128 protein-coding genes (2 of these 128 running past the window's edge) are annotated in these 112,630 nt (G+C 28.9%); 43 read left to right on the top strand and 85 right to left on the bottom strand.

Annotated features, from left to right (window positions below; translation table 11 throughout):
• From AC5SMR_RS04070 to xsc, 5 genes are all read right to left on the bottom strand, one after another.
• Positions 1 to 376, bottom strand: the 5' portion of a protein-coding gene (locus AC5SMR_RS04070) for a VTC domain-containing protein (protein WP_494576197.1). The gene continues 272 nt to the left of window position 1, outside the view; only the first 376 of its 648 coding nucleotides appear in the window; its start codon is at positions 374 to 376; the stop codon falls past the left edge of the window.
• On the bottom strand, positions 373 to 1,047 hold the full coding sequence (locus AC5SMR_RS04075; protein ID WP_494576199.1) for a hypothetical protein: 675 nt from the start codon (positions 1,045 to 1,047) through the stop codon (positions 373 to 375). The genes AC5SMR_RS04070 and AC5SMR_RS04075 overlap by 4 nt, the downstream gene beginning before the upstream one ends.
• Before the next feature lie 253 nt (positions 1,048 to 1,300).
• Positions 1,301 to 2,986 carry a CotH family protein gene (locus AC5SMR_RS04080; RefSeq protein ID WP_494576201.1) on the bottom strand — a complete coding sequence of 562 codons (1,686 nt, stop codon included), beginning with the start codon at positions 2,984 to 2,986 and terminating at the stop codon, positions 1,301 to 1,303.
• Positions 2,983 to 3,675, bottom strand: coding sequence for a DUF4956 domain-containing protein (locus AC5SMR_RS04085; protein ID WP_494576203.1), 693 nt, complete (start codon positions 3,673 to 3,675; stop codon positions 2,983 to 2,985). Before AC5SMR_RS04085 ends, AC5SMR_RS04080 begins: the two co-directional genes overlap by 4 nt.
• A 79-nt stretch (positions 3,676 to 3,754) precedes the next feature.
• Complete coding sequence (xsc, locus tag AC5SMR_RS04090) at positions 3,755 to 5,536, bottom strand: sulfoacetaldehyde acetyltransferase (RefSeq protein WP_494576205.1); 1,782 nt, start codon at positions 5,534 to 5,536, stop codon at positions 3,755 to 3,757.
• Positions 5,537 to 5,647: 111 nt separating this feature from the next.
• Between xsc and AC5SMR_RS04095 the strand changes: the two genes are divergently transcribed.
• Genes AC5SMR_RS04095 through AC5SMR_RS04105 form a run of 3 tightly spaced genes read left to right on the top strand, consistent with a single transcriptional unit; the run spans position 5,648 to position 8,195 of the window.
• On the top strand, positions 5,648 to 5,932 hold the full coding sequence (locus AC5SMR_RS04095) for a UxaA family hydrolase (RefSeq protein WP_006997074.1): 285 nt from the start codon (positions 5,648 to 5,650) through the stop codon (positions 5,930 to 5,932).
• A 5-nt stretch (positions 5,933 to 5,937) separates the two neighbouring features.
• Entirely contained in the window at positions 5,938 to 7,104 is a 1,167-nt protein-coding gene (locus AC5SMR_RS04100) for a UxaA family hydrolase (RefSeq protein ID WP_006997075.1), read from the top strand.
• 17 nt (positions 7,105 to 7,121) lie between these two features.
• Positions 7,122 to 8,195 (top strand): YeiH family protein, encoded by a 1,074-nt coding sequence (locus AC5SMR_RS04105; RefSeq protein WP_494576207.1) that lies wholly within the window; start codon positions 7,122 to 7,124, stop codon positions 8,193 to 8,195.
• On the opposite strand, the gene AC5SMR_RS04110 is transcribed toward AC5SMR_RS04105, so the two are convergent.
• The 14 genes from AC5SMR_RS04110 to AC5SMR_RS04175 all read right to left on the bottom strand — a co-directional run bounded on the left by AC5SMR_RS04110 (position 8,192) and on the right by AC5SMR_RS04175 (position 20,964).
• Positions 8,192 to 9,274, bottom strand: coding sequence for a sulfite exporter TauE/SafE family protein (locus AC5SMR_RS04110; protein ID WP_494576209.1), 1,083 nt, complete (start codon positions 9,272 to 9,274; stop codon positions 8,192 to 8,194). The genes AC5SMR_RS04105 and AC5SMR_RS04110 overlap by 4 nt on opposite strands.
• A gap of 148 nt (positions 9,275 to 9,422) precedes the next feature.
• Positions 9,423 to 10,439 (bottom strand): GDP-mannose 4,6-dehydratase, encoded by a 1,017-nt coding sequence (locus AC5SMR_RS04115; RefSeq protein ID WP_494576211.1) that lies wholly within the window; start codon positions 10,437 to 10,439, stop codon positions 9,423 to 9,425.
• Between the two features lie 3 nt (positions 10,440 to 10,442).
• Positions 10,443 to 11,711, bottom strand: a complete 1,269-nt coding sequence (gene tviB / locus AC5SMR_RS04120; protein ID WP_494576213.1) for a Vi polysaccharide biosynthesis UDP-N-acetylglucosamine C-6 dehydrogenase TviB — start codon at positions 11,709 to 11,711, stop codon at positions 10,443 to 10,445.
• A 183-nt stretch (positions 11,712 to 11,894) separates the two neighbouring features.
• Entirely contained in the window at positions 11,895 to 12,029 is a 135-nt protein-coding gene (locus tag AC5SMR_RS04125; protein ID WP_494576215.1) for a hypothetical protein, read from the bottom strand.
• Positions 12,030 to 12,096: 67 nt separating this feature from the next.
• Positions 12,097 to 12,447, bottom strand: a complete 351-nt coding sequence (locus AC5SMR_RS04130) for a hypothetical protein (RefSeq protein ID WP_494576217.1) — start codon at positions 12,445 to 12,447, stop codon at positions 12,097 to 12,099.
• An 18-nt stretch (positions 12,448 to 12,465) separates the two neighbouring features.
• Positions 12,466 to 14,325 (bottom strand): adenylyl-sulfate reductase subunit alpha, encoded by a 1,860-nt coding sequence (gene aprA / locus AC5SMR_RS04135; RefSeq protein ID WP_006997080.1) that lies wholly within the window; start codon positions 14,323 to 14,325, stop codon positions 12,466 to 12,468.
• Complete coding sequence (gene aprB / locus AC5SMR_RS04140; protein WP_011281984.1) at positions 14,325 to 14,795, bottom strand: adenylyl-sulfate reductase subunit beta; 471 nt, start codon at positions 14,793 to 14,795, stop codon at positions 14,325 to 14,327. The genes aprA and aprB overlap by 1 nt, the downstream gene beginning before the upstream one ends.
• A gap of 20 nt (positions 14,796 to 14,815) precedes the next feature.
• Positions 14,816 to 15,610 carry an adenylyl-sulfate reductase gene (locus tag AC5SMR_RS04145; RefSeq protein WP_494576219.1) on the bottom strand — a complete coding sequence of 265 codons (795 nt, stop codon included), beginning with the start codon at positions 15,608 to 15,610 and terminating at the stop codon, positions 14,816 to 14,818.
• A gap of 104 nt (positions 15,611 to 15,714) precedes the next feature.
• Positions 15,715 to 16,212, bottom strand: coding sequence for an HIT family protein (locus tag AC5SMR_RS04150; RefSeq protein ID WP_494576221.1), 498 nt, complete (start codon positions 16,210 to 16,212; stop codon positions 15,715 to 15,717).
• Positions 16,118 to 16,888 (bottom strand): aminotransferase class IV, encoded by a 771-nt coding sequence (locus AC5SMR_RS04155; protein ID WP_494576223.1) that lies wholly within the window; start codon positions 16,886 to 16,888, stop codon positions 16,118 to 16,120. The genes AC5SMR_RS04150 and AC5SMR_RS04155 overlap by 95 nt, the downstream gene beginning before the upstream one ends.
• Positions 16,851 to 17,408 carry an aminodeoxychorismate/anthranilate synthase component II gene (locus AC5SMR_RS04160; protein ID WP_494576225.1) on the bottom strand — a complete coding sequence of 186 codons (558 nt, stop codon included), beginning with the start codon at positions 17,406 to 17,408 and terminating at the stop codon, positions 16,851 to 16,853. Before AC5SMR_RS04160 ends, AC5SMR_RS04155 begins: the two co-directional genes overlap by 38 nt.
• Entirely contained in the window at positions 17,405 to 18,568 is a 1,164-nt protein-coding gene (locus tag AC5SMR_RS04165; RefSeq protein ID WP_494576227.1) for a chorismate-binding protein, read from the bottom strand. Before AC5SMR_RS04165 ends, AC5SMR_RS04160 begins: the two co-directional genes overlap by 4 nt.
• 3 nt (positions 18,569 to 18,571) lie before the next feature.
• Positions 18,572 to 19,792, bottom strand: coding sequence for an MFS transporter (locus AC5SMR_RS04170; protein WP_494576229.1), 1,221 nt, complete (start codon positions 19,790 to 19,792; stop codon positions 18,572 to 18,574).
• On the bottom strand, positions 19,789 to 20,964 hold the full coding sequence (locus AC5SMR_RS04175; RefSeq protein WP_494576231.1) for a trans-sulfuration enzyme family protein: 1,176 nt from the start codon (positions 20,962 to 20,964) through the stop codon (positions 19,789 to 19,791). The genes AC5SMR_RS04170 and AC5SMR_RS04175 overlap by 4 nt, the downstream gene beginning before the upstream one ends.
• A 165-nt stretch (positions 20,965 to 21,129) precedes the next feature.
• On the opposite strand from AC5SMR_RS04175, the gene AC5SMR_RS04180 reads away from it, so the two are divergent.
• Complete coding sequence (locus AC5SMR_RS04180; protein ID WP_494576233.1) at positions 21,130 to 21,828, top strand: hypothetical protein; 699 nt, start codon at positions 21,130 to 21,132, stop codon at positions 21,826 to 21,828.
• Here AC5SMR_RS04180 and mnmA read toward each other — a convergent pair.
• Positions 21,825 to 22,940: a tRNA 2-thiouridine(34) synthase MnmA gene (gene mnmA / locus AC5SMR_RS04185; RefSeq protein ID WP_494576235.1), complete on the bottom strand. Its 1,116-nt coding sequence runs from the start codon at positions 22,938 to 22,940 to the stop codon at positions 21,825 to 21,827. The genes AC5SMR_RS04180 and mnmA overlap by 4 nt on opposite strands.
• Before the next feature lie 42 nt (positions 22,941 to 22,982).
• Between mnmA and AC5SMR_RS04190 the strand changes: the two genes are divergently transcribed.
• The 3 genes from AC5SMR_RS04190 to AC5SMR_RS04200 are packed head-to-tail and all read left to right on the top strand — an operon-like array spanning position 22,983 to position 24,066.
• On the top strand, positions 22,983 to 23,153 hold the full coding sequence (locus AC5SMR_RS04190; RefSeq protein WP_271499474.1) for a DUF3553 domain-containing protein: 171 nt from the start codon (positions 22,983 to 22,985) through the stop codon (positions 23,151 to 23,153).
• Positions 23,150 to 23,920 carry a 3'(2'),5'-bisphosphate nucleotidase CysQ family protein gene (locus AC5SMR_RS04195; RefSeq protein WP_271499472.1) on the top strand — a complete coding sequence of 257 codons (771 nt, stop codon included), beginning with the start codon at positions 23,150 to 23,152 and terminating at the stop codon, positions 23,918 to 23,920. Before AC5SMR_RS04190 ends, AC5SMR_RS04195 begins: the two co-directional genes overlap by 4 nt.
• Positions 23,920 to 24,066 (top strand): hypothetical protein, encoded by a 147-nt coding sequence (locus tag AC5SMR_RS04200; protein WP_494576238.1) that lies wholly within the window; start codon positions 23,920 to 23,922, stop codon positions 24,064 to 24,066. The genes AC5SMR_RS04195 and AC5SMR_RS04200 overlap by 1 nt, the downstream gene beginning before the upstream one ends.
• On the opposite strand, the gene AC5SMR_RS04205 is transcribed toward AC5SMR_RS04200, so the two are convergent.
• On the bottom strand, positions 24,058 to 24,612 hold the full coding sequence (locus tag AC5SMR_RS04205) for a regulatory protein RecX (RefSeq protein WP_271766274.1): 555 nt from the start codon (positions 24,610 to 24,612) through the stop codon (positions 24,058 to 24,060). The genes AC5SMR_RS04200 and AC5SMR_RS04205 overlap by 9 nt on opposite strands.
• A 37-nt stretch (positions 24,613 to 24,649) precedes the next feature.
• Here AC5SMR_RS04205 and AC5SMR_RS04210 point away from each other — a divergent pair, with 37 nt between their 5' ends.
• Both AC5SMR_RS04210 and AC5SMR_RS04215 read left to right on the top strand, forming a co-directional pair.
• Positions 24,650 to 25,123, top strand: coding sequence for an ABA4-like family protein (locus AC5SMR_RS04210; protein ID WP_494576240.1), 474 nt, complete (start codon positions 24,650 to 24,652; stop codon positions 25,121 to 25,123).
• Positions 25,116 to 25,694, top strand: a complete 579-nt coding sequence (locus AC5SMR_RS04215; RefSeq protein ID WP_494576242.1) for a 2-hydroxychromene-2-carboxylate isomerase — start codon at positions 25,116 to 25,118, stop codon at positions 25,692 to 25,694. Before AC5SMR_RS04210 ends, AC5SMR_RS04215 begins: the two co-directional genes overlap by 8 nt.
• A 1-nt stretch (position 25,695) precedes the next feature.
• Here the strand turns inward: AC5SMR_RS04215 and AC5SMR_RS04220 are convergent, their stop codons facing one another.
• On the bottom strand, positions 25,696 to 26,079 hold the full coding sequence (locus AC5SMR_RS04220) for a rhodanese-like domain-containing protein (protein WP_494576244.1): 384 nt from the start codon (positions 26,077 to 26,079) through the stop codon (positions 25,696 to 25,698).
• Between the two features lie 32 nt (positions 26,080 to 26,111).
• Between AC5SMR_RS04220 and AC5SMR_RS04225 the strand changes: the two genes are divergently transcribed.
• Together AC5SMR_RS04225 and bcp are read left to right on the top strand one after the other, a co-directional pair.
• Complete coding sequence (locus AC5SMR_RS04225; RefSeq protein ID WP_271766270.1) at positions 26,112 to 27,113, top strand: glycosyltransferase family 2 protein; 1,002 nt, start codon at positions 26,112 to 26,114, stop codon at positions 27,111 to 27,113.
• Positions 27,106 to 27,573 carry a thioredoxin-dependent thiol peroxidase gene (gene bcp, locus AC5SMR_RS04230; RefSeq protein WP_271499451.1) on the top strand — a complete coding sequence of 156 codons (468 nt, stop codon included), beginning with the start codon at positions 27,106 to 27,108 and terminating at the stop codon, positions 27,571 to 27,573. Before AC5SMR_RS04225 ends, bcp begins: the two co-directional genes overlap by 8 nt.
• A 53-nt stretch (positions 27,574 to 27,626) precedes the next feature.
• Here the strand turns inward: bcp and AC5SMR_RS04235 are convergent, their stop codons facing one another.
• From AC5SMR_RS04235 to rseP, 3 genes are all read right to left on the bottom strand, one after another.
• Complete coding sequence (locus tag AC5SMR_RS04235) at positions 27,627 to 28,928, bottom strand: ammonium transporter family protein (RefSeq protein WP_271499448.1); 1,302 nt, start codon at positions 28,926 to 28,928, stop codon at positions 27,627 to 27,629.
• A gap of 146 nt (positions 28,929 to 29,074) precedes the next feature.
• Entirely contained in the window at positions 29,075 to 29,350 is a 276-nt protein-coding gene (locus AC5SMR_RS04240) for an HU family DNA-binding protein (protein ID WP_006997102.1), read from the bottom strand.
• 140 nt (positions 29,351 to 29,490) lie between these two features.
• A complete protein-coding gene (gene rseP, locus AC5SMR_RS04245; RefSeq protein ID WP_494576247.1) occupies positions 29,491 to 30,624 on the bottom strand; it encodes an RIP metalloprotease RseP in 1,134 nt (377 codons plus the stop codon).
• Between the two features lie 119 nt (positions 30,625 to 30,743).
• On the opposite strand from rseP, the gene AC5SMR_RS04250 reads away from it, so the two are divergent.
• The gene (locus AC5SMR_RS04250) at positions 30,744 to 31,148 is read left to right on the top strand and encodes a carbonic anhydrase (RefSeq protein ID WP_494576249.1); all 405 of its coding nucleotides are present in this window, start codon (positions 30,744 to 30,746) and stop codon (positions 31,146 to 31,148) included.
• A 28-nt stretch (positions 31,149 to 31,176) separates the two neighbouring features.
• Here the strand turns inward: AC5SMR_RS04250 and AC5SMR_RS04255 are convergent, their stop codons facing one another.
• From AC5SMR_RS04255 to AC5SMR_RS04270, 4 genes are all read right to left on the bottom strand, one after another.
• Positions 31,177 to 31,944: an ABC transporter permease gene (locus AC5SMR_RS04255; RefSeq protein ID WP_494576251.1), complete on the bottom strand. Its 768-nt coding sequence runs from the start codon at positions 31,942 to 31,944 to the stop codon at positions 31,177 to 31,179.
• Positions 31,934 to 32,869, bottom strand: coding sequence for an ABC transporter ATP-binding protein (locus AC5SMR_RS04260; RefSeq protein WP_494576253.1), 936 nt, complete (start codon positions 32,867 to 32,869; stop codon positions 31,934 to 31,936). The genes AC5SMR_RS04255 and AC5SMR_RS04260 overlap by 11 nt, the downstream gene beginning before the upstream one ends.
• 49 nt (positions 32,870 to 32,918) lie before the next feature.
• Positions 32,919 to 34,367, bottom strand: a complete 1,449-nt coding sequence (locus AC5SMR_RS04265) for a sodium:solute symporter family transporter (protein ID WP_271499598.1) — start codon at positions 34,365 to 34,367, stop codon at positions 32,919 to 32,921.
• Between the two features lie 108 nt (positions 34,368 to 34,475).
• On the bottom strand, positions 34,476 to 34,991 hold the full coding sequence (locus AC5SMR_RS04270; protein ID WP_494576255.1) for a hypothetical protein: 516 nt from the start codon (positions 34,989 to 34,991) through the stop codon (positions 34,476 to 34,478).
• Positions 34,992 to 35,054: 63 nt separating this feature from the next.
• Here AC5SMR_RS04270 and AC5SMR_RS04275 point away from each other — a divergent pair, with 63 nt between their 5' ends.
• Positions 35,055 to 35,279: a DUF2798 domain-containing protein gene (locus tag AC5SMR_RS04275; protein WP_271499606.1), complete on the top strand. Its 225-nt coding sequence runs from the start codon at positions 35,055 to 35,057 to the stop codon at positions 35,277 to 35,279.
• Here the strand turns inward: AC5SMR_RS04275 and AC5SMR_RS04280 are convergent.
• Together AC5SMR_RS04280 and AC5SMR_RS04285 are read right to left on the bottom strand one after the other, a co-directional pair.
• Entirely contained in the window at positions 35,276 to 37,705 is a 2,430-nt protein-coding gene (locus tag AC5SMR_RS04280; RefSeq protein ID WP_494576257.1) for an FAD-dependent oxidoreductase, read from the bottom strand. The genes AC5SMR_RS04275 and AC5SMR_RS04280 overlap by 4 nt on opposite strands.
• A 50-nt stretch (positions 37,706 to 37,755) precedes the next feature.
• Entirely contained in the window at positions 37,756 to 38,199 is a 444-nt protein-coding gene (locus AC5SMR_RS04285) for a c-type cytochrome (RefSeq protein WP_494576259.1), read from the bottom strand.
• A gap of 3 nt (positions 38,200 to 38,202) precedes the next feature.
• Between AC5SMR_RS04285 and AC5SMR_RS04290 the strand changes: the two genes are divergently transcribed.
• Positions 38,203 to 38,745 (top strand): cytochrome b, encoded by a 543-nt coding sequence (locus tag AC5SMR_RS04290; RefSeq protein WP_494576261.1) that lies wholly within the window; start codon positions 38,203 to 38,205, stop codon positions 38,743 to 38,745.
• A 3-nt stretch (positions 38,746 to 38,748) separates the two neighbouring features.
• Here the strand turns inward: AC5SMR_RS04290 and AC5SMR_RS04295 are convergent, their stop codons facing one another.
• Together AC5SMR_RS04295 and AC5SMR_RS04300 are read right to left on the bottom strand one after the other, a co-directional pair.
• Positions 38,749 to 39,453 carry a formylglycine-generating enzyme family protein gene (locus AC5SMR_RS04295; protein WP_494576263.1) on the bottom strand — a complete coding sequence of 235 codons (705 nt, stop codon included), beginning with the start codon at positions 39,451 to 39,453 and terminating at the stop codon, positions 38,749 to 38,751.
• On the bottom strand, positions 39,429 to 40,142 hold the full coding sequence (locus tag AC5SMR_RS04300; protein ID WP_494576265.1) for a methyltransferase domain-containing protein: 714 nt from the start codon (positions 40,140 to 40,142) through the stop codon (positions 39,429 to 39,431). Before AC5SMR_RS04300 ends, AC5SMR_RS04295 begins: the two co-directional genes overlap by 25 nt.
• Before the next feature lie 51 nt (positions 40,143 to 40,193).
• On the opposite strand from AC5SMR_RS04300, the gene AC5SMR_RS04305 reads away from it, so the two are divergent.
• From AC5SMR_RS04305 to AC5SMR_RS04315, 3 genes are read left to right on the top strand one after another with little or no spacing between them, the layout of a single operon-like run.
• On the top strand, positions 40,194 to 41,147 hold the full coding sequence (locus AC5SMR_RS04305) for an ADP-ribosylglycohydrolase family protein (protein ID WP_494576267.1): 954 nt from the start codon (positions 40,194 to 40,196) through the stop codon (positions 41,145 to 41,147).
• The gene (locus AC5SMR_RS04310; protein WP_494576269.1) at positions 41,148 to 42,467 is read left to right on the top strand and encodes an MATE family efflux transporter; all 1,320 of its coding nucleotides are present in this window, start codon (positions 41,148 to 41,150) and stop codon (positions 42,465 to 42,467) included.
• A gap of 36 nt (positions 42,468 to 42,503) precedes the next feature.
• Complete coding sequence (locus tag AC5SMR_RS04315; protein ID WP_494576271.1) at positions 42,504 to 43,517, top strand: MBL fold metallo-hydrolase; 1,014 nt, start codon at positions 42,504 to 42,506, stop codon at positions 43,515 to 43,517.
• 9 nt (positions 43,518 to 43,526) lie between these two features.
• On the opposite strand, the gene AC5SMR_RS04320 is transcribed toward AC5SMR_RS04315, so the two are convergent.
• From AC5SMR_RS04320 to AC5SMR_RS04365, 10 genes are all read right to left on the bottom strand, one after another.
• Complete coding sequence (locus AC5SMR_RS04320; RefSeq protein WP_494576273.1) at positions 43,527 to 43,952, bottom strand: SprT-like domain-containing protein; 426 nt, start codon at positions 43,950 to 43,952, stop codon at positions 43,527 to 43,529.
• A gap of 138 nt (positions 43,953 to 44,090) precedes the next feature.
• Positions 44,091 to 44,459, bottom strand: a complete 369-nt coding sequence (locus tag AC5SMR_RS04325) for a TlpA family protein disulfide reductase (RefSeq protein ID WP_271615669.1) — start codon at positions 44,457 to 44,459, stop codon at positions 44,091 to 44,093.
• A gap of 44 nt (positions 44,460 to 44,503) precedes the next feature.
• Positions 44,504 to 45,451 (bottom strand): DMT family transporter, encoded by a 948-nt coding sequence (locus AC5SMR_RS04330; protein WP_494576275.1) that lies wholly within the window; start codon positions 45,449 to 45,451, stop codon positions 44,504 to 44,506.
• Entirely contained in the window at positions 45,421 to 45,738 is a 318-nt protein-coding gene (locus AC5SMR_RS04335) for an AzlD domain-containing protein (RefSeq protein WP_494576277.1), read from the bottom strand. The genes AC5SMR_RS04330 and AC5SMR_RS04335 overlap by 31 nt, the downstream gene beginning before the upstream one ends.
• Positions 45,738 to 46,436 carry an AzlC family ABC transporter permease gene (locus AC5SMR_RS04340; RefSeq protein WP_494576279.1) on the bottom strand — a complete coding sequence of 233 codons (699 nt, stop codon included), beginning with the start codon at positions 46,434 to 46,436 and terminating at the stop codon, positions 45,738 to 45,740. Before AC5SMR_RS04340 ends, AC5SMR_RS04335 begins: the two co-directional genes overlap by 1 nt.
• A gap of 19 nt (positions 46,437 to 46,455) precedes the next feature.
• A complete protein-coding gene (locus tag AC5SMR_RS04345; RefSeq protein WP_494576281.1) occupies positions 46,456 to 47,514 on the bottom strand; it encodes an ABC transporter ATP-binding protein in 1,059 nt (352 codons plus the stop codon).
• Between the two features lie 4 nt (positions 47,515 to 47,518).
• Positions 47,519 to 49,135, bottom strand: coding sequence for an ABC transporter permease (locus tag AC5SMR_RS04350; protein ID WP_494576283.1), 1,617 nt, complete (start codon positions 49,133 to 49,135; stop codon positions 47,519 to 47,521).
• A 74-nt stretch (positions 49,136 to 49,209) separates the two neighbouring features.
• Positions 49,210 to 50,229 (bottom strand): extracellular solute-binding protein, encoded by a 1,020-nt coding sequence (locus AC5SMR_RS04355; protein WP_494576285.1) that lies wholly within the window; start codon positions 50,227 to 50,229, stop codon positions 49,210 to 49,212.
• A gap of 435 nt (positions 50,230 to 50,664) precedes the next feature.
• Positions 50,665 to 51,939 (bottom strand): isocitrate lyase, encoded by a 1,275-nt coding sequence (gene aceA / locus AC5SMR_RS04360; RefSeq protein WP_494576287.1) that lies wholly within the window; start codon positions 51,937 to 51,939, stop codon positions 50,665 to 50,667.
• A 44-nt stretch (positions 51,940 to 51,983) separates the two neighbouring features.
• Positions 51,984 to 52,145 carry a hypothetical protein gene (locus tag AC5SMR_RS04365; RefSeq protein WP_494576289.1) on the bottom strand — a complete coding sequence of 54 codons (162 nt, stop codon included), beginning with the start codon at positions 52,143 to 52,145 and terminating at the stop codon, positions 51,984 to 51,986.
• Positions 52,146 to 52,256: 111 nt separating this feature from the next.
• Here AC5SMR_RS04365 and AC5SMR_RS04370 point away from each other — a divergent pair, with 111 nt between their 5' ends.
• Positions 52,257 to 53,690 carry a helix-turn-helix domain-containing protein gene (locus AC5SMR_RS04370; protein ID WP_494576291.1) on the top strand — a complete coding sequence of 478 codons (1,434 nt, stop codon included), beginning with the start codon at positions 52,257 to 52,259 and terminating at the stop codon, positions 53,688 to 53,690.
• Here AC5SMR_RS04370 and AC5SMR_RS04375 read toward each other — a convergent pair whose 3' ends face one another.
• The 3 genes from AC5SMR_RS04375 to folE are packed head-to-tail and all read right to left on the bottom strand — an operon-like array spanning position 53,691 to position 56,211.
• A complete protein-coding gene (locus AC5SMR_RS04375; RefSeq protein WP_271479778.1) occupies positions 53,691 to 54,581 on the bottom strand; it encodes a LysR family transcriptional regulator in 891 nt (296 codons plus the stop codon). It abuts the gene before it with no gap.
• Positions 54,581 to 55,582: an oxidoreductase gene (locus AC5SMR_RS04380; protein ID WP_494576293.1), complete on the bottom strand. Its 1,002-nt coding sequence runs from the start codon at positions 55,580 to 55,582 to the stop codon at positions 54,581 to 54,583. Before AC5SMR_RS04380 ends, AC5SMR_RS04375 begins: the two co-directional genes overlap by 1 nt.
• Before the next feature lie 20 nt (positions 55,583 to 55,602).
• Positions 55,603 to 56,211: a GTP cyclohydrolase I FolE gene (gene folE / locus AC5SMR_RS04385; RefSeq protein WP_271627265.1), complete on the bottom strand. Its 609-nt coding sequence runs from the start codon at positions 56,209 to 56,211 to the stop codon at positions 55,603 to 55,605.
• Between the two features lie 77 nt (positions 56,212 to 56,288).
• Here folE and hisI point away from each other — a divergent pair, with 77 nt between their 5' ends.
• From hisI to AC5SMR_RS04400, 3 genes are all read left to right on the top strand, one after another.
• Positions 56,289 to 56,756 carry a phosphoribosyl-AMP cyclohydrolase gene (gene hisI / locus AC5SMR_RS04390; protein ID WP_494576295.1) on the top strand — a complete coding sequence of 156 codons (468 nt, stop codon included), beginning with the start codon at positions 56,289 to 56,291 and terminating at the stop codon, positions 56,754 to 56,756.
• The gene (locus AC5SMR_RS04395) at positions 56,757 to 57,131 is read left to right on the top strand and encodes a DUF2237 family protein (protein WP_415285071.1); all 375 of its coding nucleotides are present in this window, start codon (positions 56,757 to 56,759) and stop codon (positions 57,129 to 57,131) included.
• A gap of 61 nt (positions 57,132 to 57,192) precedes the next feature.
• Positions 57,193 to 58,044 carry a bile acid:sodium symporter family protein gene (locus AC5SMR_RS04400; protein WP_494576297.1) on the top strand — a complete coding sequence of 284 codons (852 nt, stop codon included), beginning with the start codon at positions 57,193 to 57,195 and terminating at the stop codon, positions 58,042 to 58,044.
• Positions 58,045 to 58,048: 4 nt separating this feature from the next.
• On the opposite strand, the gene AC5SMR_RS04405 is transcribed toward AC5SMR_RS04400, so the two are convergent.
• Positions 58,049 to 59,020 (bottom strand): hypothetical protein, encoded by a 972-nt coding sequence (locus AC5SMR_RS04405; protein WP_494576299.1) that lies wholly within the window; start codon positions 59,018 to 59,020, stop codon positions 58,049 to 58,051.
• 104 nt (positions 59,021 to 59,124) lie between these two features.
• Between AC5SMR_RS04405 and AC5SMR_RS04410 the strand changes: the two genes are divergently transcribed.
• Positions 59,125 to 59,343, top strand: a complete 219-nt coding sequence (locus AC5SMR_RS04410; protein WP_494576301.1) for a hypothetical protein — start codon at positions 59,125 to 59,127, stop codon at positions 59,341 to 59,343.
• On the opposite strand, the gene AC5SMR_RS04415 is transcribed toward AC5SMR_RS04410, so the two are convergent.
• From AC5SMR_RS04415 to AC5SMR_RS04440, 6 genes are all read right to left on the bottom strand, one after another.
• Positions 59,344 to 60,963, bottom strand: coding sequence for an electron transfer flavoprotein-ubiquinone oxidoreductase (locus AC5SMR_RS04415; protein ID WP_494576303.1), 1,620 nt, complete (start codon positions 60,961 to 60,963; stop codon positions 59,344 to 59,346). It abuts the gene before it with no gap.
• 23 nt (positions 60,964 to 60,986) lie between these two features.
• Positions 60,987 to 61,940, bottom strand: a complete 954-nt coding sequence (locus AC5SMR_RS04420) for an electron transfer flavoprotein subunit alpha/FixB family protein (protein WP_494576305.1) — start codon at positions 61,938 to 61,940, stop codon at positions 60,987 to 60,989.
• Complete coding sequence (locus AC5SMR_RS04425) at positions 61,940 to 62,689, bottom strand: electron transfer flavoprotein subunit beta/FixA family protein (protein WP_018414290.1); 750 nt, start codon at positions 62,687 to 62,689, stop codon at positions 61,940 to 61,942. The genes AC5SMR_RS04420 and AC5SMR_RS04425 overlap by 1 nt, the downstream gene beginning before the upstream one ends.
• Positions 62,689 to 65,121 (bottom strand): GcvT family protein, encoded by a 2,433-nt coding sequence (locus tag AC5SMR_RS04430; protein ID WP_494576307.1) that lies wholly within the window; start codon positions 65,119 to 65,121, stop codon positions 62,689 to 62,691. The genes AC5SMR_RS04425 and AC5SMR_RS04430 overlap by 1 nt, the downstream gene beginning before the upstream one ends.
• 59 nt (positions 65,122 to 65,180) lie before the next feature.
• Positions 65,181 to 65,528, bottom strand: a complete 348-nt coding sequence (locus tag AC5SMR_RS04435) for a hypothetical protein (RefSeq protein WP_230454324.1) — start codon at positions 65,526 to 65,528, stop codon at positions 65,181 to 65,183.
• A gap of 97 nt (positions 65,529 to 65,625) precedes the next feature.
• The gene (locus AC5SMR_RS04440; RefSeq protein WP_006998028.1) at positions 65,626 to 66,195 is read right to left on the bottom strand and encodes an NAD(P)H-dependent oxidoreductase; all 570 of its coding nucleotides are present in this window, start codon (positions 66,193 to 66,195) and stop codon (positions 65,626 to 65,628) included.
• Positions 66,196 to 66,233: 38 nt separating this feature from the next.
• On the opposite strand from AC5SMR_RS04440, the gene AC5SMR_RS04445 reads away from it, so the two are divergent.
• Positions 66,234 to 66,431: a hypothetical protein gene (locus AC5SMR_RS04445; RefSeq protein WP_006998027.1), complete on the top strand. Its 198-nt coding sequence runs from the start codon at positions 66,234 to 66,236 to the stop codon at positions 66,429 to 66,431.
• Here the strand turns inward: AC5SMR_RS04445 and AC5SMR_RS04450 are convergent.
• Genes AC5SMR_RS04450 through AC5SMR_RS04480 form a run of 7 tightly spaced genes read right to left on the bottom strand, consistent with a single transcriptional unit; the run spans position 66,389 to position 70,410 of the window.
• Positions 66,389 to 66,811 (bottom strand): DUF6691 family protein, encoded by a 423-nt coding sequence (locus AC5SMR_RS04450; RefSeq protein ID WP_494576309.1) that lies wholly within the window; start codon positions 66,809 to 66,811, stop codon positions 66,389 to 66,391. The two genes, AC5SMR_RS04445 and AC5SMR_RS04450, sit on opposite strands and share 43 nt — an antisense overlap.
• Complete coding sequence (locus tag AC5SMR_RS04455) at positions 66,808 to 67,227, bottom strand: YeeE/YedE family protein (RefSeq protein ID WP_494576311.1); 420 nt, start codon at positions 67,225 to 67,227, stop codon at positions 66,808 to 66,810. The genes AC5SMR_RS04450 and AC5SMR_RS04455 overlap by 4 nt, the downstream gene beginning before the upstream one ends.
• Complete coding sequence (locus tag AC5SMR_RS04460; protein WP_011282262.1) at positions 67,228 to 67,665, bottom strand: CoA-binding protein; 438 nt, start codon at positions 67,663 to 67,665, stop codon at positions 67,228 to 67,230.
• Positions 67,665 to 68,450: an enoyl-CoA hydratase gene (locus AC5SMR_RS04465; RefSeq protein ID WP_494576313.1), complete on the bottom strand. Its 786-nt coding sequence runs from the start codon at positions 68,448 to 68,450 to the stop codon at positions 67,665 to 67,667. Before AC5SMR_RS04465 ends, AC5SMR_RS04460 begins: the two co-directional genes overlap by 1 nt.
• Positions 68,434 to 68,808: a hypothetical protein gene (locus AC5SMR_RS04470; RefSeq protein ID WP_006998022.1), complete on the bottom strand. Its 375-nt coding sequence runs from the start codon at positions 68,806 to 68,808 to the stop codon at positions 68,434 to 68,436. Before AC5SMR_RS04470 ends, AC5SMR_RS04465 begins: the two co-directional genes overlap by 17 nt.
• Positions 68,808 to 69,215 (bottom strand): P-loop nucleotide/nucleoside kinase family protein, encoded by a 408-nt coding sequence (locus AC5SMR_RS04475; protein ID WP_494576315.1) that lies wholly within the window; start codon positions 69,213 to 69,215, stop codon positions 68,808 to 68,810. Before AC5SMR_RS04475 ends, AC5SMR_RS04470 begins: the two co-directional genes overlap by 1 nt.
• 1 nt (position 69,216) lies before the next feature.
• On the bottom strand, positions 69,217 to 70,410 hold the full coding sequence (locus AC5SMR_RS04480; protein WP_494576317.1) for an aromatic ring-hydroxylating oxygenase subunit alpha: 1,194 nt from the start codon (positions 70,408 to 70,410) through the stop codon (positions 69,217 to 69,219).
• A 101-nt stretch (positions 70,411 to 70,511) separates the two neighbouring features.
• On the opposite strand from AC5SMR_RS04480, the gene AC5SMR_RS04485 reads away from it, so the two are divergent.
• The 3 genes from AC5SMR_RS04485 (at position 70,512) to AC5SMR_RS04495 (ending at position 73,287) form a co-directional block, all read left to right on the top strand.
• A complete protein-coding gene (locus tag AC5SMR_RS04485; RefSeq protein WP_494576319.1) occupies positions 70,512 to 71,240 on the top strand; it encodes a methylenetetrahydrofolate reductase in 729 nt (242 codons plus the stop codon).
• Positions 71,233 to 72,591, top strand: coding sequence for a glycine cleavage T C-terminal barrel domain-containing protein (locus AC5SMR_RS04490; protein ID WP_494576321.1), 1,359 nt, complete (start codon positions 71,233 to 71,235; stop codon positions 72,589 to 72,591). The genes AC5SMR_RS04485 and AC5SMR_RS04490 overlap by 8 nt, the downstream gene beginning before the upstream one ends.
• Before the next feature lie 150 nt (positions 72,592 to 72,741).
• The gene (locus AC5SMR_RS04495) at positions 72,742 to 73,287 is read left to right on the top strand and encodes a hypothetical protein (RefSeq protein WP_271498877.1); all 546 of its coding nucleotides are present in this window, start codon (positions 72,742 to 72,744) and stop codon (positions 73,285 to 73,287) included.
• Here AC5SMR_RS04495 and AC5SMR_RS04500 read toward each other — a convergent pair.
• Genes AC5SMR_RS04500 through AC5SMR_RS04510 form a run of 3 tightly spaced genes read right to left on the bottom strand, consistent with a single transcriptional unit; the run spans position 73,284 to position 74,805 of the window.
• Complete coding sequence (locus AC5SMR_RS04500) at positions 73,284 to 73,448, bottom strand: hypothetical protein (protein ID WP_494576323.1); 165 nt, start codon at positions 73,446 to 73,448, stop codon at positions 73,284 to 73,286. The two genes, AC5SMR_RS04495 and AC5SMR_RS04500, sit on opposite strands and share 4 nt — an antisense overlap.
• On the bottom strand, positions 73,445 to 74,329 hold the full coding sequence (locus tag AC5SMR_RS04505; protein ID WP_271498882.1) for a DMT family transporter: 885 nt from the start codon (positions 74,327 to 74,329) through the stop codon (positions 73,445 to 73,447). The genes AC5SMR_RS04500 and AC5SMR_RS04505 overlap by 4 nt, the downstream gene beginning before the upstream one ends.
• A complete protein-coding gene (locus AC5SMR_RS04510) occupies positions 74,326 to 74,805 on the bottom strand; it encodes a YbaK/EbsC family protein (protein WP_494576325.1) in 480 nt (159 codons plus the stop codon). The genes AC5SMR_RS04505 and AC5SMR_RS04510 overlap by 4 nt, the downstream gene beginning before the upstream one ends.
• Before the next feature lie 146 nt (positions 74,806 to 74,951).
• Here AC5SMR_RS04510 and glnA point away from each other — a divergent pair, with 146 nt between their 5' ends.
• A complete protein-coding gene (gene glnA, locus AC5SMR_RS04515) occupies positions 74,952 to 76,358 on the top strand; it encodes a type I glutamate--ammonia ligase (RefSeq protein WP_494577400.1) in 1,407 nt (468 codons plus the stop codon).
• Between the two features lie 6 nt (positions 76,359 to 76,364).
• Here glnA and AC5SMR_RS04520 read toward each other — a convergent pair whose 3' ends face one another.
• From AC5SMR_RS04520 to AC5SMR_RS04560, 9 genes are read right to left on the bottom strand one after another with little or no spacing between them, the layout of a single operon-like run.
• Entirely contained in the window at positions 76,365 to 76,535 is a 171-nt protein-coding gene (locus tag AC5SMR_RS04520; RefSeq protein ID WP_006997167.1) for a hypothetical protein, read from the bottom strand.
• A 58-nt stretch (positions 76,536 to 76,593) separates the two neighbouring features.
• Positions 76,594 to 76,926, bottom strand: coding sequence for a HesB/IscA family protein (locus AC5SMR_RS04525; protein WP_006997168.1), 333 nt, complete (start codon positions 76,924 to 76,926; stop codon positions 76,594 to 76,596).
• Positions 76,926 to 77,222 carry an iron-sulfur cluster assembly protein gene (locus AC5SMR_RS04530; protein WP_011281910.1) on the bottom strand — a complete coding sequence of 99 codons (297 nt, stop codon included), beginning with the start codon at positions 77,220 to 77,222 and terminating at the stop codon, positions 76,926 to 76,928. Before AC5SMR_RS04530 ends, AC5SMR_RS04525 begins: the two co-directional genes overlap by 1 nt.
• Positions 77,223 to 77,225: 3 nt before the next feature.
• Positions 77,226 to 77,696 (bottom strand): Fe-S cluster assembly sulfur transfer protein SufU, encoded by a 471-nt coding sequence (sufU, locus tag AC5SMR_RS04535; RefSeq protein ID WP_018413975.1) that lies wholly within the window; start codon positions 77,694 to 77,696, stop codon positions 77,226 to 77,228.
• A complete protein-coding gene (locus AC5SMR_RS04540; RefSeq protein WP_494576327.1) occupies positions 77,696 to 78,913 on the bottom strand; it encodes an aminotransferase class V-fold PLP-dependent enzyme in 1,218 nt (405 codons plus the stop codon). The genes sufU and AC5SMR_RS04540 overlap by 1 nt, the downstream gene beginning before the upstream one ends.
• Positions 78,910 to 80,154, bottom strand: a complete 1,245-nt coding sequence (locus AC5SMR_RS04545) for a SufB/SufD family protein (RefSeq protein WP_494576329.1) — start codon at positions 80,152 to 80,154, stop codon at positions 78,910 to 78,912. Before AC5SMR_RS04545 ends, AC5SMR_RS04540 begins: the two co-directional genes overlap by 4 nt.
• A complete protein-coding gene (sufC, locus tag AC5SMR_RS04550; RefSeq protein ID WP_494576331.1) occupies positions 80,155 to 80,889 on the bottom strand; it encodes a Fe-S cluster assembly ATPase SufC in 735 nt (244 codons plus the stop codon).
• Positions 80,889 to 82,331, bottom strand: coding sequence for a Fe-S cluster assembly protein SufB (sufB, locus tag AC5SMR_RS04555; protein WP_006997174.1), 1,443 nt, complete (start codon positions 82,329 to 82,331; stop codon positions 80,889 to 80,891). The genes sufC and sufB overlap by 1 nt, the downstream gene beginning before the upstream one ends.
• Position 82,332: 1 nt before the next feature.
• The gene (locus AC5SMR_RS04560) at positions 82,333 to 82,758 is read right to left on the bottom strand and encodes an RrF2 family transcriptional regulator (protein WP_006997175.1); all 426 of its coding nucleotides are present in this window, start codon (positions 82,756 to 82,758) and stop codon (positions 82,333 to 82,335) included.
• Positions 82,759 to 82,894: 136 nt separating this feature from the next.
• On the opposite strand from AC5SMR_RS04560, the gene AC5SMR_RS04565 reads away from it, so the two are divergent.
• Positions 82,895 to 83,551 (top strand): alpha/beta hydrolase, encoded by a 657-nt coding sequence (locus AC5SMR_RS04565; RefSeq protein WP_494576333.1) that lies wholly within the window; start codon positions 82,895 to 82,897, stop codon positions 83,549 to 83,551.
• Between the two features lie 2 nt (positions 83,552 to 83,553).
• Here the strand turns inward: AC5SMR_RS04565 and AC5SMR_RS04570 are convergent, their stop codons facing one another.
• On the bottom strand, positions 83,554 to 84,681 hold the full coding sequence (locus tag AC5SMR_RS04570) for an anhydro-N-acetylmuramic acid kinase (protein WP_494576335.1): 1,128 nt from the start codon (positions 84,679 to 84,681) through the stop codon (positions 83,554 to 83,556).
• A 44-nt stretch (positions 84,682 to 84,725) separates the two neighbouring features.
• Between AC5SMR_RS04570 and tyrS the strand changes: the two genes are divergently transcribed.
• Positions 84,726 to 85,955 carry a tyrosine--tRNA ligase gene (tyrS, locus tag AC5SMR_RS04575; RefSeq protein WP_494576337.1) on the top strand — a complete coding sequence of 410 codons (1,230 nt, stop codon included), beginning with the start codon at positions 84,726 to 84,728 and terminating at the stop codon, positions 85,953 to 85,955.
• Here the strand turns inward: tyrS and AC5SMR_RS04580 are convergent.
• Genes AC5SMR_RS04580 through AC5SMR_RS04590 form a run of 3 tightly spaced genes read right to left on the bottom strand, consistent with a single transcriptional unit; the run spans position 85,952 to position 91,572 of the window.
• Positions 85,952 to 88,144: an RNA polymerase beta'' subunit family protein gene (locus AC5SMR_RS04580; protein WP_494576339.1), complete on the bottom strand. Its 2,193-nt coding sequence runs from the start codon at positions 88,142 to 88,144 to the stop codon at positions 85,952 to 85,954. The two genes, tyrS and AC5SMR_RS04580, sit on opposite strands and share 4 nt — an antisense overlap.
• Positions 88,144 to 89,193 carry a peptide chain release factor 2 gene (gene prfB / locus AC5SMR_RS04585; protein ID WP_494577401.1) on the bottom strand — a complete coding sequence of 350 codons (1,050 nt, stop codon included), beginning with the start codon at positions 89,191 to 89,193 and terminating at the stop codon, positions 88,144 to 88,146. Before prfB ends, AC5SMR_RS04580 begins: the two co-directional genes overlap by 1 nt.
• Before the next feature lie 45 nt (positions 89,194 to 89,238).
• The gene (locus AC5SMR_RS04590; protein WP_494576341.1) at positions 89,239 to 91,572 is read right to left on the bottom strand and encodes a penicillin-binding protein 1A; all 2,334 of its coding nucleotides are present in this window, start codon (positions 91,570 to 91,572) and stop codon (positions 89,239 to 89,241) included.
• A 102-nt stretch (positions 91,573 to 91,674) separates the two neighbouring features.
• Between AC5SMR_RS04590 and AC5SMR_RS04595 the strand changes: the two genes are divergently transcribed.
• Positions 91,675 to 93,534 (top strand): Rne/Rng family ribonuclease, encoded by a 1,860-nt coding sequence (locus AC5SMR_RS04595; RefSeq protein ID WP_494576343.1) that lies wholly within the window; start codon positions 91,675 to 91,677, stop codon positions 93,532 to 93,534.
• Here AC5SMR_RS04595 and AC5SMR_RS04600 read toward each other — a convergent pair.
• Positions 93,531 to 94,304, bottom strand: a complete 774-nt coding sequence (locus tag AC5SMR_RS04600) for a thiazole synthase (RefSeq protein ID WP_494576345.1) — start codon at positions 94,302 to 94,304, stop codon at positions 93,531 to 93,533. The two genes, AC5SMR_RS04595 and AC5SMR_RS04600, sit on opposite strands and share 4 nt — an antisense overlap.
• Before the next feature lie 2 nt (positions 94,305 to 94,306).
• Positions 94,307 to 94,525, bottom strand: a complete 219-nt coding sequence (thiS, locus tag AC5SMR_RS04605; protein WP_006997184.1) for a sulfur carrier protein ThiS — start codon at positions 94,523 to 94,525, stop codon at positions 94,307 to 94,309.
• A gap of 16 nt (positions 94,526 to 94,541) precedes the next feature.
• On the opposite strand from thiS, the gene aroQ reads away from it, so the two are divergent.
• From aroQ to accC, 3 genes are read left to right on the top strand one after another with little or no spacing between them, the layout of a single operon-like run.
• The gene (aroQ, locus tag AC5SMR_RS04610; RefSeq protein ID WP_494576347.1) at positions 94,542 to 94,982 is read left to right on the top strand and encodes a type II 3-dehydroquinate dehydratase; all 441 of its coding nucleotides are present in this window, start codon (positions 94,542 to 94,544) and stop codon (positions 94,980 to 94,982) included.
• Positions 94,979 to 95,404 (top strand): acetyl-CoA carboxylase biotin carboxyl carrier protein, encoded by a 426-nt coding sequence (locus AC5SMR_RS04615; RefSeq protein WP_494576349.1) that lies wholly within the window; start codon positions 94,979 to 94,981, stop codon positions 95,402 to 95,404. Before aroQ ends, AC5SMR_RS04615 begins: the two co-directional genes overlap by 4 nt.
• Positions 95,404 to 96,741 carry an acetyl-CoA carboxylase biotin carboxylase subunit gene (gene accC, locus AC5SMR_RS04620; RefSeq protein ID WP_494576351.1) on the top strand — a complete coding sequence of 446 codons (1,338 nt, stop codon included), beginning with the start codon at positions 95,404 to 95,406 and terminating at the stop codon, positions 96,739 to 96,741. The genes AC5SMR_RS04615 and accC overlap by 1 nt, the downstream gene beginning before the upstream one ends.
• Here the strand turns inward: accC and AC5SMR_RS04625 are convergent.
• Together AC5SMR_RS04625 and AC5SMR_RS04630 are read right to left on the bottom strand one after the other, a co-directional pair.
• On the bottom strand, positions 96,738 to 97,145 hold the full coding sequence (locus tag AC5SMR_RS04625) for a DUF2155 domain-containing protein (protein ID WP_494576353.1): 408 nt from the start codon (positions 97,143 to 97,145) through the stop codon (positions 96,738 to 96,740). The two genes, accC and AC5SMR_RS04625, sit on opposite strands and share 4 nt — an antisense overlap.
• Positions 97,105 to 97,464 carry an NADH-ubiquinone oxidoreductase subunit NDUFA12 family protein gene (locus AC5SMR_RS04630; RefSeq protein ID WP_006997189.1) on the bottom strand — a complete coding sequence of 120 codons (360 nt, stop codon included), beginning with the start codon at positions 97,462 to 97,464 and terminating at the stop codon, positions 97,105 to 97,107. Before AC5SMR_RS04630 ends, AC5SMR_RS04625 begins: the two co-directional genes overlap by 41 nt.
• 115 nt (positions 97,465 to 97,579) lie before the next feature.
• On the opposite strand from AC5SMR_RS04630, the gene AC5SMR_RS04635 reads away from it, so the two are divergent.
• The gene (locus tag AC5SMR_RS04635) at positions 97,580 to 98,401 is read left to right on the top strand and encodes a TSCPD domain-containing protein (RefSeq protein ID WP_494576355.1); all 822 of its coding nucleotides are present in this window, start codon (positions 97,580 to 97,582) and stop codon (positions 98,399 to 98,401) included.
• A 2-nt stretch (positions 98,402 to 98,403) separates the two neighbouring features.
• On the opposite strand, the gene aspS is transcribed toward AC5SMR_RS04635, so the two are convergent.
• From aspS to AC5SMR_RS04650, 3 genes are read right to left on the bottom strand one after another with little or no spacing between them, the layout of a single operon-like run.
• Positions 98,404 to 100,188, bottom strand: a complete 1,785-nt coding sequence (aspS, locus tag AC5SMR_RS04640) for an aspartate--tRNA ligase (RefSeq protein ID WP_494576357.1) — start codon at positions 100,186 to 100,188, stop codon at positions 98,404 to 98,406.
• On the bottom strand, positions 100,185 to 100,850 hold the full coding sequence (locus AC5SMR_RS04645) for a P-loop NTPase family protein (RefSeq protein ID WP_494576359.1): 666 nt from the start codon (positions 100,848 to 100,850) through the stop codon (positions 100,185 to 100,187). The genes aspS and AC5SMR_RS04645 overlap by 4 nt, the downstream gene beginning before the upstream one ends.
• Positions 100,847 to 101,926 (bottom strand): hypothetical protein, encoded by a 1,080-nt coding sequence (locus AC5SMR_RS04650; protein ID WP_494576361.1) that lies wholly within the window; start codon positions 101,924 to 101,926, stop codon positions 100,847 to 100,849. Before AC5SMR_RS04650 ends, AC5SMR_RS04645 begins: the two co-directional genes overlap by 4 nt.
• Positions 101,927 to 101,937: 11 nt before the next feature.
• Here AC5SMR_RS04650 and purM point away from each other — a divergent pair, with 11 nt between their 5' ends.
• Both purM and purN read left to right on the top strand, forming a co-directional pair.
• Entirely contained in the window at positions 101,938 to 102,966 is a 1,029-nt protein-coding gene (gene purM, locus AC5SMR_RS04655; protein ID WP_494576363.1) for a phosphoribosylformylglycinamidine cyclo-ligase, read from the top strand.
• On the top strand, positions 102,944 to 103,522 hold the full coding sequence (purN, locus tag AC5SMR_RS04660) for a phosphoribosylglycinamide formyltransferase (protein WP_494576365.1): 579 nt from the start codon (positions 102,944 to 102,946) through the stop codon (positions 103,520 to 103,522). The genes purM and purN overlap by 23 nt, the downstream gene beginning before the upstream one ends.
• On the opposite strand, the gene ndk is transcribed toward purN, so the two are convergent.
• Both ndk and AC5SMR_RS04670 read right to left on the bottom strand, forming a co-directional pair.
• On the bottom strand, positions 103,519 to 103,929 hold the full coding sequence (gene ndk, locus AC5SMR_RS04665; protein WP_494576367.1) for a nucleoside-diphosphate kinase: 411 nt from the start codon (positions 103,927 to 103,929) through the stop codon (positions 103,519 to 103,521). The genes purN and ndk overlap by 4 nt on opposite strands.
• Positions 103,922 to 105,379, bottom strand: a complete 1,458-nt coding sequence (locus AC5SMR_RS04670) for a leucyl aminopeptidase (protein WP_494576369.1) — start codon at positions 105,377 to 105,379, stop codon at positions 103,922 to 103,924. The genes ndk and AC5SMR_RS04670 overlap by 8 nt, the downstream gene beginning before the upstream one ends.
• Before the next feature lie 76 nt (positions 105,380 to 105,455).
• Between AC5SMR_RS04670 and AC5SMR_RS04675 the strand changes: the two genes are divergently transcribed.
• The 7 genes from AC5SMR_RS04675 to rsmA form a co-directional block, all read left to right on the top strand.
• Positions 105,456 to 106,559: an LptF/LptG family permease gene (locus tag AC5SMR_RS04675; RefSeq protein ID WP_494577402.1), complete on the top strand. Its 1,104-nt coding sequence runs from the start codon at positions 105,456 to 105,458 to the stop codon at positions 106,557 to 106,559.
• Positions 106,559 to 107,638, top strand: a complete 1,080-nt coding sequence (locus tag AC5SMR_RS04680; protein WP_494576371.1) for an LptF/LptG family permease — start codon at positions 106,559 to 106,561, stop codon at positions 107,636 to 107,638. Before AC5SMR_RS04675 ends, AC5SMR_RS04680 begins: the two co-directional genes overlap by 1 nt.
• The gene (locus tag AC5SMR_RS04685) at positions 107,628 to 108,431 is read left to right on the top strand and encodes a hypothetical protein (protein ID WP_494576373.1); all 804 of its coding nucleotides are present in this window, start codon (positions 107,628 to 107,630) and stop codon (positions 108,429 to 108,431) included. The genes AC5SMR_RS04680 and AC5SMR_RS04685 overlap by 11 nt, the downstream gene beginning before the upstream one ends.
• Positions 108,432 to 108,511: 80 nt before the next feature.
• The gene (locus AC5SMR_RS04690; protein ID WP_494576375.1) at positions 108,512 to 110,017 is read left to right on the top strand and encodes an LPS-assembly protein LptD; all 1,506 of its coding nucleotides are present in this window, start codon (positions 108,512 to 108,514) and stop codon (positions 110,015 to 110,017) included.
• Positions 110,017 to 110,949: a peptidylprolyl isomerase gene (locus AC5SMR_RS04695; RefSeq protein ID WP_494576377.1), complete on the top strand. Its 933-nt coding sequence runs from the start codon at positions 110,017 to 110,019 to the stop codon at positions 110,947 to 110,949. Before AC5SMR_RS04690 ends, AC5SMR_RS04695 begins: the two co-directional genes overlap by 1 nt.
• Positions 110,939 to 111,904, top strand: a complete 966-nt coding sequence (locus tag AC5SMR_RS04700; RefSeq protein WP_494576379.1) for a 4-hydroxythreonine-4-phosphate dehydrogenase PdxA — start codon at positions 110,939 to 110,941, stop codon at positions 111,902 to 111,904. The genes AC5SMR_RS04695 and AC5SMR_RS04700 overlap by 11 nt, the downstream gene beginning before the upstream one ends.
• Positions 111,905 to 112,630, top strand: partial view of a 16S rRNA (adenine(1518)-N(6)/adenine(1519)-N(6))-dimethyltransferase RsmA gene (gene rsmA, locus AC5SMR_RS04705; protein ID WP_494576381.1) — the 5' portion only. 63 nt of this gene lie beyond the right edge of the window; 726 of the gene's 789 nt are visible here — the first part of the coding sequence; it begins with the start codon at positions 111,905 to 111,907; its stop codon lies off the right edge, out of view.

Genomic DNA, 112,630 nt, shown 5'->3' on the forward strand with positions numbered 1-112,630 from the left:
TAATAAGTAAGGGACTTATAGATTTTACTTGATCATTAATGTCTGGTAATATTTTGCTATCAGGGTATTTGCTACTAAAAAATATTTTTTTAATTGTCTTTGTGGTTAAAAACATGTTCTTATTTTTAATTTCTAATCTTGGATTCAAAATTTTTTTTTCACCATACCACCTCAATCTCACTTTTTGTTTTTTTTGATCTCCATTAAGATTTTGGTAAACAGAATTGTTAAACATGTCGTCATAATAGATTGAATTAACCCATCTACTATTATGATGTTTTGAAAACTCAAAATTAGAAACTTTTAAAGCAGATATTAACTGTGAAATATAAGTATTTTGGACAACCCATTTTCTCTCAAATCTTGTCTCAATCATTTATATATTATTTCTAAAATATTTTTATTTTTGTTATTTTGAAATAGTTTTTTACCATCCAACATTATGGTTGCTTTATTTGATAAAATATATTTTTTTTGATAATTAATAAAATTAGAATCTTTTATATTCATAAAACTATTTTCATAAAAATTTTTTTTTAGATAACCAGCCAAAGGTATTTCTACATTTCTAAAATTTGAATTTTTTAAAATTAAATTTGAACCATCTTTATTTGCAATTCCGATAAAAGAATTATTAACATCTAATTTTTCTAATTCTAAATTTGAGTTTTCGCCTGCGCTTATAACTTTGTCTCTTACATTATTTGCTATTATATTTTTAACAAATACTTTAGAGCCTGAAAAATCCAATGCATCATTTAAAATATTTTGAAATTCTGTATTTTCAATTTTACCGTTTGAAAAATCAAAATCTATTGCATCAGAACTTATATTTGAGAACTTACTATCTACAATTGAAAAATCAGAATTTATTATATTTAAAGAGTCTTCAGCAGAAATATTAAAACAATACAAATTATTTATTTCAATATTTGTCTCATAAAAATTTAATGCTCCATATATTTTATGATTAGCTAAATTATTCAAATTATTTGTTATTTTATTAATTTCAGGACCACTTAAATATTCTATGTTAACATAACTCATATAGTTTTTATTTTTTGAGCTAATGAATATTCCACCTCCAAAGTTGTCTTTGAAACCAGAAATTAATATAGGTTTCTCTTTTTTGCCGTTAAAATTCCAATTTGATTTCGAGAAGATAACAGCTTTGTTAATTAATCTAATTATTTGATCTGGATTAACTATAACTTTAAATCCAGCTGGGATGTAAAGATTTTTATCTACAATAGTTTCTTTATCTTTAAAATAAAGTTTTTTTTGTTTTATAACAAAATACTCATTTAAACTTATCTCTAGTTGATTTTTTTTTTATAAATAAATTTTGATCTATTTTTTTTTCATACTCTTTATTAGTAAAGCGATCTATTAAAATGATTTTCGAACAAACATTATTTATTAAATTTAATTTTTTTTTATTTATATGACTTTTATCAAATTTTACTAAAAATTCTTTACTTTTAATATTAAATTCTATGATTTCATGTTCATTTAAACTGCAAAATATTTTTTTAACAAATAGAGAATTGTTATTATAATTATTGTTTATAATTTTAATTCTATCAAAATAATCTTCAATTACTAGATTGCTTAAATTAATACTATTTTTCTCTTTAAGTGTTTTAGATCTTAGAATAATTTGATCATAATCAAAGTAATAGATACCTAAGCCTTTTTTTCTTTCCGTGTTATAATCAAATTGAAAATCATCAAGATAAATTTTTGAATTTATTTTATCTATAAAACTCTTATTTTTTTTCCAAAAATTATTAATAAATTTTTCATCTGTAATTTTGTTTAAACTATCTTTGTATGAAAGATAAAATATTTTATTTAACTCACCATCTTTTTTAAAAAAAAATAGTTTTAACCAGTCTGAAAAGAATTTTTCACCATCAGAACTAAAAAATTTTTTTTGGGCCAATTCGAAACTTGAGCTATCATTAAAATACTTTCCTATTCTTGGAGAGTAATCGTACGCTGGCATTTTGTGTCCATCAAATGGAATTGGTTCAAATAATCCTGATATTGGATTGTAATAAAATTTTACACTTTTTGGCAATAGTCCGTGGTGTGTGTACAATAAATCACACAATACAAAATAGTCACTCCATTTTTTTATATCCATTATTTCAATTAAATCTAAATTTTTATTCTGAAATGCAGTTAATTTTTCTTTAGCAATTAAAAATAAATCTTTATTATCTGGTCTTGTCCAATATTTGAGTTGATAAGGATCAAATTTTGCAGAAAAGAAATTAGAAACTTTAAATTCTTCGTTTAAACCAAAAATTGGACCTGCTCTTCTATTATTTTTTTCAATTAAAGTGTTACTGAAACCTTCTTCTATGACAAATAGTCCTTTATCCTCACCATTTATTTTAAAATTTACAAATTTATATTCTAAACTAACTAAATTAAGTTCTTTAGCCATTTTGTGAAAAATCCATTCATGAATATAGTTCCTTATTCGGGGCTTTTGAATTGAAAAACTTGTTAATTCTTTATAAGCAAAATCTTTTTTAAGATTTAATCTATATGATGATTTTTCTTTATCATTATAATGAACTTGTCTATCACCTTTTAATCTAATGTTCGTTCTTATTTTCTCTCCATTGAAATAAATATACCCTTCAGCGGAAACAAATCTTTGACTATAGTTATCAAGTATTTGCTTTCTGTTATTTTCAATTAAAATTATATTTCTCTGATTTATTTCTAGATTAAAATCTTCTATTTTAGTAAATGAATTTTTTGCTACTAAAACAAGAATATTAGGTAAATATTTATAGTTTGACATTCCATTAAGATGTATTTTTTTAAAAAATTCATCTTTATAGTTCGTCCAAAAACTTAGATTAAAAAAAGCTAAAGTGATTAAAAAAATTATGATTAAACTAATAAAAAAATATACTCTATAAAATTTGTCAATAAATTTTTTACTTTTAATCTTTTTTATTTTCATAAAGAAATATTGTGTTCTCGACCAACAACAATATTTGCATTTGGATATATTTTTATAATTTTATCATTAATAAGATTAAGTTTATCAAAATCTTTTAATACAATATTAAAATTCATAATTATTAATTTTTTTGATTTATTTAAAGAAACAAGATCTATTGATATTGCATGCTTTTTTATTTGATTAATAAGATTATTAATCTTTAAATTTGTCATTTCATTATTAATTGTAATTGAAATTTGGGTGCTCTCTAAATTGGTAAGGTTTTTTTTAATTTTAATCTTAGAAAAGAATATAATTATAAAGAAGGCAATTATTAACCCTACTAATGTTACTTTTAATTGACCTGCTCCGTTCCCTAAACCAATCGTAATAGTTAAAAATAAATAAACCAATTCTTCTGGTTCTTTAATTGCAGCCCTAAATCTTACGATAGACAACGCTCCTACAAGTCCTAATGATAATGCTAAAGAAGATTTTACGATTGTTATAACAATACAAGTGGTAATACCTAAAATTACAAAATTCTTTGAAAATTCGTCTTTATTAGATAAGGACGATGAAAATTTTATATATAATTGTCTTAAAACAAAGCAAAGAATTACGGTAGCTAATAAATTTACAGTAAAATTATTGAGATTTATATTTATGTTTTCATTAAGAAAAAAATCTAAATTATTTTTGTCCATTAGCAGAAGATACTATATTATTTAAAAGAAGATGCTATGTTAGTTTTTTATTATACATTTTTATTTTAATTGCTTATATCTAAATCAATGATGGTTGCTTGATCATGTCTTCTTTTTTGATCCCTGCAACTTTAACTGGTCTTTTCATAGCATCTCTTCTGAAAGGCTCTCCCAGTTCTTGGTTAAGAATTACTTCAATAAATGTTGTAATCCCTTTCTTTTGATCCTCACATGATTGTTTGATAGCAGCAGTAGTCTCTTCCATGGTTCGAACAGTGACACCTTTTAATCCACAAGCATCAGCAACTTTTGCATAACTTAATTCTGGATCAAGCTCTGTTCCAACGAAGTTATCATCAAACCATAAAGTAGTATTTCTTTTTTCAGCACCCCATTGGTAATTTCTAAAGATTACCATTGAAATTGCTGGCCATTCTGGTCTAGCACATGAACTCATCTCATTCATGCTAATACCAAATGCACCGTCACCTGCAAAACCAATTACTGGTGTATCAGGACATCCGATTTTTGCTCCAAGAATTGCTGGAAAACCGTAACCACAAGGACCAAATAATCCTGGTGCTAAATATTTTCTACCTTTTTCAAACGTTGGATAAGCATTTCCAATTGCACAGTTATTACCAATATCACTAGAGATAATTACATCTTCAGGCATACCTGCTTGAATTGCTCTCCATGCTTCTCTAGGTGACATTCTATCTGCATCTCTTTTTCTAGCTTCTGCATTCCAAACTGTACCTTCATCATCATCTTCGTGATCTAAACTTGATAACTCTTGTAACCAAGCAGATTTAGTTTGGTGGATTATATTTTTTCTCTCTTCTCTATTTGTGTCTCCTGCTGTTGGAGAAAGTTGAGCTAAAATTTGTTGTGATACTAATTTTGCATCCCCACAAATACCAACTGTAACTTTTTTTGTTAAACCAATTCTATCTGAATTCATATCAACTTGAATGATACTTGCATCTTTAGGCCAGTAATCCATTCCATAACCTGGTAAAGTTGAGAAAGGATTTAATCTTGTACCAAGTGCAAGAACAACATCAGCTTTCTTAATTAATTCCATTCCAGCTTTTGATCCGTTATACCCTAAAGGTCCAGCTGCTAATGGGTGACTTCCTGGAAAACTATCATTATGTTGATACCCTGAACAAACTGGAGCATCTAATTTCTCAGCTAATTTTTTACAATCTTCGATTGCCCCACCAATTACAACACCTGCACCAGATAGTATTACTGGAAACTTAGCATTTGATAATAAGTCTGCTGCTTTTTTAATTGCATCAACTCCACCTGCTTGTCTTTCAAGTCTAACAATTGGAGGAAGATCGATATCAATTACTTGTGTCCAATAATCTCTAGGTACATTTATTTGTGCAGGAGCTGATCCTCTGATTGCTTTTTCAATTACTCTATTTAATACTTCTGCCATTCTTGAAGGGTCTCTAACTTCCTCTTGATAGCAAACCATATCTTTAAATAAATTCATTTGTTCCACTTCTTGGAAACCACCTTGACCCATAGTTTTATTAGCAGCTTGCGGTGTAACTAATAATAATGGTGTGTGGTTCCAGTATGCAGTTTTAATTGGTGTTACAAGACCGGTAATTCCAGGACCATTTTGAGCAATAACCATTGACATTTTACCAGTAGATCTTGTGTAACCATCAGCAATTAATCCACCGTTTGTTTCATGAGCAACATCCCAAAAAGTAATTCCAGCATCAGGAAAGATATCTGAAATAGGCATAAAAGCTGAACCGATAATTCCGAATGCGTGTTCAATTCCATGCATTTGTAAAACTTTTACAAAAGCTTCTTCTGTTGTCATTTTAGTCATAATAATTAGGCCTTCCTGCTTAAGTTGTTAAAAAATCTATAAATAATTTGTTAATTTTAAAGATTAATATATAAGATTAAAAAAATTTCAAACAAACAAATCGACACAATTATGGCTACAGATATTATTATACACGACGAGAAAGACAACGTAGGAGTGGTTGTTATTGATAAAATTACTCCAAAACAAGATTGCGCATGTTGGATTATGGAGAATGATAAAACAGTTCAAATTCAATCAGTAGATGAAATTCAATTAGGACATAAAATTGCAATGGTTGACCTTAATGAAGGTGATACTATTTTGAAATATGGTCATGATATTGGAAAAGTAGTTAAATCAATCAAAAAAGGTGAGCATGTTCATGTTCACAATGTAAAAACGAAGAAGTGGTAAAAAATATGGAAATTCCAAAAAGTTTTTTAGGTTATAAAAGAGAAAATGGCAGAGTTGGTACTAGAAATCACGTAATCATCTTACCTGTAGATGATATCTCTAATGCTTGTGCTGAAGCTGTAGCAAATAATATTAAAGGTACGATTGCCCTTCCACACTCTTATGGAAGACTTCAATTTGGTGCTGATTTAGATCTACACTTTAGAACAATGATTGGGACTGGAAAAAACCCTAACGTTGCTGCTGTAATTGTTATTGGAATTGAACCTAAATGGACAAAAAGAATTGTTGATGAAATTGCTAAAACTGGAAAACCAGTTGAAGGATTTCATATTGAAAGAACTGGTGATATTGGAACAATCATGAAAGCTTCTAAAAAAGCTCAAGAGTTTGCAATGTGGGCTTCTGAAAAACAAAGAGAAGAGTGTCCTTTAAGTGATTTATGGATTTCGGTTAAATGTGGTGAATCTGATACAACATCAGGTCTTGCTGCTAACCCAACAGTTGGAAACTTAATGGATAAATTAGAGCCATTAGGAGTTCATTTATGTTTTGGTGAAACCTCAGAGTTAACTGGTGCTGAAAAAGTTTGTGCTACACGTGGTGCCACTCCAGAAGCTTCAGAAAAATTCATGAAAACTTGGAGCGATTACAACGACTTTATTTTAAAAGAAGCAACAGATGATCTTTCTGAAAGTCAACCAACTGCGGGAAATATTGCGGGTGGATTAACTACAATTGAAGAAAAAGCATTTGGAAATTTCCAAAAAATTGGAAATTGTAAGTTTATTGATGTTTTAGAACCAGCTGAAGAGCCTACTAAAGGAAAAGGATTATACTTTATGGATACTTCATCTGCTGCAGCAGAGTGTATTACACTTCAAGCAGCTGCTGGATTTAACATTCACTTATTCCCAACAGGTCAAGGTAATATCGTAGGTAATCCAATTGAACCTGTTGTTAAGTTAACTGCCAACCCATTAACTGTAAAAGGTATGGGTGAACATATTGATTGTGATGTATCGAAAATTCTATCTCGTGAAATGAATTTATCACAAGCTGGTGATGAATTAATCAAATCAATGATTAGAGTTGCTAACGGTAGATTAACTTGTGCTGAAGCTTTAGGTCATAAAGAGTTTGTTATGACTAAGCTTTATAGAAGTGCTTAAAATTTATCTATAAAGTAATGTTATTTAAAAAATATCTGGTCATTTTGCCAGGTATTGTTTTAGCTTTTATTCTCTACAGTTTATCTCAAGGATTTAATAATATTATTGGTATTGAATTATTAGGTTACGATAAAAGCCCAATATCGACAGCCATGATTGCTATTTTAATCGGAATTCTTTTTGGAAATATATTCAAAATGAGAGACAGCATTGTAAAAGGTTTGGACTTTACTCAATCATATATTCTTAAGCTTGGAATAATTTGCTTAGGAATTCAATTAAAACCTTTTGAGTTTTTAGAATTTGGAGCAGTAGCAATACCTTTAATCATAATTTGTATTGTAACAGTATTAATAGTTATAAAACTGTTAATTAAAAAACTTAAAATCCCAACAAGAATGGCTTACTTAATATCTATTGGTAGCACAGTATGTGGGACAACAGCAATTATGGCAACTGCTCCAGTAATTGGTGCAAAAAAAAATGAAGTATCATATGCAATTGCTAATATTACTTTGTTTGGAATTTTATCGATGCTTATATATCCTTATTTTGCTAATTATTACTTTGATACTGAACCAATGTTTGTTGGTTTATTTTTAGGTACATCAATTCATGAAACATCACAAGTTGCTGCGGCTGGACTTATTTACGATCAACAGTTTAACAGCCCAGAAACATTAAATATTGCAACAGTAACAAAATTAATAAGAAATACTTTTTTGGTAATAATGATTCCATTGTTTGCATTTCTTTATAATCGAAACAATGTTGTTAAAAAAAAATACTCAATATTAGCTATTTTTCCATATTTTGTAATAGGTTTTGTTGCTATGATAATTTTAAGAAATGTTGGGGATCAATTTTTTTTAAACTCATATAATAATTTATGGCTAGAGACAGTTGATATTATTAAATCATCTTCAAAAGTATTTTTAACAATGGCAATGGCTGCTATTGGTTTATCAACAAATCTGAGAGATCTTAAAACTATGGGTTACAAACCTTTTTTGGTCGGATTTATAGGGATGGCGACAGTAGGTTTGGTAAGTATTTTAAGTATAGAATTCTATATTAACTTTTTAAACTAAGACTTCTTCAGTAACATCTTTTTTTTGAAATTAGAAAAAATACGTCTAATAAGAGCAGCACCTACGCCCAAAAGAATTGCAAACATAATTGAAAATAATCCATAAAAAAATGGCATGTCTTCTGAAAATTCTAAAATAAATAGTGAGAAAAAATTTAAATCTGCATTTAAAACTTGTATTATTTCTTTTTCGGTTTGTTCTGCAAAAAAAGTTTCATAGGCAATAGCTATTCCAACTATCAATAATAAAATTGCCAGTAATGCTTTTAAACCAGAACTATCAATTTTTTCACCAAGTTTCTGTCCCACTTGAACCCCTACAATTGATCCAACAACTAACATAAATACCAACATTAAATCTATAGAGCCAAAATTAATTGAATGCAAAAAAGTAACTATGACACTGACAAAAATTGTAACAAACAAAGAAGTTCCTGGAACTAATTTTGTTGGCATTTTAATTATATAAATCATTGCGGGCACTAATATAAAAGCACCACCTATCCCCATTATAGCGGCAATAAATCCTACAACTAAACCAATAATAATTGGAGTAAATATACTTTCGTATAATTTTGATTTTGGAAACCTCATTCTTAATGGAAGACCATGTATCCAATAATGGACGTGTAATTTTTTTTTAACTATAATTTTTCTTTTTGCTCTGTCTATTTCTTTAAGACTTTCAACCAACATTAATGTACCAATAATTGCAAGTATATACATGTAGGCTAAAGAAATAACCGTATCAATTTTTCCAATACCTTTAAAATATGTAAAAGTATAAATACCTAAAGCAGTTCCAATTGTTCCACCAATAACAATCATAAAACCCATTTTATAATCTAAAGTATTTTTTAAATAATGAGTTGTTGATCCTGAAACTGATGTCGCAAGAATATTGTTAGCTTCATTTGCAACTGCATATGCAGGGGGTACACCTAAAAAAATTAAGAATGGCGTCATTAAAAAACCTCCACCAACACCAAATAAACCAGAAAGTACTCCAACGATTGCACTCAATAAAAGTATTTCAATTGGGTTAACAAATACTTGAGCTATTGGTAAAAATACATCCATAATAATATTATACTAACTATGCTTCCATTATAATATTGTCAATAAGTAGATTAAATTATAAAGAGCAGATAGTAGATTAATTAATCTTAAATTAATAAATAAATTATAATACTTGTAAATTTAACAATTAAAAAAATTTAAAGATATATTACTTTTTAATTTGGCTCTTGTAGTACGATAAATACCATTTTAGAAAATTTTTAATACCAAGCCTAAAGTTTGTCTTGGGATTGTATCCTGTGAGTTTTTTTAACAAAGTAGTATCGGATAAAGTCATTTTTACATCTCCTTTTTGCATTGGCATATAATTTCTTATTGCTTTTTTCCCAAGTTCTTTCTCTAATGCATCAATAAAATCTAAAAGATAAACCTTACGAGTATTACCAATATTTAGAACTCTAAATGGAGCAACAGAGGATAAGCTATCATTTTTGAATTTGTTAAATTGTTTTGAATTTGGTGCTTTATTTATTAATGCTTTAATGCCATCAATAATGTCATCAATATACGTAAAATCACGATACATTTTTCCTTTGTTATAAATATCAATTTTTTTATTATCAATAATTCCTTTAGTAAATTTAAATAAAGCCATGTCCGGTCTACCCCAGGGTCCATAAACAGTAAAAAATCTTAACATCGTAATTGGCACCTTCCATACATTTGAGTATGAGTGAGCAATGCTTTCTGTTGATTTTTTTGTAGCTGCATAAATACTTAATTGTGTTTCTGTTTTATCTATTTCTTTAAAAGGTAATTTTTTATTTGCCCCATAAACAGAGGAGCTAGATGCAATTAATAGATGCTTTACATTAACTTTTTTTGCAAGTTCAATAATATTATAAGTTCCTGTAATATTAGAGTCTAAATAAACTCTTGGTTTTTTAATGCTATATCTGACACCAGCTTGAGCTGCTAAGTGTATTATTATTTTTGGTTTAAATTTTAAAATTGTATTGCTAAGAACTTTTTGATTTTCTAGATTATTTTTTGTAAATGAAAATTTATTATATTTTTTTAAAATTTCATATCTAGCCTTTTTTAATTTGATATCATAATAATTATTCATCGAGTCAAATCCATAAACACTATGTCCACTATCTAAAAGTCTTTTTGATAAGTGAAATCCAATAAAACCTGACGATCCAGTTATAAATATTTTCATAACCTATAACCTACCATCTGACTCATTGTTTTTAAGTAAGTACTTGATATCATATAAAATATTATTATCTTTTCCATAACTTCTAATCTGACTTTCTGTTAATAATTTAAATTCATCATGAGCAACTGCAAGAACAATTGCATCATATTTACCTTTTATTGGTTTATTAATAGGTTCAATTTTACAATCTTCAGCAACCTGATTTTTATTAACCCATGGATCATATACATCTACATTGCAACTTAAGCTTTTTAACTCTTTGACCAAATCAACAACACGAGTGTTACGGAAGTCAGGACAGTTTTCTTTAAAGGTAAAACCCATAATAAGTATATTTGCTCCTGCTATCTGAATACGTTTTTTTGTCATAAGTTTTGATACTTCATTAGCAACATAAGAGCCCATATTATCATTTAATCTACGCCCGGCTAAGATCATCTCTGGATAATAACCAACTTCGTTAGCCTTGTGAGTTAAATAATATGGATCAACACCAATACAATGTCCTCCTACTAACCCTGGACGAAAGGGTAAAAAATTCCACTTAGTGCCAGCGGCTTCCAATACTGCCTCAGTATCAATATCCAGTCTTTTAAAAATAAGAGCTAGCTCATTAATAAGTGCAATATTTAAATCTCTTTGTGTGTTTTCAATAACTTTAGCAGCTTCTGCAACTTTAATACTTTTAGCTTTATGTGTGCCTGCAACAATTATCTCTTTATATAATTCATCAACTTCTAAAGCAATTTCAGGTGTTGACCCTGCTGTTACTTTTTTAATGTCAATTAATGTATGTTTTTTATCTCCTGGATTGATACGTTCTGGTGAATATCCACAATAAAAATCTTTATTAAATATTAAGCCTGATTTTTTTTCAAGAATTGGTACACATATCTCTTCAGTAGCACCTGGGTAAACTGTTGATTCATAAATAACAATATCACCCCTTTTAAGCACAGAGCCAACAGTTTCACTAGATTTTTCTAATGCAGTTAAATCTGGCCTCTTATGATTGTCAATTGGAGTGGGAACTGTAACGATAAAAATATTGCAGTCTTCAAGATCTTTTGGATTAGATGTGAAGTTTAAATAAGTAGCCTCTATGAATTTTTTTTTTGATATTTCTAAAGTTGGGTCAATGTTTTTTTTAAGTAAGTCAATTCTATTCTTGTTGATGTCAAAACCTATTACTTCACGTTTTTTTCCAAATTCAGCTGCGAGAGGTAATCCAACATATCCTAAGCCTATAATAGCTATCTTTTTAATTGTCATTTTTATAATAAAATTTTAAAAAATATATTTATTTCAAAATTCAACCATAAGTTTTACTGTTAAAATGTCAATATTTTTAAATATAAGTGCTTAGAAATAACTGTATAAAAATTATTTCATCAGATTAAGATTAGAAGATTTATGTTTTATTGGTTTTTAAAAAAAATTATTAAAAATTAGATCTCAATTAAAGGTGATAAAAGTTCCAACTAAAATAACACTCCAATAAGCAGCTAAGCTAACAAAGATACCTGTTTTGATAATAGTTGCTTTAAAATTTGAAAGTTTTTTTATTATTTTTATGTTGAAAATTGACATTACAACTGTCAATACACCCAGTTAATTATTTGTCAAATAAATATTTAATATAAAGTGATTTTTTTTATTAATAGATTGTTGCTCCAAAAACCTTAACATCATCACCCTCGATACCAAGAACCAGTCTTCCTAAGAACTCACCTTCAATCTCTTTGCTTCTTTGTTTAAATAGAACGGTGATGTTTTGACCTCGTCTTAAACAACCAAATGCCTCGTAGTCTTCTTTTAGGCTTGTTAAAAGCTTATTATTAGCCCACTGTTTTCCAAGCTCTACTTCATTTGCACCAAATAACATTTGAGTTCCAAAGTCTTTAGTAAAACCACCATAATCTTTCATATTGGAAGTTTTAACAAGATTATCCCAAATAGGATTAGCAATTGCTATAATCTCATCATCAGATTTCTCTAAAAGATTCATAATTTAAATTTAACTGTTTTAAGAAGCTTTTTTCTTCTCGTTCTCGTCAACTATGTGGTAAACCGGCACTTTCTCAAGAGAGAATTTACCAGTTTTAGGATCACGTCTAGAAACTGTTAAACAATGCCAATTGTCATCATCAAGTTTCATATGATCTCCTCTATAATAATAACCAGGCCAACGTGTTTCTTCTCTAAACATTGTGTGTTCAGTTACACATTGAGAAGTTAAAGCTCTGTGTTTTAATTCCCAAGCTCTCATAAGTTGGTGCAAATCTTCAGCTCCTACTTTTTCTAAATCTTCCTCTAACCAAGCAAGTAATTCCAAGCCTCTTTTAAGCATATTACCATTAGTCATGTAATTAGTTGCAATTCCTCCAACATATTCATCCATAATTCTTTGTAGACGTTGAAGACCTTGAATAGGAGAAATATAACTTGGTGAAACTGTTCCACCTGTGATCTCATTTTGAGCTACTTGGTATGTCTCTAAAGGTTTGAATACAGCAGTTTTAAAGTCCTCACATTGTTTATCAGTAACTTTAATACCTTCTGCTTTTTTATCTTGAATATATTTAACAGCAGCTTTTGCAGCTAAACGACCTTCAGTAAATGATCCAGAAGAAAACTTATGGGCACTTCCACCTACAGTATCACCTGCACCAAAAAGACCATCAATTGTTAACATTCTGTTATAACCCCAGAAATATTCAGGTGGAGATAAATCTTCAGGTCCACTAACCCAAGCTCCTGAGCATGTTGCATGAGAACCCATAACATAAGGCTCAGATGTAGTTAATTCTGGATTTGTGTATTTAGGATCTATGTTTTGAGATGCCCAAACAACCGCTTGACCAACAGTCATACCAAGGAAATTTTCCCAACCTACAGTCTCTAGGTGTGGATCTTGGAAGGCTTCAGTAGTTACCATATGAATAGGTCCACCACCTGCAATAGTTTCTTGTATAAATGCGTGGTTTCTTAAACATGTTGGTGTTGGATGGTGATCAATATACTCACCAACTAATTCTTTAGTTTGGTCATACCATTTCTTTTCATAATTCTCTCCATTTGCATTTTGAGTATATGTTTTAAGGTGCAAGAAATATGCTCCAACTGGACCATAACCATCTTTAAATCTACATAACACAATTCTGTTTTCCATTTGTGTCATTTTAGCTCCAACAGCGATAGGTAATGCATAAGCTGAACCATTACTCCATGGTGCATACCAAGTTCTTCCCATTCCTTCTCCAACTGCTCTTGGTTTGAAAATGTGAGATGCTCCACCTGCTGCAACGATTACAGTTTTTGCTCTAAATACATGGAAATCACCAGTTCTCATATTAAAACCAACAGCTCCACCTACTCTATTTTCTTGAGCCTCATCCATTAATAGATGAGTAATCATTATTCTATTATAAATTTTATCAGCTGATTTTTTTGCAGCCTCTGCAACGATTGGCTTATAACTTTCACCATGAATCATGATCTGCCATTTACCTTCTCTAAGGTAACGACCTGTTTTTTCATTCTTCATCATTGGTAGACCCCACTCATCAAACATATGAACAGTTGAATCAACGTGACGAGCCATGTCATAACCTAAATCTTCTCTAACCATACCCATCAAATCATTACGTGCATATCTTACGTGATCTTCAGGTTGGTTTTCACCCCACTGCATACCCATATAACAGTTAATAGCGTATAAACCTTGAGCAACTGCTCCACTTCTATCAATATTGGCTTTTTCAACACAAATAATTTTCATGTCTCTTCCCCAGTGCCTAGCTTCAAAAGTAGCACCAGTTCCAGCCATTCCACCACCAACAACTAGAACATCGCAATCTTCAAAATGTGTTTTATGCTTAGCCATTAGTAGTAAACCCCTTTTTTAAATGAATCTTTTGGTACTACCGGTAATTTACCATCAATATTTAAACCATTAGGCTCTGTGTAAAGCATTTGAGAATTGATCTCACCTTGATTAGGTTTTTCACCTTCTGCTAATTTAGGAATAAATTTTCCCCAAGGTTTTGTTGTAATTGGAGAAACAAAATCTTTTGTAGTTCCATTTCTAAATTTAATTTTCCAAGAAATAGTTCCTTTTTCTTCTTCACGTCTAACTCTTACACTGTGACCCATAGGAGCAAAGTCAGCATAACCACGAACATCAATTGCATGATTAGGACAAGCTTTTACACAAGAATAACATTCCCAACAAAAATTTGGTTCAATATTTACTGCTCTTCTAATATTTTCATCGATGTGCATTATATCAGATGGACAAATATCCACACAGTGACCACATCCATCACATCTCGTCATGTATACAAAAGTTGACATATTATTTTACCTCTCTCTTTTTAATAATGTTTTGGTTGTTCTCTTTTAATTCCTAGTCCAAATTGTTTTGGTGCATCTGCAAGTGGAGGAAGATTGTCTCTTGATCCATCTGCTTCTGCTAAGTTTTTTTGGATTGCTGCACCAGGCTTGTAAATCATGTGCGCAAATTTTGACCAATAAACTCCCCCAAATAAAACAATGTTTGAAGTAATAAATAAAATTAAAAATAAATATCCTAATCCAGCTGATCCTGAAGATTGAAAGTATGACCAAGCAAGTCCAGTAGTAGCACATGCAAGAAGTGCTAAAACAAATAAGTCAGCTTTAATAATTCTATACCAAGGATGAGCTTCTGCTAACACATCCACTCTTAAAAATAACCAAAACCAGTATCCACCTACACAAGTCATAATTGCTCCGACATGCCAAATCATAGGCCAAACTGTCGGTGTGGTAGTTCCTTGTGCTGTATAACAAAAAACCATTACAACAGATGCTACCCAAAATAAAATAGTTCCATACATTCCCATAACGTGTGCAACTCTTCTTTTACCAGCTCCCAACTCCGCAGTAGTTGCGATATCATGAGCTACAGTTTTTAAAATAATTGATGTTTTTTCTCCAGCTCCTAATTCTCTTTCAGCTGCTAATTTTGCTTTTTTTGCGTTATTAAAAAAGTAAGTTACATTTTTATGATGGATCATCTGAACTATTGTTCCAATAATAATTAAAGCAATCATAGCTAAAACAAAAAATTGTATGGCTGCAGGAGATATTGTTTCAGCTAAAACTGAAAAAGGGTTAATTGACATCATAATTAGTAATACCTTTATTTAGAATTTTTGTTGGTTGTGATTATTTAGTACAGATGAAATAATAGATCAACCGTTTTGTATGGGTTATTTTACCATATAAGATTTTACACCTTACGCTTGTAATACTGTTTCTTTGGTATAACCGACCGAACTCCTCCTTGTGGGTTATCAACATCGCCTTCTCTACGAGGAATTAGATGAATATGACAATGCAAGATTGATTGTCCAGCAATAGCGCCAGCATTTGTTCCAATATTAAACCCTTTAACCGCAGGATCTTTTAACAATACTTCTTCTTTAATTTGTTTGATTAAGTTATTGCAAGCAATCACTTCATCGTCATTTAAATCAAAATAATCCATAACATGCCGTTTTGGAATAATTAAACAATGGAATTCGGACACGGGATATGTGTCATAACTAGCATAAGCCAAATCATTTTCAGCAGCTAGCCCACTTTGTTTGGAGTTACAGAATAAACAAGGATTATTTGGGTCAAACATAATTTTATCTATAGATAGAACATTTATTAACTTCATTTTTATAAAAATTAGATAGTTTTTTATAAAATTTAAAACTTTTTCTCTTCCACTTGATTTCATTAATATTTTTTATTGAAGCAACACCTTTTCCAGAACCAATGAGAAGAATTTCACTAAATTCAGATAAAGTTTTTATCAATATATCTTTGTTAATAATCTTACCTAATTTTTTATTAAAAAATTTATAGGTAATACCCTTATAAATATTATTTATTGGAGAGTATACTTTATCATCTTTTATAAACAGCATATTTGAAGTTCCACTTTCTAAAATTGTATTCTTGTAACAAAGACCTACATCTGAAGTGGTATTATCCATTTTAGATAAATGTTTTAATATAAAGTTATATTTAAGATTTTTGAATTTAGGGTCAAATCGTTTGTGACGGATAAGCTTTAAATTAAAATTTAATTTAGGAGTTTTTCTGTCTCTCAAAGAAATTGATATCATCTTTTTATTTACTGCAACTCTAACAAGATGATTATAAGATCTTTTTTTATCAATATTCAGTTTGATTAATTTAAGAATATTTTTTTCAAGATTTGAGTTATTTAATTTATAAATTTTTAAAGACTTAATTAAATTTTTGATATGTTTTTTAAAAAAAAGTATTTTAGCAGGTTTACCAAAAATCCACATCGTAGTGAATACACCATTATCCCCCCAAAGATCTTTAAAATTAATCTCTTTGTAAGTTTTATGCTGATAAGATTTTTTTAATAAGTAAGTTACCATTTTCAGTTAAAAAAGATTCAGGGTGAAATTGAAAGCCATATATTTTTTCTTTATTATTTTCTATTGTCATTGCTGTATTTGAAATAGCACACCTCATTGTAATTTCAAAATTTTTTGCAGCAAACGGCTCTTTTAATTTTAGAGAGTGATATCTGCCTACAGTAAATTGACTATTTTTTTTAAACAATGAATTTTTGTTAGTTACTTTTATTTTAGATTGGAAACCATGGTAAATCTTTTTTTGTGTAACTATTTTTCCATTTTCACAATGAAGAATTTGTTGAAACCCAAGACAAATTCCAATAATTTTTTTTTTACCTTTAAATCTTTTATAAATCTCAGAACTAATTGGATAATCTTTTGGAGCACCTGGACCAGGTGAAAAAACAATAATATCTGCTTTTTTTAATTTATTTTGATTTATTTTATTAAAATTAGTGCAAATGACTTCATCAAAATTTTGAAATTGATGTACAACGTTTTGAGTAAAAGAATCATGATGATCAATAATGTATATCATTTGTAAAGATCCATTAATGACTTTGCTTTAATATAGTTTTCATTAAATTCATGAGCCGCATTACTGTCAATTACAACTCCAGAGGCCACAGAAATTTCTGATTTACCTTTAAAATTTAATATTGATCTAATAATAATATTAAACCTCATATCTCCATTGAACTTTAAGTAACCAAAACTACCTGTATAAATATTTCTATTTTGTTTTTCCTGTTTGTTTAACAAATTTAATGTACTAATTTTAGGACATCCTATTACAGATCCTCCAGGCATCATTGCCTTTATAATCTCTAATGAGGTAACTCTACTCTTGAGTTGTCCTCCAATTAAACTCACATAATGATAAAGATCTTTATATTCTTCAACTATTTTCTTTTTTAAAATTTTTACTGAACCTGGTTTACAAATTTTAGATAAGTCATTTCTTTCCATGTCAACAATCATGTTGTGTTCTTTGGATTCTTTTAAGTTTTTTCTAAAAAAAGTAAGGGCTTTATTTTTATTTAATTTTTTAGTTTTCTTTAAAGTGCCTGCAATTGGTTTTGTGGTTATAAAATTATTTTTTTTTGTTATCAAATTTTCAGGTGAACAACTTATTATTGAATAATTTTTATCCTTAATCATAAAGGCTTCAGGAGCCATATTGCTTTTTACAAGTCTACTAAAAAAATCTAAAGCATCTATTTCTGATTTATTACTATATTTAGTGCAAATTTTAATCTGATATGTTTCTCCAGATTTTATTTTCTTTTTAAATTTATCAAATATTACCTTATAGGATTTTTTATTAATATTTATTTTGAATAAATCATTAGAATTTAATGATCTTGTTTTTTTATACTCAAGGTTGTTTGGAAGTTTTATTTTTGTTTCAGGTTTGTAAAATATTCCTTTAGGGAAATTTATTGTTTTTTGTTTTTTTATTTTTACGTCAATTAGATTATTTAATATTTCATAGCCAAAAAAACCAATAAACAGATCTGTTTCTTTATGAGGAAATCTCAATCTATTATTTTTGTTAATGAATTTTTCAATGTTATTATTGTTTAATATGATCTTTTTCGAAAAGTCTGTATAAAGATCAAACCCTTTATCAGATTTATAGATTATAAAGGGTTTCTTTGATTTATTTAAATCCAGTAAGTAGTTTTTCTTATTCAATTTCTATTCTGTTTTTAGTCTTAGAACTGCTTGTTCTTTAATTGGTAGATGTATTATTGCTGCAAAAACAGATAAAACAATTGCTAAATACCAAGCATAATCATAAGAGCCATATAAATCATGAAATAATCCTCCAAGGAAAGCTCCAAAGAATGAGCCTACTTGATGGCTTAAAAAAACTATTCCATATAATACACCTAAATATTTTGTTCCAAAAATATGAGCAACTATACCACTTGTTGCAGGCACTGTTGATAGCCACAGAAAACCAAAACTTGCACCAAAGATAAATGCATTAATGTTACTCGCTGGTAGAAATATGAATAATATAATTGAAACTCCTCTCAACGCATAAATTGAACTTAAGATAATTTTTTTACTAATTTTCGTAGATAAATATCCACTTAATAAAGAACCAAATATATTAAAGAGACCAATTAATGATAAAATTGCAGCAGCAGTCCAACTTTCTAAACCTCTATCAATTACATATTTTGGGACATGGGTTCCAACTAAAGTTATGTGAAAACCACACACAAAAAAGCCAGATATAAGCAATATGTAGCTTTTGTTTTTAAAAGCTTCTTTTAAAGCGTCAAAAGTACTTTGGTCGTTAGGTTTTTCAATAGACTGAGCAGCAGATGGAGATCTAACAAAAAAAGCTATTATAAGTCCAATAACGAGGAATATTGTGAATACAAAAAGTGTATCGACCCATCCATTTTTAATTAAAGAATAACTCGTATAAAGAGGAGAGATAAAATACCCCAAAGAACCAACGGCAGTCACAATACTCATTGCTATTGTTCTGTTTGATAATGGAAAATGCTTTCCAACAATTGACATTGGAATACTAATTGCAGTTCCGCCCAAACCAATTCCAACTAAAAGTCCTAAATCGATTTGAAAAAAAATTCCAGTATTTGGACCAGCGTATAAAAAGTAAATCCCTAAAATATAAAAAACAAAAGCTAAGCAAATTGCTTTATGTCCACCATATTTATCTGCAATAGCTCCAAATATAGGACCTGTTAAACCCCACATTAACATTTGAATACCAATTGCTAATCCAGATTGAGTTATTGAGATATCTAGGTCATTTTTAAAATCCATGAAAAACAGACCAAAAGTTTGTCTAACTCCAAGAGAAATTAAAACAACAACACAGGCTGCAATCAGCGTTATTAAAGCTGTTTTATTTTGAATAAATTTTTCTGAATTCATTTAACGTATTTAAGAGATTTTTTTAAATCATCTATGAGGTCTTTTGGATCCTCTAAACCAATATGTAATCTAACTAAATGTTCATCTTTTGCTAATTTTAGATATTCTCTATTACCTTGTTCACGTTTATCTTGATATAACGCAAGGCTTTCAAATCCACCCCAACTATATCCATAACCAAATAATTTTAAAGAATTAACAAACTTAATTACAGAGTTTTTATTTTTTGATTTTATTTTTAGACCCATCAATCCTGAGGCACCAGAATAATATTTCTTCCACATTCTAAAATTAAAGGAATCTTTTTTATGAGGATATAAAAGTTTTATGTTTTTGTAATTAGATAAAAACTCAGCAACTTGTTTTGCACTTTTTTCATGTTTGTCTAATCTAACATCTAAAGTTCTAAGTCCTCTTGTTATTAAATACGCATCATCAGGACCAAGCCTTAAACCAGTTATCTTATTCGCTTTATCAACTTGTTTAAAAACTTTTTTATTAACAGCTAAACTTCCACCCATAACATCTGAATGACCTGAATAATATTTGGTAGCCGATACAATTGACATATCAAAACCAAGTTTAATTGGTTTTAGAAAATAAGGGGTTCCCCATGTATTATCAATTGCTGAAAAAATTTTATTCTTTTTTGCAATTGATACTATTTTACCTAAATCTTGAAAATCAAACGTATTGCTTCCAGGGTTTTCAACAAAAATTAATTTTGTTTTTTTTGTAATTGCTTTTTCTAAAGTTTTCAAATCATGTGGGTCATAAAAAACAGATTTTATATTAAATTCTTTTAGAAAATCTTGAGTTAAAATTCTCGTAGGTGAATATGTTGGATCTGCCACAATAATTTCATCACCAGGACGAACAACGCTAAAAATAGATAAAAAAACTGATCCGAATCCAGTTGGTGTTAAAAATACATGGTAACATTCTTCCATTTCTTTAAGTATTTGTGACAAAACATGTGTTGTTGATGTTCCTTGTCTTCCATAATCAAAATGTCCGCCTGTTGGATCTTTTTTGCTCTTATCCTGCATTTTTCTAATATCTTGCATGGATTTGAAGATAATAGTTGAGGCTCTCACTACAGGAGGGTTAACTGACTGATTGTGGTAATCTTTTGCCGTATGTTTAAGGAAAGTCTTGAATGATTTAGTCATAAAAAATTTGATAAGTTAAGGGGACAATGCTATATCCCTCGAATTACGTCAATAAAATTAATAATAGGATAATATGGGTTACCCAAAAAAACATAGAGGCCGAAGAAAACAGGGTTCTAAAAAAAGAAGAGCTAAGAGAAAAAATAAGAAAAAATAGCTCTTGTAATGGACGAGATTAAAAAAGTTAAATCCATAAGCATTTGGGTGTTCATTGTTCCATTAGTTGCAATAAATACCTGTCTAGTATTAATTACGCAGTTTCATGCGTTATTCCCTAACCAAGAACATATAGTCCATAATTCGTTATGGCCTTATATAGATGGTGGTCTTTCTATTAGTCGAGCGGCTAGGCCTTACCCAAGCTGGTTGATATTTAAACCAGCAATGTTTTTAACATCATTTTTACTTATCAAATACTGGTATTTTAACCGAGACATAATATTAAACTTTAACAAAGACTTTAAACATCTTAAGAAAATAATTTTTTTTGGTGTGGGCTCAGCTGTGGCTCTGACTATTCATTCAATATTTCTTGGAATTGAATTTGATAATAATTTATATAAATTATTCAGAAGAATAATAATGCTAGTATTCATTATATTCGAAATTACAGCGCAAGCTTATCTAGTTGTCGCACTATATTCAGTTAAAGAAAAATTATCTAAATTTATAAATGTTAAAGTTCTAAAATTAAAATTAATTTTAGTTTCAACATTAATTGTTGTTGCTGTAATTGCTATTCCAATAATTAGTTGGCCAGGAAACACATTTAAGTTTGTCAAACATGCACTGGAGTGGGATTATTTTTTAGGTGTTATAACTTTTTATTTATTAACTTATTTCATGTGGAAAAAGAAAAATTAGTTTGTAATCCATCCACCACCAAGAACTTTATAACCTTTATTATTTTTTGAATAAAAAACACATGCTTGACCTGGTGCAATGCCATGTTCTTCTTCCAATAAATTAACATTAGCTGAGGTATTGTCTATATTTATCTTAGCCTTGATTAATCTACCGGTAGATCTAACTTTCACAAATAATTCTTTTTCAAAATCTTTTCGGTCGTTCGTAATAATATTTAAATCTTTTAAATTTATTTTTGTTTTAACAAGATATTCTTTAGTTCCAACAATAATTTCATTTTTATCTGCAATGATTTTTACTACATACAATGGGTTTTTGTCAGAGACACGAATTCCTTTTCTTTGACCAATTGTATAGTTAATAATACCATCATGAACTCCTATTACTTCACCATTCATGTTTTTAATATTACCTTTGCTAAAAGAATTTGGTCTAAATTTTTCTATAACTGAGGCGTAATCTCCATTTGGTACAAAACAAATATCTTGGCTGTCGGGTTTGTCTGCAACATTGAGATCTAGATCTCTTGCTATATTTCTTGTTTCATCTTTAAGAAGGTTGCCAAGTGGAAATCTTAAAAAATTTAATTGATCTTTTGTTGTGTTAAATAAGAAATAACTTTGATCTCTATTTAAATCAATTCCTCTGTACATATCTGTGTTATTTTCATCTGTGATACTTTTTACATAATGACCAGTAACTAAAGCATCAGCTTTTAATCTCTTAGCTTCTTCAAACAAATCAGTAAATTTAACTGTTTTATTACATTGTACACAAGGTATTGGTGTTTCTCCATTTAAATAACTATCTATAAAATTATCAATTACGCCCTCTTTAAATTTGTTTTGATAATATAAAATTTTATGTTCTATCTTTAATTTGTCAGCCACTCTTTTGGCGTCCATGATGTCTTGTCCTGCACAACATTGTTTTGAGGATGCCGTTTCTTTACTATCGTTATAAAGTTTTAAAGTTATGCCTATGACTTTATAACCTTCATTTTTCATCATTGCTGCTACTGTCGAAGAATCTACTCCTCCTGACATTGCAACAACAATTAAAGTATCTTTGGGTTCTTTTGCTATTCCAATTGAATTCAATTTTGTCATATTTAGTGATATTTATTAGTATATTCACTATAAGTAAATTAAATGATTTTAGATTATGAGCCAGGTGACAAGGTTACCAACAAAAATAACAAAGATTGGGGCATAGGTCAGGTACAATCAATAATAAATGGTAAAGTTACTGTAAATTTTGAAAATGCTGGAAAAAAAGTCATCAACTCAAAAGTAATTCAATTAGAAAAATTATATAAATGAACCTTGAAGAAAAAAAGAAAATTACTCTTTCACTTATAGATACTTTTAATAAAGCAAGTCAGGTAGCTTTAGATTTAAGAAAGGCTGGCTTAAAAAAAGAAATTAAGTCAGATAATACCCCAGTGAGTAATGGTGATATTGAGGTTAATAAAATATTAACAAATAAAATAAAAGAAATAACTCCTAACATTTCAATTGTTTCAGAAGAAAGTGCAAACCACAAAATGGATATTAATCTAAATAATTTTTGGTTAATCGATCCGATAGATGGCACTAGGGATTACATTAATAATCGTGATGAGTTTACTTTAAATGCAGCATTAATTTTAGACAAAAAACCTGCAATTGGAATTATAACAGCTCCAGCAAAGAAAAGAGTATTTTATTCTTATGGCCTATCTCATAGTTATGAACTAATTGACAATCAAGAAATTTCTTTAATGAATAAAAAAAAAGACTTTGAGGGGTATACGGCAGTAAGCTATTCAAGTGAACTTAAACCTGAAATTTTAGAAATTCATAAAAAATATAAGATACAATCTTTTCAAAAAATGAAGAGTTCATTAAAATTTTGTGTAATTGCTGCTGGTGAATTTGATATGTATGTAGCTGAACCAAGAGCTTGTGAGTGGGATATTGCAGCTGGTCATGCGATCCTTGATCACTCAGGGGGGAAAGTGACTGATTTTAATTATAATGAAATACTCTATGGAAAAACTGAATTTAAAAACCCAAGTTTAATTTTAAAAAGTAAAAACGTATTATAATGGATGAGCAATTAAGAATAATTTTAATAATTATAGTATCAGTTTCGATCTTTGGTTTATTAGTTTTTGTATTTGTTAAAAATGTTATTAAAAATAGAATTCAGTCTCTTGTTGAAGAAGAAGAAAAAGAAAAAAAATTAAAGTAATCTAATTATTTTAATATAGTCAGCTTGATCAATATCCATGATCCTTTTAGAGGTTTCAAAATCAAAACCATTTCTTGCTAGTAAAGCAATATCCTTTTTGTAAAATAATACTCGATTATCCTCTACTCTCGCTGGTCCAATCCTCTTTTTTTTACATATTTTTATTCCAGAAAAAAAATCTTGGTCAGAGTTATCCTCTTTAATCTTATCTATTGTTTCTTTAATGTAACGATCATTAATTCCCTTTGTCATTAGATAGTTTCTGATTTTATTAACCGAACTACCTCTTTGAATTAAACTTCTAGACTTGCTTTCAGAATAGAATTTGTCATTAATAAACTTACTTTTTTCAAGATCTTGTAAAACAACATCAATTAAATCTGTAATATCTTGTTTTTTAATATTTTCTAAATTAGCTTTTAGATACTTCTTTAATAGATAGGTTCTAAGCTGTTGTTTTGACGGGGCATATCTTTCAATATATGCAAACGAGAAATTTCTCATCTCTTCTACCGTAGCTTTTAATGTTTTTTTTCTATTTCTCATATGAATCTCAATAGCTTATTATATAATACACTAAAAAATGATCGATCAAATTTATACATACTTTACAACTGAAATGATTTTTCTTTGGTTAAATCTAGGTGTCTTGCCTTTTTGGTTGATATTAGTCTTCTTTCCACAGTCACAGATATGTAGAGTTTTTATTACGTCAATTTTTCCTTTTATTATTTTAAGTTTTGCGTACGGCTATTTAACTTATGTCCTGTTTAACGAGGGCTATGACTTTATTAAAAACTTTGAATTATATTTGGGCTTAGATTCAATTGGTTATTTATTCAATGATAAATCCTTCTTAATTTTATTTTGGACTCATTTTTTATCTATCAATTTATTTTGTGGTGGATGGATTGTTAAGGACTCACAAAAATTTGGTATCAATAAAATAATAATGTCTTTTCCATTATTAATAACATATTTTATTGGTCCTATTGGACTTACTCTTTATTGGATTATAAGAATTTTTTACGCAAAAAGAATTAATCTATATGACTAAAGAAATAGATTTCTATTTTGATTTCATAAGTCCTTATGCATATTTAGCTTATAAAAAGATCCAGTCGTTACCAAAAGATATTAGAATAAATTATAAACCAATTTTATTAGGTGGTCTTCATAATTTAGAAGGAATAACAGCTCCAGCATTTAACAAACATAAGTTAAAACATATGATTAATGACTGCCTATTAATTGCAAAAAAAAATAATTTTGATTTTAAGTGGAATTCTAAATTTCCTATAAACTCATTAAATATCATGCGTGGATATTTTAATATTAATTCATCAAAGAAAGATCAATATATTGAAACCATGTTTGACGCTTATTGGAAGGATGATTTAGATATCTCTAACGAAGAAATTTTAATACAGATACTTGAACAATGTAAAATTGATAAATATATTTTTTTTAAAACAATTAAAGATCCTATTATTAAAGAAAAATTAAAAGATGCTACTAAAAATGCTCATGAAAAAGAAGTTTTTGGAGCACCCATTTTTATTGTTAATAATAAAATATTTTGGGGACAAGATCGTCTAGAATTTGCTTTAGACGAATATAATAAATAGTTTAAACTATTTTAAAATCACTTTGGCTTATTGCTGCAAAGCCCCCATCAATGTGGGATACATTTTCAAAACCCATTTCTTTTAAAGATTTGGCTGCAAGAGCAGATCTTAGGCCACCAGCACAAAACAAAACCATTTCTTTATTCATGTCAATTTTTCCACTTTTAAAATAAGGACCTTCTGGATCTAACCAAAACTCTAACATTCCACGAGGTATATGATTTGAATTTTCAATTCTACCTGTTTTGTCCAGTTCACCTTTTTCTCTAATATCAATTAAAGTACATTTATCCTCATTCGATAACTTTAATGCTTCGTCGGCAGTAATAGTTTTAACCTCACTTAAAGCTTCAGAGACTAGAGTTTGTGATGATTTAATAGTCATAATATTATAAAGAAATAACTATAAACAATTACATGAAAAAAAACATCCTTAAAAAATTATTTATTAAACTTTCAAAAATTCTTGGTTACGAGATAATTGATCAAAGTGACTTTAGCTCACCTACACTCGAGAAACAATTAAATGAAAATCTTTCAATTATTAATGAAAACTCAATTATTTTACCGCTTGGTGAGGTAAAAATTACTAAAAAAGTTAGCTCTGTATTAATTATATTTAGAACTAATACTGATGTGGAAATATGGGATCAGAATAAAAGAAGATTATTTGAACAACCAAAAATTGAATATGCTTTAAAAGCTTTAAATTCATTAATAAAGTCAGTTAACTTTTCTATAAAAAAATACCCAAACATTAAATTTAAGACAATAATTGTTGATGATAACTCTAAAGAAGAAAATCTAAATAAATTAAAGAAGCTTATAGATCGAAGTAGTTTAGATATAGGTATTACTCCTTTAAACCATGACAAATACAAAGATACAATCAAACAACAAAAAAATGATCAAACTTTTTCTAATTTAGCGAGCCTACTTCAATCTTTTGAGTTAGCAAAAGAATATAGTGAGGATTTAGTTTTCTTTGTTGAAGATGATTACTTACATTTTGAACCTATGATGGAAGAAATGATTGCATCTTATGAAAGAATTGCTTCACAAGTAAATAGGGATATCTTTATGTGTCCTGCTGATTATCCATACCTTTATATGAATAATGAAAAAACTAATATTTTAATTGGTAATAAACGTCACTGGCGAACGGTTAATCAAACTTTATGTACATTCATGACAACAAAAAGTTTGCTCAATAAATATTGGGAAAATTTTTATAACACTTGTTTAGATAGACATGAGCCCTTTGAAAAATATTTAAATGATATTTATAAAAAAGAATTTTGTATTTCACCTATAAAAAGTTTATCTTTACATTTAACTAATGTTAATTCTAGTTATGGATTATCACCATTTATTGATTATAAAAAATTATGGGATGAAAACGATATAACCAATGCTTAAAATTAATTCTAAAGCACCTTTGTTTAAACTAAACTCAACAGATGGTGAGATTTATTCTTTAAAAGATTCACTTGGTAAATATGTGGTTCTTTATTTTTACCCTAAAGATGACACTCCAGGATGCACAATTGAGACTAATGATTTTAATAAATTATTACCTAAATTTAAAAAACTGAATTGTGATATTTTTGGTATTTCCAAGGATGATCTAAAAAGCCACCATAAATTTAAAGAAAAATTTAAGATCAAATTTGATCTTTTATCTGATGTAGAGCTTAATATTTTAAAAAAATACAAAGTTTGGGCTAAGAAGAAATTTATGGGTAGAGAGTTTATGGGAATAGTGAGAACAACTTTCTTAATTGATCCAAATGGTAAAATAGTAAAAATTTGGGATAATGTAAAAGTTAAGGATCATGCTAAAGAAGTGCTTGATACCCTAAAAAACTCTAGAAATTAAAAAGGCCCCAATTAAGGGGCCTATTTTCTAACTATAAGAGAGATAGTTTTTTATTAGTCTCTGATTGCGTAAGCAATTACTCCTGTTTCAGTAACATCTGTACCTTTGGCTTGAGCTTCTTTACTCAATCTAATTCCAAAGAGGCTATTCATAATCGACCAGACTATGTAAGCCACTACAAAAACAAAAATATTAATTGATAAGACACCAATTAACTGTGCTCCGAATGTTGCGTCTGCATTTGTGATCGGTACTATTAAAGTTCCAAAAATACCCGCAAACATGTGAGCTGGAATTGCACCTACTACATCATCAAGTTTAAATGAAAATAGTAGTTTAGTTCCAAATACAACTATCACACCACCCACAGCACCAATTAATATTGCTGCTAATGGAGATGGTGCTAATGGTTCAGCTGTTATTGCAACTAACCCACCAATTGCACCGTTTAACATTTGTATTACATCAGTTTTACCAAACAATAATCTTGTAACTACGGCTGCAGCTAATACACCTCCGCAAGCTGCTAAATTAGTATTAATAAAGATTGTTGAAATAGCCACTGCATCAGCAAATGAACCTAATGCTAATTGAGAACCACCATTAAATCCAAACCAACCTAACCATAATACAAACACACCAATAGTTACTAATGGAATTGATGATGCTGCAAATGGTTGAATAGCCTTTGGATTGCCTTTACTATCAAATCTTCCAAATCTTGGACCAAGTATTATAATTCCAGCAAGTGCAGCAGCACCCCCAGTTGAGTGAACTAGAGTTGATCCAGCAAAATCAGAAAATCCAATAGTTGCTAACCAGCCTCCACCCCATTGCCATCCCATTACTATAGGATAAATAACACCAGATAAAATTGCTGCAAATAAAAAGAATGGCCATAACTTAATTCTTTCAGCCATTGCTCCTGAGCAAATTGAAACTGTTGTTGCACAAAATACCATTTGGAAAAACCAATCTGATCCAGCTGAATAGCCTGTCTCTAGTGAACTTGAATCTGACCAAGGTGCAAATGTACCTATATATCCACCTTCTGGTATACCGTATGCTAAATTGTAACCAACTAACCAAAACATAATTCCTGAAATTGCATACAAACCAATATTTTTTGCACAAATTACAGAAACACTTTTAGAAGTAACCATTCCTGACTCAAGCATTGCAAAGCCTGCCGCCATGAACATTACTAAAAAACCACAAATTAAAAATAGGAGTGTATTAAATACAAACCCTACTTCAGCAGAAATAGTTGTTTCTGCTATTCCAGCACTACTCATGTTTATTAAAAAAAATAAACTAATAAGTGGAACTGATATTTTTTTTATTATTTTTATCATTAAGACCTCCATGTTTAAGTTTCCACTTATATTTTGGATGAACTTAAAAACTAATGTTGATTGGGAAATTTAGGTATGCAGTGATTGCATATAGTAACAGCCTTGTTACATTTCTGTAAAAGGCTGTTAATGAATTTGGTATTTAATTACTTATTAAATATTTCTTTAAGTGCTTTAGCTGGTAAGAACTTAACTTTTTGAGAAGCACCGATTTGAATTTGCTCTCCAGTTCTAGGATTTCTTCCAACTCTAGCTTTTCTTTTTGCTACTTTGTAAGTTCCAAATCCAGCAATTTTCACTGTATCGTCACCTTTTAAAGCATCTAGAATAGTGTTTGTAATAGTATCAAAAGTACGCTCAGCATCAGCTTTACTTAGGTTTAAAGAACCTGAAAGTTGTGCTATTAATTGTTTTTTGTTCATTTATTTAGCTCCGGTTTTATTGGTTATTTTCATATAATTTACATTAAACCTCATAAATCAAGCTTTTTGTTAGTGTCTCTTAAAAATAAAACCCCAATATATAGTTATTTGTTAAATAAATGTTGATTTTAAAGAATTATTTAAGAAATATAATTGTTAAAAAACTTAAATAAACCAACGTCTTTTAGGTCATTAAACGTTGTAAAAAACATTAATGATAGCAATAAAAACATTCCGATTCGAAAAAAACCTTCTTGAGTTTTTTGTGATAATGGACGCCCTAATATCTTTTCAATTCCGTAAAACATTAAGTGACCGCCGTCTAACATTGGAATTGGGAACAGATTTATTAAACCTAAACTAATAGAAATATAAGCCATAAGGCTTATAAAAGGTAAAATTCCAAATTCTGCAACTTGTCCGCTAATTTTTGCTATTCGAATTGGACCACCTAACTGTGAAGTATCAGCATTTCCTGTGAGCATGCTTCCAATATATTTAAGAGAAGAGGTGCTTACATAATAAACTTCATTAACCGCATAAAACAATGCTTTAGTAGGACCGAGTTTAACGTGATTTACCTCATTGTTATAAGCACCAAGTTTAATACCAACCATACGTTTACTAATTTTATTTCCAAGATTATCTTCTCCTTCAACAATATTCGGTTTTACTCTAAAGGTTAAATCTTGATCATATCTGTTTACTGTAAAATTGATAAATTCATCAGTAGACATCATGATATATTTTGAAACTTCCATAATACTTGTAACCTCATTGCCATCAATAGAAACCACAATATCATTGTCTTTAAGACCAGCTACCATTGCAGGACTATCCTTTTGAACCTCGTTAATTACAGCTGGTGTAAAATCTTTTCCAGCAAAGGTATAAACTGAGAAAAATATTAGGATTGCTAATAAAAAGTTAGCTAAAGGGCCACCAAATACAATTAAAGCTCTTTGATATAAAGGCTTTAGTACAAACAGTTTATCTTGATCTTCTTTACTATATTCTTTTATAATTTTGTCATTATCTGCTTGGCTATAAACGTTTCTATCACCAAAAAACTTAACATATCCCCCAAGAGGTATGACGCAAACCTTCCAACGAGTTCCCGATTTATCATTCCAACCAAAAATTTCTTTACCAAAACCAATTGAAAAATCAGTAACTCCTACACCGTATCGTTTAGCAAAATAATAATGCCCATACTCATGGATAAACACCACCACAACAATTAAAGCAATAAAAGGCAATATATAAGATAGCATAATAATTACACTCTAACTGACTTTAAGGCTGTTCTCAATAGTCAATTCATTTAAAAAATAAACAAATTAATGACAAATAAAAAAAAAATTTTGTATTTAAATTTTATTAATTAATTTTTATGCAAAAAAAATTTAAAGCAATGGTTCTTTCTTGTATGGATCCAAGGTTCCAATCCCTAGTCTATAAATTTACTAAAAAAAAGAACTTAACTGGAAAGTATAGCTCATTTACTATTGCAGGTGGAGCTATCGGGGTTACTCATAATAAATTTAAAAAATGGCATCAAACATTTATTGATAATTTATCAGCTTCAATTGAACTTCATAAAATAAGTAAACTCATTGTTATAAACCATGAAGACTGTGGGGCGATTAAAATTGCCGAAGGTAAAAAAGATTTAGATGAGAATGAAATTCACAAAACTTCTTATCAAAAACTAAAACAACTATTAAATAAAAAATTTCCTAAGCTTCGTTTAGAATTTCATATCATGAAATTAAATCAAAAAATTATAAAACTTTAGTAATTATTAATCTTAAAATGAAAGTGAGTTAACTTTTAATATTGTAGCCTTTTTTAAGCAGGATAGTCACAAGGGTAATACAAACCATTAAAAAGAAAACCATCGAACTAATACTAATCCAAATATCAAAATCAGAGACGCCGTAGAAAGAAAATCTTAAGCCATCTATTAGATAAACTACTGGATTAAAATATGAAATTGTTTGCCAAAATGGTGGCAGCATATCAAGAGAGTATAAACTGCCTCCTAAAAATACCATTGGAGTAATGACTAATGATGGAATAATTGACATCTGCTCAAAGTTTTTACTAACCACTCCAATTAAAAATCCAAATAAAGCAAAAGTAAAAGAAACTAACACTAATAAAAATATCATTAACATTGGATGCATAACACTCACATCAGCAAAAAACGAGGCGGTTGCATAAATTACAGCACCAACAACTAAAGTTTTAGTGGCTCCTGCCCCTACAAAAGCTAGAACGGTTTCAAGTGTTGAAATGGGTGCTGCTAAAATTTCATTAATAGTTCCATTAAATTTTGGAAAAAAAATTCCAAACGAAGTGTTACTTATTGATTGAGTAAGGAGTGTTAACATTAATAAACCTGGTACGATATATGAACCATAACTAACCCCATCAATTTTTTGAATATAATTTCCGATAACTGATCCAAATACTACAAAGTATAAAGATGTAGATATTACGGGGGATAGAAGAGATTGACCTATAGTTCTTATAAATCTATTCATCTCATGAGCATAAATAGCTTTAAAGCCGTAATAGTTAAATTTCATTATTCTCCTTTACTAAATCAACAAATATTTTCTCTAATGTACTTTGTTCTGTTTTTAAATCTTTTAATTTTAAGCCAGTATCTTTTATATCTTGTAATAAATCAGTAATACCCGTTTTTTCAGCCTGAACATTATAAGTATAAATTAATGACATCTGCTCTTCACCTATTTCAAGATTATACTTAGATAAATCCTCTGGAATTTCTGTAATTTTTTTCTGTAATTCAATGGTTAGTTTTTTGTGTCCCATTTTCTTAATTAATTCTTTTTTATCCTCAACTACAATAATTTCACCTTGATTAATTACAGCTACACGGTCCGCTATAGCCTCAGCTTCCTCAATGTAATGAGTGGTTAAAATAATTGTGACCCCTTGTTTTCTAAGGTCATCAACAACCATCCACATATCTCTTCTAAGTTCAACATCAACTCCGGCTGTTGGTTCATCAAGGAATAATATTTTAGGTTCATGAGATAAAGCTTTTGCAATTAAAACTCTTCTTTTCATTCCACCTGATAATTGTCTTAATCTTTGATTTTTTTTATCCCACAAACTTAAATCTTTTAAAATTTTTTCAATGTGTTCTGGTTTAGGTGCTTTTCCATACAGTCCTCTTGAATAAGATACGGTATCAAAAACAGTTTCAAAAGATTCTAAATTTAATTCTTGAGGAACAAGCCCTATTCTTGATCTTGTCTCTCTATAATCTTTTATAATATCAAAGTTATCAATTGTGACAGTTCCTGAAGAAGGTTTAACAATTCCACAAATAATACTAATTAAACTAGTTTTGCCTGCACCATTTGGTCCAAGCATTGCAAGAATTTCACCTTGTTTTACTTTAAGGCTAACATTATTAAGAGCTTTAAAGCCATTATCGTAAACTTTGGATAAGTTGTTAATGGATATTTGAATCTCTGACATTTGTTAAGGTGTATATAGTTACTTATACACCTTTTACAAATTATTAGATCTATTTTTTAGATCCTTTTATTTTCCAAAATATTACGGGCAAAAAAGTTGCAATAATAAAAGATAAAAACAATAATGATTGAGAGACAAAAGTTGGAAAAGTATCTGCTGGTAAAATTATACCAACTAACAAGCTCTTTGAAAAATCAGGAGCTGGGAATAAAAGAAACCCTCCAATTAATCCAATAATAATTGAGATGTATGCTGTTTTTTCATTCAACTTCTTATTATAGAAACTATAAAAAACAGTAAGTACAAACGCACAACAAAATAAATCGGCAAGCAAAAATAAGTATAAAACACTAAATCCTTTTGAAGCGATTGCAAAAGCTATAATTGAAAGCACTACTATAAAATATTTTGAAAGAGTTAAATAATTAGTTTTTTTATTTAAATTAAAAGTTGCTTTACCATCAACCACTATTAAGCTTGATATTGCATTGACCAATGTATCAACAGTACTAATTGTCAATGATAAACCAAGTATCACAATTATTAATGATAAAAATTCTGTCTGTTCACTTAATAATAAAGAAAAGAAACCAAGGTCAGGAATAACTTTTGGATTAGCTGATACTGCAACTAAACCACTAAAGCCCATAAAAAAAACAATTGGAATAATTACAATAAATGCAACAATCAAACTTTTCTTTAAAACTTCGTTATTTTTTGCTGCATAAACTCTTTGCCAATTTCCTTGATGAAAAAGATTGGTTGCAGCAACCGCGATAAAGAACGTTAATCCTGCAGTATAGTTTGGAATATAACTCGCACTTAATAAGTGAGGACTTTTTTCTTTAATAAATGAGAAAGAAAACTGATCCCCTGTAAATGATGTTAGATAAAATACTGAAATTAATAATAAAGCTACAATTACTATCATTTGAATATTATCTGTAAAAATTGAAGCTCTCAATCCACCGTATAAAGTGTAAGCAAGCGTTGCGATCAGAATAATTAAAGAGGTGACCCAAAGTTCAGTTCCTGAAATATAATTTATCAATATTGCAACTGCAGTAACTTCAGCACATAAAAAGACGAACATATAAAATACTGTCATAAGCAAAATAAGTTTAAATAAACTCTTTCCAAATCTTTTTCTTAAAAATTCAATTAACGTTGAACCTTTTGGAAAGTCAGTTCTTATTTTTTTTCCAAGTGAAATTAAAAAAATCATTGGAAATGCTGTTCCTAATGCATAACCAATCACAGCGCCTATTCCACCCCATGTGGCAGCAGATGCTGGACCAAATAAAATCCAAGCCCCAAGCGCTGATGCAATTAGGCTTGTTGTTAGTGAAAAGAAACCAATGTTTCTATTCGCTGTTAGATAATTGTTAATCCCTTGATATTTTTTAGAGTAAATTAATCCAACTATTGTAAAGATTAAGCTTATAGTTATGACGAGTGTTAATGATGTACCTTGATTTATAAAGTATGTTTTATCCATTGTTCTCCCTTTCTGAATTACCGGACAGGTTATTAGGGTTTATTCTCAGTCAGTTACGACACCCCTAACAATTTTTATAGACTATAATTTAGAATATTAAAGAGAAACTTATTGTTTAGTATCTAATATTTCTAAAGGTAATGGTGCTTCAGGGTACTTTTCCTTACACAATTTTTCATAATTTTTGCAAAGAGTACTTACTGTTTCATGTGCTTCATCTTTTGAAATTAAAAATTTAATTAAAGTATCTCTCTCAAGTTCGATTTCTTTAATATCTGCTCCTCTTAAATATTCACCAGTTTCAACTTCCCAGTAGGTATCATTTAATTCACCAATATCTAAAGTATTAAGTTTATTCTGGAGTTCAATAATAATCTCATCGTTCGTTTTACTATCTTTCATTGGAGAGTTAACTAATTTTCCTAAACACTTATCCTTAAGATCATCTAAAAAGGTATTGTAAGGTTTGCCTTCAGCTAAACCTTGAAAGTGATTACTTTCAAAGTATTTGTTGATTGCAGCATTGGTTGAAATTTTATTCTTCCCCTTAGCAACTGCTACTTGAACGTAAACTTCCTGACTAATATACTCATTTAGATACTCTTTAATTTTATCAGATAGCATTTTATAAATTTTTACTTAATAAGCTTAATTGTATAATTCATCAAATAATATAGACAAGCATTAATGATTTCAAAAAAATATTATTCAATTATTTTTGTATTTTTTATTAGTTTGGGAATGTCAGTATTTATGTCTTGTGTAATCACTATTGTTAACACTGGTCTTGAAGGAGATTTTCTTCATCGTTGGGGTACTGCTTGGCTATTTGCTTTTCCACTTGCTTTCTTAGCTGGAAATTTTTTTTCACCAATCTCGAGAAAACTTACCGATAAACTAACTAAATCTTAACTTTTCAATCTTAAATTTTTAGGATCGAATGCTGGCTCTTCAATAATTTTTGATTTTATTTTTTGTCCCTGAATATCTATTAGAAATTCAGTTCCAACTTTTACTAAATTAGAATTCACATATGCAAAGGCTAAACTTTTGTTTACCCTAAATCCATAAGCACCAGAAGTAGTTAAGCCAACTCTTTCATTGTTATGGTACACTGGCTCATTACCCAAAACATCTGCTGTATTTGCCTCTACCTCTAAATAAACTAGTTTTATTTTAATTCCTTCTTTTAATTTTTTATCAATTGCTTTTGATCCAATAAATTCACTTTTTTTATCTAAGTTAAAAAACCGATCTAAACCTGCTTCAACTATACTAATTTCAGGAGTTAATTCAGTTCCCCAACCACGATATCCTTTTTCCATTCTCATTGAATTCATAGCATGAGATCCAAAATTTATTATTTTTAAATTTTGACCTGCGTCCATTAATAAATCATAAAGTTTTTCTAATTTATTCATTGAAACGTGAAGTTCCCAACCTAATTCTCCCATGTAATTCACTCTTAAAGCTAAAACTTTTATATTATTAATTTCAATTTCTTTTGCTTTTAACCAAGGGAAATTTTCATTTTCAATACTTTCCTTTGTGGTTTTTGCTAGTACTTCTCTTGATTTTGGACCAATTAATCCAAGAACACCATATTCATTGGTAATATTTTTAATATCAACTTTTTCATTTTTTAATTTATTTTGATTAAACCAATCTAAATCTCTTATTTCAGATAATGCTGCAGATAAGCCATAGTAATGATTTTCTTTTACTTTAGTGATAGTTAGCTCACTTTGAATTCTACCAATTTTATTATTTATATGTGTTAAGGCTATACTGCCATTTTTTTTTGGAATAATATTTGAGCAAAGTCTATCTAGAAAAGTGGAGCTATCCTCCCCTGTTATTTCATATTTAGAAAAAGTGCTTAAATCTATAATTCCAACATGTTCTGAAACATGCTCACATTCTTTTTGAATTATAGAATGTATGTTGTTTCTACTATAGCTTAACTCTTCTGTTATATTTTCTTTATTAAACCAAGCAGGTTTTTCCCAGCCATATAAATCGTAATATTCGGCTCCTTGATCTTTTAATTTTTTATAAATACCTGATGTTTTCATTGGTCTTCCAGCTGCAACTGTCTCGTGAGGCATAGGTGTTACATACATTCTTCTGTATTGCTCTTTTGATTTCTCAATTGAATAATTTTTATTAACCCAACTCATGTATCTACGAGGTTCAAATTCAAGCATATTAATTTCAGAGTCTCCATGAACAATTTGTTGTGCCATATATTTTCCAGCTCCTCCACCATGAGCTATTCCAATACTAGCTGCACAAAACATCCAAAAATTTTTAAGACCCGGCGCAGGTCCTGCTAAAAAATTGTCATCTGGTGTGTGTGTGATCGGTCCACAAATTATTTTTTTGATACCCACATCTTTAAATTCAGGAATTCTATCCATCCCCTTTTCGAGATGCTTTTCAATTCTATCTAGATCAGGCTCAAGTAACTCCATATCAAATTTCCAATCCATTCCATCTAAAGCCCAAGCTTCTACATCTTGTTCGTAAGGACCAATTAATAATCCTTTTCCTTCTTGTCTTAAATAAGATGAGGAATCTGGATCTCTTACAACAGGGAGTTCTTTTTCTAATTTTTCAATTGCTTGATGAGACTCAGTTACTAAATATTGGTGAACCATATTAATACTTGGAATGTTTTTTAGTCCAGCCATTTCACCTACTTCAGGACAAAAACTTCCCGCAGCATTTACAACGTGCTCACAAGTAATTTCACCTTTTTCAGTAATTAACTTCCATTCCTTTGATGGTAATTGTTTAATGTTTGTTACTCTATTGTTACGATAAATTTTAGCACCAGCATCTCTTGCACCTTTTGCCATTGCGTTAGTTGTGCTTGTGGGGTCTGTATATCCATCTTCTGGTGTGTAAAATGCACCAACGATTCCATCTAATTTAATAAATGGATGATATTTTTTAATTTCATTTGTAGTAATAATTTCACAAGGAGAGCCTACTACGTCTAATATACCTTTAGTGTGATGGAACCATTCAAGGTCTTCTTTCTTATAAGCAAGCCTTAAACTGCCCGTTTCATGAAAACCTGTAGCTTGACCAGTTTCTTTTTCTAAAGATTTATATAAGTTTGTTGAATGTAAATGAATTTTTGCAAGGCTTAAACTGCTTAACATATGAGGACATTGCCCAGCTGCATGCCAAGTTGATCCCGACGTAAGTTCACTCTTCTCAATTAAAACAATGTCTGTCCAACCTTCATTAGTTAAATGATATAAGAGACTAACACCCATTATACCACCACCTATAATGGCTAATTTTGCATGAGACTGAATTTTATCCATGATTAATAAAAGATATCATTCAAGAAATGGATTTACTATTTAAATTTTATTTAGTGCTCAGCTCTAAATTTCGAGTGACAAGATTTACAACTACTCCACATATATTTTCCAAGAGTTGCCTTCATATCTTCTGTTTCATCAATAGCAGATGTTAACTCAATCATATTACTTGAAGCTTTTGTCATTAATAAATTAAATTCATCTTTATTTTCCCAAATAGAAGGTAGTGCTTCTGTTTCAAATCCAGTTTTTGAATTTTCAGAGAAGAGATCTAATAATCTTTTATAATTATCACTCATTTCAATCATTAATATTTTTGCTTCATCTAAACTTCCATTAGATGCAAGACTATTAATTCTTTTTGCCGTTTTGTAATTTTTACTAAAAATAGATTGTCTTTCTTTAATAATCTCTTCTGCTGTTTGCTCAGAAAAAGCACTGAAAGTATAAAATAATATAAAGATAAAAAATAAAGTATTTTTAATTAATGTCATAATATGTTTAATTTAAACATGTCTATATTTAATAACATATCAAAATATGGATTACTTGCCAAATTAATCCATTGGCTAACTGCCGCAGGATTACTAATTCAAATACCACTAGGCTTTTACTTGGTAGATTTAGACTTTGATCAAACTAGGGTTGATATAGAAAATTATCATATATTATTTGGATTAATCCTATTTTATACAACTCTAATAAGGCTGACTTTTAAACTATTATCTCCTACACCAAATTTCAATGACAATGCTTTTCCTGGTCAAAAACTTCTAGCAAAGTTAAACCACTTTTTTTTATATTTAGCTTTATTAACAATAACTATATCGGGTATTTTTAAGAAATTATTTAATGGTGAAAGCTTAGTTATTTTTTTCAAAAAAGTTAATCTAACTTATAATTTTGAGCTCTCAGAACAGTTTTATTCAATTCACATATTAGCAAACTACATTCTAATTGGTTTAATAAGTCTTCATATTCTAGCGGTACTGTTTCATAAATTTTTATTAAAAGAGAATATTTTAAAGAGAATTTTATAATTTTTAATTATCAAATGCACATCTAAAACCAACATAGATTGCATAAAAGTTCGAGGGTTTATATTGAGCTCCATTAATACTGGTCTTTGAACCTCCATACCACCAGGAGGCCCCCGCTGTTAAAGAATTATTTTTTTCTTGATCTTCCACCCACTCCCAAACATTACCACCCATAGCGACTAATCCATTTACGCCTTCTGGCAATATTGTGACATCTACATGCTTGTCATAATTTAATAAACCTTGGGAGTTCATTTCTTTAGCTATATCTCCACTAGGGTATCTATAAGTTTTATCTTTAATAAATTTATCAGAATTAAATATTTGAGTGTAAGCAGCATAAGACCACTCCTCAAATGTAGGTAATCGGCCATTCATAAATTTACAATAATTTTCAACTTCAAATCTACTTAAATGAACAGCAGGCTCTAATTCACTATCAGGTTTTTTTCCATAGGGTGTTTTAAAATTCCAATTATCACGTTTTACCCAACCAGTACCCCATTCGTACCCACCACCATTTTTTTCAGCTTCTGTAATGACTTGGTTTTTAATTGTATAATTATTAAACTCCATAATTGTTACTTCATATTTATTTAGTGAAAATTTTCCAAAGTTAATTTTCTCATTTTCAAAACTAAATACTTTAATTGGTAAGATTAATAAAAATATCGAGAAATACTTTATACTTTTGAAAATATTATACATTTAAGTTTATCGTTGAATAAAATATTTTTTTTATATTTTAGGTTAATTTCATTAATGCCATTTAAAATTTGAAGTGAACTAAGCTTTAATAAAGTTGATATATAACGTTGTCTTATCATCTTTAAGTAAATATTTTTTTTGATATTAACTTTAAAATTAAATTTGATGATAGTTTTTTTAATATTAAGTTGAAGTAGTTTTTTCCAAATAAGATTGTCTCTTTTAAATGATTGAGTAAGTTTTTGTTTCATTAGAAAAAATGTAGGTATTTCATTATCTTTTGTATCTAAGGTTAAGATTAAAATAATTCCTCCAATGTTCAAACTAGAATATGAGTGGGCTAAAATCTTCTTAATATCTTTTAAATTAAATAAATGAATAGTTTGCTTGATCAGTATTAAATCAAATTTTTTTTTATTATTCTTAAGATATTTGATTGCATTTGTTTTTTTAAAAATGATTCTTTTGTCAAAATCTTTGTGATTTTCAATATCAAGTCCAACAGGCTTATTAATTAATTTGAGTTTAGAGGATAACGAGCCCATTATCTTACCTCGGCCACAACCAATATCTAGAATTTTTGAGTGTTTAGTTAGTTTTTTTTGTTTTAATAAAAAATTATTGAATGATTGGATATATTTAGCTGATGAAATCCAAGTTTTGTTATCCCAATTTTTTATACTTAACATTACCTAATTTAAAACATTTTAACTTATATTTAAATAAAGTATTAGTAACTCATGTTTAAAAAGTTACATATATTTCTTGGCGCAACTGTTGCAGATGCAGCAGCCCGACCTTTGCATTGGGTCTATGATGAAAAAAAACTAAAATCATATATTAAAGGAAAAAAGAATATTGCATTCTTTAAACAAAATAGATCTCCATTCTATTCTATAAAAACAGGAGAAGTTTCTGGTTACAATGATGTAGGTCAAGTAATGTTTAAAACATTAATTAAGACCACTAATCATAAAGAGGTTATTAAACTTTTTAAAAAGAATATTGTCAAAAATTTTGGACCAGGGTCAAGATATTGGAAAAATTTATCTTTAAGAAAAAAATACAAAAAAATTAAATGGAAAACAGCCATGAAAGGTCCATGGATCCATCAAAATATTTTAGAAACTATCAAAAATATTAAATTAAAAAAAACTATTACAGGTGGGACTAAAGTTAACGAGTCTGATGGGTATTGTGCAAGTCTACCCTTTTATTTTTCAAGTAATTCAGAGCAAAAAACAAAACAAATTATAAGAACGGTTGCTAATGGTAAAATTAGCGAACAATTTGCTTTGGCAAAACTTAAGATTATTGATTTAGCTGATAAGGGGGACAAGGATCCAGTTAATAGCTTTTTAAGAAAAAATATAAAAAATAAATACTTTAAAAATGTCATTGAAAACATCAAAAAAGTTAAAAAGGTAAAGTCAAAACCCCATAATTTCGTTGTAAAGAAATTTGGTAAAGCTTGTAGTTATCCAGGTACTTTTAATGGAGGAATACATGCAATCATAACCTCTAAAAGTTTTAAAACTGCAGTTATTAAAACAATTAAAGCTGGTGGATGCAATTGTTCACGTGCTAATTTTGTCGGTGCTTATTTTGCAGCCTATAAAGGTTTAAAAGGTATTCCTCAAGATTGGATTAAAAAAACAAATCCTGCAAAATCTATACTGAAATTTATTGCTTAAATGCAAAACCCCTCCATTAAATACATTTTAAAATTATCTATTCCAATTTTCTTTGCAAATTTGGCTATTCCATTAGTTGGTATTATTGATACTGGTTTAATGGGTAATCTTGGTAACTTGTCATACTTATCAGCAACTTCTGTTGCTGCTAATTTATTTTCTATGATTTTTTGGAGCTTTGGGTTTTTAAGGATGGGAACTGTGGGTCTGGTTTCACAAGCGTATGGTAAAGGAGATTATACAGAAGTATTTAATATTGTTATTCGAAATTTATTCTTTGTTTTACTAATTTCATTGATCTTAATTTTATTACAAAGTTATATATTTAATCTAAGTGTGGGTATTTTTAATTTATCAGATACTACTAGGCAATTTTATCAGGATTACTTTCAAATAAGAATTTATTCAGCACCTGGTGAACTAACCCTTTATATTATAACTGGTTTATTTGTCGGATTACAGAAGACTAAAATTTCAAGTTTAGCGGTTGGTCTTTTTTCAATTCTAAATATTATTTTAAGTATTATTTTAGTTTCAAAATTTGATTTGAATATTAAAGGGGTTGCTTATGGGACCTTAGTCTCTGCACTTTTGATAGCTGCAACTTTTTTAATTTATACATTTTGGTATCTAAATAAAATGTCTAAAATCAATATCAATATTAATGAATTAATAGATCTAAATAAACTTAAAAACATTTTTAATATTAATCTAAATATATTTGTTAGAACTATATTATTAACCTTTTCATTTTTTTGGTTTACTTACCTTGGCAGTCAAATTGGTGAAGACTACATTGCAGCAAATGCTATTCTTATTAACTTGGTCTTTTTATCTGCTTTCATTCTTGATGCTTACGCATTTTCAACTGAAGGTATGGTTGGTTATTCCTTGGGTAAAAAAGATATAAACTTATTTAAAAAAATTGTTAAAAACTCTTTTATTTTAAGCACTCTTACTGGATTAATTATTTCAATAATTTATTTTTTTATTAACAAGCACGTCATTATACTAATGTCTGATATTGAAACTATTAGAAATCTAAGTTCTTCTTATGCAGTATGGCTAATACTAATGCCTTTAATTTCATCATTTTGCTATCAATTTGATGGAATATTTATTGGTGCATCACAAACAAAAGAACTTAGAAATGCTATGATTTTTTCTGTATTTTCTTATCTATTATTGTCTTTATATTTAACAAAATTAATGGGCAATACTGGTATCTGGATATCTTTATGTTTGTTTATGGTGCTAAGAGCACTATCTTTATTTTATTACTTGGACAGAATTTATCTAAGATTTAGTACTACTAAATAAATACAACTACCTCTGATAAAATGGTATTCTAAATCAATGTTATTTCGACAACTCTTTGATAAAGTCTCAAGTACATTTACATACCTAATAGCTTCTGCAAAAGGAAGAGAGGCCTTAATCATTGATCCAGTGTTAGAAAATGTTGAACAATATATTAAGCTTCTTAAAGAACTAGATTTAAAGTTAGTAAAAGTTATTGATACCCATATCCATGCTGACCATATCTCAGGTATTGCCGAACTTAGAGATAAAACAAATTGTGTTACTGTAATGGGTGACAAAACCCCTGCTGATGTAGTTGCAATGCAAGTTGCCGATGAAGAAACAATTAAAATTGATGGCTTGGAATTACAGGCAATTTATACTCCAGGTCACACCATAGAAAGTTTTAGCTTCTTTATGAATGATAGGGTTTTCACTGGAGATGCATTGTTAATTAGAGGAACTGGTAGAACAGATTTTCAAAATGGAAATGCAAGAGATTCGTATAATTCCATTTTTAACAAACTTTTAAAGCTACCTGATGAAACATTAGTTTACCCTGCTCATGATTATAAAGGAGAGATGGTCAGTACCATAATAGAAGAAAAAAAATTCAACCCAAGACTTCAAGTAAGTTCTGTAGATCAATATATTGAAATTATGAATAATTTAAATTTACCCAATCCAAGCATGATGGATGTTGCAGTTCCTAGTAACTTACAATTAGGAATAGATTTTAATAGACAAAAAGTAAATAATGGAGTCGAACCAGAAAAATTTAATAAAATTAAAAATGATGCTCAGTCAATTTTGATCGATCTTAGAGAGCAAAATGAAATAGATAAAGATGGTATGATTAAAAATAGTACAGTGGTTCGTTTTCCAGAAATTAACGAGTATCTACAACAAAACAAAAATACTTTAAAAGATAAAAGAATTTTATTTTACTGCGCACATGGCCATAGATCAACTCTAGCAGTTCAATTATCAAAATCCTATCAATTTACCAATTGTTTTCACTTAATTGGTGGTCTTAAGAATTGGAAAAAAGAAGGTTTAGATTTATAAAATTAGAATTTAATAACTTAACTTTAAATTTAATCTTTTAAATTTATTTTTAAAACTAAAAAATAATTTATTATGATTTCCCGTATCTTTTTTAATCGTTTGTTGCCACAAATGAATCATTTCATGAGATAAAGTATTTAAAAACTCCATTTTATTTTTATACTTAGGCATCATCTCAAGTACAAATTTATTTGTACCTTTTCTATAAGAGATATATTCAACACATTGCCCTGATCCTCTTACTATTCTTTTAATCATTACATCATTAAAAGGATTGAGTTTATTATTAAATAAAGATTTATTAAAAATCTTAAAGTAATTTCTAATGTCTTTAAAATTAGTAGTATATTTTTTTTCTGTTTCTATTGTGTCTCTAAGTATTCTTTTTTTTGTTATTACAATGTAGCTATCTTTAACAATTTTCTTTTTTTTCATTTTTATAGAGTGTGTAAATAAGCGTTATTAAATGGGTATAATTTCTGATTATCTACTACTAAAACTGTAATATACAAGATAATAAAATCTTTAAAATACGAATGTTTTTAACTTTATTATGATGATGTTGTTTAAAAATTAAAGAGATTTTATAGCAGAATAAATTTTGTCTTTATTCATTTGACCAATGCTTCTATAGACCTCTTTGTTATTTTGGTAAATTACAATTGTTGTCCAATAGTCAATTCCTAGCTGTTTTGCAATAGTCTTATCCTTTTCTTGCTCGAAGCTTAAAAAGAGGATGTCCTCAAAGTCTTTTTCGGCTTGATTTAGGATCTTAATTTGAGCCTTACAGGTTGTGCATGTTTCATTCCAAGAATTTATGACAACTATTTTTCCATCAAGTTGTGCTTTTTCAAAAATTTCATTATTAAAAGTAGTACTTTTATCTACAGCAAATGAGTTGAATGAAATCAGTGTAAAAATTATGATGAATATTTTTTTCATAGTCTTAATATATAAGATACAAGATTAATTAACAACTCATTGTTTTATTTTATAACTCCAATTTGTTTCTGTCTCGATATGATAATTAAACCACTAATTATAATAATTAATGCACCAATATAACTATTAGTCGAAGGAACTTCATCAAATAAAAAATATCCATAAATAATGCCCCATAAAATCACTGAATATCTAAAAGTTGATGTAACAGACACAAGAGCAATCTTGATAGTTGCAATTGAAAAAATATAACCCATTGCTAAAAAAAAAGCTGAAATGAATAAAATAAAAATATCTTTTAAGGTAAAATCATAAAATTTGTAAATACTTAATATTCCAAAAAAAATAGTCACAACAAAACACGTCATAAATGCAATTTGAAGACTATGATAATCTTTTTTAAAATTTTTTGTGTACATATCTCTAATTGAAAGCATGATTGCTGCTAAGATTGGAAATATAAAATAATAACCAAACTCTAATTTCCCTGGATTAACAACTACTACCACTCCAATAAAACCTAAAATTACAGCACTCCATCTTCTCCATCTTACTTTTTCATTCATAAATATTGCACCAAATGCAGTTAAGATAATTGGCGCCATGCTTAATAGAATATAAACTTTTGCAAAAGGTAATAAGGCAATACCTATAAAAAAAAATAATGCAGCTAAAGATTCAAGAAGCCCTCTTATCTTTAGTTCTGTTGAAGAAAAAATTAACTTAAAATTTAATTGTTTTTTTATGTAAAGAAATAATACAATAAATAGTAGTGTAAAAATCCCTCTTATAAAAATTATTTGATTTAAAACAAATATTTCATCGAAATGTTCATATATGTTTTTTACAAAAGCATCATTTGTTGCAAATGAAAACTGACATAAAAGCATATAAAGTATGCCCAATAACTCATTGTTAATTTTAACTTTAGGAAACATTTTGTGAGTAAATATAGGCTTTTTTATTGGTAATATACAAAAATCAAGAACCAATATGAGGCAAGTCCAACAAGAATGGTTGCAATAATACTTCTACTAAAATATCCAATAATTATCGCAATTATAGCTGCTAGTATCTTAGGATTACTATCAATATCCATAGATCCTGTGGCATCAAGAAATATAGGGGGGAATATTATTGCCGGAAAAATGGCTGATGGAACGTAAGACAAAACTTTTTTTGTCTTTTCGTTTAGAATATCTTTCCTTAAGAAAAAAATCATAGAAAATCTTGTTAGGTAAGTCAAAATTCCACAATAAATAATTGTCGTCCAATGCATTATTTTTTCTTCTGGTCAATTAATGTGATTATAGTAGCAACCGATAAAGCTGTCAGTGTTGCTATAATAATGTAAGCTTGAAATGGTATTGAATTATACCCAACAGTTGCAACAATTCCTGAGACTAACATTACAATAATATTTTTATACTTTCTAAAATCATCAATTAACAAAGCTAAAAATGTTAAAGATATAGTAAAACTTAAACCTAACTCTTCAGGTACTACCGATCCAAGAACTATACCTAAAATTGTTGATATCTGCCAAATAGTCCAACAGGTAAAACCAGCTCCTAATAAGTGGTAGTGTTTAAAATTATTTTCTTTATTTTTTTTAAAATAAATATTTGAAACAGCAAATGCTTGATCAATTAATACATAGGACAATATAATTTTCCATCTCAGTTTTAAGTGAGAAAGATATTCAGAAAAAACTGCACCATATAGTAAATGTCTAGAGTTTACTGCGGTAACTGATGCGATTGCAACTAATGGTGATGCGCCACCAGAAAATAATTGTAATAAAACAATTTGAGAAGCTCCACCAAAAATTATAATAGACATACCAAATGTCATATAGGCACTCAAACCCACTTCCATTCCAATAACGCCGTATATAATTCCAAACGGAACTACTGGTATCATTAAAGGGCTTACATCAATAATCCCCCTGGACAATGTTTTAAATCTTTTATTCATTTTAATTTAGGATTTTGTATTAGAAACAAACTATATGATCAATATTAATTGGTCTCTTTATACCAAATTTTTCGTCAACTTCATGCTGATGAATATGATGTGAATGAACAAAAACAGGTATTAATTTATTACTTGCAGTTTTAAGAGTATAGATAAAATTTGTTCCTCTAAATTTTCTATCCACAACTTCTAATTTTAAATTACTTTTGTCATCATGCTCAAGATCCTCAGGCTGTAATAAAAGCTGAACTTCAGATCCTTTTGGATAATGTTTAATAAAATCTCCAGTTATTGTTCCAAGATCATCATTTTCTAAACTATTTTCACCTGTAACTTTTGCTGGGATTAAAATCCCTCGATTTAAAAAATTAACCACCTCTATTGAGTTTGGAAAATGGTAAACATTATATGGGTCATCATATTGCTTAAGTTGTCCATCTAAAATTATTCCACATTTAGTTCCCAGATAAAAAGCCTCATAAGAGTCATGTGTTACAATAATTGTTGTAATTTTATGTTCTGTTAAAATTTGCTTTAATTTAACCTGTATTTCCTCTTTAAAGTTCTGATCAACATTTGAAAGGGGCTCATCTAATAACAATAAATCAGGATTAGATAGCAAAGACCTTGCTAATGAAGCTCTTTGAGCTTCTCCAGAACTTATCTGGTGTGGGTATTTATCAACAATATGCTCAATGTGCAAAAGCTTATTTATTTCATTTAAATTTAAACCTTTTTTTTTCTTTTTATTCCTATCTGCACCAAATTTTATATTTTCTAAAACAGTATAATGGGGGAAAAGTGAATTATCCTGAAACCCCATTGAGATATTTCTATTTTCAGGTTCAATATGAATATTATCAGATGACAAAATTTTATTTTTTAAGGTAATCTTTCCTGATTGTACTTTTTCTAAACCTGCAATTGTTCTAAGTATGGTAGTTTTGCCGATACCAGATGGTCCTAACAAACAAACAATGTCTCCTTGATTTTCAATTGTTAGAGAAACATTATTCACTTTACTCTGTGCACTTGCTGCAAATGTTACATTATTTATTTCTAAGAAATTTTTTGTCATAAGTTTAATCCTTAAGGATATATCTAGATGTAATTAAAATAAAGCAACTTGCAATAAGTATAAGCAGTAATGATGGCGCTGCTGCAGCTTCAAGTAAATCTTGAGAAGCATAAATATATGCTTTTGTTGCGAAGGTTTCAAAGTTAAATGGTCTCATAATCAAGGTAATCGGTAATTCCTTGATTATTTCAATTGTTAATAAAATACCTATTAATAAAACTGAATTCTTTAAATATGGAAGGTGAATATTTTTAAAAGTTTTAAATTTAGAATAACCAAGAAGATAAGCGCTCTCATCTATAGAATAATTAATTTTTAAATATCCAGATTTAATTCCATTATTTGCTAAAGAATAAAATCTTATAAAATAAATTAGAACCAATCCTAAAACAGATCCAATAAAAATAGATTTTATAGATTCTGTTCCAAGGTAATTAATCATATTAAGATCGAGCCATGAAATAAATGTTATAAATGCAACAGCTAAAATAATTCCAGGTATAGCGTATCCAGAAATAGAAAATGTGTTTAGCATTTCTAGAAATTTACTTTTTGAAACTCTATTTCCATAGTTTGAAATAAAAGCCAATAATATTAACACACAACATGATAAAAAAACCAACAACATCGTATTTGAAAATAATTGAATTAAATTTAAATCTAATAAATGTTTTGGAAAAATAATTGTCCAATATAACATTTGAAAAACTGGAAATAAAAAACTTAAGAAAAATACAACTATACAAAATAACGAAGCTGAAATTGATTTATAGCCAGATAATTGAATTACAGATTTTGATTTAAATCCTCCTTTTGAAGATGTGTGATATTGAGCTTTCTTTCTAGATAAATTTTCTAAGATAAATAACCCAAGTATAAAAATTAATAAGTAAGAGGATAACCTATTTGCTAAAGTAAGGTCATCAAAAGATATCCAAGCATTATAAATACCTGTTGTTAATGTTGATACTCCAAAAAATGAAACTGAACCAAAATCTGATAAAGTTTCCATTGCAACTAAAGAAAGGCCAGCAACTATTGCAGGTCTTGCCGAAGGTAAGATTATCTTAAAAAATGATTTTTGTTTGGAAAAGCCAAGGTTTTTTCCAAGTTCTAGTAAGTTTTGTGACTGATAATGAAATGATGCTCTAGTTAATACATAAACATAACCAAATAGTGAAAATGATATTGAAATTATCGCTCCTAACATTCCATCAAACTTAGGGATATGAGTATTATAATTTCCCTCACCCAATAAGTTTTTTAAAATTGAAAAAGCTGTTCCATAGTTTTCAAAAAAAGCGGTTAATGAGTATGCATAAATATAAGCTGGTACAGCAAAAGATAAAATTAAAGCCCATTTAAAAAAATTAACACCAGGAAATTTGTAGAATGAAACTAAATAAGCACAACCAACCCCTATGATAAAAGTTAAGGTTAAAACACCTGTCAAAAGTATTAATGAATTATAAATATAATCTAAAAGAAAAGTATTTTTTAAAACTGTTACATAGCCTCCAGTTGTTTCAAAGAAACTACTGAATACAGTTATAATGGGTACAGCTACAATTATGGATATGACAAAAGAACTAAAATACCAAATGTTAATCTTATTACCCATTTTTTAACAACGCACTAATAACATCAAGCAGGGTAATTAACTTAATATTAAAAGCGCGCTGTGTTATAACCTCTTTATTTCCACTTCGCGTTAAGCATTATCTCTAATGCGGTAGCTTGATTTTTTCCATAATTAGCTACTTTAGTTTTAAGGTCTTGTTTAAAATCAAACCCCATTTGTTTAATTAATTCATGAGGTTCAACACCTTCAATCATTGGATATTCATACGTATTATTAACAATATGTTGCTGAGCATCTTTAGTTAATAAAAACTCTAACAGTTTAATTGCGTTATCTTTATTTGGAGCATATTTTAATATTCCACCCCCACTAATATTCATATGCGTTCCCCTATCACCCTGATTTGGGAAAAATGGTAATACTTTTTTTGCAGCCTCTTGTTGCTCTGCGCCTTTACTGCCAGAAAGCATTAGTGCATAATAATAAGTATTTGCAACAGCAAGATCAGCTTCCCCAGCTGCTACAGCTAAAATCTGAGCTCTATCATTTCCTTTTGAGTCTCTAGCCATATTGTTAACCAAATTTTCTGCCCAAATAGTAGTGCTCTCTTTTCCATTATTATCTATTAATGAAGCTACTAGAGATTGATTATAAATATTATTAGATTGTCTTATAACAATTCTACCTTTCCACTTAGGATCAGCAAGACCTTCATAAGTCAATCCATTAAGATCATTGTCACTTACTCTCTCTGGAGAGTAATAAATTATTCGTGCTCTTTTAGCTATTCCTGTCCAATTTTTAGATCTAAAGTTTGCCGGTACTGCAGATTTAATTGCTGGTGACATAGAGTTTTGAAACATTCCCTTTAAATCAAAAAGTCCTAACTTCCCAGCATCAGCTGTAATATAAAGATCAGCTTTGGAATTTTTTCCCTCTTCTATAATTCTATTTTGAAGAGATTTATCTTTGCCAGATATGACATTAACTTTGATCCCAGTTTGAGATGTAAATTTATTGTAAAGCTGAATATCTGAGTCATAATGTCTTGCGCTAAAAACATTAACTTCACTAGCTAAAGCCATGATTTTAAAAAAACTCAAGGTTAATATAATAAGTATAATTTTTTTCATTTTTTCCTTTATTTTTTACCCTTGATTAGTTTAGAATGCTTATTATTAACATTGCGAATGATTATCAATCGCATTTATTGACGCAGTTTACAATGGTTAATTAAGTTAATATCCGGATAAGCAGATTACTTAGGAAAGACATGAATGCATAAAACCCTATAAAGAAATTGCAGTACATTATTGAGACAGCCCGGTTTCTAACTCTTCTTTTTCTTACAAATGGCTTATCATCAAGGTCTGAAACATCTCTTTCTCCAATTACTTGATAGTCATATGACCAACGCCATACAGAATTACCAAAACGTTCATCTGTATTATTGTAATAGATAATCCAAGCAACAATGTATCTGTGAGAAATATAGAGAATAATTAAAAGTAAACTACTTATAAACATCCAAATATATAATCATATTTAGAAAGCTTATTAAAGACTAATTAAAACTGTTCAGATTCTGTTGATCCTGCCATAGCAGTTGTAGAACTTTTTCCACTACTTATGGTATTTGAAACTGCATCAAAATAAGACGTTCCAACTTCTCGTTGGTGTTTAACACTTGTGTAACCATCTTTTTCTCTAGCAAATTCAAGCTCTTGGATTTTAGAATAAGCCGTCATTCCTTCTGTTTTATATCTTTCAGCAAGTTCAAAAATTGCAATATTTTGAGTATGAAATCCTGCAAGAGTTATAAACTGGAATTTATATCCCATCTCACTAATTTTTTGCTGAAATGTTGCAATCTCAGCATCTGATAAATGCTTTTTCCAATTGAACGAGGGAGAGCAATTGTAAGCTAATAATTTACCAGGAAACTTTTTATGAATTGCATCTGCAAACTTTTTTGCCTCTTCTAAGTTTGGTGTTGCAGTTTCACACCAGATTAAATCTGAATAAGGTGCGTATGCTAAACCTCTAGAGATTGCTTGATCAATTCCGTGTTTAACATAATAAAAACCTTCAGGAGATCTTTCTCCAGTTAAAAATGGTTTATCATTTTCGTCAAAATCATTCGTAATTAATTTTGCAGCATTAGCATCTGTTCTTGCTAAAATTATTAAGGGTACATCTGCAATATCCGCTGCAAGTCTTGCAGCTTTTAAGTTTTTAATCATAGTGCCAGTTGGAACTAAAACTTTTCCACCCATATGGCCACATTTTTTTTCGCTAGCTAATTGATCTTCAAAGTGAACTCCAGCCGCACCTGCTTTAATAAATTTTTTTGCTAATTCAAAAACATTTAATGGACCACCAAAACCTGCCTCACCATCTGCAATAATCGGCAACATATAATCTGTTCTATCTTTTGATTTCATTTCACCATCTTGTAATTCCATATGCTGAATTTGATCTGCTCTAATTAATGCATTATTCATAGACTCAACTAATTTTGGTGCACTATCATATGGATATAAAGATTGATCAGGATACATTTCACCAGCTGTATTTGCATCAGCTGCTACTTGCCATCCACTTAAATAAATTGCTTTTAATCCAGCTTTCGCATGTTGAATAGCATGGTTTCCCGATAGAGATCCCAATGTATTAATATAATTTTCAGAATTTAACAAATCCCATAATTTTTTGGATTGGTGTTTACACATAGAATATTCAATTTTGATTGAACCTCTTAATCTCTCAACCTCTTCTTGGGTATAGTCTCTTTTAATTCCTGCAAATCTTTTTAAATCGTATGAGATGTTCTCAGCACTCATTTAGTCCTTTACTGTTATGTTGTGAAAATATTTAAGTGAACGAATTAATTACTGTCGTTGATTTGATCAACTAAAGCATCCATTCCACTTGAACCCCAATCACAGTAATCATCTCTTATATAGATGCCTTTTGCATTATATTGAGAAATGTCTTCTTCTCTTATGATTTGAGCTTCATTTTCAGTGTTTTTTATTTTATCGTCCATGTAAACTTTATAATTTACTAAATTTACAAATTCCAACAAAATCGTTAAAAGCCTTGTAAAACAACATAATTTATTGTAAATTTAAATTTACAAAATTTACAAATAACTAATATGAGTCAATTAGATATTAAAATAGGTCCAAAAATAAAAGCTTTTAGAAGGCAGTTAGGGCTGCAAGCTAATAAGCTTTCAGAGGATCTGGGAATTTCTCCAAGCTATTTGAATTTAATTGAAAGTGGAAAAAGAAAAATAGATGGAGATTTATTACTTAAGGTTTGTGATAAATTAAATATCCAACTTTCAGATTTAACTTCAAAATCAGATATTAATTTAGAAAATACAATTTCAGAAATTTTAGATGATAAATTATTTGAAGACTTAGATATTCTGGGTCCTGAAGTTAAAGATCTTGTTGGCACAAACCCTAAGATCGGTAGAGCTCTTGTTAGATTAGGAGATATTCTTAAAAAGAAAGATCACGAACTAATTAATAAAATAGAAAAAATTTCAGGTAAGATAGTGGATAATAGAAAAAACTCTTTTCCTGGAGAAGTAATATCTGATTTTCTTCAACAACATAAAAACTATTTTCCGAAATTAGAAGAATTTGCAAATAAAGTTTTTGATAAAATTCAAAAAAATAACAGAACTCGATATATTGCGTTATGTGAGTATTTAAATAAAGAATATTCAATTACAGTAAAAGATATTTTACCTGAAGAAGGAAAGCCTTTTTCTAAAATCTATAATAAGAGCAAAAAAGAACTTTTGTTAAGTGATTATAGTTCCCTAGAAACAAAAAAACTTCATGCTGCTGCTCAAATTGCACAAGAAGGTGCAATGAAAGATATTGATAATTATTTATCGAAATTTTCTTTTCCATCAGATGAGTCTAAAAAATTAACTAAAGTTGCTTTATTAAATTATTGTGGTGCTGCAATTTTAATGCCCTACAAGCCCTTTCATGCTGAATGTAAAAAATTAAAGTATGACTTGGAACTTTTACAAAATACATTTGCAACTTCTTTTGAGCAAGTTGCTCACCGTGTAACATGTTTGCAAGATCCAAAATTACCTGGAATTCCTTTTCACATGTTAAGAGTTGATATGGCAGGAAATATTTCAAAAAGATTTTCTTTATCAGGAATTGATATACCAAGATATGGTGGAGCTTGTCCTAGATGGAATGTTTATTCAGCCTTTACAAGACCCGGTGTTATTCAAGCAGCAGTAAGTAAAATGACTAATGGTGAAAAATATGTGTGTATTGCAAGAACAGTTGAAAAAGGTGTCGGACGATTTGGTCAATCAAAAAGTATTTTATCAATTGGTCTTGGTTGTGACGCAAAGTATGCAAAAGATTTTGTGTACACTGAAAACATTAATGTAAGTGATAAAACTACAGAAATTCCCATTGGTGTATCTTGCAGAACTTGTGATAGATTGGATTGTCCACAAAGAGCCTTTCCACCTTTACACAAAAAATTTGATGTAGATATCAATTCTAGAGGTGTTTCAGTTTATGTTAATGACAAGTCTAGTTAATTAAGACTTCCAATCACCAATTTTACTAAACAAAAAGTTCCTAAAAGCGGTTATTCTTGCTGTGTTTTTAAGTGATTGAGGATAGACAAAGTGAGCCTCTGTTATAGGTCCTTCTGAATTAGGAAGTACTTTTATTATATTATTTGAATTTGAAACTAAATACTCTGGAAGTGCTGCAAGACCTACGCCTGCTTCAACTGCCAAAAGTAAACCCATAACACTATTAACTTTCATTACTGGTTTTCTTTTTTTACCATCTTTAATTCCAAGCTTTAAAGCCCAATCTGGATCATAGACGGGAGATGGTGCTCCTTTTCCAAATGAAATAAATTTATGTTTATTAAGATCTGAAATGGTTTTAGGCATCCCATGTTTTTCTAAATATTTATTAGAGCCATAAATATAATATTTTAAATCCACTAATTTTTTTTGAATATAATTGAGCTGCTTAGGTCTTCTCATGAAAATACCTATATCTGCTTGTCTCGTACTTAAATCCAATTCCTTATCTTCAAAAATTAATTCAATTTCTATTTCAGGGTTTAAAGTCATAAATTCTTGAATACGAGGTGTTAACCAGTGGGTACCAAAACTTCTAACTGTTGTAATAGTTAATTTACCTGTTGGTTTATTTTTTTGATCTCCTAAGGTTGACTCAACTTCTTTTAATTTACTAATTACATCATGGGCTGTTTTAAATAAATATTCACCATTTTCAGTTAATGTAAGACCTCTAGCGTGCCTTTCAAAGAGTTGCACTTTAAGATCTTGTTCTAAAGATTGAATTTGTCTACTAATTGCTGATTGACTTAAGTTTAGGTTTATTGTTGCGTTAGTGAAGCTTCCCGCTTCTGCAACTGCATGAAATATTTTTAATTTATCCCAATCCATTATTTATTAAGATCGACTATATATCTTCCGGATGTTTCACCTTTTAACATTTTTGGATATATATCTATTAAATCTTCTAAGCTTACTGTCTTTATTGATTTTTCTAATTGTTCAAAATCAATAAGACTTTTAACTTCTCCCCAAACAAACTCTCTTCTTTTAATAGATGCTGTAACAGAATTAATTCCCCAAAGTTTAACACCTCTAATAATAAAAGGCATAACTGTTGTATTTAATTTATAATCAGAAGCGTTTCCACAAGCTGCAACAATTCCATTATCTCTAGTTTGAGCAAGTGCATTAGCAAGTATCTTTCCACCAACTGTATCAACAACACCGTCCCACAAACCTTTGTCTAATGGTCTAGCGTCTTTATCTAAATCTGCTTTATTTATTATGTTTTTAGCACCTAATGATCTTAAGTATTCTTCATTTTCAGCTTTTCCAGTAACAGCTGTAACATCATAACCAAATTTATTTAAAATCATCACTGCAATACTTCCAACACCCCCGGATGCACCAGTTACTAAAACATCTTTTACTTTTTCACCTAATAGAAGTTCTTCTCGTGCTTTGATTGCAAAAGAGCATAATAATGCTGTTAGTCCAGCAGTCCCTAAGATCATTGCCTGTTTAGATGTAATGTCTTTTGGTTTTTTAACTAAGTAATCTCCATTAACTTTTGCTAACTGAGAATAACCACCAAAGTAAATTTCACCCACTCTCCAACCTGTAAGGATCACTTCATCCCCTTTTACAAATTTTGAATTATCACTTTCTAAAACAGTGCCTGCAAAATCAATTCCTGGGATATGTGGAAATTCTTTTACTAATTTTGCCCCATTATTTAAAATAAGTGCATCTTTATAGTTTAAGTCTGAATAATCTACTTGAACAAGTACATCTCCATGTTTTAAAAATGATTTATCTATTGATTTTACTTCTCGTGTAAAATTTTCACTTTCTTGATTGACAACTAATGCTTTAAAATTATCCGACATGTTTTTCTCCCTTAGGAAGGTTACTTACTAATAAATCTTAAATATCTATTCTGAATACTTAAATCTTTTTTAAACTCTCCTAAGAAATAATTTGTAACGGTTGTTGCATTTTCTTTTTTAATGCCTCTCATCGTCATACATTGGTGTGCTGCATCAATTGTAACAGCAACTCCTTTTGCATCTAATGAAGTCATTAAAGCTTGAGCAACTTGCATTGTTAATCTTTCTTGTGTCTGTAATCTTTTTGAAAAAACTTCTACTACTCTTGCAAGTTTACTTAAACCTACAACTCTTTCATTTGGAATATAGGCAACATGTGCTGTCCCAACTATTGGTGCCATGTGGTGCTCACAATGACTTGATACTGAAATATTTTTTTCAACAACCATGTCATCATAACCTTCAACATCACCAAAAGTTTTCTCTAAAATTTTATTTGCGTCCTCAGTATATCCACCAAAATATTCTTTAAATGCTTTAACAACTCTTTTTGGAGTTTCTAATAATCCTTCTCTACTAGGATCTTCGCCCATCCAAGCTAAAATAGTTTTAAAGGCCTCTTCAGCTTCTTTATCAGAAACTTTTTTGGTATCTAAAATTTTGTTATCTGTGTCTTCTACTAATTTCATAAGGCAAGTTTATACAGTAAATCATTGTTTTTAAAATATTTAATATATTCCTCAATATGCTACATAATCACCTAGTTATGTTTAAAAAAAGAGAAAATATAGTCGAAATTGAAGAAGGGAAACTCCTTTCACCAAAATTTGATAATGATGGGTTAATTCCAGTTATTACTATGTGCTCAAAAACTAAAGATGTTTTGATGCATGGTTACATGAATGTTGAAGCTTTTAAAAAAACCATTGAGACTAAAGAGGCTCATTACTTTAGTAGATCGAGACAGCAGATTTGGCACAAAGGTAAAACAAGTGGCTTCACTCAAAAAGTAACTGAAATTAGAATTGATGATGATCAAGACTCAGTCTGGTTATCTGTCGATATTGGTGATGGTTCAAGTTGTCATGTTGGTTATCGATCATGTTTTTATAGATCAATTCCACTGGGACCAATTGAAAATGGTAGAGAAGTTGAAATGAAATTTGAAGAAAAAGAAAAATCTTTTGATCCTGAGGTTGTCTATAAAGGTCAACCCAATCCTACAAAAATTTAAATGAGTGATAAACAAAAGAATGTTCTAGGTGAGGATCTAGAAGAATGCTCTAACGATCCTTTAACAGGATGGCACAGAGATGGCTGTTGTAGTACTGATGAAAATGATCATGGTGTTCACACAGTTTGTGCAAAAGTTACAACGGAATTTTTAGAATGGTGTAAGGAAGCTGGAAATGATTTAATTACACCTCATCCTGAATTTGGTTTTCCAGGATTAAAAGCTGGAGATGGTTGGTGTGTATGTGCTAGTTGGTATGCAAGAGCTGCTGATGCTGGAAAACCATGCCCTGTTTATTTAAAAAGAACACATGAAAAAACTTTAAAGCTTGTTTCTATGGAAGTTTTAAAGAAGAATGCTATCGATTTATCTTAATTAATTCTTAATTAAAAATCATTTTCTTGTAAAACTCAAAATGAACTAATAAGTTTTTAAAATGGAAATTGCAACAAAGATAGCTCCATTAGGTTTAGCTTTAATAATGTTGGGACTTGGATTGAGCTTAACTATCCAAGATTTCATAAGAGTAGTTAAAATTCCAAAAGATTTTTTAATTGGTTTTATTTCTCAGTTAGTTTTGCTACCGATTGTTGCACTATCTATAGCATTAATATTAAGTCTATCATCAGAACTTGCTATTGGATTGATGTTAATTGCATGTGCTCCTGGTGGTGTTACATCAAATGTAATTACTAAATTTGCTGATGGTGACGTTGCACTTTCAATATCACTGACTGCTGTTGTTAGTTTGATTAGTATTATTTCTGTTCCATTCATAATGTTTACATCTGTTGATTTTTTTGGAGTTAATTTAATTAAAGAAATATCAATGACTGGTATTGCTTTAAAAATGTTTCTTGTTGTTACAGTTCCTGTAATAATTGGAATGATAATTAAGCATTTCGCTAAAAATTTTATTGATAAGCAAGCCTCACTAATTCAAAAAATTTCAGTATTGTTATTTGTGTTGGTGTTTGCTGCTATTTATATAGAGGAGTGGGATAATATTGTTTCTTATATAATGAATGCAGGCTTAGCTGTTTTAATTTTAAACTTAATAATGATGATTTTAGGTTTTTATATTGCAAAATATTTTGCATCAGGAGTCGCGCAGCAAAGGTGTATTTCAATAGAATGTGGTCTCCAAAATGGAACTTTAGCACTTTTTGTTGGAACGCAAATGTTTGGCGAAAATATAAATACTTTTATTGTACCAACAGCTGCTTATGCTTTGATAATGATGATGACTTCAGTAATTTTTGTATTTATTCTTAGAAAAAATACTTAAAATTTTAATTATTTTTCATTAAACTTAAATTATAAACACGTGCAGTAAGTTTAGATAAATTATTAAAGGTGTTTTTTTGTACATTTAATATTTCTTCTTGATAAACACCTGTTGAAGAATAATGTTTTTTACTATCTATTTTTAAAAATTTTTCTTTTATTAATCTATTTAATTTTCTAATAACTGTAGCTCTTGGGATACCTGTAATATCTGAAATAGACATTGCATTAACACCTGCATCATCTTTATTATCAGCAAAGAAATATTTTTCTAAGTAAAATTCTTTACTCATTTCACTATTATCATTTCTTTTTGAGTTTAAAGCATGATTGATTAAACAAATACCACTAATATGAAAAGATTCTAAGTCACCAAAAACTTTTTTAAATCCTAACAACATAGGCATTTGCATTTCATAATAAAGTTGCCAAACAAATGAAAAATACTCCTTACATGTTTTTGCTAGGCTTTCAGTGCTTAATGGTTCTTGTATTAGCTCCTCGTCAGCACATATTTTTGAAAAAGTTGATAAAAATCTTGTAATCCTTTTTATCGTTTCTTGAGGTTTTATATTTGGCCAAGTGTTTCTATCAATTATAATCTTTTTATTTTTTCTTTTTATTGTGCCCATTTCTTCTAATTCAATAACTTTTCTTCTAGTTGTTTCTTTTGGTATATTGAGAGATTTAGATATCTCCATTATGTTAATTGTATCGATTTCAATCTCATTTTGATCAAAATACTCTTCATAATTTAACTTCACAAAGTTTTTAGAATATGTTTCAAATGTCTGCTGTAATAAATGCATAATGATCATAAATTTTTCATAGTCATGAAAAGTTCTGTAAACATTATTGACCCATGCCAATTGTAATGGTGTCCAAACAGGTATTATCGAAGAAAAGTTTTTCTCAATTATTTCTCGAACATCCTCACTGCGGATTTGCTTTGATATTTCGGGTAATATTTTTGACATAAAATTAAATTTTAACCCAAAATGAACATAATTAAGGTTAGAGTCAACCCAAAATGATCATCAGGTAAATTGTACTATTTATAATTAAATGGTTTATTAATGGCATGAGTACCGAAAAATTAATTAAAAGAGAAATTAATGATCTTCCTCCCTTAGAGACCCCTGAAAAGAGTGAGGAAGTTTCATCATCTGGAAGAGTAGATATTAATATTCTTTTAAACAGAGCTAGAAAAGAAAAAGAAAAAGAAAATCTAACAAACCTAGTTTTTGTTGGATTAACGTCTTGCCTAATTATTGTTGTCGGTATTATCTTATCCTTTTAACTACATATTTCCGTATTTAGGCCCACCACTTCCTTCGGGTGTTACCCAAGTAATATTTTGAGAAGGTTCTTTAATATCACAAGTTTTGCAATGAATACAATTTTGAGAATTTATAACAAATTTATTTACACCATTTTCATTTTGAACTTCATAAACGCCTGCGGGGCAATATCTTTGAGCAGGTTCATCAAATTTTTCTAAAGTATAATTTATCGGTAAGTTTGGATCTTTTAGTTGTAAGTGTACAGGTTGATTATCAGTGTGATTGGTTCCTGTTAAATAAACAGAACTTGTTTTATCAAATGTAATCACATTATCTGGTTTAGGGTAATCAATTTTTGGCATTTCATTTGCTGGTTTTAATGTTTCATGGTCAGCATGTTTGTGCCTTAAAGTAAAAGGTAATTTTCCTCTAAATAATATTTGATCAATTCCTGTAAATATTATTCCAAGAATTAAACCCCAGCTAAAACTTGGTTTAACATTTCGAGCTTGGTGGAGCTCCTCATAAATCCAACTTTTTTTAAATTTATCCTCATAAATTGATAAATCTTTATTTTCTTTTAAATGTTGGTTTATTGTTTCTGCAGCAATCATTCCACTTTTCATTGCAGTATGTGATCCTTTAATCTTAGGCATATTTAAAGTTCCCGCATCACAACCAATTAATAAAGCTCCAGGCATAAACATTTTTGGTAAACTCTGAAGTCCACCTTCAATTAAAGCCCTTGCTCCATATGAAATACGTTTTCCACCTTCAATTATCTTTTTAATTGCAGGGTGAGTTTTAAATCTTTGAAATTCATCAAACGGTGAAAGATGTGGGTTTTTATAATCAAGACCAATTACATATCCTAAAAAAACTTGTTTGTTTTCTGCATGATACATAAAGCTGCCACCATAAGTATTGTTATCGAGTGGCCAACCTGCAGTATGCATGACCATTCCCTCTTCATGATTTTTTTCACTGATTTCCCAAATTTCTTTAAACCCAATTCCATATTGCTGAGGATCTTTACCTTCTGATAAATTATATTTTTCTATTAATTGTTTTCCAAGATGTCCTCTACATCCTTCTGCAAACACAGTAACTTTTCCTAAAAGCTCTATACCTGGTTCAAAGCCATCTTTTTTATTTCCATTTTTATCAACTCCCATGTCTTGAGTTGCAACTCCTTTAACAGATCCATCTTCATTGTATAAAATTTCACTTGCGGGAAAACCTGGAAATATTTCAACACCTAAAGCTTCTGCTTGTTCTGCTAGCCATCTGCATAGATTTGCTAAACTAATTATGTAATTATTATGATTTTGTTGAACTGATGGAAGCAGCCATGTTGGCCAGCTTAATGATTTAGACTTTCCTAAAAATAAGAATTTTTCTTTAGAAACCTTAGTTTTTATAGGTGAATTAAGTTCTTTCCAGTTTGGTAATAACTCATCTAATGCTCTAGTTTCAAAAACATTGCCACTTAAAATATGTGCTCCTATTTCGGATGCTTTTTCAAGTAGGCAAATATTTAATTCTGGATCTAATTGTTTAATTTTAATAGCAGTCGATAGTCCTGATGGGCCACCACCAACAATTACCACGTCATACTCCATTGCTTCTCTAGGCATATGGTAATTTTTTATATTATTTGTTATTTTTGTATAGTGTTTAATTTATTCAATTCTTCTAGGAATTGAGGGAGAGCTTCAAACAAATCAGCCTCTAAACCGTAATCAGCAACACTAAAAATAGGTGCCTCTCCATCTTTATTTATTGCGACAATAATTTTACTTTCTTTCATACCAGCTAAATGTTGAATTGCTCCAGAAATACCAACTGCAATATATAGATCTGGCACTACAACTTTACCCGTTTGACCAACTTGATGTTCGTTACTTATGTAACCTGCATCCACTGCTGCACGCGAAGCGCCTATTGCAGCATTTAATTTATCTGCAATATCAGTAATTAATTTAAAATTGTCACCATTTTGCATACCTCTTCCACCTGAGATCACAATTCTTGCAGTTCCAAGTTCTGGTCTGTCTGATTTAACTTCTTCTCTTTTAATAAATTTAGATAACGTAAACTCTTTTACCGAATCCATTTTTTCAATGGGTGCTGATCCACCTGAAGTTTCACAAGGTTCAAATGAAGTTGGTCTAATAGTTACACATTTTTTTGTATCAGTGCTTTTTACAGTTGCAAATGCATTTCCCGCATAAATAGGTCTGATAAATGTATCTGGAGATACCACTTTGATTATGTCACTAACTTGTGATGTGTCCATTAAAGCTGCTATTCTTGGCATTAAGTTTTTACCAAATGTATTAGCCGAACTAATTAAATGTGAATAATTTTCAGAAACTTTAACAATTAATGGTGCAAAATTTTCCGGTAGAAAATTTTCATAATGACTAGCTTCAACTTGTATTACTTTTTTAACCAAGGGTATTTCAGATAAAACTTTTGCAACATCAGAGCAATTGTTTCCTATTAGTAATGCATGAACATCACCATCAATTTGTGATGCGGCTGTAATAGCGTTAAGAGTAAAAGGTCTTAATTCTTTATTATTATGTTCAGCAATTAATAAAATTGACATTATATAACTTTCGCCTCATTTTTAAGCTTTTGCACAAGTTCAGCTACACTTGATACTTTAATTCCAGCTTTTCTTTTTGGTGGCTCTTCAACTTTAATTTGTTGAACTCTTGGTGTTGCATCAACACCTAAATCTGCAGCTGTCATTTGATCTATTGGTTTCTTCTTAGCTTTCATAATATTTGGTAGAGATGCATAACGCGGTTCATTTAATCTTAAATCACAAGTAACTACCGCTGGAACATTAACTTCAATAGTTTCTAAGCCTTCATCAATTTCTCTAATTATTTCTAATTTATTGTCTTTAATGTCAATTTTTGATGCAAAAGTTGCTTGAGGCCAGTTCAATAAAGCACTCAACATTTGTCCTGTTTGGTTGCAATCATCATCAATTGCTTGTTTACCCATAAATACTAGATCAGGTTTTTCTTTATCAACAATTTTTTGTAATATTTTAGCTACTGCTAAGGGTTCGACTACGCCATCTACTTTAACATGAATTCCTCGATCAGCACCAACAGCTAATGCTTTTCTAACTGTTTCTTGTGCTTTTTCTTCACCAATAGTAACCGCAACTATTTCTGTTGCTTTACCTGCTTCTTTAATTTTTACAGCCTCTTCAATTGCATTATCATCAGGTGGGTTGGTTGACATCTTAACATTATCCGTAACAATTCCTGTGCCATCTTCTTTAACTCTGATTTGAACATTGTAATCAATAACTCTTTTTACAGCGACTAATATTTTCATTATGCTCTTAATAAGTTGTTTTCAGGATCATATGGGCTTTCTTCTAAAATTGTACAATCATACATTTTACCAAGAATATCAATTTTCAATTTTTGCCCTGGTGTCGCAATCTCTGGTTTGACCATTCCTAATGCGATTGATTTTCCAAGTCTAAATCCAAAATCTCCACCAGTTGCACGTCCTATAACTTTTTCATTATCATAAATTGGATTATTCCCTAAAACATCTGCATCCTCTATATTGTGAACTTCCAAGGTAACCAATTGATTTGAAAATCCTTTTTCTCTCCATTTATTCAAAGCATCCAATCCTATAAAATTTCCTTTGTTTGGATGAACAAATCTATCTAACCCAGATTCGTAAGGTGAATATTCAATTGATAATTCTGTGCCAACAAGTTTATAAGATTTTTCAAGTCTCAAACTATTCATTGCTCTAATTCCATAAGGCTTAAGACCTAAATCTTTTCCAGCTTCCATTAATCTATCAAAGATGTGATTTTGATATTCAATTGGATGATGCAATTCCCAGCCAAGCTCACCTACAAAGTTTACTCTCATAGCATTAACTGGTGCATTACCAACATCAATATTTTTTGCACTCAACCATTTAAAATTTTCATTTGAAAAATCATCTCTTGAAACTCTTTTCATTAGCTCTCTAGCTTTAGGACCAGATATAACTAGAACTCCCATACTGTTCGTTAAATTTTCAAATTGAACACTACCATCAGTTGGCATCCACTTTTGAATCCAGTCATGATCTAATCTTTGGTTTGCTCCTGCAGAAACTAAATAGTAACTTCCCTCAGCTTCTTTCATGATTGTAAATTCAGAGTGCACTCCACCCTTAGTATTAAGTGCATGACATAATCCAATTCTTCCAATTTTTTTAGGAAGTTTGTTTGCAACTAAATAATCTAAAAACTCTTCAGCACCAGGTCCTTTAATTCTACATTTAGCAAATGCCGTCATATCTAAAAGACCAACATTCTCTTTTACATTTTTGCATTCTTGCTCAATTGCTTTAAACCATTTTGATCTTCTAAATGACCAGTCATCTTTTTGCTCCATCCCGTCAATTGCGAAGAAGTTGGGTCTTTCCCAACCAAATTTTTGACCAAATACTGCGCCTAATGCTTTCATTCTATCATAACAAGGTGATGTTCTTAATTCTCTAGCAGCCTCTCTTTCTTCATCTGGGTAGTGAACTTTAAATACATGATTGTAAGCTTCTTCGTTTTTTTCTTTTAAATAAGATTTTGTTGCATAATCACCAAACCTTCTTGGTTCAACACCAAGCATATCTATTGTAGGCTCACCATCAATTATCCATTCTGCAAGTTGCCAACCCGCTCCTCCTGCTGCAGTTATTCCAAAACTATGTCCTTCATTAATCCAAAAATTTTTCAATCCCCATGCAGGTCCAACAATTGGGTTTCCATCTGGTGTATAACAAATTGCACCATTATAAACTTTCTTAACTCCAACTTCTCCAAAAGCTGGTACACGGTGAATAGCTCCTTCTATATGCGGTGCTAATCTATCTAAATCTTCTTGAAATAATTCATACTCTGAATCTTTTGATGGCCCATCAACATAACAAGCTGGTGCACCATCTTCGTATGGTCCTAATATTAATCCACCTGCTTCTTCTCTCATATACCATCTGCTGTCGCTATCTCTTAAAACTCCCATTTCAGGTAAGCCATCTTTTTTTCTTTTTACGATATCTGGATGAGGTTCTGTTACAATATACTGGTGTTCAACTGGTATTACTGGAATATCTAATCCAACCATTTTTCCAGTTTGTCTAGCAAAGTTTCCAGAACAAGAAATTACATGTTCGCATTCAATAGCACCTTTATCTGTTTCAACAATCCAGCCATCTTTAGTTTGTTTCATTCCAACTACAGCTGTGTTTCTATAAATCTCTGCACCTAAATTTCTAGCACCTGTTGCCATTGCTTGTGTTAAGTCAGCTGGCTGAATGTATCCATCTTCAGGGTGTTGGATTGCTCCAAGTAAATCTTCTGTACGGCACAATGGCCAAATTTCTTTTACTTGATCTGGTGTTAAAAATTTTACATCCACACCAATTGTTTGAGCAACACCTGCATATTGATGATACTCATCCATTCTATCTTTAGTGCTTGCTAAACGAATATTTGATACGACACTGAAACCAACATTTTGTCCTGTCTCTTCTTCTAATTTTTTATAAAGATCCACTGCATACTTATGAAGCTGTCCAACCGAATAACTCATATTAAATAATGGAAGTAGACCTGCTGCATGCCAAGTAGATCCAGATGTTAATTCTTTTCTCTCAATTAAAACAACATCAGACCAGCCTTTTTTTGCTAAGTGATAAAGAGCACTAACTCCTACTACACCACCACCAACTACAACAACTTTAGCTTTAGATTTCATTAACACGATTCCTACTAAATTTTCATTACGAACGAAACAAAATTCGTTTACCCTCTAAATTAAATTGAAGATCCTAGGGGCATTGGAGCGGACACCATTGTGGTCAACCAGCAGTCTTTGAAGGGACCATCTATTTTATACTTTTCAACCTGCCATTTAAATTTGTAATAGGATTTGTCTTTTCCAAGAACACTAACTTCAAACAAGGCTACTGAATTGTTAAGGTTTTCTTGAACAATTTCATGATCTAAATGATCTAATAATATTTTATATGACTTGCCCTTCAGCATGGTCTTAAATCTATCTAAAGGTCCTGTGCTTTTTCTATTACTAGGATGAGCAAATTCCCAGGTTTGTTCAATGCCATTATCTATAGTGGGAGAGTTGTTTTTTTGTAAACTTTTCAACTGAATTTCCACAACCTGGTATGGCTCAATATTACTATTAGGCTTTATTAATTCTGCTTGTGAAATTGTAAGACTTAGAAAGTAAATTAATAAGGTTTTATATATTATTTGCTGTCTTTTTAACGTCCTCAAGAAATTCTTTTCGTTTTTCATCTGTTACAAACGGTACTGCAAAATATCTTCTGTATACAATATTATAAATGCCACACATATGAAACACACCTCTTTTTAGCCTTCTAATAGGTAAATTTAAAAAAAATGTTGTAACCGCTAACCTTGGGGATCCATAGGTACAAAAGATTATAGCTTTTTTATCTTTTAAGTTTCCCATTGGATAACCATAATTTCCAACTAATTTTTTAAATGTGTAAGCCCATGGGGGTGACAAAACTTTATCTATCCAGCCTTCTACAATAGCTGGCATTCTAAAGTTCCAAATAGGTGCAATTAGAACAATAGTATCACATTTCTCAATACGTCTTCTATGATCTAGAACGTCTTCTCCAGCTTGTTCACCGGCAAAAACTGGATTGAATTTATCTTTATATAAATCTACACAATCAACTGTATTACCGTTTTTTTCCGCTGTTTTAATAAATGTATCTCTAATAGCTGCATTAAAAGACTTTTCATTATAGTGCCCGTATAAAAGAAATATTTTTTTCATTACATTAAGGGTGTATAGACTAGAAAAATTAAAAATCTATGAAAAATTTTTACGTAGTTGCTGGTATTCATAAAGATCCAAATAAAATTGAAACTATCATTAAAGATACAGAAAAAAAATTTGGACCTTTTGAGGAGATTGAAGCTAATAATTTAGCTAAGAGTTTAATTCAAAAAAATATAGATGATTTTTATCATCGTGCTTGGGTTGTTAAATCTAATAATTTAACCAAATAAAACCCAACAAACATAAAGATTACAAAACTTACAGAATTTAAATTTAATAAAGCCAGTGAGGCTATTGCAGGTCCTGGACATAATCCAGCTAAGCCCCAGCCAGCACCAAAAAGTGATGAACCTATAATTAATTTCTTATTTAGTTCTTTATTATTTGAATAAGAAAATTTATCAGCAAAAATTGGTTTCTTATTATTTTTAAATAAATGAAAAAATGGTGAGGATATTATTAAAGCTCCAATCATAACAAATGCTAATGATGGATCCCATTCTTTAAAAATATTTAAAAAACCTAAGACTTTAGCAGGATCTATCATCTGTGAAATGGTAAGACCTATTCCAAAAATTATTCCACAAATTAAAGATATAATCTTATTCATATTAAATTTTTTACCAAAACAGTTAAAATTCCAATAATCATAAATGTTACTGTTGCAATAATTGATCTTAAAGAAAACCTTCCAATACCACTGATGCCGTGTCCACTAGTACAGCCTCCCCCTATTCTTGTACCAGCTCCAACCAATAAGCCTGCAATTGCTAATAAATAAAATGAGTTTGAAATTGTGATATTGATTTCCTGTTGAGTAAATATTTTATAAACAATAGGTCCGATAATTAATCCAATTAAAAATAAAAAATTATCAAATCTATTATCTTTTGAAGTTAAAAAATTACTGGCAATTCCACTTATTCCAATTAATCGACCATTAAATACAAAAAAAATAACTACTGCTAAACCAATTAAGGATCCACCTAGAAATGCAGAGATTGGAGTAAAATTAACTATATTCATTTAACTTTGTAATACTGGAAAAGCTGGGTTTATATTTAAAAAAAGCTTTTGATATTCCATTTTTGTACATCTATTTTCAATATACTCAATATCATTACTCTCCACTAATTCTTTAGCATCAATGCTTCTAATTCCAAGTTGTAACCAAAGAACTTTAGCTCCAATTTTAACACTCTCTTCAGCATACTTGTTAGCTTCAGATGATGGTCTAAATACATCTACGATATCAATAGGTATATTAATATCTTCAAGTTTTTCAAAAACCTCTTCTCCTAAAATCTTTTGACCTTTGGCACTTGGGTTAACTGGAATAACTTTAAAACCATATTTTTGCATGTACTTCATCACTATTGTTGATGGCTTTTTATCATCTTTACTAACACCCACCATCGCTATTGTTTTATACTTTGAGAGAATTTCTTTTATTTTATCGTTCACTACTTATGTTTCCACTTAGGTTTTCTCTTTTGTAGAAACGCTGATATGCCTTCTTTAGCATCCATTGCCATCATATTTTTAGTCATCATTTTACTAGTGTACACGTAAGCTTTTCTCAATGGCATTTCTAATTGATTATAAAAAGTTTGTTTTCCAATTTTAATTGTAAGACTTGATTTTGAAGCAATAGTTTTTGCAACTTTTAACACTTCATTGTTTAATTTTGATTTAGAAAAATGATTATTAATTAGTCCAATTTCTTTTGCATAATTTGCTTTAATAGGATCTCCCGTTAACAGCATATGCATCATTCTTTTTCTGTTAACCTTTCTACTAACAGCAACCATTGGTGTACTACAAAATAAGCCAATATTCACTCCTGGTGTTGCGAAAATTGCATCATTAGAACTATAAGCTAGATCACAGCTTGCAACTAACTGACAACCTGCTGCAAATGCTGCTCCATGAACTTTTGCAATAACTGGCTTTTTTCCTTCAACTATTTGAAGCATCAACTTTGAACAAAGATTAAAAAGTTTTTGATATTTTTCTCTTTTCTTTAATCCACTTACTTCTTTTAAATTGTGACCCGCACTAAAACCTTTTCCAGACCCTTCAATAATTATTACCTTAATATTTTTGTCTTCATCTAATTTTTTAAAAGCTTTAATTAAATCTCCTAAATTTTTTAATGAAAGAGCGTTATATGTTTTTGGCTCATTTAGGATGATTGAAGCAATATCTTTATTTAAAAGTTTAATTTTAATATTACTTAAGTTTGCCATCTTCTCTCATTTTGGCTCTAATTTTTGTTGCAGAAATTTGTTGAATTTCTTCTGACAAAACAACTTCTTCTATTTTGTAACCAACTCCTCTTCCATAACAAATATTAGTAATATTAGGAACCATCATTATCTTAAATCTTCCTTCAAATTCTGGGTTTAACTTTTCTTCAATATTCTTTTTAACTGTGTCAAAATCAAATGGATTATCGTCAACACCTTGAACATCTCTTATTTGAATGCAAACTTGTCCCGTTTTTTTAATAATTTCTTGAAATAAAGCGTAGTGACCATCATGAAATGGTTGCCATCTGCCAAGCATTTGTGCTGTTGGTTTTTTATTATCCCATTCGTAAGCCATTATTTTATCTCCTTTATTATTATTGGTGCCCAATGTTTAGCATCTTGAGTTGTAACCTGACAATCAAATTTTTCAGGCTTTACAAACATCTTGTTAGTATCGTCAAAACGTCCTTCTTTTATTGTATTTACCCAAACTATATAATCTGCAGGAAATAAGTTTCTTGCCTCTGGTGTTGGGCAAACAAAGTCTGCTACAACATAATTTCCATCATCTTTTAATTTTTTTGCAAAATCTGCCATTCTACTTGCTTGTCTTGTTCTGCCTTCTTCTGAAAAATCCCAATCATTAGCTTCTTTTCTAACTTCATCAGCATTAAGTCTTTTAGCATTTAGTAATGGAGCAATTTCATTTGCTAAAGTTGTTTTGCCAGATCCTGGAAGACCCATAATTAATATTATTTTCATTTTAAACTAAGTTTGTTGCAACCCATTTATGAAATTCATGTGTAGGGTTATCCATTATGGGTGAAAAATTCCCGCCATTATATACTGGTGAATTTCTACCTTCTTGCATACCCTCAATAGCTTTTATATCCTCAATCATTACTTCTTTCCAAAATTCTGAATTTTTTTTTCTCATCTCAGCAAACTCAGATCCATTTGCACTATCATCGCCAACATAATACATCATTAAATGCTCTTTAGTCTCACTAATAGATTTTGGTTCTAACCAAAAAACATAAAAATGGTCTACATGAAGACCAATCATTACGTTTGGAAATAAAGCAATATACTCAGCCTTTTTGAATAAGTCTTTAGGCCAATTTGGAAAATTATTGAAACTTTGATTTCCTTTAACAGGTTGATCATATTTATTTGTTCCTTGGCCAGCAAATCTATTTGGTAAACCTTGAATATGGTAATGATCACTAATATTTGAAACTTTATTTAATTCAGGATGTATCCAAGGCAAGTGATAACTTTCACAGTAATTCTCTATTGCAAACTTCCAATTACACTTAACATCAAGACTGAAGTATCCATGATCTTTTGAGTGCTTAAGTAATTTTTGATCTTCCTTAGATATAAATTTTGACCATCTTTCTTCGAGAGGCTTAATATATTCATCAAACTCTAATTCATTACCATTTATATTGATAAATATTATATCCATCCAAATTTTGGTTTTAACCTCTTTTAAATTACTTGATGATTTATCGAATTTTTCTGTCTCATGAATATTTAGGCCTCCTATGTGAGGTGTCGCAACCAACTTTCCATCAAAATCGTAGGACCAGGAGTGGTATGGACATCTTAAGACATTTTTCAAAGCACAAGGCTCATCTAAAAGCTTGAAGCCTCTATGGCTGCAGACATTGTGAAATACCCTTATTTTTTTCTCTTTATCTCTTAAAATAATAAGAGGGATGCCTAGTAAATTATAAGGTTGAGCGTCTCCTACATTTGGTACAGAACTTCCAACGCCAATCACCGTCCATTTATCCTTGAAAATCCTCTCTCTTTCAATGCTTAGATAGTCGAAGCTAGTGTAGCACTCATTTGGTAGGCCATGGGCTTTATCGATGGGGTTCCCAACCACTCTAATTTTTTCCAAGTCCAAGATTTTTGAAAGTTCAGGATTTTTAAGATTTTCAGACATTAAAAAAAATTATCACCAGCACAATTTTTGGCAACAAATATTTTTATCCACAAGATGAATTTCTTTGACAGCATATACAAAAAAGATAATCATCAGAAAAAATGAATTTTTCACTTGAGGTTGGGCCTCAAACAGATCTTGATACACTGCCACCCGTTAAGAATGTTTATGTAACTATGCTCCCAGGAGGAGACTATAAAGAGACAGCTAACCAAACAGCAGCGTTAGTTAAAAAAGGATTTAATCCAGTTCCACATTTTCCAGCAAGATCAATTACGGATGATGATCAGCTTAAAGATTACATTGCAAGATGTAAAGATGTGGGTGCTAAACAAGCTTTAGTTATTGGAGGAAGTAGAGAGCCAGTTGGAAAATTTGATAGTTCAATTCAAATTTTAGAAACAGGATTTTTTGATGGAATTAAAATAGGAATAGCAGGACATCCAGAGGGAAGTCAGGATATTTCTGATAAAGAATTAGAAAAGGCTATGATAGATAAAAAACCTTACGCCGACTATATAGTGACCCAGTGGTTATTAGAAAGTCAACCTATCGTAGATTTCATTTCTAAGCAGTCAGTACCAGTGCATGTAGGAATTACTGGGCCAATGAAAATAACTAGCTTGATTAAATTTGCTAATATTGTCGGGGCGAAAAATTCTATAAATTTTCTTAAGTCTAATTTTAGTAAGGCATTAGATTTATTGAAACCTAAAGACCCTAATGAATTAATTGGGAAAGTGAAAGAGTTTACTGGTAACTTCCACATTTATACATTCGGCGGCTTGAAGGAAACAAACAAGTGGTTGAAGGAGAACGGTTATGTCTAATGAATTTGACTATACTAAACTAAAACATGTAACTTCAGTTGATCAATCAGATCGTGAAGTACCATACAACTTAAGACAGAGTGGGCCTACAAAAGTTGAAATGTTAATTTCAACGAGAGTAAGAAAATCTCCATATTGGCATTTATCAATGCAAGCTGGTTGTTGGAGAGCAACTGTATACAATCGTATTTATCACCCAAGAGGATATGTAAAGCCCGAAGATGGTGGAGCGATGGTTGAATATGAGGCAATTAAAAATCACGTTACAATGTGGAACGTTGCTGTTGAAAGACAAATTAGAGTTAAAGGTCCGGATGCAGAAAAGTTTACTGACTACGTTATAACTAGAGATGCAACTAAAATCTCACCCATGAGAGCAAGATATGTAATTTTATGTAATGCTTATGGTGGTGTTTTAAATGATCCTATACTTCTTAGAATTTCAAAAGATGAATTTTGGTTCTCACTATCAGACTCTGATATTGGAATGTATCTTCAAGGTGTTAACGCTGATGGAAGATTTGATTGTACTATTGAGGAAATTGATGTTTGCCCAGTGCAAATTCAAGGACCTAAATCAAAAGCTTTAATGAAGGATCTTATTGGAGATCAAGTGGATCTAGATAACATGCCTTTCTATGGTTTAGCTGAAGCAAAAGTTGGTGGCAGAAGTTGTGTTATTTCACAATCTGGTTTCTCAGGTGAAGCTGGATATGAAATCTACTTAAGAGAAGCAACTAAATACGCTGATGATATGTGGAATGCTGTTCTTGAAGCTGGAAAAAAACATAGCCTAATGGTTATCGCCCCTGCTCACCACAGAAGAATTCAAGCTGGAATTCTTTCTTGGGGACAAGATATGGATCATCAACACAATCCTTTCCAGTGTAACCTTGGTTACCAAGTTTCACTATCTGGCAAAGGTGAGTGGAATAAAAAAGCTGACTATATTGGAAAAGCTGCATTAGAGAAAATGGGTGCGGATCTTAAGGCTGGTCAAAAACCTTACAAACTTCAGTTAGTAGGTCTTGAGTTGGGTGGAAAACCAATTGAAGAATATGCTCCTGACTTTTGGTTAGTGTCACCTGAGAGTGGTGGAGATCCTGTAGGATTTATCACATCACCTTGGTATCACCCTGAGAAAGGTCAAAATATAGCAATGGGATATGTGCCATTTGATGGAACATTAAATGCTAATGGTTTCCCTAAAGGTAAAGTTGGAACTAAGTACAAAGTTCACTTACCCGCTAAATATTCTGACACACCAGGAACGCCTGTTGATGCTGTGGTAGTAGATATTCCATTTACAGAATCGTTTAACGCAAACACAAGAGAAGTCGTTAAAGGTTAAATTAATTATTTGGGGGAGGTTAATTCTCCCCCACTAATAATGACAAAATCATTCCTAATCGTAATTTGCATAATAATAGTAATTGCTTTAATACTCTTTCCACTATTTGTTTCTTACAAAGCACAGAAAAATAGTAAAAAAAAATAAATAATGTTTGGTCAATTTTTAAATATAGTTGTTCGGTCTATTAAATTAGATAAATCTCTTTACAAAGATAATAAAAACTTTGGTGAAGCTGCAATATATTTTGCAGGGCTTATCATGATATTAGACGGGTTAGCAGGAGCAGTTGCTGCAAACACTGTTATTAAAACTGCTATTGCAATGTCTGGTTTAACTGCCATTCTTACTTGGTTTGTATGGGGATTATTTATTTATGTGATCGGTGTAAAATTATTTCCAGATAAAGACACTAAAGTTTCATTTAAAAAAGTATTAACAGCTGTTGGGTTTGCTCATGCACCGGGGCTTTTAAGATTTTTTGCTGTCACACCAGATTTAATGATCCCAATAATATTTTTAACTCAGTTTTGGATATTTGCTGGATTAATCATTTCAACAAAACAAGTTTTAAATCTAAAGTCTAATTTTAAATCTTTTGGAATAGTCTTTTTAGCTTTTTTAATAATTGCTTTTCTTTCAATATCATTTGTGATGAGTAAAATGAATGCTCTACCCATTAGCAATATTAGTTAAATTGGAAATATAGTTTTTGAAAGTTTACAAGAGTTACAGGTTTTAAATCCTGTTAAAATTAAATTTTGAGAAACACTTTCATCTTCTTTTTTACATTCTTCACAGAAATTATCAATTTCTTCAAAATTTTCTTTGATTTTACTCAGGTCATCTTCATTCATGACTTTTTTAATCCAGCTTTTTTTACAAAATAAAGTCCAACTAGTACTGCAAATAATGAAACTAAAACTTTGTCTGTGATTAGTTCATCTAAAAATATATAACTTAAAATAATTCCAAAAATAGGTATCAAGTAAGAAACTTGTGATTGAAATATTAACCCATTATCTTTTAAAATTTTAAACCTTAACAACCAAGCGATACCAGTTGAAACCATTCCTAAATATACAACAGAGATTGAAGATTGAATACTAGGAGTTGAGTTCCATGGTTTTTCAATAAAACAAACTAATGGTAATAAAATTATAACAGCCCAAATTAATATAGATCCTGTTACGTTTTCATTTTTTTTCTTACTAATTTTAAGAGTTAAAACACCACCAACAACATAACAAGTTGACCCAAGTAATATTAATAACGCAGAAATAAAATTATTGTCATTGATTAATATATTATCTGAAAACAGATAAATAATTCCTGAAAAACCAATTAAAATTCCAAATGTTTTAAGGGCATTAAATTTTTCATTTTTTGTGTAAAAATGACCTAATACAGTTGAGCTTAATGGTGTTGTAGACATTAATATTGCAGCTAAATTACTTTGTACAGATTTTACACCGTAAGCTATTAAGAAAAAAGGTAATACCAAATTGACAAATCCTATTATAGCAAACCAATACCAATCTTTAGAAAATGCTTCTATTTTTATTTTTTTGTAAAAACATAATAACAATACTGGAATAGATCCGAAAAAAACTCTCAAGAATGCTATTGTAATTGGTCCAAAAGATTCAGTTGCAATTTTGATATTAAAAAAAGCTGATGCCCATATTAAAGCTAAGATTACTAATAATGTATAATCAATTAATCTAGGTTGTCTCATTCAATTATATCTTCAACTTTTCCATTCGTAATCTTTTGAATATCGTTATAGTTTGTTTTAAATACACAGTTTGGATGTCCTGCTGCTGCAAACAATTCATTAAACCTTTCTAAAGAATTGTCTATTATAATTTCAATTTTCTCTAAATGACCAACGGGCGATACACCACCTATTGTATAGCCAGTTTGTGTCTTAACTTCTTCTGGTGATGCCATTGAAATGTCTTTTTTTTCTTTAATCTTTTTTAATTTATTTAATGAGCACCTCTTATCACCTGCCACTAAACATAATATGAAGGTATTTTCTGTTCTAAATAATAAGCTTTTGACAATTGCACCTACATCACAAGCTAAAGCTGTTGCTGCATCCTGTGCAGTTCTTGCTGAATTTTTTAAAACTATAACCTCTAGGGATTGGTCGAAGTTTTTAAGAAATTTTTCAGCTCTTTTAACGGGTTCTTTATCTAATAAGCTCATATTTCAACTAATAATTGATTGATAATTTAACAAATAATGTTGTAATTCATATGTAAAAAACGCATAGGTGATATTTATTATTCAAGCAATATTATTAAAGAAACATTTGTTATTAATTGACCACAAAATTTAAAAAAGGAGAAACTATGACTGCTGCCAATGTTTTAAAATTCATGAAGGAAAAAGAAGTTGAGTTTGTTGATTTAAGGTTTACTGACCCTAGAGGAAAACTTCAACATTTAACAATGGATCACACTATTGTTGATGAAGATATGTTAAATGAAGGTGTATTTTTTGATGGTTCATCTATTGCCGGTTGGAAGGCAATTAACGAGTCTGACATGATTTTAATACCTGATACTTCTAGAATGATTATGGACCCTTTTACATCTCATAATACCCTAATCCTTTTTTGTGATATTCTAGATGCCGTTAAAAGATCTCCTTATGAGAGAGACCCAAGAGGAACAGCTAAAAAGGCAGAGGCATATTTAAAAAAATCTGGCATTGGTGATAAAGCTTTTTTTGGTCCTGAACCTGAATTTTTTGTTTTTGACGATGTTAGAATTAATAATGACCCAAACAATACTGGTTTTAAAATAGATAGTAAAGAAGGTCCTTATAATTCTGGAACGGAGTATGCAAATGGAAATATGGGTCATAGACCTCCAGTAAAAGGTGGTTACTTTCCAGTTCCTCCAGTTGATAGCGAACAAGACATGAGAAGTGAATATTTAAAAAGTTTAAAAGAAGTAGGTATTAAAGTTGAAAAACATCACCACGAAGTAGCACCAAGTCAACATGAGCTTGGTATGTACTTTGGAACGCTTGTTGATCAAGCTGATAATGTTCAATTATATAAATATGTAGTTCAAATGGTTACACATTCATTTGGAAAAACAGCAACTTTTATGCCAAAGCCGATTGCGGGAGATAACGGTTCAGGTATGCACATTCATCAATCAATTTGGAAAGACGACAAACCAGTTTTTTCTGGTGATGCTTATGCAGGGTTATCTGAAACAGCACTTCACTATATTGGTGGTATTTTAAAACATGCAAAAGCAATTAATGCTTTTTCAAATGCTACAACAAATAGTTACAAAAGATTAATTCCAGGTTTTGAAGCCCCTGTTCTACTTGCTTACTCTGCAAGAAATAGATCTGCTTCATGTCGTATACCAATTTCATTAAGTAAAAATGGTGCAAGATGTGAAATAAGATTTCCTGATGCTTCAGGAAATCCATATTTAACTTTTGCTGCTATGCTTATGGCTGGTTTAGATGGAATTAAAAATAAAATACATCCAGGCGAATCTTTTGATAAAGATCTTTATGAATTGCCTCCAGAAGAAGTTAAAAACATTCCAACTGTTTGTGGATCCTTAAGAGAAGCAATGGAAAGTTTAGATAAAGATAGAGAATTTTTAACTGAAGGTGGTGTATTTACTGACGATCAAATTGATGCTTACATTGCATTAAAATTTGAAGAGATACATAGATTTGAACACGCACCTCATCCTGTAGAGTTTGAGATGTATTACAGCAGCTAAAACTAATTACTGTCTAGTTGTTGCGATTGTATCTTTGTTAATTCCTTTTTTAACAACGTAATCCTGTGTGCCATTAGCACCAGTGTTTACTTCTTTTCTAAGAGTTTTAAAAAAAGTTCTTTCTTTAAGTGACTTTTCTAAAGATTTAACAAGATTTTTAAATTCAAATTTATTCATGACTATTTAATACCATAGATATGTGATATTTGCAATACTGATATGCGTTTAAGTAATGTTATACTTTAAATGACTCACCACAACCACAACGTTCAGATTCATTGGGGTTATTGAATACAAATGATGATGAAAATTCCTCTTTTTTATAGTCCATTTCAGTGCCTAATAGGTACATAACAGCTGCAGCATCAACAAAAACCTTAACACCTTTGTCTTCAATTATTTCGTCTGAAGGATTTATTTCTTTTGCATATTCCATTACATAAGACATGCCAGCACAACCACCAGACTTAACTGCAACTCTAACGCCAATTGAATTCGACTCAACTCCAGACATAATTTCTTTAATACGACTTGCAGCATTATCACTTAATTTAATGATAGGACTCATTATAGATTTAACTCCAATTTAGCAGCTTCCGACATCATTGATTTTTCCCAAGGTGGTTCAAAAACTAAATCTAGATCAACCTCTTCAATGCCTTCTACTTGCATTGCACTATCCTTAACTTCCTGAGGTAAACTTTCTGCAACAGGACAATTTGGTGTAGTCAAGGTCATTATTATTTTAGCTTTAGACTCGTTTACCTTAACATCATAAATTAAACCTAATTCATAAATATTGACCGGTATCTCTGGGTCATAAATTTTTCTAATTTCAGCTATTACTTGTTCTCTTAAATCCATAATTTAATCTAATTTTTCAGTATTAATTTCTTCTTGAGTATTGTCAATTGCAGAAATTAAAGTATGCCATGATAAAGTCGCACATTTTACTCTCATTGGATATTGTTTTACTCCAGACAAGCACATTAATTTAGTTTTTTCATCTTCTTCTAGGTTTTTTGATTTTAATTCAGGATTTTCCTTAATCATACCTAAGAAGTCATTTACAATTTCTTTAACTTCAACTTCTTCTTTTCCTTTAATTAAATCAGTCATAATTGATGCTGAGGCCATTGAAATTGCACAGCCACTACCTTCAAATGAAATATCTTCTACTTTTTTATTTTCATCAAGTTTTAAAAATACATGTACATTATCACCACATAATGGATTCTTGCCCATTGCATCTTTATTAAAATTTTCTGTTTTTCTTAAGTTGCGCGGGTTTTTACCATGCTCTAAAATTATTTCTTGATAAAGTTCTTTTATATTCATTAGATATTAAAAATTTTCTTACAGTTATTGATAGAATTATTAAGTTGATCTAAATCATCTTTTGTATTGTAAACACCTAATGAGGCACGAGCGCTTGCAGGTATACCTAATTTGTCATGTAGGATTTGACAACAATGATGACCCGCTCTAATAGCGACACCATCTTCATCCAATATTGTAGCTATATCATGTGGATGAACACCCTCTATAGTAAAAGATAAAACTGCTGATCTATTTTTTGGGTTACCAATTAATTTAACTGAATTATTTTTTCTTAAAATTTCTTGACCATACTGGATTAATTCTTGCTCATGTTTAATCATGTTTTCAATTCCGATTTTTTCTAAAAATTTTATAGATTGATCAAATGCTATGACTTGTGCTGTAGCCATCGTGCCAGCTTCATATTTATTAGGTAAATCACCATATGAAATGCAATCTTTTTTTACATCTTGAATCATTCCACCTCCACCTTGATAGGGTGGTAATTCTTCTAACCACTTTTTCTTTGCATATAAAACACCAAGACCAGTAGGCCCATACATTTTGTGACAAGAAATAGCATAAAAATCACAGTCTATGTCTTGCATATCAAGTTTTAAATGAGGAGCACCTTGGCATCCATCAACTAAAACCGCAATACCTTTTGAATGAGCAAATTCTGTTATTTCTTTAACTGGTAAAACTGATCCTGTTACATTTGATAAGTGTGTAATAGCAATTAATTTTGTTTTTGATGTAATTTTTTTTTCAATACTTTCTAAAGTAATTTCTCCATCATCATTAATTTCAGCAAACTCAATCTTTATACTTTTAGATTGCCTCAAAAAATGCCAAGGTACGTAATTAGAATGATGTTCAAGTTCTGTTATAAGTATTTCATCCCCTTCTTTTAAAAATTTTTGACCATAGGTATTAGCTACAAGATTAATTGCCTCAGTTGCACCTTTAGTGAATACAATTTCATTTTTATCTTTAGCGTTAATATATTTTTGAACAGAAGATCTTGTATTTTCATAAAGATTAGTTGCAGCTACTGCTAAGTAATGAACGCTTCTACCTGTGTTTGAAAATTCATTTGTATAAAAATCATTAACTCTATCAATTACAGATTGTGGTTTTTGAGATGAGTTAGCACTATCAAGATATACAAGATCATTATTATGAACTTTATTATTAAATATTGGAAATTCTTTTTTAATATTTTCTATACTCACTCTACAACTCCCATCATATCTTTGATTAAATTTTTGATTTCTAAATCTGTAATTGTTTCAACTGCATCCATTAGAAAACCATTAATCAATAATTCTTTTGATTGATGATGACTTAGACCTCGAGACATTAGATAAAATATTGAGTCTTCGTCTAAGTTACCCGAAGTCGATCCATGCGAGCATTTTACATCATCTGCATAAATTTCAAGTTCAGGTTTACCATCGAATTCTGTATTTTCATTTAAAAGTAAAGCTTTACTTAGTTGGTACCCATTTGTTTTCTGTGCTTTTTGATCAACAAAAATTTTACCTTGATAAATACCTTTGGATTTATCATTTAAAACTGTCTTGATTAATTGATAGCTTTTTGTATTTTCTGCCAAATGATTTATGTTCGTTTTAATTTCATGATGTTGTGAGTTTTTTAAATTTATCACACCATTAATAAATGCTGAACTGTATTGATCATTTAAATTACAATTTACTTCATTTTTGATAAATTTAGATCCTGTTGAAAAAATAAAATTTTCAGAGATACTATTTTTTTCAAGATTAATATTATTATAAAAATATTTAATATTAGAATTAGTTTTATGATCAATTTTATAGCTTTTAAGGATTGAATCTTGAGCAATATCAAAATTTTGATTAATATTAATGAAATTATTTTGAGAGTGATCATCAAATATAGTAACTAATTTCAAGCTACTATTTTTTTCTAACTTAATATCTGTTCTTAAATTGAGTGCTGTTGAATTAACATCCTCAGTAGTAATATTGTATAAAATTAATGGCTTATTTAGTGAATAATTCTCCTTAACAATAATACCAATATGTGCACTAGCTAGAGCATGGTTTAAAGATACTAATGGATTAATTTTATTAGTATTTTTGCTTAAATCTAAATCATTATTAATTAAAACTTTAGTGTCATCCTCATACTTGATGTCTACTTTTGAAATAACTCCATTAATAAAAATAATCTTATTATGTTCGAACTTATTAATTAATGATATTTGATCTTTAGGCTCGTAAGTCTTATCATCATAAAAACTTAAATTTTCAATATTAGATGAGATAATTTGATTTAAATCAGAAAATTTCCAATCTTCAATTCTTTTATTTGGAAAGCCTTTATCAATAAAATTTTTTAAATTTTTTTTTCTAAACTCAACATTATTTTCAGAAAATTTTAAATTTTCTGTCATCTTATTGAAATCTGATTTTAGTTGTTCAATCATTTAACTAAGAGTTTCGTAACCTTTGCTTTCTAATTCCATTGCCAATTCAGATCCTCCAGATTTAACAATTTGACCATCAATTAAAACATGAACAAAATCTGGTTTAATATAATCAAGTAATCTTTGATAGTGGGTAATAATTAAAAAAGAACTGTCTTTACTTCTTAATGCATTCACACCTTCAGATACTATTTTTAAAGCATCAATATCAAGTCCTGAATCTGTTTCATCTAAAATAGATAGCTTAGGATTTAGTATGGACATTTGAAGTATTTCATTTTTTTTCTTTTCTCCACCAGAAAAACCTACATTCAATTGTCTACTTAATATTTTTTCATCAAATTTTAATTCTCCGGCTTTTTGTTTAACTAATTTTAAGAATTCAATAGCATCTAATTCTTTTTCACCTTTAGCTTTTTTAATTGCATTTAAAGATGTTTTTAAGAATATATTGGTATTAACTCCTGGTATTTCCAATGGATATTGGAATGCTAAAAATATTCCTTTATGAGCTCTTTCTTCAATTTCTAATTCTAAAAGATTTTCATTAAAATACTTTACTTCACCAGTTACAGTGTATCCTTTTTTCCCTGAAAGAACATTTGATAGAGTGCTTTTTCCAGATCCATTAGGCCCCATAATTGCATGTACCTCTCCTGGTTTAATTTCTAAATTTAAACCTTTTAAAATTTCTTTATTATCAATATTCGCTTTAAGATCTTTAATTGTTAACATTAACCAACACTCCCTTCTAAACTAATTCCTACTAATTTTTGAGCTTCAACAGCAAATTCCATTGGCAATTGTTGAAGAACCTCTTTACAAAAACCATTAACAATTAAACTCACAGCCTCTTCTTGATTTAAACCTCTTTGATTACAATAGAACAATTGTTCATCACTAATTTTAGATGTGGTTGCTTCATGCTCAATATTTGAGCTAGAATTTTTATTCTTTATGTATGGAACAGTATGCGCTCCACACTTATTACCCATCAAAAGAGAGTCGCATTGAGTAAAATTCCTTGCATTGTCAGCATTTTTTGCAATATCCACTAAGCCTCTATAAGTATTATCTGCAAATCCAGCTGAAATACCTTTTGATATTATTTTGCTTTTTGTATTTTTACCCAAATGAATCATTTTAGTACCTGTATCTGCTTTTTGATGATTGTTTGTTATTGCTATTGAGTAAAATTCTCCTACAGAATTATCACCCATCAATATACAGCTTGGATATTTCCATGTAATTGCTGAACCTGTTTCAACTTGTGTCCAAGATATTTTTGAATTTTTTCCTTTGCACAAACCTCTTTTTGTTACAAAATTATAAATTCCACCTTTTCCATCTTTGTCTCCAGGATACCAATTTTGTACAGTTGAATATTTTATTTCAGCATCATCTAGTGCAACTAATTCTACATTTGCTGCATGTAATTGATTTTCATCTCTCATTGGTGCTGTGCATCCTTCTAGATAACTTACATAACTTCCTTTATCTGCAATGATTAAAGTTCTTTCAAATTGACCTGTTTCAGTAGCATTAATTCTAAAATAAGTTGACAGTTCCATTGGACACCTTACTCCTTCAGGAATATATACAAATGAACCATCAGTAAACACTGCAGAGTTAAGTGTTGCAAAATAATGATCTGATATTGGAATTACAGACCCTAAATATTTTTTTACTAATTCAGGATGATCTTGTATAGCTTCTGACATAGAGCAAAAAATAATTCCTTTTTTATTTAACTCACCCTTAAACGTGGTTGCAACAGAAACAGAATCAAATACAGCATCAACTGCTATTCCATTAAGTCTTGCTTGTTCTTGAAGAGGTATTCCAAGTTTATTATAAGTTTCTAATAATTTTGGATCTAACTCGTCTAAACTTTTTGGTTTGTCATCCATGCTTTTTGGTGCTGAATAATAATAAAGGTCTTGATAATCTATTTTGGGATATTTAGGTTTTTGCCAATTAGGTTCTTTTAATTGCTTTAATCTTTCAAAGGCTTTCAATCTCCAATCAAGCATCCATTGTGGTTCTTTTTTAATATTTGAAATAAACTTAATTACTTCTTCATTTAAACCCTTGGGTGCTCTAGTATTTTCAATATCAGTTGAAAATCCATATTTATAATCTTTTAATTTTTCTATTTCTTTTTCTCTTGCATCCATTTTAATTTCTACTTTCTGAAGAATTGCTTATAAGATCTTTTAAATTTTTTTGTTCGAAAAAATGATTGATATGAACTTCAAGTTCGTCCCATAAATTATGAGTGATACATTTCGTAGTCTTACTATTGCATCCTTTTTTAGATTCCTTCTTGCATTGAACAGTTTTAACTTCTTCATCTACGGCACTAAGTATGTTTGCTAATTTAATTTCTTCTGGTTCTTTGTTTAAGATATAACCTCCATTAGTACCCCTAATACTTTTTACGATATTATATTTTTTTAACTTAGAAAAAATTTGTTCTAAAAAATCCAAAGAAATACCTTGTCTTAACGATATATCTCTTAAAGATACTGGATTAACACTATTGAACTTAGCAAGATCAGCTAAAGCCATTACTGCGTATCTACCTTTTGAAGTTAATTTCATATTATCCTTATTTAAGTGGGCTTTTTATATAAACCTGACTAAATTAGTCAAGTATACAATACATAAAAAAGATAACATATTGTCGCTTAGTTATGATATGTGTATTTTTTTTTGAGAATAATAATCAATATCATTTATGGACAATAAAATAGTTGAAGTTTTTATACCTGGGCCTGCTGGAAGAATGGAGGCCAAGTATTACAAAAGTGAAAAAATTACATCACCAATAGCGTTAGTATTACAACCTCATCCTCAATATGGAGGAACAATGAATAATAAAGTTGTAGTTGATACATTTCATACTTTTATGGAAAATGGATTTTCTGTATGTAGAGTAAATTTTAGAGGTGTTGGAAAAAGTGATGGTGAGTTTGATAATGGTCAAGGTGAACTGGCTGATGCTGCTGCAGCACTAGATTGGTTAGAGCGTGAAAATTTTGATAACTCACAATGTTGGGTTTCAGGATTTTCCTTTGGGTCTTTAATTGCAATGCAATTGTTAATGAGAAGACCAGAAATAAATAGATTTATTGCAATTTCGCCACAACCAAATGTTTATGACTTTTCATTCTTATCTCCATGTCCTACTTCAGGTTTAATGATTTATGGAAAAAAGGATGAGTTAGTTCCCTTACAACATATTACAGATCTAGATAAAAGATTGAGTGCCCAAAAAGGTATTAAAGTTGACTTTCAGGCTATAAATGATGCTAATCATTTTTTTACTAAAACAGAAGACGTATTAGTAAAATGTTTAGATAAATATATCAAAAAAGAATCTGCTTTATTTTAATCTTAATAGTTTTTAACTAAAACTCCACCTATTGATGGTTTTTTGACATTTGTAGTATTGGGGAATGAAATTACTTTTTTAAGTGCAGACCTAATTGCAAGATAAGCAAAAGCTTGGGACTCGATGAAATCACCATCAATTTTATAATCATCAATTATTTTTAAAGAAATATTTTTTGGTAGTCTTTTTCTTATGCTCCCCATTAATGAAAGGTTTTTTCTTCCACCACCACAAACTATTATTAATAACTTTTTATTTTCTTCGCTGTTGATTGATTTTAAAATTGATTGATAAATTATTATTGCTGTAAAATCTACTAATGTAGATAAGCCATCCTCATATGTGAGACCTTTTACAAAACTTAAATCAAAATCTTTTATATCAAATGAAAGTTTTTTTTGATTGCTTATATTGTCAAAATTATCAATCGCTTGATTTAGAATAACTTCACTTGTTTTTCCTATATTTGATGCTTTTCCATTTTCATCATATTTCATTTGTGTGTGTCTTCTAACCCATTCATCTAAAAGACAATTACCAGGACCTACATCAAAACTTTTTAAATCTTCATTATTTTTTGAGATAACAAGAGTAATATTTGCGATACCTCCTATGTTTAAAACACAAGCAGGTTTCTCTATTTTATTCTGCTTTATAAGTAAGTTATGAAAGATTGGAGCTAATGGAGCTCCTTGGCCTCCATTATGAATGTCATTTTCTCTAAAGTTATAAACTACATTTTTTTTTAAAAGACTTGATAGTAAATTGCCATCTCCTATTTGTTTTGATATTTTTTCCTGAGCATTGTGAAAAATTGTTTGACCGTGAAACCCAACTATATCTACATCTACTCCTGCATTCTTTATAATTTCTTTGCTAATTTTTGCATGAAATAAGGTGATTTTTCTCTCGAGCTCGTTAATTTGATAAGAATTAGCTTTTATATCTTTTATTGAATTTATTTTATCTCTGAGATTTAGTAAGTTTGAATAAATTCCCGCATCATACTCAAAATATTTATCAAATATAGGCTCATAGTTACTTTCACCATCTGATTTAATAATTGACGCATCAACCCCATCCATAGATGTGCCACTCATTAACCCTAAAGAAGTATAAAATTTTTCCATTCTTATTTTTAAAGTAAATATTGTATATTCTAGATAGCATATTTATGAATAAATTTTTAAAAGAATTTAAAGATCGTGGTTTCTTTTACCAGTGTACAGGTGAAGAAAATCTATCTCAATTATTAGATAAAGAAAAAATCAGAGCTTATATTGGTTTTGATTGTACAGCTGAAAGTCTTCACGTTGGTAGTTTACTTCAAATTATGTGTCTTAGATTGCTCCAAAAACATGGCCACCAACCAATTGTTTTATTAGGAGGGGGTACTACTAGAATAGGTGATCCATCCGGAAAAGATAAAACTAGGACAATTTTATCTGAAAAAGAAATAGAAAAAAATATAAATAATATTGAAAAAATTCTAAAAAATTTTTTAGATGATAAAGATCCAGAGACAAAACCTATATTTGTTAATAACTACACATGGCTTAAAAATTTAAATTATATTTCTTTTCTAAGAGATGTTGGAAAACATTTTACAATTAACAAAATGTTGAGTTTTGATAGTGTCAAAATTAGATTAGAAAGAGAGCAGTCATTAAGTTATATGGAATTTAACTATATGATTTTACAAGCATACGATTTTTTAGAATTAAACAAAAAAGAAAAATGTATGCTTCAAATTGGTGGCTCTGATCAATGGGGTAATATTGTTAATGGAGTTGATCTTATAAAAAGATATTCAAATAATCATGTTTACGGTTTAACGACACCTCTTATTACATTGGCATCAGGTGCAAAAATGGGTAAAACTGAATCTGGAGCTGTTTGGCTAGATAAAAAATTTCTTTCATCATATGACTACTGGCAATTTTGGAGAAATATTGATGATCGAGATGTCTTAAAGTTTTTAAAAATTTTTACAGATATTAATGTTGATGAAATTGAAAATATTAAAGATGACAATATTAATGAGTTAAAAATTTTACTTGCCAACAAAGCTACTTCTATGTTGCATGGAGAAGATGAAGCAAGTAAATGCCAAGAAACAGCCAAACGAACATTTTCTGAAAATTCATTAGGTGATAATCTACCAACCACTCAAATTAATAAAAAAATGTTAGATGATAATATAAGTATTCTAGATTTGGTAATTTTATCAAAATTAGAAGGTTCTAAAAGTGAAATTAGAAGATTAATTAAAGGGAATGGAATTAAAATAAATGGTAAGGCTATTTCTGATGAAAAGTTTTTAATTACTGAGGATTTATTTAAGGGTAATTTAATTAAACTCTCACTTGGTAAGAAAAAACATATTAAAGTTGAGTTAATTTAGTTTTTTTTAATTTTTTCTAAAGTTCTTGTTATAAATCTAGGTGTTAGTGTTTTAATTGGATTAACTGTTGTTGATAAATTCTTTGGAGGTCCTTTTATTTTAAAACTTACACCAAAAACACCTTCACCCGTTTTTTCTCCTATTAGTATTTTACCCAGTAGTGGAATTGAGGCTATAGATCTATTTATAGTTGTTGCTGGAACCAATGTTCCTCTCAAGCTAACCAATTTCTTTGATTCAATATAACCATCCATTAATATAGAAATAGCAGGTCCGATTGCATACATTTCTTCAATATTAGTAAGACCTTTTTGACTTGAATATCTCATTTCAAAATCGGTAAATCTTATTCCCTCACCCGTTAAAAGATCTGCAATACCTTGAAGTGACGCTAGGCTTAAAAGCTTAGCGAAAACAGGTACCTCTTTAACTTTAAAGTTATCAATAATTAATACAGAATTAGAAACACCATCTTTTTTTATAGAATTAAAATTTAGATAACCTTCTTCAAATCCTTTAATGAAATCATATCTTTTAATCAAAGGTTTTGGGTAGTTTGAAAAGAATTTTGTAATAGTTTCATTTTGGTTATTAGTTTCAATAGATAAGTTCATTTTTTTATTGTTAGAAAAAGTAGATGCTAGATTTAATTTATCCAATTTATTATTTTTAAAAGTGAAGTATCCAGCTAAGTTTTTAGTATAATCGTTTTTATTTATATAAGTTGTGCCTATTTTAATATTAAATTTAGAATTAAAATTTTCAAAAATTGTAGTACTTTCATCATCACTCATGCTGTTGCTAATTAACTGTGTTGCATCAAAACTTTTACCATTTATGGAAAAATTAGATTTATTTTTTTTTAGCTCTAAATTGTTAAGAAGATCATTTTTATTTCGATAATTAAGTTTAATGTAACTTAAATCTTTAACTTTAAAATTTTTACTAAACATTAAATCTTTAATTAAAATTCGATTATTTTTTTCTGTTATAGAAATATCTTTTAATATCAATTCTTTATTTTTTTTGTAAATACCTTTTAATAAAATTTCTGAACTGTTTTCTTTTTTCTTCTTATAATCTAAAAAATTTATTGTTAATGGATTATTTTTAATATTAAGGTTTGTATCAAATGTTATTTCTCCCGCATCTTTAATAACGCGGTAAGATAATTGTTCAAACTCGTTGCCAATATAGATATCTCCATCTCCCACAATATCCAATATACCTTTAATTAATTTAATTTTAATTTTATGATCTTTAAATTTAATTTGTTCTGCATAATTAGGTAAAAAAATTTTTAAATTAAGGGGATTTTTAACTATTTGAAAATTTTCTAAGTTTAAGTTGGTCTCTAGTTTTAAATCTTTTAATCTTAATTTTTTGCTAACATTGAAAGAAAAAATATTTACAGAATTAAAGTCAATTTTTTCTATCTCTATATTGTTTGGTAAATTACCAAGTATAGGTTTTAATTTGTTTATATCAAAATTTTGTTCTTTATTTGCCACCTCTCCATCAACAAAAAATATATCTTTCTTTTTTTCAATTGTGATTAAGGGTGATTTTAATTTTATACTATTAAGATTTGTTTCTATCTTTTTTAATGTTAGCTGATTGTTGCTTATATTAAATGAAAGGTTTAAATTATCAATTTCAACCTTGTTAAAAATATTAAATTTTGCTTTTTTGACAGTCCCAGTTATTTGATAGTTGTTTTTTATTTCTCCATCTAAATCAAATTTAAGATTTATATCTGCAGAAATTAATCCCTCTTTAGTGATGTTATCTAAAACAAAAAGTTGTGGTGAGCCTTCAACTGCTCTTGTTAATGAGATTAAATCTTTGATTTTAATTTCTTTTGTTGAAATTTTTAAATCATCAATAGAAAACTGATTACTTATAAAAGATTTTAATGAAATATTGCTAGTAATGTCTTTTAAATCTAGACTTTTATCTTCCAATAATATTTTGGGGTTTTTTGTTGAAATATTGATACTAAAATTCAGTGGGTTTAATAGATAATTAACCTCATTTAATGAAAGATTAATTTTTTTATTAATTTTTGAAACATTCTTTATAATTTCTTTATTAAACTTGTCAGTTTTTACTCCATAGATGCTCAAGTAAATAACAATTGCCGCAAGGGTTATTATTAATATTGCAAGAATTTTAACTATTCTTTTCATTATTTCACTTTATATAACGAACTTTCTAAAAAATCATCAATCTCACCATCTAAGATTTTATCAGGATTTGAGCTTTCAAAGTTAGTTCTATTATCTTTTACCATTCTGTATGGGTGAAGTACATAAGATCTAATTTGATGACCCCAACCAATTTCTGACTTGGAAGACTCTATTGTTTGGCTTTCTTGTTCTTTTTTTTTTAATTCAAAATCATATAGTCTTGCCTTAAGCATATTCATACAGGTATCTTTATTTTTATGTTGTGATCTTTCATTTTGACATTGAACTACTATTTTAGAAGGTAGATGGGTTATTCTTACCGCACTATCTGTAGTATTCACATGCTGCCCTCCTGCTCCACTTGATCGATAGGTGTCAATACGTAAATCTTTTTCATTAATTTCTATTTCAATATTTTCATCTACGACTGGATAAATCCATATACTTGCAAAACTGGTATGTCGTCTAGCTCCAGAATCAAAAGGAGATATTCTAACCAACCTATGAATTCCTGACTCAGCTTTTAACCATCCGAAAACATAATCACCCTCAATTTTAATAGTTGATGATTTTATGCCTGCTTCCTCTCCCTTATGTTCGCTAATTAATTCTGATTTAAAATTCTTAATATCTGACCATTTTAAATACATTCTTCTTAACATTTCTGCCCAATCCTGGCTCTCCGTTCCACCAGCACCAGCGTGAATTTCTATATAGCAATCTAAACTGTCAGTTTCATTTGACAAAAAACATTTAGTTTCATTTTTTTTAGCTAATTTTTTTAAATCTTTAATACTCTCAAGAACTTCGTTTATGACAGATTGATTTTTTTCTTCTAAAGCAAGTTCGTTCAATTCATCAAGGTCAATTATTGATTTAGATGAATTTTCATATGAATTTATTAATTCTTCATATAATTTTTTTTCTTTAATAACTTTCTGAGAATTTGCTTTATCTTGCCAAAAATTAGTTTCTAATATTTTTTGGTTATTCTTTTCTAATTTTTTATGAATATCATTTTTTTCAAAGGTACTCCTTAACTCTTTGATTGATTTTTTCTATTTCAGATTTGTAATTTAAATATTCGTTGTCCATTAGTAGAACCTTAATATATTATTATTTTTTAATCTATTATTAATATCTTTATTTAATAAATTTTCTACTTTCACTTCTTTATAAGCTTCAATAATTGTTCTTCTTGTCCCAATTTCAGCTTTTTCTCCTGTAACAGGATCAATAACTTTCATTAAAATATTTTTTGCAACTTTAAACGGTCTTGCATCTTCTTTTTTTACAGCTTTTTTTACAAAGCTTTTAAAAATTGGTAATGCTGTTTTTGCTCCTGTTTCATACCTTCCAAGTGATCTTGGATTATCTGAGCCTACATAAACTCCTATTACTAATTTTGAAGTAAATCCTATAAACCATGTATCTGTATTTCCGTTTGTTGTGCCTGTTTTTCCAGCCAAATCCAAATTTAAATCTTTTAAATTTTTTCCTGTCCCATTTTGAACAGTTCCCTCTAATATCGAGGTCATTTGATATGCTGTTTCTGGGGAAAATATTTGCTCAAAACTGTCCTTTATATTTGGATAATTGTTACTTAAGTGAGATATTTGATCACAATTTATACACTCTCTCATTTCATTATTAAAAATTGTAATCCCTTCACTGTCTTGAATTCTATCTATCATTATTGGTTTAACTAATTTTCCTCCATTAATAAATGAAGAGTATGCAGATGTTAGTTTCAATAAAGTCGTCTCTGCAGAGCCTAATGAAATTGATAAAAGCTCGCTGGGATTTTCATAAATACCAAGTTTTTTTGAAAAATTAACAATTTTTTTAACTCCAAGATCTTGTGCAATTCTGACAGTCATCAAGTTTCTAGATTTTTCTAACCCCATTCTAAGTGTTGATGGTCCATAAAATTTTTTACCGTAGTTTTCAGGTTTCCACATTTTTAAATCAGATCCTTGCTCTAAAACTAGTGGTGCATCTAGAATTAAAGTTGATGGTGTATATCCATTCTCAAGAGCTAAAGCATAAACAAAAGGTTTGAAAGCAGAACCTGGCTGCCTTAGTGCTTGTGTGGCTCTATTAAATTCACTTTTTTTAAAGCTAAATCCTCCGCTTAGAGCTAATACCCGTCCAGTAAAAGGGTCCATAACAACAATCCCTCCATTAACTTCTGGCAGTTGCCTTAAGGCAAATATATTTTTATTTATGTTTTCAGTATAAATAACATCCCCAATTTTCAATATTTCATCAAAATCTTTTTTTATCCACGAGATGTTTTCGTACTTAATAATTCCTTTTTTTTCATATTCCGTTTCAATTTCTATTGAAAATTTATCTATCTTTTTAACTATTGCTAAATCCCAATTAATTGATCTTTCTAATCTAAATTTATCTAAATCTTTATTCCATTTTTCTAAATTTTTAACATTAGTCAATAGACCACGCCACCCTTTTCGTTTATCGTATTCAATAAGACCTTGTCTCAATGAGTCAGTTGCAATTTTTTGCAAGCTAATATTAATAGGTGTACTTATATTTAATCCTTGTTTGTAAACTTTATCAAATCCTAATTTTTCAACTACATCTTTTCTAATATCTTCTACATAGTAGCTAGCATCTTCTGTAAATATTTTTTTTCTTTTTTTTAATATTATTTTTTTCGACAAAAGCTCTTTTTGATTTTGTTTGCTTATATAATTATTTTCAAACAAATTGTTTATAACTAAATCTCTTCTAAATTTTGCAAGTTCTATATTTTTATACGGGTTATATCTACTTGGAGCCTTTGGCAGAGCTGCTAATAAAGCTGCTTCTTCATAATTCAATTCACTAATTGATTTGTCAAAATATTCTAAGCTAGCAGATGCAACGCCATAAGTACCTTCACCCAGATATATTTGATTTAAGTATAGTTCTAATATTCTTTCTTTTGAAAGAGCTCTTTCTATTCTAAAAGCAAGAATTGCCTCTTTAATTTTTCTATTTAAACTTACTTCGTTTGTTAATAAAAAATTTTTTGCCACTTGTTGAGTTATTGTTGATGCACCTTCCAATCTTCTTGATGCAACTACATTGGAAATGTTATTAATTATTGCTCTTAACACTCCTTTGGCATCTACTCCTGGATGCGAATAGAAATTTTTATCTTCTGCAGATAAGAAAGCATTAATCACTTTTTCTGGTATTGATTTATAGGGTACAAATATTCGTTTTTCTGATGAAAAATCATTCACCAACTCACCATTCCCTGAGTAAACTTTACTAGAAACTGATGGTTTATAATTTTTGAGGAATTTATAATCTGGCAAATTGTTAGAAAAAGCCCACAAAACAGCTAATACAGAAAACGCAGATAACAAACCAACACTTAAAACTACTATAAATATATTTTTAATTATTCGATGCATTTTAGTTTAATATATATAAGAATTTGTTAAAGTTAAGGCATCAGAATTCAAACAAAATTTAAAATTATTTAAATATAAAATGAAACAATTAATCAAAAATATATGGAAAAAAATTTATACATTGATGCTTCGCATCCAAATGAAACAAGAGTTGTACTTAAGTCAGGTGAAAACATTGAAGACTACGAGTACGAAGGCTTAAAAAACAATTTAATAAAAAATAATATCTACCTTGGCAAGGTAAGCCGAGTAGAGCCATCTTTACAAGCTGCATTTATTGATTTTGGAAGAGATAGACACGGTTTTCTATCCTTTAACGATATTCAATCTGACTATTATCAAATACCTCAGAGTGATTTAGCAAAAATAAAAGAAGAAGAAGAAAAAGCCAGAGAAGAACTATTAAAAAAAAGTGAGCTAGAAGAACAAAAAAATATTAACGAGGGTAATCTTGATATTAATGATCCAGTTGAAGTAAAACTTGAGTCTGAATTTGAAACAAATGATCAGATAACAGAAGGGAGTGATACTCCAATTACAGATACCACTCAAGTAGATGAAGATAAAGAGCAACCTTCGCCTGTATTACACGGTAGAAAATCTGAAACAAGATTTAGATCTAAAAGATATAAGATTCAAGAAGTTATAAAACCTAATCAGGTAATTTTAATACAAGTTTTAAAAGATGAAAGAGGACAAAAAGGTGCTGCGTTGAGTACTTTTATTTCTATAGCAGGTAAATATATTGTCCTAATGCCCAATACACCAAAAGGTGGTGGCATATCTCGTAAAATATTTAACCCAGGAGAAAGGAAAAAAATTAGAACTATTTTAAACGATATAGTTATTCCAAAAGAAATGGGGCTTATTGTAAGAACTGCAGGATCAAACAAAACAAAAAATGATATTGATCATGATCTTCAAACTTTGATTAAAACTTGGAATGAAATTAAAGAAAATGCATTAAACTCTATAGCTCCATCATTAATCCATCAAGAAAGTGATATTATAAAAAGAACTTTGAGAGATATGTATGATGAAAGCACAAATAGTATCGTCATTGAAGGTAATGAAGGTTACAAAAAAGCCCAAAACTTTATGAAGTTAATGATGCCCTCTCATGTAAAAAAAATAAAAAAATATAGAGAAAAAGTTCCTTTATTTTTTAAAGAGAACATTGAAGAAAAATTAAATCAAATTTATGACTCAGAAATAAAACTAAAATCAGGAGGTTACCTAGTTATAAATCCAACTGAAGCACTAGTTTCAATTGACATAAATTCAGGAAGCTCTATTAAACAAAAAAATGTAGAAAGTACTGCTTTAGACACTAATCTTGAGGCAGCAGAAGAGATATCTCGACAAATAAAAATAAGAGATCTGTCTGGTCTAATTATTATTGATTTTATTGATATGTTGAGTTTTGGAAATAGAAGGTTGGTTGAGAGAAAACTTAAAGAACAATGCAGAACTGATAGGGCAAGAATTCAAATTGGAAGAATTAGTACATTTGGACTTTTAGAAATGTCTAGACAAAGATTAAGGGAAAGTGCTGTAAAATGGAAAGTTACACTTACAGATGAGTCTTTTGCGATGAAGATTCTTAAATTAGTCGAGGTTAAAGCTGTTTTAACAAAAGCAAAATTTGTAGAACTTAAGATTTGCGAAAAGATATCAGACTTTATGAAAGAAAACTTTATTGAAGACTTAAAGTATTTTGAAGAAAAAAACTTAATTAAGATCGATATAATTGCAGATAACAATCTTATTATTCCTGAATACATAATTGATCTTCAAAACAAAACTAAAAAAACAATAGAAATAGTTCAACATATAGAAAAGTTAAAAAACCTAGAAGAGCAAAAAAAAGAAGTTAAATCTTTTGAAAGTCCTATTAAAAAAAAGCCTTATAAAAAAAAACCTTTTTTTAAAAAGAAATTTTTTAAAAAAACAGTAGCCTAGATAATTCCAGTTTTTGGAGAAGATGCGCTTCCATATATAGATTTTTCTATACGACCTGCTAAATAAGATTGTCTTCCTGCAATTACTCCATTTTTAAATGCCAATGCCATTTGAAATGGTTTTTTAGCTTTAGCGATTGCAGTATTAGCCAACACTCCATCACAACCTAACTCCATGGCAATAGCTGCGTCTGACGCTTGTCCTAAGCCAGCATCAATTATCAAAGGAAGCTTTGTTTGGCTTCTTATTATTTTTATGTTTGTTGTATTTTGAATTCCAAGTCCAGATCCTATGGGTGCTGCGAGAGGCATAATTGCACAAGCTCCTACATTCTCTAATCTTTTAGCCATTAAAGGATCATCATTACAGTAAACCATTACTCTAAATCCTTCTCTAGTTAAAACTTCTGTAGATTTTAATGTTTCAATCATATCTGGAAATAAATTTTTTTTATCTCCTAAAACCTCAAGTTTTACCAGTTTCCATCCACCAATTTCTCTTGCTAAACGTAATGTTCTAAGAGCCTCTTCAGAATTAAAGCAGCCAGCAGTGTTTGGTAAGTAAGTTATTTTTTTTGGATCAATGTAGTCCATCAATAAAGGTTTTTTTTTATCAGAAATGTTTACTCTTCTCACAGCAACAGTAACAATTTCTGCTCCAGATAATTTAATAGCTTCTGCACATTCTGCCATACTTTTATATTTTCCAGTTCCAACTATTAATCTGGAATTAAATTTTTTTTTATCAATTATTAATTTATCATTAACCAATTTTATCCACCTCCAATAAAATGAACAATTTCTATTTTGTCATTATTTTTTAGTTTTATAGTCTTTAAATTATTTTTATCTATTATTTCTTGATTTAATTCAATTGCTACTTTTTTAAGAGGTATTTTTAGTTCTTTTAAAAAAATTAAGAGGCTTAAATTTTCATTTATTGTTGAAAATTTACCATTTAATTTAATTTTTATTTTTTTTATTTTTTTCATAATGTATAAGAATTTGATGAGTAATAATATTATAATTATTAATGGTCCTAATCTTAATCTATTAGGTGAAAGAGAACAATCACAATATGGATCAATAACTTTTGATAAGTTAAAAGAAAATTGTTTAGGTAAAGCTAAAGATTTAAATATTAATTTAGAATTTTCCCAGTCAAATATAGAAGGTGAAATAGTTACAACCATCCAAGAGGCTAAAAGTAAATTTGATGGTATAATTATTAATGCTGCAGGTTTTACACATACATCTGTAGCTATCAGGGATGCTTTAGATATTTATAAAAAACCAATTATTGAACTTCACATATCAAATATATATAAAAGGGAAGAATTTAGACACAAATCTTTAATCAGCGATATTGCTACTGGTGGAATTTTTGGTTTAGGTGATAATGGTTATATTTTAGCCATAATTGCAATGCAAAACATGTTACAGAAATGAAAATAGATAAAAATATCATTAAAGAATTAACCGACTACTTAAATGAATTCAATTTAACTGAAATTGAATACACTGATAAAGATACTAAGATCAAAGTATCAAAATCGAATCCATCTAGTTCAAATCAAACTGTAAGTGTTGCTGCTTCAACACCAACCCTTGATACGGTTAAGTCGACTGTTGTGTCTGGAACTGAAGTTAAATCTCCTATTATTGGTACAGCTTATCTTGCGGCAGAACCTGGTGGTAAAAAATTTGTAGAAGTTGGTAAAAAAATTAAAAAAGGTGAAACGGTTATGATAGTTGAGGCTATGAAAACTATGAACCATGTTCCATCAACAGCAGATGGAATTATAAAAGAAATCTGTGTAGAAGATGGCCAACCTGTTGAATACGGCCAAACTATTATCATCGTAGAGTAATGTTTAAAAAAATTCTAATTGCAAACCGAGGGGAAATTGCAGTCAGAGTTATAAGAGCTTGTAAAGAATGGGGTATAGCAACTGTCGCTGTTCATTCTGATGTTGATAAAGATAGTATGCATGTAAGACTGGCGGATGAAAGTGTATGCATTGGCTCACACCAACCTGCAAATAGTTATTTAAATGTCCCAGCTTTGATGTCAGCAATAGAACTTACAAAAGCAGAAGCGGTTCATCCTGGATATGGTTTTTTATCTGAAAATGCAAATTTTGCTAAAGTACTAGAGGAAAATAACATTAAATTTATTGGTGCTTCTTCAAAACTTATAGAGATGATGGGAGATAAAATTCAAGCAAAAAAAATTGCTAAAGAACATGGTCTACCTGTTATTGAAGGTTCTGAAGGCGGAATAACAGACATAAAGGAAGCCAAAGAACTTTGTAAAAAAATAGGCTTTCCAGTTCTGATTAAAGCATCCGCAGGTGGTGGTGGCAAGGGAATGAAAATCGTTCGTAAAGAAGAAGAATTTGAAACATTGTTTTCAACAGCAAAGTCTGAAGCACAAAAATATTTTGGCAATGATGAAATTTATATTGAGAAATTTTTCCAAAATCCAAGACACATTGAAGTTCAGGTATTATCTGGAAAAAATAGAACAGTACATTTACATGAAAGAGACTGCTCAGTTCAAAGAAGACATCAAAAATTAATAGAAGAAACTCCTAGTCCAGTTTTAACAGATCAGATTAGAAAAGATCTTTTTGAAAGAACGGTAAATATGGTTAGTAAAATTGGTTATGAGGGTGCTGGAACTGTTGAATTTATATATGAAAATGGAAAATTTTATTTTCTAGAAATGAATACCCGAGTTCAAGTAGAGCATCCTGTAACTGAAATGGTAACTGGTATTGATATTATTAAAGAGCAAATTTGGATAGCTTACACTGGTGAAACAGCTTTAAAACAAAGTGACATTAATCCTAGAGGGCATGCCATAGAATGTAGAATTAATGCAGAGGATGCAAGTAAAAATTTTCAACCATCACCTGGAACTATAGGAATGTGTCACCAACCATCAGGTTTTAGAACAAGAGTAGATGGTGCAATTTTTCAAGGTTATAAAGTTACACCATTTTACGATAGTATGATTTGTAAAGTCATCACTCATGGCAGAAATAGAACTGAAGCAATACAAAGAATGAATCGATCTTTAGATGAATTTGTCATTGAAGGAATAACAACAACAATTCCTCTTCATAAAATTTTACTAAATCATAAAAAATTTATTGAGTCAGACTTTAATGTTAGCTGGCTAGATAATGAAAAAGTATTCTAATAACATCTTGTTAACCAAATATCATATACTGGGTGATCAAAAGGATTTACTGCAGGACTAGATGAAAAGGTCCACCCATTAAATATAAACACTTCGTTGTTATCTTTATTAATCGTATCTTTAACCTGAATATAAGCTGTTATTTCTGGGTTGTCATCAAATTCAGAATTTTTACATTTGAGACTTTTTATTAATAAACTTTTAAATCTTAGCTCCTCTCCTATCTTTAATTTTAAAAGATCAGTCTTTGAACTTACTTTATCTAAAATCTTTATTTCAACAAATTTTCCTTCATTATTTTCATTAGCTACTAGGGGTAATGATATGCTTGTTAAAAAAAAATAAATTAAAAGAAATAAGAAACTAGCTTTTCCAGATTGTATATTTTTTTTTAATAGGATCATTATTTTTATTAGGATGATAGGCATTCTCAGTACCCGTTTGATTTGATTGATGCGGTTTTTGCCAATCATATTTTTTCAATTCATGATTGTTTTCAATTCTATTATTAGTGAAATGCATCCAAGAGTACCATTCATTAGGGATTTTCGATGCATCAATTTCATCATTGTAAATCACCCATCGTTTTCCAGATTTACTTTCATAATATTTGTTGCCACTAGAATCTTTTCCAGCAAGTTTTCCGTAAAAAATAGTTTTTAATTTTGTACCTAGTGTTTCTTGGTTCCACCAAATGAAAATTTTTTTTAAAAGTGTCAACATATTATTTTATTTATTCTTCAATCCTAAATTGTATTATTTAAATTAGACTAAAGTAAGGATTTGTATATAAATTAATTATCTTACGATTCAAAATAAAAAATTAATTAAAGGAAAAATGGCAAAATATTTAGTAGAAACTTATTATACTTGTAGCTTTAAAGTTAATCATTATCTAGATGATATTAATGAAACAGAGTTGGCAAATCTTGAAAAACGGGACGATGGAAAATTTGAAGTTTTAGACGTTAAACTTGATACAAGAAAAACAAAAAGTTTAGATTCAAATAATAAAGTAACTGAAACTAAAAAAATAGATATTATTACTGAACAAAGCAAACCTAAGGTCATTTCAAAAGAAAATAATACTAATTTTGTTAAAAAAATTAACGAGGGTGTCAGTAAAAGATTTAGTATGCCTGATAGAAGAAAAGGCTACATCCAAAAAGCGACAATTGGTGACCATAAAGTTTATCTCCACACTGGTGAATATGAAGATGGTAAAATTGGAGAAATTTTCATAGACACAAGTAAAGAGGGTGAACTGGTAAAAGCTTTGATGAACAATTTTGCAATAGCAATTTCACTTGGTCTTCAATATGGCGTTCCTTTAGATGAGTTCATCAGTGCTTATGTTGATACTAAATTTGAACCATCTGGAAAAGTACACGGTAATGACAGAATAATGAGTGCTTCTTCAATACTTGATTATATTTTTAGAGAATTAGCAATTTCATATCAAAATAGAGAAGATCTTGCTCACACTCCATCAATTGGTGGATCAGATAGATCTTTACCTGAGGAAGAAAATACTGAGGATCAAAATCAATTACTTAAAATTATAAAAGATGTTACTAGCAAAGGTTTTGTTAGAAATAACTACAAAAAAAATCTTGTTGATTTATCTGACGTTAAGATAAGCTTAAAAGGTAAAAAGTAATATTATTTTTTCAGTTTTAAAGCTAAACCAAGCTCTTTAAGTTGCTCTTCGTTAACGTTTGATGGAGCGTTCATCATTAAATCTTGAGCATTCTGATTCATTGGAAACATTGTAACTTCTCTAATATTCTTTTCATTTGCTAACAGCATTACAATTCTATCGATACCAGGTGCTATACCACCATGAGGTGGGGCTCCATAACTTAAAGCATTGATCATTCCACTAAATTTTTCATCAACTTGTTCTTTTTTATATCCAGCAATCGAGAAAAGTTTATACATCAATTCAGGCACGTGATTTCTAATTGCACCAGAAGATAGCTCTATCCCATTGCAAACAATATCGTACTGATAGGCTTTAATATTAAGAGGATTATCAAAATCAATATCTTTTAAGTCTCCTTGAGGCATTGAAAATGGATTGTGACTAAATTCGATTTTATTAGTTACTTCATTTTTTTCAAACATTGGATAATCAACAACCCAACAAAATGCGAAAGTATTTTCATCAATTAATTTTAAATCTTTAGCAATTTTATCTCTAGCTAAAGAGGTTATTTTTTCAACATCATTTATTTTTCCACAAGCAAAAAATATACTATCCCCTATTTCAGCTCCAGTGATTTTCATAATTTCCTCTAGGGCTTCTTTAGAAAAAAATTTTCCCACCGGTCCTTTTGCTGAAATATTTTCTTCTTTTTCAATTGTAAAATAAGCAAGACCAGACGCCCCTTGTTCTTTTGCCCACTTATCAATATTATCAAAAAAACTTCTAGGTTTATCTTTTGTATTTTTTGTAACTATACATCTCACTTTAGAACCAGATTTTACAAGCTTTTTAAATATCTCAAACGTAACATCATCACGTGTAAAAATATTTGATAAATCTGAAATTATTAATGGGTTTCTTAAATCTGGCTTATCTGATCCATACTTAAGCATAGACTCCTCATAAGGTATTCTTGGAAATTTTTCATACATCAATTTTTTTTCAGAAAATTTCTTAAAAACATTGACTATTAGTTTTTCAACAACTTGAAAGACATCTTCTTGTTCAACAAAAGACATTTCTAAATCAAGCTGATAAAATTCACCTGGACTTCTATCTGCCCTTGCATCTTCATCTCTAAAGCATGGAGCTATTTGAAAATATTTATCAAAACCAGAAACCATTATAAGTTGTTTAAATTGTTGTGGCGCTTGTGGCAGTGCATAAAATTTTCCAGGATTTAGTCTACTTGGTACTAAAAAATCTCTTGCACCTTCAGGGCTAGAGGATGTTAATATTGGTGTTTGGAATTCCAAAAACCCAAGTTTAGACATCTCGTTTCTAATAAAAGAGATAACTTTTGACCTTAAGATAATATTGTCATGAATTTTTTTTCTTCTTAGATCTAAGAATCTATACTTGAGTCTAATTTCTTCAGCATATTCTTGATCACTAAAAACTGGCATTGGTAACTCCTTGCAAGTACCCAACACTTCAAATGAATTTATATTAACCTCAATCTCTCCAGTTTGAAGATCTGTGTTAATAGTCTCTTTTGTTCTCTCTATAACTTTACCATTTATCTTAATTACGCTTTCTAATTGAATTTTTTCTAATGAATTAAAATTTTCGTTACTTTTATCTATGATACATTGAGTCATTCCATAATTGTCTCTTAAATCTATGAATAGTAAATTTCCATGATCTCTTTTTTTGTTTATCCAACCTGATAAAACAACATCTTTACCACTACTATCTATTGTTAACTCACTACATGTATGTGTTCTATATTTATTCACTTATTCCTCAAGAGCTTCATTAATAATTTTAAAATCGATAGATTTTTTTTTTTTAAACTAATCTTGTCAATTTTATATATGAATTCAAATATTTTGCCATACGATCTCTCAATTCTTTTAATAATAAAGTTAATCAGCTTTTTATCTAATGTAATTTGTCTATCTGATAAATTTTTTAATATTAATGCAAACATTAGCTCGTCATCAGGGTTTTGAATATTTGCAAATAGACAGTTCTTTGTTCTAGATCGAAGATCTTCAAGTTTAAAATTAATCTCAGATATTGGTTTCATTGATGTGACTATCAAAAACTTATTATCTTGATCTATTATATTAAAAAGTGAATAAATAAGCTTCTCATTTATATTTAAATTTAAATCTTCTAAAACAATATTTTGGTAAGGTTTAATGGATTTAATATTTTCATCATTTAATGAATTAACATCAATCCTAATGCCATTAAATTTTTTCAAAAAAATATTAACCAGGTGACTTTTTCCTGAAAATTTTTCACCATTAATGTTTAAAAAATTTTTTTCCCACTTTGGCCATTTGTTAATCATTTCAAAAGCATAAAAATTACTCTTTCCAACATAAAAATCATCATCTTTAAAGTTTTGTTCATAATTAAAATCTAATAATAATTGATTTAAATTTTTCATTTTAATATCCACATATTATTCTTCATTTCTAATTCAAGGTTCTTTTCTTTCATGTCATTTAAAAATATATTAGGTGTGCCATTATAAGTAATTTTATATTGAATAATCTCACTATTAAAATTCAAAATACTAAAGTCAGAAACTAGATCTAAACTATAAAGCACCTGTTCCAACTCTATAATTTTTTTAGTTTTTTTGGAATTAATAGATATTGTTATAGGAAGTTTTATGGAAGTATTAATTTCATTATTTTTTTTCCATTGATCTTCATAAAGCTGTTTTAAATTTTCAACAATATTAGAAAAGTCATTATTATTCAAAATATCTAATTTGGGATAGTTCTTATTTTGAATTTTCAAGCTGTTATTTAAATTAATTTTTGAAAGTGTTCTTATTCTGTTGCTTTCTTTATATATTATTAAAATTATATTATCTTTAATATCATATTTATTAATTAAATTTGAAAAATCATAAGTTTCAATATCTTTTGAGATTTTTTGTAACTCTATCAAATCTTCAATATCTTCACTTGGTAATAAATAATCTAACAAATCATAAGAGTTTTTTTGTTCATTCCATTTATCGTAAAAAATATTGTTATTAAAAAGATATATATTGTTATTTTTAGTTTCTATAAGGATAGGAAATAATAGGACTTTATTTCTTTGGGGTATTGATGGAAAAATATTTTTATTTTCTAAAAATTTAAGAATTTTTTTTTTATTAAATGTTGTTTCTAAATTTGCAAAATACTCATTATTTATAAATTTTTCATCACTAATGGTGAAAGAATCAATCATGCCCTTAATTTCTTTTATAGAAACATTTTTAATCTTTTTTCTATCACCAGAGGTTGTAATCATTGAAATCAAATCAGAAAAGGAAGTTTGAAATCCTTTGTCAATAACGTTATTTTTTTCAAAATTTAATTCAAATGGAGAGGATATTTCAATGTTAGATACCCTAAATGCATTTGCATTTGAATAAGTTGTGGAAAAAAATACTATTAATAGAGAGAATGAAATAAAATAAATATATACATTCAGTAATTTATAAAATTTATTAATTATTTGCATATACTATACTAATGAAAAAAGAAAAATTTACCTATGAAAAAAGTGGTGTAAACATAAATGCTGCTGATAATTTTGTTAAATTTATATCGTCAATATCATCAAACAAAAAAGGCCAAAAAAAGTTTAATAATATTGGTGGCTTCGGCTCTATAACTAATATTCCAAAAAGTCTTAAAAATCCTAAAATTGTAGCTTGCACTGATGGTGTTGGTACAAAAGTAGAGATTGCCAATTTACTCAATAAATATGACACAATTGGCATTGATTTAGTTGCTATGAGTGTAAACGACCTAATTGTTCAAGGAGCAAGACCACTTTTATTTTTGGATTATATTTCTATTAATAAAATTGATTTAAATAAATTAAAATTGATCCTCAAAGGAATAGTAAGAGGCTGTAAAATTTCAAGCTGTGAATTGGTTGGTGGCGAAACAGCAGAGATGCCAGGTACCTATGAAAAAGGTAAATTCGATATAGCAGGTTTTGCAGTAGGTTTGGTTGATGAAAAGAAAATACTATTAAAGAAGAATATAAAAAAAAATGACTTGGTATTGGCTATACCATCAAGTGGTGTGCACTCAAATGGTTATTCTTTAGTTAGGCATGTACTTAATAAAAAAAAAATTAATTTAAAAAAAAATTCATTTTTAAAAAAAGAATTAATGAGACCTACAAAAATTTATGTCAAAGAAGTTCTAAATTTAATTAATAACAATCTTTTAAATGGGTGTGCTAATATTACCGGAGGTGGCCTAGCAGATAATATTAGGAGAGTTATTCCAGATAAATTAGTCGCTGATATAGATTTAAATAAAGTTAAAACTAAAAAAATTTTTAAATGGTTGAAACAAAATAACATTGATGACGATGAAATGTTAAAAACATTTAACTGTGGAGTTGGTTTTTGTTTAATCGTTAATCCTAAAAACTTAAATAAAATTACTAAATTTTTTACAAAAGAATTTAAACCCTATGTTATTGGAAAAATAACTGCAGGAAAATATAAAGTTAAACTTAATGGTAAAATTGACTGGTCCTAAAAAGATTAAAACAGCAGTATTTATATCTGGAACTGGAAGTAATTTAAAAAATTTAATAAAATTTTCTAAAATAAAAAATTCACCTATATCCATAGATTTAATTGTTTCAAATACTTCAAAAGCTAAAGGTTTAAAATTTTCAAGTCAATTTAATATTAAAAAATATGTACCAAGCTTTAAAAACTATAAAATAGCTGAAACAAAAATATTAAATTTATTAAAAAAAGAAAATATAAAATTTATTTGCCTTGCAGGCTTTATGAAGATTTTATCTAAAAATTTTATTAAAAAATTTAATGGAAAAATAGTTAATATACATCCCTCTTTACTGCCAAAATATAAAGGGCTTGATACTCATTTTAAAGCAATACAAAATAAAGATAAGGTAGCTGGTTGTACTGTTCATTTTGTAACAGCAAAACTTGATTCAGGAAAAATAATTCTGCAAAAGAAAGTTAAAATTTCAAAAAAAGATACTTCTATTTCTTTAGCTAAAAAAGTTTTAAAACAAGAGCACAAGCTCTATCCAGCGGCTATAAAAAAATTATTTAATTAATCTTTAAAGAAAAAATTAATTTCAATTTTAGCGTTTTCAACACTATCAGAACCATGTACAGAGTTTTTATCAATAGAAATTCCATATTTTTTTCTTATAGTTCCTTCTGCAGCTTCCTCTGGTTTAGTTGCACCCATTAATTCTCTGTTTCCTAAAACTGCATTTTCTTTCTCTAACACCATCACAACTATCGGTCCTGAAGACAAATAAGCACATAAATCATTATAAAAAGGTTTAGTTTCATGAACTTTATAAAATTGTTCTGCTTCTGCTTTTGTTATCTGAATTTTTTTATCTTTAATAATTTTAAAACCTTTATCCGTAAACATTTCTTTGATTTCATTATCTAAATTTCTTTCAACAGCATCAGGTTTAATGATTGATAGTGTTTGTTCTATATTACTCATAATTATCCTCTATTAGTTGGTTTAATAATCTTACTCCATAGCTAGTTGCACCACCTGAATTTAAAGCACCACCATATTTTGAAAATGCCATACCAGCTATATCTAAATGAGCCCAAGGTGTTTTATTTAAAATAAATCTTTGTAAAAATTGTGCTGCAGTTGTGGATCCTGCGCCACCTACATAATTTATATTTTGCATATCCGCATTTTTTGAATCCATAAGTTTGTCATAGTTTTTATGCAATGGCATTCTCCATAATTTTTCTTCAGTTTTATCTCCAGCTTCTAACAACTGTTTTGATAATTTATCATCGTTTGAAAATAGACCCGCATATTCAGAACCTAATGAAACTATAATAGCACCTGTTAAAGTTGCTAGATCAACTATAAACTTAGGTTTAAATTTTTTCTCAGTAAAAGTTAAAGCATCAGCCAAAACTAATCTACCTTCAGCATCTGTATTTAATACCTCTATTGTTTTGCCACTATAAGATTTTACAATGTCACCAGGTCTTTGAGCGTTTCCACTAACCATGTTCTCAACAAGCCCTACAACACCAACAGCATTTATTTTTGCTTTTCTTATTGCTAAATTTTTCATTAAACCCACAACGGTAGCTGAGCCTGCCATATCATAAGTCATATCTTCCATAAACTTTGCTGGTTTTAAAGAGTAACCTCCAGTGTCAAAACAAACACCTTTTCCAACAAATGCTAAAGGCTTAGAATTATCTTTTGCTCCATTCCATTCCATTGTTACAAGATATGATCCTCTAATACTACCTTGCCCTACACCAAGTAAGGCGTTCATTCCAAGTTTTTTTAATTTTTTTTCATCGTAGATATTTATTTTTAATCCAAATTTTTTAAGTGTATTTATTCTTTTTGCATATTCATCCGGATGTAAAATGTTTCCTGGTTCAGACACAAGGTCTCTTGCAAAAAAACTTCCTTCTTCTATAGCTTTAAATCTTAAATGATCTTGATTAGATATTTTATTCTTTTTTCCTATAATATTTATAGAAACAATTTTTTTATTTATTTTAGATTTGTAAATATTAAATTCATATGATTTTAATTTTAATCCATGAATAAAATAACCTACAAAATTTTTTATTTTGCTGTTGATTGTGTCTGAATTTACAAAGTATTCATTTTTCTTATCATAGTTAATGTAACTATTAAATTTAGCTCCCAAATTTTCTATATCTGATATTTTAATATTTTTCTTAATAGACACTAAAAATACTGTTTTTTTTGAATTAACTTTAAATAAAAGAAGATCTTTTTTTAAATCACTATTTTTTAGTAGGTCAGCTATGTATAAAAATTCAGAATTTGAAGTATATTTTTTAAGATCTTTAATATTGAAATTTTCATCAACAAATAAAACAAGATTTTCAAATGGTTTATTATCGAGTTTTTCTAAATAATTAATTTTAATAGACATAAATTTTTAAATACAATCTGAGATAGATGGATGCTATATATGAATAAATTTATTATATTACAATGAAAAAATTATTATTTGCTCATTTTTTAAAAGATACCTTCTTTTTTTTTTATTAATGACTTTATCTCTAGGTTTAATTGTATGGGTAATTCAAGCAGTTAACTATCTAGATTTTATAACAGAGGACGGACATAGTTTTAAAGTTTATCTCTCATATACTTTATTTAACTTTCCAAAAATTATTCATAGAATCTTACCTTTTATTTTCTTTGTTTCCTTGTTCTATCAAATTAACAGATATGAATTAAAGAATGAATTAATTATCTTCTGGACTACAGGAATAAGTAGATTTCAATTTAGTAAAGTAATTATGGCTTTTTCATTAATTTTTTTAATTTTTCAAATAATCATTGGAGCGTATCTTTCACCAAATAGCCAGGATAAAGCCCGTAATTTTATAAGAAATTCTAATATTGATTTTTTTCCATCACTTTTTCAAGAAGGCAAATTCATAGATGTGGTAAAAAATCTGACTATATTCATTGAGACAGAAAAACCAAAAGGAGTTTATAATAATATTTTTCTCAAGGAAATTGGTTCTAAGTCTAGAGTTATTTATGCAAATAAAGGTTTTATAAAAGAGTTAGGAAATAAAAAATATTTAGAGCTATCTAATGGAAACGTAGTTAATTTAGAAGGCAATAAAAATAACAGTTTTTCATTTGATAAAATAGATTTTAACTTAACTCAGTACGGAAGTAAAAGTACTACTAATCCTAAAATTCAGGAATTAACCAATAGACTTTTGATAAAGTGTTTAAATTACTACAAGCAAGACAAGTTAACTCAATTCAAAAGTGAAATTTTAACTTGTAATAAAGATATCATCACAAATATTAAAGTAGAACTTTTCAAAAGGTTTTATAAGCCTATATACCTACTTCTACTGTCTTCAATAGCATGTCTTATTTTATTTATATCAAAAGAAAATAAAAAATTTACACTTTATAAATATATAATATTTTTTATTGGTATTGTGGCTATAATTATTTCTGAAATTTCTTTAAGATATTCATCTTATAATATTTTTGGACAATATTTTTTTATAATTTTTCCAGTTTTTTCAATTTTGAGCTTTAATCTTTTTGCATACGTTAGATCAAAAAAAAATTATTGATGATTAAAACTTTTGAACTTTATTTGATATTACTTTTTGCAAAAAAAATTTTGAATACTTTTTTAATTTTCTTTACATTAATCTTTATTCTTAATTTATTTGAAGAAATAAATTTTTTTAAAGATCTTCAAACAAACTTTTTTTTTCCAATAATATTGAGTGGTCTAAATGCTCCAGCTACTCTTTTTGAAATCTTTCCTTTTATTTTTTTGATTGGAACTCAATTTTTTTTTCTAGATATAATTGATAAAAATGAGCTTGAGATCTTAAAGATTAATGGATTAAGCAATATCAGAATTTTAAAAACATTATTTATTACATCACTTCTATTTGGTTTTATTTTAATAACTATATTTTATTCGATGTCGGCTAAATTACAGTTTATTTATTTTGATATAAAAAATTCATACTCAAATGATGATAAATATTTGGCAGTTGTTAAAGAAAGTGGCCTTTGGATTAAAGATGAGATTGACAATAAAATATATATTATTAATGCAGATGAAATATCAAATAATACATTAATCAATGTTTCGATTCATGAATTTGATAGTAATTTTCAATTAATTCATATAATTAATTCTCAAGAAATTGATATTTCCAGTTATGAATGGATTTTATCTAAGCCAATAATTTTTAAGGATAATAAAACTACGCAACTTAAAGAAAAATATTTTATTAAAACACACTTTGATATTAAAAAAATAAATAGTTTGTTTGATAATTTGTCCTCTTTAAATGTTTTTCAATTACTAAAATTAAGAGATGATTACAGGTCTTTAGGAAATTCTACCAGAGAAGTTGATATTCATTTGCATAAGCTTTATTCTCTCCCATTATTTATCTCAATTATGACAATTCTTTCTTCAATAATAATGTTTAATAATAAAAGAAATACTTCTATTATTTTTCATTTATTGTCAGGGATATTATTTTCGGTAATTGTTTATTATTTGTCTTATTTGTCTTATCTAATGGGGGCAAATGGTAAAATACCAATTATAGTATCAACATATCTTCCATTTATGATATTGATACTCATTAGTTTAATTGGAATTGTAAGGTTAAATGAAAAATAACTCAAAATTTTTAATATTTTTATTTTTTTTTGTAGTTTTAATTATTAATAATAAAGCTTACGCAAATAAAATTATTTTTAGTACTTCAGATTTAAATATTACAAATAATGGAAGTATTATAAATGCTGGAATAGGTTCTGCATACTCCAAGTCTTCTAATATAAAAATTGATGGTCAAAGTTTTAAATTTGACAAAAGTTCATCAATATTAATTGCTAATAAAGCAAAGGTTATTTTACCTGAAAAAAATATTGAAATTAATGCAGATAAATTAATTTACGATCAAAAAATTTCATTAATTAAGGCAATAGGAAATGTTGAAATTAAAGACCTTGCAAACATTGTTACATTTAAATCTAAAGAAGTTTTTTATAACAAAATAGAGGAAACAATTTTTTCAAATGTCAGATCCACTTTTTATGATAAAGCTTTAAATAATTTTACTTCAGAAAAGTTTACCTATACTTTAAACGATGGTTTATTGAAAATATCTGGAGCAAATATTTTAGATGTGCAAAATAACAAATATTATATTGAAAAAGCATATATAAATTTATTAACCAATAAATTAATTGGAAAGGACATATTTTTAGATTTTAATAATTTAGCTGAAAACAATGATCCAAGAATAAAGGGCAAAACCATTAAAAGTGACAAAAATAAAACGATTATAGAAAAAGGTGTTTTTACAACCTGTAAAAAAAATGATGATTGTCCACCCTGGGAATTTTTAGCTTCAAAAATTACACATGATAAAAAAAAAAGACAATTAATTATGAAAATGCATGGTTAAAAATTTATGATAAACCTGTTTTTTATTTTCCAAAATTTTTTCATCCTGACCCAACTGTAAAAAGACAATCTGGATTTTTGATGCCTTCTTTTACAGGGTCTAATTCTACTGGCTCAGCATTTACACTACCATATTTTCATGTGCTTTCTAACAATAGAGATTTAACATTTACTCCAAGACTTTATTCAACGAATAAAATACTTGCACAATCTGAATATAGGGTAGTTAATGCAACTTCAAAACATACTATTGATTTAAGTATGTTAAGTGAAAAAGATAATTCTTCTCAAAGTCATTTTTTTTCAAATAGTCAAAAAAAATTAAACTCAAAGTATTTTGATAATCTAGATTTATCAGCTGATTTACAATTTACTTCTAAGGATACATATCTAAAAAATTATAAATTAGATTCTTCCCTTATAAACGCTGACACTGGAACTTTAACTTCTTCAATTAAATTTAGTGCGTCAAAAGAAGATTTAAGTTTGGAGGCTGATTTTATAGTCTACGAAAATTTAAGTGATGTACCAGATGGAGACAAATATGAATATGTTTATCCTAGCTATAATCTTAAAAAAGATCTCTACTCAGACATGTTAACATCCGGAAGCTTTAATTTAGACTCAAGTGGCTTCATTAAAAATTATGATACTAATGTTTTTGAAAAGGTTATTGTTAATGATTTTCTTTATAGTTCTTATCCTAGGTTTACTAATAAGGGCTTAAAAAATAATTATAATATTTTATTTAAAAATATTAATACAGACAGTGAAAATTCAGAAAATTATAAAGAAAATTTAGATACAAAAATAGCAACTTTGATTGAGTTTAATTCTTCTTATCCAATGGAAAAAAAGACTAACGATTACACAAACATACTCAAGCCTATTATTTCAGCTAGATATAGTCCTAACAATTCTAAGAATGCAAGAAATGAAGATAAAAGAATTGATGTGAGTAATGTTTTTGCTCTTAACAGACTTGGATCTAGCGACTCCGTTGAGGGAGGTGGATCATTAAGCTTTGGTACTGAATTTTATAATACCGATTCTTCTAAGAGAGAGGTTCTTAACTTAAAAGTTGCTAACGTTTTTAAATTAGAGGATGATCAAAATTTACCTGTAAATAGTTCACTGGGCAATAAAACCTCAGATATAATGGGAGAACTGAATTATAACCCCAATGATTTTTTTAGTCTTAACTATAAATTTACACAAGATCAAAATTTAAAAGATACAAATTATCAAATGTTAAAAAATGAATTCAAAATTAATAATTTTGTAACTACTTTTGAATATCTAAATGAAAACAATGGTATAAATAAAGATAGCTACTTATCAAATAAAACGTCATATAATTTTAATGAAGCAAGTAGCTTTATTTTTGAAACAAGAGAAAATAAGAAGACCAATGCAACAGAGTTTTACAATTTAATGTATCAATATAGAAATGACTGCTTAATTGCAGCAATTCAATATAATAAAGATTATTATACAGATAGAGATTTAAAAGCGAATGAAAGCATATATTTAAACTTAACTATAATACCATTTGGAGAGACAAAGTCTCCAAATCTTAAAAAATAATGCCTAAAGTAAAATTTATTTTATTTTTGTTTTTATTGCTAGTAATAAGTTTTAAATCAAGCACTGCTGAAAATTTTTACATCGTATACAAAGTCAATAATGAAATTATAACAAATTCTGACGTAGAAAAAGAATACCGATATTTAGTATCGCTTAATAATCAATTAAAAAATTTAGAAAAACAAAAAATTATTGAACTATCAAAAGAGTCAGCACTTCGAGAAAAATTAAAAAAAATAGAATTAATAAAATATTTTGACTTAAAAACAATAAATATAGATATTGATAATTATCTAGAAAATTTTTATAGAAACTTAAATATCAAGAATAAAAAAGAATTTGAAGAATACCTGCAAAGTAACAATATATCATTAAACTATGTCCAAAAAAAAATTGAAATAGAAATATTATGGAATCAATTGATATACGATCGATATATAGGTCAAATTAATATTGATACAAATCAACTAAAAGAAAAAGTAAAAAAATTAATAAGTACAAAAAAGCAAAAAAAATACTCTCTATCTGAGATTTTATTTAACATAGAAAATAACTCAAATTTTGAAAAAAAATTAGAAAATATTAATCAAAGTATAAGCGAGATAGGATTTAAAAACACTGCGAATATATACAGTATATCAGACAGCTCAAAATTTGGAGGTAAAATTGGATGGATAGAGGAACAAAAATTATCAACAAAAATTTTAGAACAATTAAAAGTACTAGAAGTTGGTCAATACACATCTCCTGTGCAAGTAGGTTCTTCATTTTTAATTTTAAAAATAGAGGAAATTAAATATGAAAATGTGATAATCAATGAAGATGAAGAGTTAAATAAGATGATTCAATTTGAGACCAGCAAACAACTAGATCAATTTTCAAAAATATTTTATGAAAAAATAAAAATTAATAGTTTCATAAATGAATTATAAACCTATATTAATTGTTGCAGGTGAGCCAAATAGCATTTTTTTAGAAATATTTTTTAAAAGCATTCAAGCCCATCATTATAAAAGCCCTTTAATAATTATTGCTTCAAAAAAATTACTTGAACAACAAATGATTAAATTAGGATTTTTTTTTGAAATCAATACTATTGATCAAAATTTTAAAAAATTTAATTTACTAGATAATAAAAAAATTAACTTAATTAATGTAGAGTATAAATTTAAAAGTTGCTTTGAAAAAATTTCTAGTAAATCTAATGAATACATAAAAAACTCTTTTGAGTTAGCATTAAAAATTATCAAGCGAAATAAATTATCTAAATTTATTAATGGACCAATTTCAAAAAAATCTTTTTTAAAAGGTAAAGCTTTAGGTATTACTGAGTATTTAGCGAAAAAAACAAAAAATAATAATAAAGTTGTGATGCTTATATTTAATAATAAACTATCTGTTAGTCCACTTACAACACATTTACCTTTAAAAGATGTTCACAAACAAATCTCAAAACAAAAGATATTTCAACATGTTAAGCTTATTGATAAATTTTATAAAACAAAATTTAATAAACTGCCAAGGGTAGCAATAACAGGTTTAAATCCACACTGTGAGAGTAATTTTAAAAATTCTGAAGAAGATAAAGTGATAATTCCAGCTATTAAGAAATTGCGATTAAAAAATAATAAAATAAATGGTCCATTTCCAGCTGACACTATCTTTACAAAATCATTTTTAAATAAATATGATGTAATTATTGGTATGTATCATGATCAAGTACTTTCTCCTATGAAGGCTTTATTTGGTTTTGATGCAATTAATATTACTTTAGGTCTACCATTTACTCGTATTTCTCCAGATCATGGCCCAAATTATTCAATGCTAGGTAAAAATTTATCTGATCCAAAAAGCTTAATTCAAGCTTTAAAATTTTTGGATAAATAAGTGTTCATAAAAGCAAAAAAAAGTCTTGGCCAAAACTTCTTAATAGATAGAGAAGTGCTTGAAAAAATTGTATCCATAACCGATATTACTAACAAGGAAGTCTTGGAAATTGGACCAGGTAGTGGAAATCTAACGACATATATTTTAAAAAAAAAACCAAAGAAACTCTATGTTGTAGAAAAAGATGATGATTTAGCTAAACTGCTAAAAGAGAAGTTTGATACTGAAATTGAAATCATCAATGATGATATCTTAAAAGTATCTGAAAGTACTATTTCGGATCAAAAACTATCTGTCTTTGGTAATTTACCTTATAATATATCGACAGAAATCTTATCTAAATGGATTCTTAATATTGGCTCAAATTTTTGGTTCGATAGTCTCATTTTAATGTTTCAAAAAGAAGTTGCCGATAGGATTATATCTGAATTTAATAACTCTAATTATGGCAGACTATCAATTTTATCAAGTTGGAAATTAAATGTAAAAAAGATATTAGACATTAAACCACAAAGCTTTTCACCAAGACCTAAAATAGATAGTTCTTTACTTTTATTCACTCCCAAAGAGAATTTTTTTAAATTAAAGGATCCTAAAAATCTTGAAAAAATAACTAGAATATTCTTCAACCAAAGAAGGAAAATGTTAAAAAAACCCTTTAACCAAGTTTTTGATAATGGAAAAGAAGTTGCAGAAAAATTTGGTATTGATCTTAATCTTAGACCT

This window comes from Candidatus Pelagibacter sp. PS_28, from assembly GCF_059417885.1.

Excerpts from the sequence above, each read along its gene's own strand:
- AC5SMR_RS04450 (WP_494576309.1), bottom strand. The coding sequence starts at position 66,811 with ATGAATAAGATTATATCTTTAATTTGTGGAATAATTTTTGGAATAGGT.
- AC5SMR_RS04560 (WP_006997175.1), bottom strand. The coding sequence starts at position 82,758 with ATGAAATTAACTTCAAAAGGTAGATACGCAGTAATGGCTTTAGCTGAT.
- AC5SMR_RS04235 (WP_271499448.1), bottom strand. The coding sequence starts at position 28,928 with ATGATAAAAATAATAAAAAAAATATCAGTTCCACTTATTAGTTTATTT.
- mnmA (WP_494576235.1), bottom strand. The coding sequence starts at position 22,940 with ATGACAAAATTGAATTCAATTGGAATAGCAAAAGAACCCAAAGATACT.
- AC5SMR_RS04525 (WP_006997168.1), bottom strand. The coding sequence starts at position 76,926 with ATGAGTCCTATCATTAAATTAAGTGATAATGCTGCAAGTCGTATTAAA.
- AC5SMR_RS04425 (WP_018414290.1), bottom strand. The coding sequence starts at position 62,689 with ATGAAAATATTAGTCGCTGTAAAAAGAGTTATTGATTACAATGTTCAA.
- AC5SMR_RS04270 (WP_494576255.1), bottom strand. The coding sequence starts at position 34,991 with ATGCTATCTGATAAAATTAAAGAGTATCTAAATGAGTATATTAGTCAG.
- AC5SMR_RS04645 (WP_494576359.1), bottom strand. The coding sequence starts at position 100,850 with ATGAAAAATTTAAATCAATTATTATTAGATTTTAATTATGAACAAAAC.
- AC5SMR_RS04680 (WP_494576371.1), top strand. The coding sequence starts at position 106,559 with ATGATTAAAACTTTTGAACTTTATTTGATATTACTTTTTGCAAAAAAA.
- AC5SMR_RS04190 (WP_271499474.1), top strand. The coding sequence starts at position 22,983 with ATGATTTTAGATTATGAGCCAGGTGACAAGGTTACCAACAAAAATAAC.
- AC5SMR_RS04690 (WP_494576375.1), top strand. The coding sequence starts at position 108,512 with ATGCCTTCTTTTACAGGGTCTAATTCTACTGGCTCAGCATTTACACTA.
- AC5SMR_RS04125 (WP_494576215.1), bottom strand. The coding sequence starts at position 12,029 with ATGTCAATTTTCAACATAAAAATAATAAAAAAACTTTCAAATTTTAAA.
- AC5SMR_RS04115 (WP_494576211.1), bottom strand. The coding sequence starts at position 10,439 with ATGAAAATATTTATAACTGGATCGTCAGGTTTTATTGGATTTCACTTA.
- AC5SMR_RS04310 (WP_494576269.1), top strand. The coding sequence starts at position 41,148 with ATGCAAAACCCCTCCATTAAATACATTTTAAAATTATCTATTCCAATT.
- AC5SMR_RS04160 (WP_494576225.1), bottom strand. The coding sequence starts at position 17,408 with ATGATATACATTATTGATCATCATGATTCTTTTACTCAAAACGTTGTA.
- AC5SMR_RS04225 (WP_271766270.1), top strand. The coding sequence starts at position 26,112 with ATGAAAAAAAACATCCTTAAAAAATTATTTATTAAACTTTCAAAAATT.
- sufU (WP_018413975.1), bottom strand. The coding sequence starts at position 77,696 with ATGAATATAAAAGAACTTTATCAAGAAATAATTTTAGAGCATGGTAAA.
- AC5SMR_RS04150 (WP_494576221.1), bottom strand. The coding sequence starts at position 16,212 with ATGAAATCAAGTGGAAGAGAAAAAGTTTTAAATTTTATAAAAAACTAT.
- AC5SMR_RS04395 (WP_415285071.1), top strand. The coding sequence starts at position 56,757 with ATGAGTGATAAACAAAAGAATGTTCTAGGTGAGGATCTAGAAGAATGC.
- AC5SMR_RS04370 (WP_494576291.1), top strand. The coding sequence starts at position 52,257 with ATGAGTCAATTAGATATTAAAATAGGTCCAAAAATAAAAGCTTTTAGA.
- AC5SMR_RS04545 (WP_494576329.1), bottom strand. The coding sequence starts at position 80,154 with ATGATTGAACAACTAAAATCAGATTTCAATAAGATGACAGAAAATTTA.
- AC5SMR_RS04285 (WP_494576259.1), bottom strand. The coding sequence starts at position 38,199 with ATGACATTAATTAAAAATACTTTATTTTTTATCTTTATATTATTTTAT.
- AC5SMR_RS04520 (WP_006997167.1), bottom strand. The coding sequence starts at position 76,535 with ATGAATAAATTTGAATTTAAAAATCTTGTTAAATCTTTAGAAAAGTCA.
- AC5SMR_RS04480 (WP_494576317.1), bottom strand. The coding sequence starts at position 70,410 with ATGTCTGAAAATCTTAAAAATCCTGAACTTTCAAAAATCTTGGACTTG.
- ndk (WP_494576367.1), bottom strand. The coding sequence starts at position 103,929 with ATGAGTAATATAGAACAAACACTATCAATCATTAAACCTGATGCTGTT.
- AC5SMR_RS04345 (WP_494576281.1), bottom strand. The coding sequence starts at position 47,514 with ATGACAAAAAATTTCTTAGAAATAAATAATGTAACATTTGCAGCAAGT.
- aroQ (WP_494576347.1), top strand. The coding sequence starts at position 94,542 with ATGAGTAATAATATTATAATTATTAATGGTCCTAATCTTAATCTATTA.
- AC5SMR_RS04335 (WP_494576277.1), bottom strand. The coding sequence starts at position 45,738 with ATGCATTGGACGACAATTATTTATTGTGGAATTTTGACTTACCTAACA.
- purM (WP_494576363.1), top strand. The coding sequence starts at position 101,938 with ATGAAAAAAGAAAAATTTACCTATGAAAAAAGTGGTGTAAACATAAAT.
- AC5SMR_RS04095 (WP_006997074.1), top strand. The coding sequence starts at position 5,648 with ATGGCTACAGATATTATTATACACGACGAGAAAGACAACGTAGGAGTG.
- folE (WP_271627265.1), bottom strand. The coding sequence starts at position 56,211 with ATGAAATTAGTAGAAGACACAGATAACAAAATTTTAGATACCAAAAAA.
- AC5SMR_RS04145 (WP_494576219.1), bottom strand. The coding sequence starts at position 15,610 with ATGATGTCAATTAACCCTTTTTCAGTTTTAGCTGAAACAATATCTCCT.
- AC5SMR_RS04280 (WP_494576257.1), bottom strand. The coding sequence starts at position 37,705 with ATGGATAAAATTCAGTCTCATGCAAAATTAGCCATTATAGGTGGTGGT.
- AC5SMR_RS04485 (WP_494576319.1), top strand. The coding sequence starts at position 70,512 with ATGAATTTTTCACTTGAGGTTGGGCCTCAAACAGATCTTGATACACTG.
- hisI (WP_494576295.1), top strand. The coding sequence starts at position 56,289 with ATGTTTAAAAAAAGAGAAAATATAGTCGAAATTGAAGAAGGGAAACTC.
- AC5SMR_RS04630 (WP_006997189.1), bottom strand. The coding sequence starts at position 97,464 with ATGTTGACACTTTTAAAAAAAATTTTCATTTGGTGGAACCAAGAAACA.
- AC5SMR_RS04475 (WP_494576315.1), bottom strand. The coding sequence starts at position 69,215 with ATGAAAATAATATTAATTATGGGTCTTCCAGGATCTGGCAAAACAACT.
- AC5SMR_RS04300 (WP_494576265.1), bottom strand. The coding sequence starts at position 40,142 with ATGTTAAGTATAAAAAATTGGGATAACAAAACTTGGATTTCATCAGCT.
- AC5SMR_RS04205 (WP_271766274.1), bottom strand. The coding sequence starts at position 24,612 with ATGAGAAATAGAAAAAAAACATTAAAAGCTACGGTAGAAGAGATGAGA.
- AC5SMR_RS04365 (WP_494576289.1), bottom strand. The coding sequence starts at position 52,145 with ATGGACGATAAAATAAAAAACACTGAAAATGAAGCTCAAATCATAAGA.
- AC5SMR_RS04400 (WP_494576297.1), top strand. The coding sequence starts at position 57,193 with ATGGAAATTGCAACAAAGATAGCTCCATTAGGTTTAGCTTTAATAATG.
- glnA (WP_494577400.1), top strand. The coding sequence starts at position 74,952 with ATGACTGCTGCCAATGTTTTAAAATTCATGAAGGAAAAAGAAGTTGAG.
- AC5SMR_RS04105 (WP_494576207.1), top strand. The coding sequence starts at position 7,122 with ATGTTATTTAAAAAATATCTGGTCATTTTGCCAGGTATTGTTTTAGCT.
- sufC (WP_494576331.1), bottom strand. The coding sequence starts at position 80,889 with ATGTTAACAATTAAAGATCTTAAAGCGAATATTGATAATAAAGAAATT.
- AC5SMR_RS04325 (WP_271615669.1), bottom strand. The coding sequence starts at position 44,459 with ATGAAAAAAATATTCATCATAATTTTTACACTGATTTCATTCAACTCA.
- AC5SMR_RS04695 (WP_494576377.1), top strand. The coding sequence starts at position 110,017 with ATGCCTAAAGTAAAATTTATTTTATTTTTGTTTTTATTGCTAGTAATA.
- AC5SMR_RS04295 (WP_494576263.1), bottom strand. The coding sequence starts at position 39,453 with ATGTATAATATTTTCAAAAGTATAAAGTATTTCTCGATATTTTTATTA.
- AC5SMR_RS04250 (WP_494576249.1), top strand. The coding sequence starts at position 30,744 with ATGCAAAAAAAATTTAAAGCAATGGTTCTTTCTTGTATGGATCCAAGG.
- aceA (WP_494576287.1), bottom strand. The coding sequence starts at position 51,939 with ATGAGTGCTGAGAACATCTCATACGATTTAAAAAGATTTGCAGGAATT.
- rseP (WP_494576247.1), bottom strand. The coding sequence starts at position 30,624 with ATGCTATCTTATATATTGCCTTTTATTGCTTTAATTGTTGTGGTGGTG.
- AC5SMR_RS04415 (WP_494576303.1), bottom strand. The coding sequence starts at position 60,963 with ATGCCTAGAGAAGCAATGGAGTATGACGTGGTAATTGTTGGTGGTGGC.
- AC5SMR_RS04590 (WP_494576341.1), bottom strand. The coding sequence starts at position 91,572 with ATGCATCGAATAATTAAAAATATATTTATAGTAGTTTTAAGTGTTGGT.
- AC5SMR_RS04255 (WP_494576251.1), bottom strand. The coding sequence starts at position 31,944 with ATGAAATTTAACTATTACGGCTTTAAAGCTATTTATGCTCATGAGATG.
- thiS (WP_006997184.1), bottom strand. The coding sequence starts at position 94,525 with ATGAAAAAAATAAAAAAAATAAAAATTAAATTAAATGGTAAATTTTCA.
- tyrS (WP_494576337.1), top strand. The coding sequence starts at position 84,726 with ATGAATAAATTTTTAAAAGAATTTAAAGATCGTGGTTTCTTTTACCAG.
- AC5SMR_RS04340 (WP_494576279.1), bottom strand. The coding sequence starts at position 46,436 with ATGAATAAAAGATTTAAAACATTGTCCAGGGGGATTATTGATGTAAGC.
- AC5SMR_RS04510 (WP_494576325.1), bottom strand. The coding sequence starts at position 74,805 with ATGAGCTTATTAGATAAAGAACCCGTTAAAAGAGCTGAAAAATTTCTT.
- AC5SMR_RS04240 (WP_006997102.1), bottom strand. The coding sequence starts at position 29,350 with ATGAACAAAAAACAATTAATAGCACAACTTTCAGGTTCTTTAAACCTA.
- AC5SMR_RS04650 (WP_494576361.1), bottom strand. The coding sequence starts at position 101,926 with ATGCAAATAATTAATAAATTTTATAAATTACTGAATGTATATATTTAT.
- AC5SMR_RS04530 (WP_011281910.1), bottom strand. The coding sequence starts at position 77,222 with ATGGATTTAAGAGAACAAGTAATAGCTGAAATTAGAAAAATTTATGAC.
- AC5SMR_RS04350 (WP_494576283.1), bottom strand. The coding sequence starts at position 49,135 with ATGGGTAATAAGATTAACATTTGGTATTTTAGTTCTTTTGTCATATCC.
- AC5SMR_RS04375 (WP_271479778.1), bottom strand. The coding sequence starts at position 54,581 with ATGGATTGGGATAAATTAAAAATATTTCATGCAGTTGCAGAAGCGGGA.
- AC5SMR_RS04615 (WP_494576349.1), top strand. The coding sequence starts at position 94,979 with ATGAAAATAGATAAAAATATCATTAAAGAATTAACCGACTACTTAAAT.
- AC5SMR_RS04170 (WP_494576229.1), bottom strand. The coding sequence starts at position 19,792 with ATGAATTCAGAAAAATTTATTCAAAATAAAACAGCTTTAATAACGCTG.
- AC5SMR_RS04595 (WP_494576343.1), top strand. The coding sequence starts at position 91,675 with ATGGAAAAAAATTTATACATTGATGCTTCGCATCCAAATGAAACAAGA.
- AC5SMR_RS04405 (WP_494576299.1), bottom strand. The coding sequence starts at position 59,020 with ATGTCAAAAATATTACCCGAAATATCAAAGCAAATCCGCAGTGAGGAT.
- aprB (WP_011281984.1), bottom strand. The coding sequence starts at position 14,795 with ATGTCAACTTTTGTATACATGACGAGATGTGATGGATGTGGTCACTGT.
- AC5SMR_RS04565 (WP_494576333.1), top strand. The coding sequence starts at position 82,895 with ATGGACAATAAAATAGTTGAAGTTTTTATACCTGGGCCTGCTGGAAGA.
- AC5SMR_RS04490 (WP_494576321.1), top strand. The coding sequence starts at position 71,233 with ATGTCTAATGAATTTGACTATACTAAACTAAAACATGTAACTTCAGTT.
- AC5SMR_RS04380 (WP_494576293.1), bottom strand. The coding sequence starts at position 55,582 with ATGTCGGATAATTTTAAAGCATTAGTTGTCAATCAAGAAAGTGAAAAT.
- AC5SMR_RS04580 (WP_494576339.1), bottom strand. The coding sequence starts at position 88,144 with ATGAAAAGAATAGTTAAAATTCTTGCAATATTAATAATAACCCTTGCG.
- AC5SMR_RS04260 (WP_494576253.1), bottom strand. The coding sequence starts at position 32,869 with ATGTCAGAGATTCAAATATCCATTAACAACTTATCCAAAGTTTACGAT.
- AC5SMR_RS04320 (WP_494576273.1), bottom strand. The coding sequence starts at position 43,952 with ATGAAAAAAAAGAAAATTGTTAAAGATAGCTACATTGTAATAACAAAA.
- AC5SMR_RS04315 (WP_494576271.1), top strand. The coding sequence starts at position 42,504 with ATGTTATTTCGACAACTCTTTGATAAAGTCTCAAGTACATTTACATAC.
- AC5SMR_RS04500 (WP_494576323.1), bottom strand. The coding sequence starts at position 73,448 with ATGAATGAAGATGACCTGAGTAAAATCAAAGAAAATTTTGAAGAAATT.
- AC5SMR_RS04455 (WP_494576311.1), bottom strand. The coding sequence starts at position 67,227 with ATGAATATAGTTAATTTTACTCCAATCTCTGCATTTCTAGGTGGATCC.
- AC5SMR_RS04465 (WP_494576313.1), bottom strand. The coding sequence starts at position 68,450 with ATGGCAAACTTAAGTAATATTAAAATTAAACTTTTAAATAAAGATATT.
- AC5SMR_RS04570 (WP_494576335.1), bottom strand. The coding sequence starts at position 84,681 with ATGGAAAAATTTTATACTTCTTTAGGGTTAATGAGTGGCACATCTATG.
- AC5SMR_RS04200 (WP_494576238.1), top strand. The coding sequence starts at position 23,920 with ATGGATGAGCAATTAAGAATAATTTTAATAATTATAGTATCAGTTTCG.
- AC5SMR_RS04410 (WP_494576301.1), top strand. The coding sequence starts at position 59,125 with ATGAGTACCGAAAAATTAATTAAAAGAGAAATTAATGATCTTCCTCCC.
- AC5SMR_RS04445 (WP_006998027.1), top strand. The coding sequence starts at position 66,234 with ATGAAAAATTTTTACGTAGTTGCTGGTATTCATAAAGATCCAAATAAA.
- xsc (WP_494576205.1), bottom strand. The coding sequence starts at position 5,536 with ATGACTAAAATGACAACAGAAGAAGCTTTTGTAAAAGTTTTACAAATG.
- AC5SMR_RS04265 (WP_271499598.1), bottom strand. The coding sequence starts at position 34,367 with ATGGATAAAACATACTTTATAAATCAAGGTACATCATTAACACTCGTC.
- AC5SMR_RS04180 (WP_494576233.1), top strand. The coding sequence starts at position 21,130 with ATGGACGAGATTAAAAAAGTTAAATCCATAAGCATTTGGGTGTTCATT.
- AC5SMR_RS04635 (WP_494576355.1), top strand. The coding sequence starts at position 97,580 with ATGGCAAAATATTTAGTAGAAACTTATTATACTTGTAGCTTTAAAGTT.
- AC5SMR_RS04470 (WP_006998022.1), bottom strand. The coding sequence starts at position 68,808 with ATGGCTTACGAATGGGATAATAAAAAACCAACAGCACAAATGCTTGGC.
- AC5SMR_RS04175 (WP_494576231.1), bottom strand. The coding sequence starts at position 20,964 with ATGACTAAATCATTCAAGACTTTCCTTAAACATACGGCAAAAGATTAC.
- AC5SMR_RS04495 (WP_271498877.1), top strand. The coding sequence starts at position 72,742 with ATGTTTGGTCAATTTTTAAATATAGTTGTTCGGTCTATTAAATTAGAT.
- AC5SMR_RS04100 (WP_006997075.1), top strand. The coding sequence starts at position 5,938 with ATGGAAATTCCAAAAAGTTTTTTAGGTTATAAAAGAGAAAATGGCAGA.
- AC5SMR_RS04700 (WP_494576379.1), top strand. The coding sequence starts at position 110,939 with ATGAATTATAAACCTATATTAATTGTTGCAGGTGAGCCAAATAGCATT.
- AC5SMR_RS04430 (WP_494576307.1), bottom strand. The coding sequence starts at position 65,121 with ATGAAATCTAAAGCTAAAGTTGTTGTAGTTGGTGGTGGTGTAGTAGGA.
- purN (WP_494576365.1), top strand. The coding sequence starts at position 102,944 with ATGGTAAAATTGACTGGTCCTAAAAAGATTAAAACAGCAGTATTTATA.
- tviB (WP_494576213.1), bottom strand. The coding sequence starts at position 11,711 with ATGACAATTAAAAAGATAGCTATTATAGGCTTAGGATATGTTGGATTA.
- AC5SMR_RS04195 (WP_271499472.1), top strand. The coding sequence starts at position 23,150 with ATGAACCTTGAAGAAAAAAAGAAAATTACTCTTTCACTTATAGATACT.
- sufB (WP_006997174.1), bottom strand. The coding sequence starts at position 82,331 with ATGGATGCAAGAGAAAAAGAAATAGAAAAATTAAAAGATTATAAATAT.
- AC5SMR_RS04505 (WP_271498882.1), bottom strand. The coding sequence starts at position 74,329 with ATGAGACAACCTAGATTAATTGATTATACATTATTAGTAATCTTAGCT.
- AC5SMR_RS04685 (WP_494576373.1), top strand. The coding sequence starts at position 107,628 with ATGAAAAATAACTCAAAATTTTTAATATTTTTATTTTTTTTTGTAGTT.
- AC5SMR_RS04275 (WP_271499606.1), top strand. The coding sequence starts at position 35,055 with ATGATTTCAAAAAAATATTATTCAATTATTTTTGTATTTTTTATTAGT.
- AC5SMR_RS04085 (WP_494576203.1), bottom strand. The coding sequence starts at position 3,675 with ATGGACAAAAATAATTTAGATTTTTTTCTTAATGAAAACATAAATATA.
- accC (WP_494576351.1), top strand. The coding sequence starts at position 95,404 with ATGTTTAAAAAAATTCTAATTGCAAACCGAGGGGAAATTGCAGTCAGA.
- AC5SMR_RS04075 (WP_494576199.1), bottom strand. The coding sequence starts at position 1,047 with ATGAGTTATGTTAACATAGAATATTTAAGTGGTCCTGAAATTAATAAA.
- AC5SMR_RS04080 (WP_494576201.1), bottom strand. The coding sequence starts at position 2,986 with ATGAAAATAAAAAAGATTAAAAGTAAAAAATTTATTGACAAATTTTAT.
- AC5SMR_RS04110 (WP_494576209.1), bottom strand. The coding sequence starts at position 9,274 with ATGGATGTATTTTTACCAATAGCTCAAGTATTTGTTAACCCAATTGAA.
- AC5SMR_RS04215 (WP_494576242.1), top strand. The coding sequence starts at position 25,116 with ATGACTAAAGAAATAGATTTCTATTTTGATTTCATAAGTCCTTATGCA.
- AC5SMR_RS04625 (WP_494576353.1), bottom strand. The coding sequence starts at position 97,145 with ATGATCCTATTAAAAAAAAATATACAATCTGGAAAAGCTAGTTTCTTA.
- AC5SMR_RS04440 (WP_006998028.1), bottom strand. The coding sequence starts at position 66,195 with ATGAAAAAAATATTTCTTTTATACGGGCACTATAATGAAAAGTCTTTT.
- AC5SMR_RS04220 (WP_494576244.1), bottom strand. The coding sequence starts at position 26,079 with ATGACTATTAAATCATCACAAACTCTAGTCTCTGAAGCTTTAAGTGAG.
- AC5SMR_RS04130 (WP_494576217.1), bottom strand. The coding sequence starts at position 12,447 with ATGAATCTTTTAGAGAAATCTGATGATGAGATTATAGCAATTGCTAAT.
- aprA (WP_006997080.1), bottom strand. The coding sequence starts at position 14,325 with ATGGCTAAGCATAAAACACATTTTGAAGATTGCGATGTTCTAGTTGTT.
- AC5SMR_RS04290 (WP_494576261.1), top strand. The coding sequence starts at position 38,203 with ATGTTTAATTTAAACATGTCTATATTTAATAACATATCAAAATATGGA.
- AC5SMR_RS04305 (WP_494576267.1), top strand. The coding sequence starts at position 40,194 with ATGTTTAAAAAGTTACATATATTTCTTGGCGCAACTGTTGCAGATGCA.
- bcp (WP_271499451.1), top strand. The coding sequence starts at position 27,106 with ATGCTTAAAATTAATTCTAAAGCACCTTTGTTTAAACTAAACTCAACA.
- AC5SMR_RS04155 (WP_494576223.1), bottom strand. The coding sequence starts at position 16,888 with ATGGTAACTTACTTATTAAAAAAATCTTATCAGCATAAAACTTACAAA.
- AC5SMR_RS04355 (WP_494576285.1), bottom strand. The coding sequence starts at position 50,229 with ATGAAAAAAATTATACTTATTATATTAACCTTGAGTTTTTTTAAAATC.
- AC5SMR_RS04670 (WP_494576369.1), bottom strand. The coding sequence starts at position 105,379 with ATGTCTATTAAAATTAATTATTTAGAAAAACTCGATAATAAACCATTT.
- AC5SMR_RS04420 (WP_494576305.1), bottom strand. The coding sequence starts at position 61,940 with ATGTCAATTTTATTAATTGCTGAACATAATAATAAAGAATTAAGACCT.
- AC5SMR_RS04210 (WP_494576240.1), top strand. The coding sequence starts at position 24,650 with ATGATCGATCAAATTTATACATACTTTACAACTGAAATGATTTTTCTT.